Origin of the sequence: Ligilactobacillus sp. RTP31139st1_D10_RTP31139_211217, assembly GCF_040226755.1 — a bacterium.
GTDB lineage: Bacteria > Bacillota > Bacilli > Lactobacillales > Lactobacillaceae > Ligilactobacillus > Ligilactobacillus animalis.
Genome location: NZ_JBCOAR010000009.1, coordinates 1 through 87,005, shown reverse-complemented (window position 1 = coordinate 87,005; position 87,005 = coordinate 1). Strand labels below are relative to the sequence as shown.

The 87,005-nt window shown below is 41.9% G+C and carries 86 protein-coding genes, 1 tRNA gene, 7 pseudogenes and 1 riboswitch; of the genes and pseudogenes, 66 read left to right on the top strand and 28 right to left on the bottom strand.

All coding sequences use genetic code 11. From position 1 onward, the window contains the following. Window positions 1-212: 212 nt before the first annotated feature. Genes ABT996_RS06940 through ABT996_RS06930 form a run of 3 tightly spaced genes read left to right on the top strand, consistent with a single transcriptional unit; the run spans window position 213 to window position 1,380 of the window. Entirely contained in the window at window positions 213-749 is a 537-nt protein-coding gene (locus tag ABT996_RS06940; protein WP_052006368.1) for a hypothetical protein, read from the top strand. After that, window positions 722-979 carry a hypothetical protein gene (locus ABT996_RS06935; protein ID WP_035448603.1) on the top strand — a complete coding sequence of 86 codons (258 nt, stop codon included), beginning with the start codon at window positions 722-724 and terminating at the stop codon, window positions 977-979. Before ABT996_RS06940 ends, ABT996_RS06935 begins: the two co-directional genes overlap by 28 nt. Then, window positions 961-1,380 carry a protein-export chaperone SecB gene (locus ABT996_RS06930; protein ID WP_052006367.1) on the top strand — a complete coding sequence of 140 codons (420 nt, stop codon included), beginning with the start codon at window positions 961-963 and terminating at the stop codon, window positions 1,378-1,380. Before ABT996_RS06935 ends, ABT996_RS06930 begins: the two co-directional genes overlap by 19 nt. A 37-nt stretch (window positions 1,381-1,417) precedes the next feature. Here the strand turns inward: ABT996_RS06930 and ABT996_RS06925 are convergent, their stop codons facing one another. The 6 genes from ABT996_RS06925 to dhaK form a co-directional block, all read right to left on the bottom strand. Next, window positions 1,418-2,995, bottom strand: coding sequence for a glycerol-3-phosphate dehydrogenase/oxidase (locus ABT996_RS06925; protein ID WP_035448602.1), 1,578 nt, complete (start codon window positions 2,993-2,995; stop codon window positions 1,418-1,420). Window positions 2,996-3,018: 23 nt separating this feature from the next. Continuing rightward, a complete protein-coding gene (gene glpK, locus ABT996_RS06920) occupies window positions 3,019-4,509 on the bottom strand; it encodes a glycerol kinase GlpK (RefSeq protein WP_035448601.1) in 1,491 nt (496 codons plus the stop codon). Between the two features lie 78 nt (window positions 4,510-4,587). Beyond that, entirely contained in the window at window positions 4,588-5,295 is a 708-nt protein-coding gene (locus ABT996_RS06915) for an MIP/aquaporin family protein (protein ID WP_035448600.1), read from the bottom strand. 1 nt (window position 5,296) lies between these two features. Beyond that, complete coding sequence (gene dhaM / locus ABT996_RS06910; RefSeq protein WP_035448599.1) at window positions 5,297-5,674, bottom strand: dihydroxyacetone kinase phosphoryl donor subunit DhaM; 378 nt, start codon at window positions 5,672-5,674, stop codon at window positions 5,297-5,299. After that, on the bottom strand, window positions 5,671-6,261 hold the full coding sequence (dhaL, locus tag ABT996_RS06905; RefSeq protein ID WP_035448598.1) for a dihydroxyacetone kinase subunit DhaL: 591 nt from the start codon (window positions 6,259-6,261) through the stop codon (window positions 5,671-5,673). Before dhaL ends, dhaM begins: the two co-directional genes overlap by 4 nt. Before the next feature lie 13 nt (window positions 6,262-6,274). Next, window positions 6,275-7,270 (bottom strand): dihydroxyacetone kinase subunit DhaK, encoded by a 996-nt coding sequence (gene dhaK, locus ABT996_RS06900; protein WP_035448596.1) that lies wholly within the window; start codon window positions 7,268-7,270, stop codon window positions 6,275-6,277. A 133-nt stretch (window positions 7,271-7,403) separates the two neighbouring features. Between dhaK and ABT996_RS06895 the strand changes: the two genes are divergently transcribed. Beyond that, entirely contained in the window at window positions 7,404-8,390 is a 987-nt protein-coding gene (locus ABT996_RS06895; protein WP_035448594.1) for a dihydroxyacetone kinase subunit DhaK, read from the top strand. Here the strand turns inward: ABT996_RS06895 and dhaS are convergent. Then, window positions 8,384-8,911 (bottom strand): dihydroxyacetone kinase transcriptional activator DhaS, encoded by a 528-nt coding sequence (dhaS, locus tag ABT996_RS06890; RefSeq protein ID WP_005917826.1) that lies wholly within the window; start codon window positions 8,909-8,911, stop codon window positions 8,384-8,386. The genes ABT996_RS06895 and dhaS overlap by 7 nt on opposite strands. 83 nt (window positions 8,912-8,994) lie before the next feature. On the opposite strand from dhaS, the pseudogene ABT996_RS06885 reads away from it, so the two are divergent. From ABT996_RS06885 to ABT996_RS06875, 3 genes and pseudogenes are all read left to right on the top strand, one after another. Beyond that, window positions 8,995-9,090, top strand: a pseudogene (locus ABT996_RS06885) (metallophosphoesterase); the annotation flags it as partial. Window positions 9,091-9,225: 135 nt separating this feature from the next. Further along, window positions 9,226-9,573 (top strand): annotated as a pseudogene (locus tag ABT996_RS06880) (MFS transporter); the annotation flags it as partial. Then, complete coding sequence (locus tag ABT996_RS06875; protein ID WP_010688296.1) at window positions 9,560-10,432, top strand: alpha/beta hydrolase; 873 nt, start codon at window positions 9,560-9,562, stop codon at window positions 10,430-10,432. The pseudogene ABT996_RS06880 and the gene ABT996_RS06875, both read left to right, overlap by 14 nt. Before the next feature lie 151 nt (window positions 10,433-10,583). On the opposite strand, the gene ABT996_RS06870 is transcribed toward ABT996_RS06875, so the two are convergent. Further along, the gene (locus ABT996_RS06870) at window positions 10,584-11,402 is read right to left on the bottom strand and encodes a MurR/RpiR family transcriptional regulator (RefSeq protein ID WP_035448592.1); all 819 of its coding nucleotides are present in this window, start codon (window positions 11,400-11,402) and stop codon (window positions 10,584-10,586) included. Between the two features lie 156 nt (window positions 11,403-11,558). On the opposite strand from ABT996_RS06870, the gene ABT996_RS06865 reads away from it, so the two are divergent. From ABT996_RS06865 to ABT996_RS06815, 11 genes and pseudogenes are all read left to right on the top strand, one after another. Next, a complete protein-coding gene (locus tag ABT996_RS06865; protein ID WP_035448590.1) occupies window positions 11,559-12,251 on the top strand; it encodes an N-acetylmannosamine-6-phosphate 2-epimerase in 693 nt (230 codons plus the stop codon). A gap of 5 nt (window positions 12,252-12,256) precedes the next feature. Continuing rightward, a pseudogene (locus ABT996_RS06860) lies at window positions 12,257-13,757 on the top strand (PTS transporter subunit EIIC). A gap of 2 nt (window positions 13,758-13,759) precedes the next feature. Next, complete coding sequence (locus ABT996_RS06855; RefSeq protein ID WP_035448588.1) at window positions 13,760-14,227, top strand: PTS sugar transporter subunit IIA; 468 nt, start codon at window positions 13,760-13,762, stop codon at window positions 14,225-14,227. A gap of 81 nt (window positions 14,228-14,308) precedes the next feature. Next, window positions 14,309-15,019, top strand: a complete 711-nt coding sequence (locus ABT996_RS06850) for a glucosamine-6-phosphate deaminase (protein ID WP_035448586.1) — start codon at window positions 14,309-14,311, stop codon at window positions 15,017-15,019. A 47-nt stretch (window positions 15,020-15,066) separates the two neighbouring features. Next, complete coding sequence (locus ABT996_RS06845; protein ID WP_225361418.1) at window positions 15,067-15,465, top strand: GNAT family N-acetyltransferase; 399 nt, start codon at window positions 15,067-15,069, stop codon at window positions 15,463-15,465. Between the two features lie 132 nt (window positions 15,466-15,597). Continuing rightward, on the top strand, window positions 15,598-17,205 hold the full coding sequence (locus ABT996_RS06840; protein WP_035448583.1) for a putative polysaccharide biosynthesis protein: 1,608 nt from the start codon (window positions 15,598-15,600) through the stop codon (window positions 17,203-17,205). A 179-nt stretch (window positions 17,206-17,384) separates the two neighbouring features. Then, on the top strand, window positions 17,385-18,359 hold the full coding sequence (locus ABT996_RS06835) for an ABC transporter substrate-binding protein (RefSeq protein ID WP_225361424.1): 975 nt from the start codon (window positions 17,385-17,387) through the stop codon (window positions 18,357-18,359). Further along, window positions 18,359-19,081 carry an ABC transporter ATP-binding protein gene (locus ABT996_RS06830; protein WP_035448579.1) on the top strand — a complete coding sequence of 241 codons (723 nt, stop codon included), beginning with the start codon at window positions 18,359-18,361 and terminating at the stop codon, window positions 19,079-19,081. The genes ABT996_RS06835 and ABT996_RS06830 overlap by 1 nt, the downstream gene beginning before the upstream one ends. Further along, on the top strand, window positions 19,075-19,815 hold the full coding sequence (locus ABT996_RS06825; protein WP_035448577.1) for an ABC transporter permease: 741 nt from the start codon (window positions 19,075-19,077) through the stop codon (window positions 19,813-19,815). Before ABT996_RS06830 ends, ABT996_RS06825 begins: the two co-directional genes overlap by 7 nt. A 108-nt stretch (window positions 19,816-19,923) precedes the next feature. Next, window positions 19,924-20,298 carry a cupredoxin domain-containing protein gene (locus ABT996_RS06820; RefSeq protein WP_035448575.1) on the top strand — a complete coding sequence of 125 codons (375 nt, stop codon included), beginning with the start codon at window positions 19,924-19,926 and terminating at the stop codon, window positions 20,296-20,298. Then, complete coding sequence (locus tag ABT996_RS06815) at window positions 20,295-22,205, top strand: copper-translocating P-type ATPase (protein ID WP_035448573.1); 1,911 nt, start codon at window positions 20,295-20,297, stop codon at window positions 22,203-22,205. Before ABT996_RS06820 ends, ABT996_RS06815 begins: the two co-directional genes overlap by 4 nt. Before the next feature lie 137 nt (window positions 22,206-22,342). On the opposite strand, the gene ABT996_RS06810 is transcribed toward ABT996_RS06815, so the two are convergent. From ABT996_RS06810 to ABT996_RS06775, 8 genes are all read right to left on the bottom strand, one after another. Next, window positions 22,343-23,191: a UbiA family prenyltransferase gene (locus ABT996_RS06810; RefSeq protein WP_225361419.1), complete on the bottom strand. Its 849-nt coding sequence runs from the start codon at window positions 23,189-23,191 to the stop codon at window positions 22,343-22,345. A gap of 61 nt (window positions 23,192-23,252) precedes the next feature. After that, window positions 23,253-23,837 carry a histidine phosphatase family protein gene (locus ABT996_RS06805; RefSeq protein WP_010688283.1) on the bottom strand — a complete coding sequence of 195 codons (585 nt, stop codon included), beginning with the start codon at window positions 23,835-23,837 and terminating at the stop codon, window positions 23,253-23,255. Window positions 23,838-23,936: 99 nt separating this feature from the next. Next, window positions 23,937-26,309 carry a phosphoketolase family protein gene (locus ABT996_RS06800; protein ID WP_035448571.1) on the bottom strand — a complete coding sequence of 791 codons (2,373 nt, stop codon included), beginning with the start codon at window positions 26,307-26,309 and terminating at the stop codon, window positions 23,937-23,939. 115 nt (window positions 26,310-26,424) lie between these two features. Continuing rightward, entirely contained in the window at window positions 26,425-27,651 is a 1,227-nt protein-coding gene (locus tag ABT996_RS06795; protein ID WP_035448569.1) for an acetate/propionate family kinase, read from the bottom strand. A 203-nt stretch (window positions 27,652-27,854) separates the two neighbouring features. Next, a complete protein-coding gene (locus tag ABT996_RS06790) occupies window positions 27,855-28,520 on the bottom strand; it encodes an energy-coupling factor transporter transmembrane component T family protein (RefSeq protein ID WP_010688280.1) in 666 nt (221 codons plus the stop codon). Beyond that, a complete protein-coding gene (locus ABT996_RS06785; protein WP_035448567.1) occupies window positions 28,517-29,917 on the bottom strand; it encodes an ATP-binding cassette domain-containing protein in 1,401 nt (466 codons plus the stop codon). The genes ABT996_RS06790 and ABT996_RS06785 overlap by 4 nt, the downstream gene beginning before the upstream one ends. Further along, entirely contained in the window at window positions 29,917-30,483 is a 567-nt protein-coding gene (locus ABT996_RS06780) for an ECF transporter S component (protein ID WP_035448566.1), read from the bottom strand. The genes ABT996_RS06785 and ABT996_RS06780 overlap by 1 nt, the downstream gene beginning before the upstream one ends. A 52-nt stretch (window positions 30,484-30,535) precedes the next feature. Further along, window positions 30,536-30,624, bottom strand: a riboswitch (TPP riboswitch). Between the two features lie 43 nt (window positions 30,625-30,667). Beyond that, the gene (locus ABT996_RS06775) at window positions 30,668-31,405 is read right to left on the bottom strand and encodes a GntR family transcriptional regulator (protein WP_035448564.1); all 738 of its coding nucleotides are present in this window, start codon (window positions 31,403-31,405) and stop codon (window positions 30,668-30,670) included. A gap of 163 nt (window positions 31,406-31,568) precedes the next feature. Between ABT996_RS06775 and galE the strand changes: the two genes are divergently transcribed. Next, window positions 31,569-32,564: a UDP-glucose 4-epimerase GalE gene (gene galE, locus ABT996_RS06770; protein ID WP_035448561.1), complete on the top strand. Its 996-nt coding sequence runs from the start codon at window positions 31,569-31,571 to the stop codon at window positions 32,562-32,564. Window positions 32,565-32,771: 207 nt separating this feature from the next. Here the strand turns inward: galE and ABT996_RS06765 are convergent, their stop codons facing one another. After that, on the bottom strand, window positions 32,772-33,077 hold the full coding sequence (locus tag ABT996_RS06765) for a hypothetical protein (RefSeq protein WP_035448560.1): 306 nt from the start codon (window positions 33,075-33,077) through the stop codon (window positions 32,772-32,774). A 321-nt stretch (window positions 33,078-33,398) separates the two neighbouring features. Between ABT996_RS06765 and ABT996_RS06760 the strand changes: the two genes are divergently transcribed. The 4 genes from ABT996_RS06760 to ABT996_RS06745 all read left to right on the top strand — a co-directional run bounded on the left by ABT996_RS06760 (window position 33,399) and on the right by ABT996_RS06745 (window position 37,564). Continuing rightward, window positions 33,399-34,436: an aldose epimerase family protein gene (locus ABT996_RS06760; protein WP_035448558.1), complete on the top strand. Its 1,038-nt coding sequence runs from the start codon at window positions 33,399-33,401 to the stop codon at window positions 34,434-34,436. A gap of 117 nt (window positions 34,437-34,553) precedes the next feature. After that, window positions 34,554-35,612 (top strand): AI-2E family transporter, encoded by a 1,059-nt coding sequence (locus ABT996_RS06755; protein WP_035448556.1) that lies wholly within the window; start codon window positions 34,554-34,556, stop codon window positions 35,610-35,612. Further along, window positions 35,605-36,795, top strand: coding sequence for a MalY/PatB family protein (locus tag ABT996_RS06750; protein ID WP_035448554.1), 1,191 nt, complete (start codon window positions 35,605-35,607; stop codon window positions 36,793-36,795). The genes ABT996_RS06755 and ABT996_RS06750 overlap by 8 nt, the downstream gene beginning before the upstream one ends. Window positions 36,796-36,877: 82 nt before the next feature. Beyond that, the gene (locus tag ABT996_RS06745; RefSeq protein ID WP_035448552.1) at window positions 36,878-37,564 is read left to right on the top strand and encodes a 2,3-diphosphoglycerate-dependent phosphoglycerate mutase; all 687 of its coding nucleotides are present in this window, start codon (window positions 36,878-36,880) and stop codon (window positions 37,562-37,564) included. Between the two features lie 61 nt (window positions 37,565-37,625). Here ABT996_RS06745 and ABT996_RS06740 read toward each other — a convergent pair. The 6 genes and pseudogenes from ABT996_RS06740 to ABT996_RS06715 all read right to left on the bottom strand — a co-directional run bounded on the left by ABT996_RS06740 (window position 37,626) and on the right by ABT996_RS06715 (window position 41,803). Beyond that, a pseudogene (locus tag ABT996_RS06740) lies at window positions 37,626-38,673 on the bottom strand (LLM class flavin-dependent oxidoreductase). Window positions 38,674-38,896: 223 nt separating this feature from the next. Beyond that, on the bottom strand, window positions 38,897-39,118 hold the full coding sequence (locus ABT996_RS06735) for a hypothetical protein (RefSeq protein WP_010688239.1): 222 nt from the start codon (window positions 39,116-39,118) through the stop codon (window positions 38,897-38,899). A 92-nt stretch (window positions 39,119-39,210) separates the two neighbouring features. Beyond that, window positions 39,211-39,462 (bottom strand): hypothetical protein, encoded by a 252-nt coding sequence (locus ABT996_RS06730; RefSeq protein ID WP_010688238.1) that lies wholly within the window; start codon window positions 39,460-39,462, stop codon window positions 39,211-39,213. Between the two features lie 105 nt (window positions 39,463-39,567). Continuing rightward, the gene (locus tag ABT996_RS06725; protein ID WP_035448550.1) at window positions 39,568-40,614 is read right to left on the bottom strand and encodes an alcohol dehydrogenase catalytic domain-containing protein; all 1,047 of its coding nucleotides are present in this window, start codon (window positions 40,612-40,614) and stop codon (window positions 39,568-39,570) included. A gap of 76 nt (window positions 40,615-40,690) precedes the next feature. After that, window positions 40,691-40,969, bottom strand: a complete 279-nt coding sequence (locus ABT996_RS06720; RefSeq protein ID WP_035448548.1) for a hypothetical protein — start codon at window positions 40,967-40,969, stop codon at window positions 40,691-40,693. 54 nt (window positions 40,970-41,023) lie between these two features. Beyond that, window positions 41,024-41,803, bottom strand: a complete 780-nt coding sequence (locus tag ABT996_RS06715; protein ID WP_035448546.1) for a glycyl-radical enzyme activating protein — start codon at window positions 41,801-41,803, stop codon at window positions 41,024-41,026. A gap of 127 nt (window positions 41,804-41,930) precedes the next feature. On the opposite strand from ABT996_RS06715, the gene ABT996_RS06710 reads away from it, so the two are divergent. The 11 genes and pseudogenes from ABT996_RS06710 to ABT996_RS06660 all read left to right on the top strand — a co-directional run bounded on the left by ABT996_RS06710 (window position 41,931) and on the right by ABT996_RS06660 (window position 53,906). Then, the gene (locus ABT996_RS06710) at window positions 41,931-42,674 is read left to right on the top strand and encodes a DeoR/GlpR family DNA-binding transcription regulator (RefSeq protein ID WP_010688234.1); all 744 of its coding nucleotides are present in this window, start codon (window positions 41,931-41,933) and stop codon (window positions 42,672-42,674) included. A gap of 192 nt (window positions 42,675-42,866) precedes the next feature. Continuing rightward, window positions 42,867-45,323: a glycyl radical protein gene (locus ABT996_RS06705; RefSeq protein ID WP_035448544.1), complete on the top strand. Its 2,457-nt coding sequence runs from the start codon at window positions 42,867-42,869 to the stop codon at window positions 45,321-45,323. Between the two features lie 15 nt (window positions 45,324-45,338). Beyond that, complete coding sequence (locus ABT996_RS06700; RefSeq protein WP_010688232.1) at window positions 45,339-46,007, top strand: fructose-6-phosphate aldolase; 669 nt, start codon at window positions 45,339-45,341, stop codon at window positions 46,005-46,007. A 128-nt stretch (window positions 46,008-46,135) separates the two neighbouring features. Then, complete coding sequence (locus tag ABT996_RS06695; RefSeq protein WP_035448542.1) at window positions 46,136-46,621, top strand: DUF2798 domain-containing protein; 486 nt, start codon at window positions 46,136-46,138, stop codon at window positions 46,619-46,621. Window positions 46,622-46,815: 194 nt separating this feature from the next. After that, a complete protein-coding gene (gene glmS, locus ABT996_RS06690) occupies window positions 46,816-48,633 on the top strand; it encodes a glutamine--fructose-6-phosphate transaminase (isomerizing) (RefSeq protein ID WP_035448540.1) in 1,818 nt (605 codons plus the stop codon). Window positions 48,634-48,759: 126 nt separating this feature from the next. Continuing rightward, on the top strand, window positions 48,760-49,917 hold the full coding sequence (locus ABT996_RS06685) for an MFS transporter (protein ID WP_035448538.1): 1,158 nt from the start codon (window positions 48,760-48,762) through the stop codon (window positions 49,915-49,917). A gap of 61 nt (window positions 49,918-49,978) precedes the next feature. After that, window positions 49,979-50,737, top strand: a pseudogene (locus ABT996_RS06680) (nuclear transport factor 2 family protein). Between the two features lie 141 nt (window positions 50,738-50,878). Continuing rightward, window positions 50,879-51,604, top strand: a complete 726-nt coding sequence (locus ABT996_RS06675) for a DUF805 domain-containing protein (protein WP_035448537.1) — start codon at window positions 50,879-50,881, stop codon at window positions 51,602-51,604. 15 nt (window positions 51,605-51,619) lie between these two features. Beyond that, complete coding sequence (locus ABT996_RS06670) at window positions 51,620-52,162, top strand: hypothetical protein (RefSeq protein ID WP_035448535.1); 543 nt, start codon at window positions 51,620-51,622, stop codon at window positions 52,160-52,162. Between the two features lie 67 nt (window positions 52,163-52,229). Then, window positions 52,230-52,706 (top strand): nucleoside 2-deoxyribosyltransferase, encoded by a 477-nt coding sequence (locus ABT996_RS06665; protein ID WP_010688224.1) that lies wholly within the window; start codon window positions 52,230-52,232, stop codon window positions 52,704-52,706. A gap of 111 nt (window positions 52,707-52,817) precedes the next feature. Next, on the top strand, window positions 52,818-53,906 hold the full coding sequence (locus ABT996_RS06660) for a hypothetical protein (protein WP_035448533.1): 1,089 nt from the start codon (window positions 52,818-52,820) through the stop codon (window positions 53,904-53,906). A gap of 117 nt (window positions 53,907-54,023) precedes the next feature. On the opposite strand, the gene pnuC is transcribed toward ABT996_RS06660, so the two are convergent. Beyond that, window positions 54,024-54,734 (bottom strand): nicotinamide riboside transporter PnuC, encoded by a 711-nt coding sequence (pnuC, locus tag ABT996_RS06655; RefSeq protein WP_035448531.1) that lies wholly within the window; start codon window positions 54,732-54,734, stop codon window positions 54,024-54,026. A gap of 112 nt (window positions 54,735-54,846) precedes the next feature. Here pnuC and ABT996_RS06650 point away from each other — a divergent pair, with 112 nt between their 5' ends. The 5 genes from ABT996_RS06650 to ABT996_RS06630 all read left to right on the top strand — a co-directional run bounded on the left by ABT996_RS06650 (window position 54,847) and on the right by ABT996_RS06630 (window position 59,560). Next, window positions 54,847-55,827, top strand: coding sequence for a Gfo/Idh/MocA family protein (locus ABT996_RS06650; RefSeq protein WP_180978434.1), 981 nt, complete (start codon window positions 54,847-54,849; stop codon window positions 55,825-55,827). Between the two features lie 49 nt (window positions 55,828-55,876). Further along, window positions 55,877-55,950: transfer RNA gene (locus tag ABT996_RS06645), tRNA-Pro, on the top strand. 133 nt (window positions 55,951-56,083) lie between these two features. Then, the gene (locus ABT996_RS06640; protein ID WP_035448688.1) at window positions 56,084-56,467 is read left to right on the top strand and encodes a hypothetical protein; all 384 of its coding nucleotides are present in this window, start codon (window positions 56,084-56,086) and stop codon (window positions 56,465-56,467) included. A 111-nt stretch (window positions 56,468-56,578) separates the two neighbouring features. Beyond that, entirely contained in the window at window positions 56,579-57,049 is a 471-nt protein-coding gene (locus tag ABT996_RS06635; protein WP_010688220.1) for a CtsR family transcriptional regulator, read from the top strand. A gap of 18 nt (window positions 57,050-57,067) precedes the next feature. Next, window positions 57,068-59,560, top strand: a complete 2,493-nt coding sequence (locus tag ABT996_RS06630) for an ATP-dependent Clp protease ATP-binding subunit (protein ID WP_035448528.1) — start codon at window positions 57,068-57,070, stop codon at window positions 59,558-59,560. Between the two features lie 56 nt (window positions 59,561-59,616). On the opposite strand, the gene ABT996_RS06625 is transcribed toward ABT996_RS06630, so the two are convergent. Continuing rightward, on the bottom strand, window positions 59,617-59,997 hold the full coding sequence (locus ABT996_RS06625; RefSeq protein ID WP_035448526.1) for a VOC family protein: 381 nt from the start codon (window positions 59,995-59,997) through the stop codon (window positions 59,617-59,619). A 151-nt stretch (window positions 59,998-60,148) separates the two neighbouring features. On the opposite strand from ABT996_RS06625, the gene ABT996_RS06620 reads away from it, so the two are divergent. Next, window positions 60,149-61,339, top strand: coding sequence for an MFS transporter (locus ABT996_RS06620; protein WP_081797082.1), 1,191 nt, complete (start codon window positions 60,149-60,151; stop codon window positions 61,337-61,339). A gap of 64 nt (window positions 61,340-61,403) precedes the next feature. Here the strand turns inward: ABT996_RS06620 and ABT996_RS06615 are convergent, their stop codons facing one another. Continuing rightward, entirely contained in the window at window positions 61,404-61,493 is a 90-nt protein-coding gene (locus ABT996_RS06615; RefSeq protein ID WP_080634446.1) for a P-loop NTPase family protein, read from the bottom strand. Between the two features lie 89 nt (window positions 61,494-61,582). On the opposite strand from ABT996_RS06615, the pseudogene ABT996_RS06610 reads away from it, so the two are divergent. Beyond that, window positions 61,583-62,218: pseudogene (locus tag ABT996_RS06610) on the top strand (IS607 family transposase). A 19-nt stretch (window positions 62,219-62,237) separates the two neighbouring features. Continuing rightward, window positions 62,238-63,330, top strand: a pseudogene (locus tag ABT996_RS06605) (RNA-guided endonuclease InsQ/TnpB family protein). 172 nt (window positions 63,331-63,502) lie between these two features. Here ABT996_RS06605 and abc-f read toward each other — a convergent pair. Then, window positions 63,503-64,882, bottom strand: coding sequence for a ribosomal protection-like ABC-F family protein (abc-f, locus tag ABT996_RS06600; protein ID WP_081797072.1), 1,380 nt, complete (start codon window positions 64,880-64,882; stop codon window positions 63,503-63,505). 351 nt (window positions 64,883-65,233) lie between these two features. Between abc-f and ABT996_RS06595 the strand changes: the two genes are divergently transcribed. The 18 genes from ABT996_RS06595 to ABT996_RS06510 all read left to right on the top strand — a co-directional run bounded on the left by ABT996_RS06595 (window position 65,234) and on the right by ABT996_RS06510 (window position 80,361). Next, a complete protein-coding gene (locus ABT996_RS06595; protein ID WP_035447666.1) occupies window positions 65,234-66,082 on the top strand; it encodes a zinc ribbon domain-containing protein in 849 nt (282 codons plus the stop codon). 11 nt (window positions 66,083-66,093) lie between these two features. Next, window positions 66,094-66,609: a zinc-ribbon domain-containing protein gene (locus ABT996_RS06590; protein ID WP_035447668.1), complete on the top strand. Its 516-nt coding sequence runs from the start codon at window positions 66,094-66,096 to the stop codon at window positions 66,607-66,609. Between the two features lie 10 nt (window positions 66,610-66,619). Next, complete coding sequence (locus ABT996_RS06585; protein WP_035447669.1) at window positions 66,620-67,141, top strand: zinc ribbon domain-containing protein; 522 nt, start codon at window positions 66,620-66,622, stop codon at window positions 67,139-67,141. A gap of 74 nt (window positions 67,142-67,215) precedes the next feature. Continuing rightward, window positions 67,216-67,758 carry a hypothetical protein gene (locus ABT996_RS06580; protein ID WP_035447670.1) on the top strand — a complete coding sequence of 181 codons (543 nt, stop codon included), beginning with the start codon at window positions 67,216-67,218 and terminating at the stop codon, window positions 67,756-67,758. 110 nt (window positions 67,759-67,868) lie between these two features. Next, window positions 67,869-68,546, top strand: coding sequence for a zinc ribbon domain-containing protein (locus ABT996_RS06575; protein ID WP_035447672.1), 678 nt, complete (start codon window positions 67,869-67,871; stop codon window positions 68,544-68,546). Window positions 68,547-68,675: 129 nt separating this feature from the next. Then, window positions 68,676-69,005 (top strand): hypothetical protein, encoded by a 330-nt coding sequence (locus ABT996_RS06570; protein ID WP_035447674.1) that lies wholly within the window; start codon window positions 68,676-68,678, stop codon window positions 69,003-69,005. A 145-nt stretch (window positions 69,006-69,150) separates the two neighbouring features. Beyond that, the gene (locus ABT996_RS06565) at window positions 69,151-69,444 is read left to right on the top strand and encodes a Mor transcription activator family protein (RefSeq protein ID WP_035447676.1); all 294 of its coding nucleotides are present in this window, start codon (window positions 69,151-69,153) and stop codon (window positions 69,442-69,444) included. 424 nt (window positions 69,445-69,868) lie between these two features. Further along, a complete protein-coding gene (locus ABT996_RS06560; RefSeq protein ID WP_052006342.1) occupies window positions 69,869-70,066 on the top strand; it encodes a hypothetical protein in 198 nt (65 codons plus the stop codon). A 204-nt stretch (window positions 70,067-70,270) separates the two neighbouring features. Next, window positions 70,271-70,405 (top strand): hypothetical protein, encoded by a 135-nt coding sequence (locus ABT996_RS06555; RefSeq protein WP_263851997.1) that lies wholly within the window; start codon window positions 70,271-70,273, stop codon window positions 70,403-70,405. Window positions 70,406-70,644: 239 nt separating this feature from the next. Continuing rightward, window positions 70,645-71,778, top strand: a complete 1,134-nt coding sequence (locus ABT996_RS06550) for a hypothetical protein (RefSeq protein ID WP_035447681.1) — start codon at window positions 70,645-70,647, stop codon at window positions 71,776-71,778. Next, a complete protein-coding gene (locus tag ABT996_RS06545) occupies window positions 71,736-72,851 on the top strand; it encodes a YeeR family protein (RefSeq protein WP_035447683.1) in 1,116 nt (371 codons plus the stop codon). The genes ABT996_RS06550 and ABT996_RS06545 overlap by 43 nt, the downstream gene beginning before the upstream one ends. Window positions 72,852-72,939: 88 nt before the next feature. Then, complete coding sequence (locus ABT996_RS06540; RefSeq protein ID WP_035447685.1) at window positions 72,940-73,428, top strand: hypothetical protein; 489 nt, start codon at window positions 72,940-72,942, stop codon at window positions 73,426-73,428. Between the two features lie 374 nt (window positions 73,429-73,802). Continuing rightward, on the top strand, window positions 73,803-74,174 hold the full coding sequence (locus ABT996_RS06535) for an MORN repeat-containing protein (RefSeq protein WP_035447687.1): 372 nt from the start codon (window positions 73,803-73,805) through the stop codon (window positions 74,172-74,174). After that, a complete protein-coding gene (locus ABT996_RS06530; protein WP_035447689.1) occupies window positions 74,171-75,991 on the top strand; it encodes an acyltransferase family protein in 1,821 nt (606 codons plus the stop codon). Before ABT996_RS06535 ends, ABT996_RS06530 begins: the two co-directional genes overlap by 4 nt. A 159-nt stretch (window positions 75,992-76,150) precedes the next feature. Next, on the top strand, window positions 76,151-77,485 hold the full coding sequence (locus ABT996_RS06525) for a toxic anion resistance protein (protein ID WP_035447691.1): 1,335 nt from the start codon (window positions 76,151-76,153) through the stop codon (window positions 77,483-77,485). Window positions 77,486-77,652: 167 nt separating this feature from the next. Continuing rightward, window positions 77,653-78,243: a 5-bromo-4-chloroindolyl phosphate hydrolysis family protein gene (locus tag ABT996_RS06520; RefSeq protein ID WP_035447693.1), complete on the top strand. Its 591-nt coding sequence runs from the start codon at window positions 77,653-77,655 to the stop codon at window positions 78,241-78,243. A gap of 30 nt (window positions 78,244-78,273) precedes the next feature. Further along, window positions 78,274-79,167: a hypothetical protein gene (locus ABT996_RS06515; protein ID WP_035447694.1), complete on the top strand. Its 894-nt coding sequence runs from the start codon at window positions 78,274-78,276 to the stop codon at window positions 79,165-79,167. A 48-nt stretch (window positions 79,168-79,215) separates the two neighbouring features. Further along, entirely contained in the window at window positions 79,216-80,361 is a 1,146-nt protein-coding gene (locus ABT996_RS06510) for a hypothetical protein (protein WP_035447696.1), read from the top strand. A 238-nt stretch (window positions 80,362-80,599) separates the two neighbouring features. On the opposite strand, the gene ABT996_RS06505 is transcribed toward ABT996_RS06510, so the two are convergent. Continuing rightward, complete coding sequence (locus ABT996_RS06505; protein ID WP_052006343.1) at window positions 80,600-80,977, bottom strand: TetR/AcrR family transcriptional regulator; 378 nt, start codon at window positions 80,975-80,977, stop codon at window positions 80,600-80,602. 190 nt (window positions 80,978-81,167) lie between these two features. Between ABT996_RS06505 and ABT996_RS06500 the strand changes: the two genes are divergently transcribed. The 6 genes from ABT996_RS06500 to rpoB form a co-directional block, all read left to right on the top strand. Beyond that, the gene (locus ABT996_RS06500) at window positions 81,168-81,341 is read left to right on the top strand and encodes a hypothetical protein (protein WP_010688191.1); all 174 of its coding nucleotides are present in this window, start codon (window positions 81,168-81,170) and stop codon (window positions 81,339-81,341) included. A gap of 100 nt (window positions 81,342-81,441) precedes the next feature. Next, a complete protein-coding gene (locus ABT996_RS06495) occupies window positions 81,442-81,882 on the top strand; it encodes a YcjF family protein (protein WP_010688190.1) in 441 nt (146 codons plus the stop codon). Between the two features lie 58 nt (window positions 81,883-81,940). Then, window positions 81,941-82,633: a YjjG family noncanonical pyrimidine nucleotidase gene (locus tag ABT996_RS06490; protein WP_035447698.1), complete on the top strand. Its 693-nt coding sequence runs from the start codon at window positions 81,941-81,943 to the stop codon at window positions 82,631-82,633. A gap of 58 nt (window positions 82,634-82,691) precedes the next feature. Beyond that, the gene (locus ABT996_RS06485) at window positions 82,692-83,330 is read left to right on the top strand and encodes a RelA/SpoT-related domain-containing protein (RefSeq protein ID WP_052006344.1); all 639 of its coding nucleotides are present in this window, start codon (window positions 82,692-82,694) and stop codon (window positions 83,328-83,330) included. Next, entirely contained in the window at window positions 83,305-84,024 is a 720-nt protein-coding gene (locus ABT996_RS06480) for a Panacea domain-containing protein (protein ID WP_035447700.1), read from the top strand. The genes ABT996_RS06485 and ABT996_RS06480 overlap by 26 nt, the downstream gene beginning before the upstream one ends. Before the next feature lie 274 nt (window positions 84,025-84,298). After that, a partial coding sequence (gene rpoB, locus ABT996_RS06475) for a DNA-directed RNA polymerase subunit beta (RefSeq protein ID WP_349924651.1) occupies window positions 84,299-87,005 on the top strand: 2,707 nt, incomplete at its 3' end.

Here is an 87,005-nt window from a genome sequence, read left to right as displayed (position 1 = left end):
GGGTCGATCTGAGGATGGAGTAGAAATCTAGGGAGCGCCTACGCAAAGAATCACTTTATTGGTACCAAGACTGGATAAAACGGCAAAAATAAAATTTGCGCAACGCACCAATTCTAAAAAAAGTTTTGGTGCTTTTTGCGTATTTTATAAATAGAGCGTTCAAATCATTGACAAGCTAAAAACTTATGCATATTATAAGGGGGATCAAACGGATGCCTAATATGAAAATACCGCTATTTCACTGCAATCTTACGCCGATCGTAGCCGAACTTTTAGCGCTAAGATCGGTTGTAAGTAACCATCCAATGGATATCTATTGGGAAGGTGATGGGATGTATTTTTGGGATAATTTTGGTAATGCTCGCTACTGGAAAATGCAAAAAGCCGGTCCAACTCAGATCGTCGAATGTAGTGTGGAATTTGATTACGAAAAAGATCTGCTGGATCTGACAGATCTTGAGCAAGAGCGCGTATTGGCATTTAGTAGTTATTTAGCAGGCTTTTCCGAAACGACACCCGTGGGAATAAAAATCGATTATCTTTGTCAAAAAGCCAAGTTAAAAGTTGTTCGGGGATTTGGTAGATATGACAAGACACCCCAAACAACCGCTTTCCATGACAAATATGGAAATTTGAGTAATCGGATCAAAGTCATTTATTGTATTAAACCAGGGCATAATGAGCTATTACAAAGCGCAAGAATAGCAAGGGAGGAAGATCTATGGTCAAGTCAGTACGTGAGCGTTTAGATGAGCTAGCACGCCGATTAGAAGAAGATTCTGAGTTTCAAAAAGAATTTAGTACAGGATTTGTTCAATATGCTAATCAACGTCATGTTCGTCATGTTTATGGTATGGGACCATTAGTTGTCAGTGAGATCCATACTAATCAAGGACCTGAGAGAACTGACTATCTTGAAAGTGGTGAATGTGGTCAAGGAGTAGTACGGGGGTGGCAACAATGGAAGCTAAAAATGTAGAGTTTCAAAAGTATCAGATCCATAAATTGGTATTTCAGCGCCAAGAAAAGGCCGAGATATTAGTTGCAGATAAGGGAGAAAATCTCGAAGTTAGCAGTATGATCAAAACAACGCCTGATAATAAAAATGCTCGGGTTGAATTGACGACCGTGTATCACGGAAAACGTGAAGAACTTTATTTAGAATTGTGGGGGTATTTTACGCTTACGACCAAACTCGAACGTAATGAGATCACCGATTATTTAGGCTTAAATGGAGTAGCGTTGTTATTGCCATATGCTCGAAGTATCATCTCCATGGTCTCAGTTTTGGATGGTAAAGATGCGCTTTTGATGCCAACAGTCGATGTACTAGGCTTGCTCAAAAGTACCGAGACATTTGAAAATAATCAAAAAACGTAACTTCACGCTAGCTCAGCGAAGTTACGTCAAAAGGAGGTTATTGTAAAATATAGCCGTCAGCGAGTTGGCAGAACTCGTTGACTTGTTCTTCTTCCCAAGCTTGATCTTTACCGAGCTCGGTTGCCATGATGTGAGCTACTTTAGGCGCCATTTCCTTTGCGACCCGAGCATCAAGATACAGGGCGCGGATCCGACGCGCTAACACATCGTCTAGCGTTTGTGCCATCTCTTCGCGCACTGCCCAGACTACTTGGGCTCCGGTAAATTCGTATTTAGGATGAAGTGGTAAGGCAAGTTCAGGCTCTTCTTCTTGTAGGCGTAAGATGGCTGCTTGGTCACTCCCGTAAACATAGCGCCAATCTTTGCGTTCTGCTTCGGTCGTCTGTTTAGCACCATGGATCTTTAACTCACGAGTCACACAATCTTTTGGTGGAAGTTCGGCTACCTTGATCGCTAAATCAACTGTTTCTTCGGCCATTTGACGGTAAGTCGTCCATTTACCACCAGTGATCGTGATCAGCCCCGACTCATTTGAAAAGAGTTTGTGGCTTCGTGAGATCTCTTTAGTCTTATCGCCGTCACCATATTTTGGTGCAGCTAATGGACGTAAGCCAGCATAAGCAGCCAAGACATCAGCCCGAGTTGGTTTGCGTTCAAGGTATTCACCGGATGTCTCGAGGATAAAGTCGATCTCTTCATCCAGTGGTCGTGGCTCTAAAGTGAACTCTTTTAGTGGCGTGTCCGTTGTGCCTAAGATGACTTTATTATGCCATGGCACACAGAACAAGACCCGACCATCAGAAGTTTTCGGGACCATGATCGCATCATTGCCCCCTAAAAATGATCCATCGACGATCAAGTGAACACCTTGCGAAGGGCGTACGGTAGCTTGATGATCTTTGGTATCCATCTCAAGGATCTGGTCAACAAAGATCCCGGTCGCATTGATGACAGCTTTACCACGTAGACTGAACTCTTCGCCGGTAAATTCATCTTTTACGGTGACACCAGCTACTTTAGCGAATTTCTTTTGGACCGAAGTCACTTTGACGTAATTGACCAAAGTTGCCCCGTATTCAGTCGCAGTCTGCATGAGATTGACAGCTAGACGTGAATCGTCGAATTGACCATCATAGTACATCATACCACCGACCAATTTATTATGCTTGATCTGTGGGGTCGCATCGATGACCTTTGCCTTGGAATATATCTTAGAGCGCCCGATATTTAATTTACCAGCTAAGGCATCATAGACTTTCATTCCAATGCTGTAAAATGGCTGTTCCCATAACTTGTAGTTGGCGATGATGAATTTTTGGTTCTTGACCAAATGAGGTGCATTTCGTGCTAAGCGTCCCCGTTCATGTAAGGCTTCTCGTACTAAACGAACATCACCTTGGGCTAAATAGCGGACCCCACCGTGGACGAGTTTGGTCGAACGGCTTGAGGTCGATTTAGCAAAGTCGCTTTGTTCTAATAAGACGGTCTTATAACCACGTGAGGCTACATCGACAGCGACGCCTAAGCCGGTCGCACCCCCACCGATAACGATCACGTCCCAGCCATCAGGATTGTTTTTTAGATATTCAATATTTTTTTGTCGTGAAATAGGCATCAAATCACTCCGATCTAATTGGGTTATTCAAAGTAACGTGTTGCAGTGACTGCTTTTTGCCAACCGCCGTACAATTTATTGCGTCGTTTGTCATCCATTTGGACTTCAAACCGTTTGCCATCTTTGATAACTGCTTTGATCTCATCAAAGTCTTGCCAGTACCCCACGGCTAAACCAGCAAGGAAAGCTGCACCAAGGGCGGTCGTTTCCAAGTCACCGGCGCGTTGAACAGGGGTATTTAAGATGTCTGCTTGGAATTGCATCAAGTAGTCGTTGTTAGCGGCGCCCCCATCGACTTTGAGCACTGGAATATCGATCCCCGTATCTTCTTCCATTGCACCGAGGATATCGCGGACTTGGTAGGCGATGCCTTGTAAAGTTGCTTTGATGAAATCTTTTTCGGTCGTCCCCCGGGTTAAACCAAAGACCGCGCCCCGGGCATCTTGGTCCCAGTAAGGTGCACCTAGTCCAACGAAAGCAGGCACTACGTAAACTTCATCTTCATTTTTGGAAGCAAGTGCGGCAGCTTCTGATTGACTGGCTTTTTCGATGAGTTTTAGACCATCGCGCAACCATTGGATCGATGAACCGGCAACAAAGACCGAGCCTTCAAGCGCATAGTTGATCTCACCGTTGATCCCATAACCGATCGTGGTCAACAGGTTATTTTTAGATAATTGTGGCTTGTTGCCGGTGTTCATCACGATAAATGAGCCAGTGCCATAGGTGTTTTTGACCATGCCAGGTTCAAATGCCATTTGGCCAAAGAGGGCGGCTTGTTGGTCACCAGCCATTCCGGCGATCGGAACTTTAGAACCGAAGAAATGATAAGTTTTAGTCAAGCCGTAGATCTCTGAGTTAGAAACGACTTTAGGTAACATTTCCCGGGGAATATTCAAAATATCCAAGATTTCTTGGTCCCATTCTAAGGTGTTGATATTAAAGAGCATCGTCCGACTGGCATTGGAGTAGTCGGTCACATGAACTTTACCGTCAGTTAATTTATAGACTAACCAGCTATCGATCGTCCCAAAGAGCAATTCGCCTTTTTCAGCGCGCTCTTGAGCTCCGGGAACATGATCGAGGATCCAGCGTATCTTGGTCGCTGAGAAGTAAGAGTCGATGATCAAGCCGGTCTTTTCATGAAAGAGATCTGAGTAGCCTTGTTCTTTCAGCTCATCGGCGATCTGAGCTGATTGACGCGATTGCCAAACGATCGCATGGTAGATCGGTAGACCGGTTTCTTTATCCCAAACGACCGTAGTCTCACGTTGGTTGGTGATCCCGATCCCAGCGATCTGTTCTGGTTTGACCCCTGATTCGATAAAGGCCCCCGCGATCACCGATTGGACGGAATTCCAAATCTCGTGTGCGTCGTGTTCGACCCAACCAGATTCAGGGAAATACTGGGTGAATTCTTTTTGACTGGTTCCAATGTGGTTACCTGCTTTATCGAAGATGATCGCCCGTGAGCTGGTAGTTCCTTGATCGATCGCCATAATATATTTTTCCATGTGGTCATCCCCCCTAATTTGTAGACGTTTTCTTTAATAAGTGTATCGTGCGCAATTAATAAAAATCAATTACTTAGCTTAACCATTGATCCAAACGTGGACAAAGCTTGCCAAGATCCCACCGCAAAGTGGTCCAACGATCGGTACCCAAGCATAGCTCCAGTTAGCATTAGCTTTATGGGGAACGGGTAGGATGCTATAAGCTAAACGTGGCATCAGGTCACGGGCTGGATTCAAGGCAAAGCCAGTCGTTCCACCTAGACTTTGACCAACGACCATGATCAAAAGACCAACGATCAGCGGTTTGAGTCCAGTGGTGAAATTTCCCAGGTTAAGCAAGATCAAGATAAAGAAGAAAGTTGCGATGCATTCGTTCAAGACGTTAAAGAATGGTCGATCGATCGCAGGACCGGTGGCAAAGATGCCGACTGAGTTACCATCTTTGTTTGGGGTAGCTTGGAATTGAGGATAATAGTATAAAATAACGAGTGCTGCGCCGGCAAAGGCCCCGAGACCTTGACCTAAAAGATAAGGTAAGACCTCATTCCAAGAAAAGAGACCAGCACTAGCAAAACCTAGTGTTACAGCGGGATTTAAGTGTCCTTGCGAGCCCATTTGACCAGCGGCATAGACGCCAAAGGTCACCGCCATGCCCCAAGCAAGCGTGATAAACATCCAGTTTTGGCCCCGAGCATAATTATCTTTTAAATTAACACCGGCACCACAGCCGACCCCTAAGAGGATCAAGATCATGGTTCCGAAAAATTCACCTAAAAAGCCTGACATATTATCCATCTCCTTTTATTTGTAATAGTTCTAGTTGTTTTTCGATCTCGGGCAAGTCAACCCCAGCTTGGAGTAGGGAAGCTGCAACATAAGCCCCTTCGATCAAAGCTGTATCGTACAAGTGGACTGGCTTTGTGCTAAATTCGCCTGCCATTTCGAGATTCATCTTAGCACTACCAAGATCATAAAAGGCTAAGATCTCACTAGCTGAATTGTCTTCTAAAGCTGTGGTGATCTTATCAAGACTAGTACCGATCTCATGGTCATCGGTACCGCCAGCAAAAGTGATCGCAATATCGGGTGCAACTTGTTGGAGCAACTTAGGTACACCTTGGGCGATCTGTTCAACGTGTGAGACGATCAAGATCCCATAACTCATTTAAGCTCGCCCTCCGTTTCTAATAGTGCTTCAAAAAGGTAACCACTTGAAACTGCTCCGGGATCGAGGTGGCCCACTGAGCGTTCTCCTAAATAAGAAGCTCGCCCGCGTTTAGCAACGAGTTCTTTAGTTGCTTCGACTGCTTGAGCGATCTTTTCAGATGTCAGTTGCCCAGCTGCGTGTTCGGGCACAACGACTTCCCAAACATCGACCATTGTTTTGTCACCAAGCTCAGCCCCACCACGTTGCTTGATGCCTAAGACCGCAGCTTCCAAGAGTTCACTGAGTTCAGCCGTTGTATTGCTCTTTTTGGCCATTTCTAAAAAGGCAGTTCCATACAAAGGTCCAGCAGCCCCACCAACTTTACTGATCAAAGACATTGCGACTAATTTGAGCCCAGTGGTCAGATCGGCTGGATTTTTGGTCGCAAGTGCTTCAGTCACCGCACGCATGCCTCGAGCCATATTATTGCCGTGGTCGCCATCGCCGATCGGGGTATCTAAGTCGCTGAGATAAGCTTTCTTAGCGGCGATCTTAGCTTCAAAATCATTCATCCAGGTAGTCAAAGTTTCAACTGTTAGTTCCATATCAAATTCCTCCTTACCAAGCGATCGTATCGACTTGATAGTTTAAATATTCGAGCCATTTTTCATCGGCCAATTCGAGGACGGTCAATGAGATCCCTGCCATTTCGAGCGAAGTCATATAGTTGCCAACTTTGCTGAAAACAGGGGTGATATCTTTTGCTTTGAGCCAGTTAAAGACATCATTGCTGAAAATGTATTGTTCCATCAAAGGTGTTGCGCCCATACCGTTGATGAGCACAGCGTATTTTTTAGTAGCGTCAAACTGTAGAGCTTCGTCGAGTTTTGTGAGCATTTCTGCGACTAGCTCTTTAGAAGGTTGGAGTTTTTCACGGCGATAACCAGGTTCACTGTGGATACCGACTCCATATTCGATCTCGTCATCGGCTAATTCAAAGCCTGGTTTGCCAACTTCAGGAACAGTTGCGGCACTCAAAGCCACCCCTAAAGTCTTGAGATGTGGCATGACTTCTTTAGCGAGGGCTTCGATCTCAGCTAGGTTCGCTCCTTGATCAGCAGCCGCTCCTAAGATCTTATGCATCAAAACTGTCCCTGCGACACCGCGTTTGCCTTGGGTGTAAAGACTATTTTCGACTGCGATATCATCATCGACAACGATCGAGCTGACTTTGATGTCGTCTAATTCGGCCATGTCTTTTGCCATCTCAAAATTCATCACATCACCCGAGTAGTTTTTGATGATCAAAAAGACACCAGCACCAGTATCACTTGCTTTGATCGCTTCATAGATCTGATCAGGTGTCGGTGAGGTGAAGACTTGGCCACAGACAGCGGCACTCAACATACCGTCACCAACAAAACCAGCATGAGCCGGCTCATGGCCACTACCGCCTCCACTGACGAGCCCAACTTTTCCCTGCATGGAAGCACGATCGGCCCGTACAACAGCTGTCGTTTCTGGCAGTTGCGTTAGGTAGGTCGGATAAGCTGAGACTAGGCCGGCGACCATCTCAGATACGACATTGCTTGGATCATTCATGATCTTTTTCATGTTATCATCCATCCTTTCTTTTATTGACAACTCTATTATATAATGTAAGCGTAAACATCGTAACGGACAGATTTTACGTTGTGTCCGACAAAGGTTTTGGGGATGCGCTAGAATTAAGGGGTGAGGTGATGAGATGGAATTACTGAATTCAAAGGGGCAGATCATAGATGACCTTAGACGTGGGGTACAGCTCGTTGCGCCTGATCTAAAACTTGTTTCCCAGACGACAGGTTTTATCGCTAAGAGCTTTGCCGATAAGACAGTTCCCGTGATCGCTTTAGGTGGGGCTGGGCATGAGCCGGCTGATTGGGGCTATGTAGGTGAGGGAATGCTGTGTGCTTCAGTCACAGGGATGCTGTTTAGCCCGCCAAGTGTAGCGGAGATCATTCGTGTAACTAAACAAGTGACTAAGCAAAAACAAGCCTTCTTTATTGTCAAAAATTTTCCAGCTGATGTAGAAAATTTCACTCAAGCTAGTGTGTGTTTGCAAAAAGAAGGCTGGCAAGTGGCTAGTTGTGTTGTTAATGATGATATTTCAGTTGATAGTGAGTTATTAGAAAAAGAACGCCGTGGGTTAGCCGGGGCTGTTTTAGTTGCTAAGATCTTGGGCTATTTGGCGCAACAAGGGGCGAATTTATCCCAGTTAAAGCAAACCTCAGAGCAGCTCGTGGCTAATTTGACGACACTGGGGGTCGCTTTTTATGGGTCCGAATTTCGGGTGACTTTGAGAAAGGAATTTTCCCTAAAAAAAGATGAGATTTATTATGGTGTCGGGATCCATGGAGAACCCGGGTATCGCAAGGAACGACTGCGCGCTTCAGAATTGATCGCGCGTGAATTGGTCAATAAGTTGCTGTTGAATCAGCGCTGGTATCCGCAAGAGCGCTATGCTGTTTTGATCAATGGACTAGGAAAGCTGACCGAGCTTGAAAAATTGATCTTTACCGCTGATGTGGTCGAATTGTTGCAAGTAGAAGGAATAGACTTACCCTTTATCAAGGTGGGCGATCTCTTTACTGCCAACGGGCTCGCGGGAGTTTCAGTCACATTGTTGAAATTACACGAGCCTTGGCTAGAAGCGCTTGAAGCCCCCGTCAAGACATACGCGTGGCATCAATAGTTACCAAAAGCAAATTCGATCGCATTACAAACTTTTTGGGCGAGTTCATCGTATTCTTTTGGTTCAGGCAAAAAGAGATTATTGGTCATCGTGTAGGTCAGACCTAGACAATAAGTCTCCACAAAATCATAGGCTTGACGATTTTTGATCAGGCCTTTTTTGCGTAGGATGTGTAATAAGAGGATCTGGATATGCCACGCGATCTCCCGGACGACATCGACTTCGACCTGATTTTTAAGGACGCTTTTGTAAAATTTGGCATTTTCTTGTAGCTCAAAAAAGACTAGCGAAATGATCTCTTGCCACGGGAGATAATCGAGATTACTATCGATGATATCTTCCATTGTTGCTTGGATAGTCCAAGATAATAGGTCGTATTTATCGTCAAAGTTATCGTAAAATGACTGGCGCCGGATCTGGGCTTGGTGCATGATCTGTGCCACACTGACATGTTTGAAGCCCTTTTGCATGACATCTTGTCTAAATATTTGCGAAATCTTTTTTTGAGTGATATATGACATGATAAGCCCTTTCATTTTGAATATCTAAACTAATTGTAACGTTTGCCTTTAAAGTTGTCACACGATAGCTCTGCGCGCCAGCAACTAAGCTTTATGTCAACACTGGGATCGGAATGACACGGATCTCGGCTAGGTTTGGGGTCATTCCTGAAATAACTGTATTTTATTGTTATGTATAAGTATTTAGCATTCAGTTGAGAGTTAGCTGGATGCATTTTTATAAATATAGTGATAAAAATCACAAGAGTAAGCGCTAACACGAAGGCGAATGTTGTGCTAAACTAAAGCTGTTAAAACGTTATAACAGTAAGGTTATTTGTTTGACCACGTATTTTTTCAGCAGCGATAAAACGGTGATCGTGATCGATCTTTTGCTCATGGGGACTTTGATCTATGCACCTTTAACGCTGGTCGGGTTGATGGTCAATGAAGTCGTACCGAAGTTTGCTGTAGGCTCTTCGACGGGTTTTATGGGCTTTTTCTAATATATTTTTGGCGAAACGCTTGCCACTGCTTTGATCGGGATCTTGGTCGCAAAATACGGTTGGATCGCTAGCAACACGGTCTTATATGTTGCCGCTGGCCTAGCTGTGTTATTATTGGTGTATATCATGATCCATGACAAAAACTCGAAAAGGGCGAAGCATAATGAAACTATTTAGACAGATCATCGTTGTTAGCATTTGTATCTGGGGCTTGCTCAGTTTTAGTGAGCCAGTCCATGCAAGTGGCTCTAAGACTGAGACGGTGACCTATAAGATCCGCTATCAAGGTAAAACTTATTCTAAAAAGGCTTTAGTCTATGTACCAGCTAATTATGATAAACAAAAGCAGTACGATGTGTTGTATTTCTTGCATGGTTCGGGGGATTCAGCAACTGGTTTTTATGAAAACAGTCACTACAAGCAGGTGTTAGATAAATTAGCTAAGCAAGGTAAGTTGCAGAATACTTTGGTCGTCTTTCCGACATTTTATCCAAGCCAAGCTTTTGTCACGGGTGATTATCAAAAAGATGATAAATTGAGTCGCTTTTTTGCGCGAACTGAGCTGATGGGGGCCTTAATACCTAAAGTTGAAGCTAAATATAGCACATATGCTAAAAGTACTACCAAAAAAGAACTCCAGCAAACACGGGCACACCGGGCGATCGGTGGCTTTTCGATGGGTGCGATCACGAGTTGGTATGTTTTTGAAGAACAACTGCCATACTTTAAGACATTTGTTACCCTAGGCGGGGATAGTTGGGTCATCCAAGAAGATGGTGGTGGTACAGCAACCAAGCAGACCGCCAAAAAATTGGCCCAAACACCTAAGAAATACCCGGATCTAGATTTTAAGATCTTAGCCGGAGCGGGCAGTCGTGATCCCGCAGCTGAGCTTTTGCAAAAGCAGATCAGGGAAATGAAAAAGTATCGCGGTTTTAATGATACAGACCTTAAATACTATGAGTTACCGGGAGCACATCATACGTTAGAAGCAACGGTCACGCTGTTTGAGCATTATGCAAAACAGATATTTTAGGTGAACACTATGAAAGATAACTTTGACCAACGCATCAAAGCTCGGCAAGCATTAGTTCTGGTGGGAACTTTGGTCGTTGTCGGTGTGATACTGAGTTTAATAATGTAAGTAAAAACGATCGGATCAGTTTTTGATTCGATCGTTTTCTAGTTTATTCTTGTTTACGTTTGTTTAAGATAGCTCTGACCACTTTTTCGCGTGCAGTCATAGTTTCTTTTGCGTGGAGTTTCTCGTATTCATAGACTAAAACATCACCGATCAAAAGTTGTGATAGGCGCCCGACTAAGGAACCGCCATTCAAAAAATCATCAACTGCTGTCTGTAAAACTAAATCAGCCTGTGTTGCGATCGGGGAAGCAGGATAAGTCGTGATCGCGATGACCTTAGCCTGATTGTTTTTAGCGAGCTTAAGTGGCTCCAGTGTATCTTTAGTTCGCCCAGTCAGAGAAAATGCAATGATCAGATCAGACGAGTTTGTGACTGCAGCTAATTGGGCTTGGTAGTGAGGATCTGTCACGGCTTGGGCGCGGACACCGACCCGCAAAAGCATACTTTCTAAGGCATTACTGGAGAGCGCACTGCCTCCAACACCAAAAATATAGATCCGTTGCGCTTGATCTAACAAGGAGATAGCTTCTGTCAGCACATCTTTGTTTAGTTTATTTAAAGTAGTGCTGATCGTTTTAGTCAAAGCCGTTTCGATGCTTGCGTATGGAGAATGTGCTGTCTGGTGCACGTTGCTTGAATAATCTTCTTTGGCGACTTCGACTTTTAGATCAGAGAAACCATCGTAGCCTAATTTATGACAGAGTCGAACGATCGTGGCATCGCCAACATTGGTTTTTTGTTTGATATCATTCATTGTTTCATAGATGATATCAGTCCCAGCCCATAAAAAATGATCGGCAACTTTTTTTTCGGCTGGTGTTAGAGAAAAATAATTTTGGTGGATCTTTTCGCTTAATCTCATGTGAATGACCTCTTTCTATATCTATAACTATACACTTTTTCGGAGTGATTCTCCATATTTCTCCGAAAATGGATAAAAACGTTTACAAAAACCAACGGAGGTGTTATATTGTGGTTGGAGATATTCTCCCAAAAATATAAAAATGGAGTGAGGGGTATGGAAAAAGATGAATTTCTACGTGAGATCAAAGGTGGCTTGATCGTGTCATGTCAAGCTTTGCCGGGAGAACCACTGTATACGCCAAAGGGTGGAGTAATGCCACTATTGGCGCTGGCAGCTGAGCAAGCTGGAGCAGTCGGGATCAGAGCTAATTCAGTTCGAGATATTTTGGAGATCAAGGAAGTTGTTGATCTACCCATAATTGGAATTATTAAACGAGACTATCCGCCGAATGAACCATATATTACGGCAACGATGAAAGAGGTTGACGAATTGGTCGAGACAGGTGTTGAAGTCATTGCATTAGATTGTACTTTACGCGAGCGGTTTGATGGCTTGACGATCAATGAGTTTATTCAGCAAGTTAAGCAAAAGTATCCACAGCAATTATTGATGGCCGATATTTCTACTTTGGAAGAAGGAATAAATGCAGCTAAGGCGGGAGTTGATTTTATCGGGACGACTTTAGCTGGTTACACATCAGAAAGTGTCAGTGTTGATGGCCCTAATTATCAGTTGATCAAAGGATTGGTCGAAGCCGGTCTAGATGTGATCGCAGAAGGTAAGATCCATACACCAGCGCAAGCAAAAAAAGTTCAAGAATTAGGGGTCGCAGGCATCGTTGTCGGAGGTGCGATCACTCGACCAAAAGAAATAGCGACCCGTTTTATCGATGAATTAAGGGGGTAATAAATATGTTTAAGAAATTTTCCCGCCTAGGACAGGCGTTTATGTTACCGATCTCTATTTTTCCAGTCGCAGGTCTTTTGCTAGGCCTAGGTGGAGCCTTGAGTAATGAAAGTGCGGTCAAAACTTATCCATTTTTAGACCAAGCTTGGCTCCAAACGATCTTAAAAGTTATGAGTTTTGCTGGCAATGCCGTCTTTGCTAACTTGGCGTTGATCTTTACGATCGGGATCGCAGTTGGTTTGGCGACCGCTGATAAAGGGACCGCTGGTTTAGCAGGTGGGGTCTCATTTCTAGTTTATACGGCAACGATCAGTGGCTTACTGGAATTATTTTCACCCAAAGGCACAACGATCGATACAGGCGTTGTCGGTGCGATCGTGATCGGTTGTACTGTCGCTTATTTGCATAATCATTATCGTAAAATACAGTTACCGCAATTTTTAGGCTTCTTTGGGGGCTCGCGTTTTATTCCGATAATTTCAGCTTTAGCTGCGATCGTGATCGGTGCCCTTTTCTATCTGATCTGGCCTCCGATCCAAGATTGGCTAAGATCAGCTGGTAAAAGTATTGCTCATATGGGAGCTTTTGGGACTTTCTTATATGGTTTCTTATTGCGCTTGACCGGAGCAGTTGGGCTACACCACACGATCTATCCGCTTTTCTGGTACACCTCATTAGGTGGGACCGAAGTTGTCGCCGGGCATACGATCTCAGGGGGCACAAAATATCTTTTTTGCACAGCTAGCTGATCCTAACCATACCGGGTTATTCACTTACGGTACTCGTTTCTTTGCCGGTCGGTTTGCAACGATGATGTTTGGTCTGCCAGCCGCAGCTTATGCGATGTATCGCTGCTTACCAAAGAGAAATCGCCAAAAAGATGGTGGTTTGTATCTCAGCGGTGGCTTGACTTCATTTTTGACTGGGATCACGGAACCTATCGAATATACTTTCTTATTTGTCGCACCTTGGTTATATGTGATCCATGCATTTTTAGATGGGTTATCATTCTTGTTCGCTGATCTATTGAACATTCGGATCGGAAATTCCTTCTCCGGTGGGTTCATTGACTTCCTATTGTTTGGGATCTTACAAGGTGAAGATAAGACTAATTGGATGCGCGTTATCCTCTTTGGCGCCGTTTGGGCAGTCGTTTATTATCTTGTCTTTACTTTCTGTATCAAGAAATTAAAAGTTGCGATCCCAGGGATGGAAATCGAAGAAGATGTGCCAGTGCAAACTGAGGCTACAGATAGCTCTTTGAATGCTGAAGCTAAAACTGTGATCAAGGCCTTAGGTGGGGCTGAAAATATCGAAACGGTCGAAGCTTGTGCGACGCGCTTGCGGGTAGCTGTTGTTGATAAGAGTAAAGTTGATAAGAAAACGCTCAAGAGTTTAGGTGCCGTAGCTGTGCTTGAAGTAGGTGGCGGTATCCAAGCTGTTTTTGGCGGGAAAGCAAATCTCTTTAGCCAAGAGATCAACCAAATTTTAGGAAAAGGTGATTAAATATGTTTGGACTAAAAAAGAAGAAATTGGATCTAAGCTCACCAGTCGACGGTAAACTGATCAAATTAGCCCAGGTGCCTGATGAAGTTTTTTCACAGGGGTTAATGGGTCAAGGTTTTGCGATCGAACCAACAGCTGATATGATCTATGCACCGGTTGCTGGTAAGATCGCCAATATTTTTCCAACTAAGCATGCAATTAGGATAAAAACTAAACAAGGTCCAGAACTGTTATTGCACTTAGGCTTAGATACGGTCGAACTGAACGGGACACCGTTTGAGCTCTTAGTTACAGAAGGCCAAAATGTCGATCCACAGACACGATTATGCAAAATGGATCGCCAACAGATCATCACGGCAGGTAAAGCTACTGCAGTTTTAGTATTGGTAACTTCGGGTGAAACAGTGACATTGCTTGAACAAGAGCGTGAGCAACATGGCCAAGTTTGCGCTACGATAAAACTTGATTAAAAGTATCAAAACATATTGCTTGCATTTGGTAACGCTTAGAACTATAATTGGACTATACCAATACGGAAGGAAGAATGGACCATGGAAATTATTGTAGTTAAAGACAAATTTGAAGGTGGCAAAAAAGCAGCAGAAATTTTTAAACAAGAACATGATAGCGGTGCCAAAGTTTTTGGCTTAGCGACTGGTGGGACCCCAGAAACAACTTATGAACAAATAGTTGCAAGCGACCTTGACTTTAGCGATGATGTTTCAGTCAACTTGGATGAGTATGTAGGCTTAGCTCCTGATGATGAACAAAGCTATCACTACTACATGCAACATCATCTCTTTGACAAAAAGCCATTCAAGAAGTCCTACTTGCCAGATGGCACGAACCTCGATGACAATGCCGAGACTAAGCGTTACAGCCAAGTGATCGCAGACAATCCGATCGATCTCCAACTTCTCGGGATCGGTGAAAATGGACATATTGGTTTCAATGAACCAGGAAGTGCCTTTGATTCAACGACTTCTAAGATCCATTTGACCGATTCAACGATCAAAGCTAATTCACGTTACTTCGACAACTACGAAGATGTGCCTAAATATGCTTACTCAATGGGTATCGGCGAGATCATGCGCTCAAAGAAGATCTTGCTGGAAGCATTTGGCAAAAACAAAGCCGAAGCGATCAAAGCGATGGTCGAAGGTGAAGTAACGACCGCTGTTCCTGCAAGTATTTTGCAAAAGCATCCAAATGTGACGGTGATCGTAGATGAAGATGCTGCTTCATTGTTAAATTTAGACTAGAGCAGTATCACGGTACTAACAGAGAACAGTTTTTAGAGCTACTGTTATTGGGCGATGAAGATGAGACTAAAGTGCAAGCGTATTTGCAGACAGGTGAGCTATATTTAGCCAAGAAATTTGGCCAAACAGTGGGTGTGGCTTTGATCGTGCCGACGAAAGAACCGACCGTCTTTGAATTGAAAAATCTAGCGGTCTTGCCTGAATTTCAACGCCAAAAGATCGCCACAAAGCTTGTCGAATATGCGATCTTAGCCCAAAGCACGCAGGTCAAACGGTTGATCGTTGGGACTGGTGATGCTGATTTGAATAACATGCGGTTTTATCTGCGCAATGGTTTCCGCTTTTTACGCATCGAACCTGATTTCTTTTTGAGCTACCCGCAGCCGATCTATGCTGATGGGATCTCTTTGAAGGATATGGTTTATTTTTACCGCGATCTAAGCTGATCATGATGTAGGAGTCATGATCGGCTTTTTTTATGATTTAAAAGAAAATTTTTTAATTATAGTATATAATGTCTATTGTGTGGCCATAATTTTGGCTAAATATTGAGTTTAAATTGAAAAGCGAGAATCGAAATGAAAAACAAACTATTATCCGGAACTTTCTGGATGATGCTTGGGAGTATCCTTTCACGGGTCTTAGGGATCATTTATCTTATCCCGTGGCTGATGATGATCGGTTCACCTAGTGATCAAAATGCTGCCCAAGCTATTTTTAATGCAGCTTATACACCGTATGCTCTTTTTCTATCGCTCGGAGTAGCTGGCTTTCCGACTGCGATCGCCCGCCAAGTTGCTGAGTATAATGGGCAAAATCGCTTTAAAGATAGTGTCCATGTTTTTAAATACGGGATGTTGTTTATGCTCTTTACGGGTTCGTTGTGTGGGCTATTGCTCTATATTTTTGCTCCAATGATCGCGCAAAGAAGTGCGGTCGTTTCGACTGAGGTGGCGACAACAGCGATCCGGGTGATGGTGCCGACTTTGATCATCTTGCCACCGATGAGTATGATCCGGGGCTTTTATCAAGGTAATTCCGATATGCAACCGATGGGCGTTTCTCAATTATGGGAACAATTGACCCGGGTGCTCTTTATTTTGGGGGCGACTTATTGGATCATGCTCGTCCAACATGGAAGTTACATCAAAGCGGTCAATTACAGTACGTTTGCGACCTTTATCGGGGCTTTGGCAAGTTACATATATCTGATCGCCTACTCGAGAAAGCGCATGGGGCATTACCGCGAGCTTTACCATGAAAGTGTTCCTGCTCATGATATGCATGTCTTTACGATCTTTAAAAATATTTTCAAAGAAGCTTTACCATTTATCTTTGTTGGTTCCGCGATCACGATCTATCAATTTATCGATCAGCTGACCTTTAAAGATATCATGGTCGATCTGACGGGATTGGATGCATTACAAGCCCAAGATCTGTACACGTATTTTTCAGCCAATCCAAGTAAGATCACGACGGTTGTTATCTCGTTAACGATCGCGATCTCTGAATCTTCCTTGCCGTTGTTAGCAACATTGGCCAAGCGTAATGAAAAGCATCAGATCGGTAAAACGATCGCACAAAACATCGAATTGATGCTACTGACACTTTTGCCAAGTTCGCTATTATTAGCGGTGTTGTCTTGGGAAGTAAACGGGGTCTTTTTCCCGTTTAGTCGTTTGGGAGCTAACTTATTAGCATATGCCCTAGTTACAAGTATCGCACTGGCACTGTTTACGGACTTCTTTACGATCGTTCAATCACTTGGTAAACATCGCCTAGCTGTGCGTTATTTGACCTTAGGGATCATTTTAAAATTAGCCTTACAAGTTCCGTTCACCTATCTTTGGGGAGCGTACGGTGCTTTAAGTGCGACGACAGTATCGTTTTTACTGATCTCCTTAGGGGTGTATGGCCAGATCAAGAAGCATTATCTGGTAAGAGGTCAGATGAGAAATGTGAAGTTGATCATTGTGATCAATTTATTGGTAGCTTTAGCGGCTTATCTGACAAACGAATTGGTCAGTCTAGTCTATCTACCACAAAATAAATTGACGGCCTTCTTGTATGCAGCGGTCTTTGGCGGAGCCTTTGTGCTATTGTATATCGCCTTGTTGAACAAGAGTGGCATTTTCAAAGAAGTCTTTGGTTTTAAAGTTAAATTAGCCGTCAAGGGCAAACATTAGTCGGGTGCGTGAGTTGTGCCGTATAAATAACGAGGGTTCTATCAAGATGTGATCGTGATAGAGCTCTCGTTATTTCTATTTCTACGGGGTTATTCGCCCGCTTGCAAACTGAGCTATTTTAGTTGACAGTTGATAATTTTTTTCTTAAACTTTCAGTGACTAAAAATTTATGGATGGAGATGTTATTGGTGAAACACACTAAATTACTTACTGCATTAGGCGCCTTTTTATTGGTCGTCTTGACTTTGAGTGCATGCACTCCGAGTGAAGATGCCGTTAAAAATAGCTCCTCTTCAGCAAAATCTGATAAGAAAGTTACTTTAAATATTGGAACGATGCCAGCACCGGATTCTTTGCCATTATATGTTGCGCAAAAGGAAGGATATTTTAAAGATCAAGGTCTGGATGTCAAATTGACTAACTTTAAATCACCTAAAGAACGTGATGCAGCGATCTCCGGGGGACAATTGGATGCTGCTGTGACTGATGTGGTCGCTTTGGCTAGTTATGTCAATGGTGACTTAGGTTGGAAGAGTGCGACTGGCTTGACCGGTTATTTTGGGATCGTCACAAGTGATGATAGCGTAAAAAATGTGGCTGATCTTAAAGGTAAATCAGTTGCAACTTTGCCACGTCAAACCCCAACATTTTACCTCTATCAACAATTAAAGCAAAACGGTCTTTCCACTAGTGACGTAACGATCAAGGAAGTCCCAGCTATTCCTGCTCGTTTGCAATTAGTTGAACAAAAGCAAGCCGACGCCACGATCTTACCTGATCCATTTTTGAGTATGGCTAAAGCAAGTGGCTTAAAAGAGATCGCTAAAAGTGATCCTAAGACTTACCAAACAACGATCCTTGGTGTAGACAAGAAATTGGGCGATGACAAGGCTACTTTGGCAAAATTGACAACAGCCTATAATAAAGCAGTTGCTCAGATCAATAAGCATAAGGCCAGCGATTATCAAGCAATCTTGACCAAAGATCTTGGCTTCCCAGAAGCGGTCGCTAAAAACTACACTTTGCCTCATTATGAAAAAGCGGGACGTGTCCCAGCTAAGATGCTTCAAGCAGCCTTCAACTATGCTAAAGAAGAGGGCATCTTGAAAAGTGATATCGATGCTAGTCACTACCAATTACCGGTGGCTAAGTAATGTTTGAACTTGAGCACTTGACGATCGGATATGCGAAGCGTCAAGTCATCACCGATCTTAGTTTGAAGATCCCTGAACAGACGATCTTAGCCATTTTGGGTCCATCTGGGAGTGGGAAGACGACGCTTTTAAATGCGATCGCGGACTTATTGCCGCACAGTGGTGGGATCTCTTTAAATGGTAAACCGGTCACACCTAAGCAAGCCACCCTCGCATTGGTGCCCCAAGATTATGGCTTACTACCTTGGAAGCGTGTCAGACAAAACATCGAACTAGGGGCTAAGCTCAAGGGGCAAAAGCTGGATACTAGAAAAGTACAGCAACTGTGTGCGACCTTGGAGTTGACCGACGTTTTAACTCGTTATCCCAGTCAACTTTCTGGAGGCCAAAAGCAACGAGTGGCCTTAGCGCGGGCCTTTGCTTTGACACCTGATCTGTTATTGTTGGATGAAGCTTTCTCTGCTTTAGATATGGTGATCAAGCGCCGGGCTCAACAGTTGTTCTTAGCGCAGTGGCAACAAAGCCCGGTAACGACATTGATGGTCACGCATGATCTAAAAGAAGCTTTACAACTCAGTGACCAGATCTTGATCTTGACTAAAGACCAGCCACGCTTGATCGAAAATCCACTTCAAGAAGTTTCATTTACTAACCGCGACCGTCCAGAGATCTTGGCGCCGGCTTTGACGAAATTAGAAGGGTTGGTGGCAACATTATGGTAAAACGTGGCTTGCAGTTGCTGTATGCTGTGCTCATCTTGCATATTTTGTGGGCGTTGGGAGCTTGGGTCGTAGATCGGCCCCTTTTGCCGACTCCTTGGGCGGTATATATGTATTTTCCCCACTTGTTGAATATGGATCTATGGTGGAATATCTACCTTAGTTTGTATCGGCTGGCAATGAGTTTAGTGTTTGCGACACTCATCGGTGTTCCATTGGGGATCATGAGCGTTTGTTTGCCTAAATTTGGAGCATTATTTGAACCACTGGTGTATTTTACGTATCCGATCCCCAAGATCGCTTTACTGCCTGTGATCATGTTGTTAGCTGGCTTAGGCAATGCTTCAAAGATCATTACGATCACTTTGATCATCGTCTTTCAAATCATCATTGGAGTCCGGGATGCGGTCAAACAGATCCCACCCACGATGTATCAAGTGCTAGATGTGTTGGCTGCTGATCGGTGGCAGACTTTTGTCAATGTTACGGGGCCAGCGAGTTTGGCGGGCTTTTTCTCTGCGTTGAAGATCGCTTTAGGGACCGCCATTGCCACGCTATTTTTCACAGAGATGTATGGGACACAGTATGGTATGGGTTACTATATCATGGACCAGTGGAATCGCTTGGATTACTTAGCGATGTTTGGTGGGATCATTGTGATCAGTGTGGTCTCGTTTCTTTTATTTTTAACGATCAGCGGTTTAGAGCGTTACTGTTTACGCTGGCAAAATAAATAATATGTGAAAGTTCAGTCGTAAGTAGGCTGAACTTTTTTGTTGACATTTGTAAACATAGGTGTATTATATAGTTGTGATTACAAATGTAAACGGAAGAGGGAGAAATAAATGGCACAAGCATTGACACTAGTTGTAGCAGTAGTTTTGATCGGCTTTATCAGTTGGTGGTTCTTTGGCAAACATGAACAAAAAGAGGTAAGTGCAACGATGGAAGATAAAAATTTGCAAAAAGTAAAAATTGTAGTCGATGGGGGTTATACGCCAAATACTGTTGTTTTGAAAAAGGATGTTCCAGCTGAGATCGTTTTTGAACGTAAAGATCCATCAGCATGTTTGGAAAAAGTCGTCTTTGAAGATTTTGGGATCAATGAGACCTTGCCCAAAGATCAAGACCATGCGATCAAGATCGATACGCATAAGGCGGGTGAATTCAATTATGCTTGTGGGATGAACATGTTTCATGGGAAGGTGATCGTTAAATGATGTCATATCAAAAACGTTTTTGGCTTGCATTAGTTTTATCGTTACCGATGTTGGTGGACATGTTATTGATGCCCTTTGGTGTAATGATGCCTGGGTATAATTGGATCGCATTGGTCACGACGACATTGATCATGGCCTTTGCTGCTTATCCATTTTGGCGTAGTGCCTATGCAGCTTTTAAGCATCATAATGCCAATATGGATACATTGGTGGCCTTAGGGACAGCGGTCGCTTATTTTTACAGTATCTTTGCGATGGCCACAGGACGCCCCGTGTACTTTGAAAGTGCTGCTTTCATCACGGTCTTTGTTTTATTAGGACAAGTCTTTGAAGAAAGAATGCGCAATAATGCTTCGAGCGCTGTTGAAAAGCTTCTCGATCTGCAAGCTAAAGAGGCGACGGTCTTACGCGCTGGTAAACCGGTCAAAATACCTCTAGATCAAGTTAAAGTTGGTGATCTGGTCCAGGTCAAGCCGGGCGAAAAGATCGCAGTTGATGGCATTGTCGTCCGGGGCGATTCTTTGGTCGATGAATCGATGGTGACTGGGGAAAGTATGCCCATCGAAAAGACAAAGGGTGAGCCAGTTATTGGTTCAACGTTGAATACCGATGGAACTTTGGTGTTTGAAGCTAAAAAAGTCAGTGCGGAAACCTTACTATCCCAGATCGTCGAATTGGTCAAAAAAGCCCAGACCAGTCATGCACCGATCCAAAAGTTAACGGATAAGATCTCAAATTATTTTGTCCCGTTAGTAATGATCTTAGCGATCGTGACTTATGTTGTGTGGTACGTCTTCTTAGGTGCAAGTGCGATCACGGCCTTGCTCTATGCGATCGCTGTGATCGTGATCGCTTGCCCGTGTGCGCTGGGATTAGCGACACCGACAGCTTTGATGGTCGGAACGGGTCGGAGTGCTAAAATGGGTGTTTTGATCAAAAATGGTGAAGTTTTAGAGTTAGTTGACCAATTAAAAACGATCGTCCTAGATAAAACGGGGACGATCACTGAAGGTAAGCCGGTCGTAACTGATGTCGTCGGCGAAGACAGTGGCTTAGTTTTAACGGTGGCAGCTAGCCTAGAAGCGGATTCAGAACATCCATTAGCCCAAGCGATCTTAAAACAAGCGGAACAAGAACAGCTAAAGTTAAGTCTGGTGACTGACTTTAAAGCCCAAAAAGGGATGGGCGTAACTGCCAAATTTGAAGATCAAGTAGCCTTTATCGGAAATGAACGGCTTTTGGGTGATGATGAATTGACCACCGAGCAACAGCAAACGCTCCATGACTTACAAGCTCAAGGTAAGACCGTTTCACTGGTCGGTCTAGCGGGTAAAGTTATTGGGATGATCGCCATTCAAGATGCCCCGAAACCGACTTCTAAGCAAGCTTTGGCCTTATTACAAGCTCAAGGCTTAAAGACAGTAATGCTGACAGGTGATAATGAACGAGCAGCCCAAGCGATCGCTAAAGAAGTTGGGATCGATGAGGTTATTGCTGGGGTCTTACCGCAAGAAAAGGCAAACTACATCGAACAAGAACAAAAGCAAGGAAAAACCGCCTTTGTCGGGGATGGGATCAATGATGCGCCCGCTTTGACGACGGCCGATGTTGGGATCGCAATGGGAGCTGGTTCTGATATTGCGATCGAAGCCGGCGGGATCGTTTTAGTCCAAAATGACCTCATGGGTGTCGTTAAAGCTCTGAAATTGAGTCAAAAAACTTTCCAACGGATCAAATTGAATTTGTTTTGGGCCTTGATCTACAATGTGGTCGGGATCCCGATCGCAGCTGGTGTTTTCGTGGCTTGGGGCTTGACGCTCAGCCCAGAATTAGCCGGCTTAGCGATGGCCTTTAGCTCGATCTCAGTTGTCGGTAGTTCATTGTTATTGAATAAAGTTAAGATATAAGAATATGAGATAATGCTCTAAAAATCATATAAATAGGCAAGTGGTCTACTATGTTTCAGCGTGGTAGACCACTTGCCTATTTACTTGTCGAACACGTTTCGATTTAGCTCAGAGCCGTATTGATATCATTATGTTGATCACAGTAACAAACCAAGTAAGCCTAAGATAACTTCGAGGCCGACGATCTTATGAAACAGTAAGACATTACGTGGGAACGTTGTGACTTTATCGGGTGCTTTGACGAAGCCTTGGACGAGCTGATAGTCGCTTTTGACGGTGAGTAAGGACAAGAGTACAAGCCACGGTAGATAACCGAGCACTGCACTTAAGATCAGTCCCAGATAGCTCAAAACATAATTAGCTTGTAATAAAGTCAAACTGTGCTTGGTACCTAGATAATAGGCAAGTGTCTTACGCCCGATCACAACGTCTTCATCTTTGTCGCAGATGTTATTGGCCAGCATGATGTTAGCGATCGTAAAGACAGCCGGTAAGGCGACGATACTACCGGTTAGCCAAAACCAATTATTGTAGGTCGGAGCGTTATAGATATTGATGTAGACTCCGATCAAAGTAATATTTAAACCCATTGCTAGCCCTGAAACCAACTCGCCTAAGGGAGTCTGTGACATGGGATAGGGACCACCGGAATAACAATAGCCGACTAAAAAACTCAAACTTCCTAAGAGCAATAGAGGCCAGCCACTCAGATAAGCGAGATAAAGGCCACTACCGGCAAAGAGCAACAGTAGAATAGCTAATACGCTGTAAGCCCACGGGATAGAAATATCGAAACGTTTGATGATATTATTAGTGCTATTTTGCGCGGCGGTCGAGTTTTGGTAACGGTGATAGTCACTTAATTGATTATGCCCATTGACCGCTAAATGAAAGCAGATCGCCGAAAAAATCAACAAAAAAGTCTCACCGAGATTTACATGATGGTAGTAATAAGCAGCCATGATCGTTCCTAAGAGCAGAGGCAAGACCGTCAGTAAAGTAGTTTGTGCTTGAACTAAAGCTTTAAAGCGTTGAATAGTCTTGCACCTACTTTCCGTAATAGACGAGGGTCTGGGTATCAGGTGTTACCAATAATTTAGTGAGCGAAGCATTGGCGGGTTCGCTTAGATTTTGTAAATTCCCGATATCTAAAAGTAACGCTGCCAGTAATTTGAGCGTAAACCCGTGACTGACGACTAAAAGTGTTTGGTCGGGATGCTTTTTAGTAACTCCAGCTAAAAAACTTTCCAGTTTGGCAGTGACTTGCGCGTATGTCGGTCCCCCTGAAACTTCCCATGAATTAGGTAACAAGTTATGATGCTCATCAAAATACATTGGATATTGGGCATAGAGATCGGTCAAAAGCTGGCCGTTCCAAGTCCCATAGTCAAACTCGACTAGTCGTTCATCTAAAGTTGGTGTAGTTGAGCTGATGAGGTTAGCGGTTTGGACGGCCCGTTTGAGCGGACTGGCATAGACGGCATCAAAACTTACATTAGCTAGCTTGGCTTTAGCGGCTAAAGCTTGTTGTTGACCGAGTTTAGTCAGTGGCGTGTCAATCTTGCTACCCTGCATGATCTGCGCTAAATTAGCCTCACTTTGTCCGTGCCGCACACAATAGATAGTTGTCATGATAAATTCCCCCATTTCTGCTTAAATTCTAGTGCAAGATCGATTTGAAAGTAAACAAAAAAGCCCTGAAAAACAGGACTTTTTTGTTTAGTATCAAAATTACTTGTTCAATGGTTTCCATTCCCAAGCTTCGACTTCAGGTAGGTCAGTACCTTCATCACGAATGTATTGGTGATGTTTTGCGATGATGCTATCCATTTCAGCAACTAATTCGCCGTACTTGTCTGGGTTAGGCAAGCTCAAGACAGCTGATTTCACTAAGTCGAAACGATCCATTTGGTTTAGGACACGCATGTCAAATGGGGTAGTGATATCACCATTTTCACGGTAACCGTGGATCTTGATGTTGTGGTTGTGGCGATCAAAGAAGATGTCACGGATCAAGCCTTCAAAACCGTGGAAGGCAAAGACAACTGGTTTGTCTTTAGTGAAGTACATGTCAAATTCATCATCACTCAAACCACGAGGGTCAACTTTAGGACTTCTGAGTTTCAACAAGTCGACCACATTGATGAAGCGGATCTTTAAGTCAGGCAATTTTTCATGCAAGATCGAGATTGCAGCTAAAGTTTCCAAGTTAGGTTCTGTACCTGCAGCTGCAAAGACGATATCTGGTTCAGCGTTTTGATCTGTTGAAGCCCAATCGATGATCTTAAGACCCTTGTCGACTAATTCTTTAGCTTCAGCAGCTGAGTAGAATTGTTCACGTGGGTGCTTAGATGAAACGATCAAGTTGATCTTGTCGCGGTCATTTAAGACTTTGTCAAAGACAGCCAACAAGGAGTTTGCATCAGCTGGCAAGTATTCACGGATAAATTCAGGTTTCTTATCAGCTAAGTGACCTAAAAGACCTGGATCTTGGTGAGTGTAACCATTGTGGTCTTGTTGGAATACCGTTGAAGTAGCCACCACGTTTAAGGAAGGTATTTCTGTTCTCCAAGGAATTTCCTTAGCTTTACGTAACCACTTGAAGTGTTGAGTCAACATGGAGTCAACGACACGTAAGAAAGCTTCGTATGAGGCGAAGAAACCGTGGCGACCAGTCAAGACGTAACCTTCTAAGAAGCCTTCATCTTGGTGTTCAGACAATTGTGAGTCGATGATCCGGCCTTGTGGTGCCATGAATTCATCGTTAGGTTCTTTGATATCCAACATCCATTGGCGGTTTGTTTCTTTGAAGAGTGGTGCTAAACGGTTAGACATTGTTTCGTCAGGTCCGAAGATACGGAAATTCTTGTTAGCATCGTTTAATTTAACAACATCTTCAAGGTAACGACCTAAAACAGTCATATCTTGTTCTTTGTTCTTACCTGGTGTTGTTGTATCCACAGCATAGTTGCGGAAATCAGGTAAAGCTAAGTCACGGATCAATGAACCAGGATTTGTATGTGGGTTCATTGCCATACGTTTGTTGCCCTTAGGTGTCAATTCAGCCAATTCAGGGATCAAAGCACCTTTTTCGTCAAATAATTCTTCTGGGCGGTAGCTTTCCAACCATTCGACCAAAGCATCAGCATGTTGCATGTCATTTTGGTCAACTGGGATCGGAATTTGGTGAGCTCTAAATGAGCTTTCGATCGGTTTGCCATCCCATTCCTTTGGACCAGTCCAGCCCTTAGGTGCACGGAAGACGATCATTGGCCATACAGGTAATGAATTGTCATTGTTCTTACGTGCATTTTCTTGGATAGCTTTGATCTTTTCGATAGCTTTATCTAAGCCAGCAGCCATTTCTGGGTGCATCTTTTCAGGGTCAGTCCCTTCAACAAAGATCGGATCCCAGCCAAGACCTTCGAAGTATTTACGTAAGTTTTCGTTTGATTCACGTGACAAGATCGTTGGGTTAGAGATCTTAAAGCCGTTTAAGTCTAAAATAGGTAACACAGCCCCGTCATTTATAGGGTTGATGAACTTGTTTGACATCCAAGATGCAGCTAATGGACCAGTTTCAGCTTCACCGTCACCAACAACAGCAGCCACGATCAGATCAGGGTTATCTAGGACAGCCCCAGTTGCGTGGGAGATCGAGTAACCCAATTCACCACCTTCATGGATCGAGCCTGGTGTTTCAGGGGCAGCGTGAGAAGCGATCCCACCTGGGAATGAGAAACGTTTGAAGAGTTTCTTCATCCCTTCAACATCTTGCGTGATCTCTGGGAAAAGTTCAGTATAACTACCATCAAGATATGAGTTGGAGACCATAACTTGACCACCGTGACCTGGACCTTCGACATAGAACATATCAAGGTCGTATTTGTTGATAACACGGTTCAAGTGAGCATAGATAAAGTTTTGCCCGGCGATCGTACCCCAGTGGCCGATCGGTTTGACTTTCACGTCAGATGCTTCAAGTGGGCGACGTAATAATGGGTTGTCCTTTAAGTAAAGTTGTCCCACGGAAACATAGTTAGCGGCACGCCAGTAAGCATCAAGTTTGTTTAAATATTCTTTAGATGAGTAATCTACAGTCATGGCGAGATCTCCTTTGTTAATTTCTTTCTACACTTCTATAATAACGTTTTCTTGGGAGATGTCAACCATTTTGAATATTGGGACGTACCAAAATTAAATTTTACGGAACAAATGCCTATAATAAAGGATTTTTGCTCGAAATTTCTTTTTGTTCTTGGAGCTTGATCACTTCGATATCACGTGAGATCATCAATTCTTCATCAGTCGGAACTAACAAAGCAGCGATCTTAGAATCAGGTTTAGTGATAAAGCCTTCTTCACCCTTAGAATTGAGCGTGTCATCTAGTTTGACGCCCATGAATTCGAGTTCGTCACAGACTAATTTTCTGATCACATCGGAATTTTCTCCGATCCCAGCTGTAAAGACGATCCCATCTAAGCCTTTCATTTCGGCGTAGTATTGCCCGATATAGCGGACGATATTTTTGATAAAGAGCGTAACGGCGATCTGTGCGCGTTTGTTGCCTGCATCTTTGGCAGCGATGACGTCACGCATATCAGATGAGACGCCCGAGATCCCTAAAAGTCCAGACTGTCTGGTCAAGATCGAGATCATTTCTTCTGGGTCGGTGATGTTTAACTTTTTCATCATGTAAGTCACTAGTTCGACATCGACGTCACCCGAACGAGTCGCCATTGTGACCCCAGTCAGTGGGGTGAAGCCCATCGTTGTATCAAAAGACTTGCCATCTTTGACAGCACATAGAGAAGAACCGGCTCCCAAATGACAAGTGATCAACTTGAGGTCTTTAAGCGATTTGTGCATCAAAGCTGCGGCTTGGCGAGCGACATAACGGTGACTGATCCCGTGGGCTCCGTAGCGCCGGACACCGTATTTTTCGTACCATTCGTACGGCACGCTGTAGAGATAATTTTTTTCTGGGATCGAATGGTGATAGGCGGTATCAAAGGAAGCAACAGCTAAAGCATTTGGCAAAAGTTTTTTGAAGACTTTGATACCCAAAAGATTAGCCGGATTGTGTAAACGAGCTAGGTCACTGATCTCATCGATCTTTTTGATCACATCATCGTCGATAACGACGGAATGGTCGAAGTATTCGCCCCCAGCTACGACCCGATGACCAACGGCGGTGATCTCGTTTAGGTCTTTGAGCAAATGGAGTTCGACTAAAAGTTTCAACAAGAGATCAACGGCAAAAGCATGATCTGGGATCGGCAGTTCTTGGTGATATTTTTGACCGTTGTATTTGACAGTCACGCTCGAGCCTTCGATCCCGATCCGGTCGATCAGCCCACTGGCTAAGACATCTTCGGTGGGGATCGCAAATAATTTGAATTTTAAACTAGAACTACCAGAGTTGATGATCAATGTTTTTTCCATGGTGAGGTAAACCCCTTTCATATAGTTAAATCCATTACTATCATAAGCTAACTAGCACCCAATGTAAACGCTTCAGTTTGTGAAGTGGTGAGCTATCATAGGGCAATAACGTCTAGTAAATAACGATGGGAGCACCCTGATGCGTTTGTTGCATCAAAGTGCCCCTATTGTTTAAAGTAATTGCCTCACAAACTCACTTGGATTTAATTTAAAAAGGCTAAAACACCGTATAAAGTGATAAGTATCACCGCTAGACCCCATTGCCACTTAGGCAGGTGGTCTTGAAAGCTAAAAGTTCGCGGATAGCCCTCTAAAAAACCTTGGACTCGTATTGCTTGTGCTAAAGCATCGGACCATTGAAGAGAGGTCACGATCAACTTTAGATAGAGTGCGGGGGTATAGAAGTGATACGGGTGTTGCTTGTTCAAAGCAGCATAACGCATCAAGCGGAGTTGCTTTTGTAAAGCGCTGACCATATTAGCAGCGGCTAAAAAGCCATAAACAAAGGTCTGAGAGAGCTTGAGATGTAAGACTAAGCTAAATAAGATCTTCTCTAAACTCGTGGTCAAAAGCAGACAACAGCCTAGCAATAAATAACAAAAGAGCCGGCTGGTGTACAGGGCTGCATTGGCCCAAGCATTTGTTTGACTAAAGGCGATAAAGGACCACCATGTTCCAAAGGCGAGGGGCAAGCTGACCAATAAGATGAGCCCGAGCTTTTTGTAAGACACGCGTTGACTAGCCAGGTAAAGCAAGCACAGAGCACAAAGAGCGATATTTAGCCATAAAACATGGGCAAAAGCGAGCAATAGCCCTAGACCAAGCATGAGGATGACTTGGATCGTAGGATTTAAGCGAAATTTTGTCAATTTTCGTTTCCCCCTAGCTTTAACGTTTGATCTTCAAAAATAAGTTCGTAATCCAAATGTTCAGTGATCCCTACGCGTTGATGCGAGGTCAATAAGACAGCGGTCTGTTCAGCTTGGCAACTGTCTTTGAGCAAAGTCAAGCAAGTCTGGATACTAGCTTGGTCGAGATTGGCGAAGGGCTCGTCTAAAAGTAAGACCGGTTGTCCCATTGCTAAAACACTTAAAAATTGGAGTTTTTGTTGCTGCCCGCCGGAGAGTTGGTAAATAGAGCAGGGCTCAAGTTCATCCAGCCCCAGGACCTGTTTGGCATGTGCAAGCCGTTCTTTAGTCCAATAGTGGGGCGCTAAAGTATTGCGGCTGACAAGTGCGAGTTCTTCTTGGACGGTCGCACAACTAAATTGCGCCGTCGCTTCTTGGAGCATGAGGCCGACTGTTTTGGCCCAACGCTGTTTGAAAAAATGCGGTGGACGTTGCCCAGCATAGCTCAATTTTCCTTGATAGGGGATAAGGGTACAAAGCGCTTGCAATAAAGTCGATTTCCCCACACCATTTGCTCCGCTCAACAGCCCGAGTTGCCCTTGGGGAAGGGTAAGATCATGTGGTTTCAACAATAAATTTTCCCCGCGAGTTAAACTGAGCTGTTTCCAAGTTAATTTCCCGGGTTTTAATGGGCGCCGATCTAGGGGAGCCGGAGTGGCTGACGTCAATTTGGACAAGTCGAACTTGATGAGACGACTGTGCTCGGCATTGAAGCGATAGGCAAAGTCGAGCAAGTCTTGGTAGCCACTGGGATCATGATCAGCGATGATAAAAGTCTTGCCTTGATTTTTTAATTTCAATAATAGCTTTAACAGTTTGGCTTTACTAGTCGGATCAACGTTAGCAAAGGGTTCGTCGAGTAAGATGATCTCACTTTCGGTCGCCAGTACACAGGCGAGGGCCGCTTGTTGCTTTTGTCCACCTGACAGCGTAGAGAGTTGGCGATCTTTGAGCGAAGTCAGTTCTAGTTCTTGCAAGATACGTTGCTTTTGGGCAGTGATCTGTTTAGCTGGGAGCTGTAAATTTTCAAGGACAAAGGTCAATTGTTGGTCTAAAGTCGCCATACAAAAGCGTTTGTCAGGATCTTGAAATAGCATCCCGATCCGTTTAGCACGCTCAAAGGGCACGATCTGTTCGAGGGGCTGATCTTCTAAAAAGATACCGCCATGGGTGATCTGTCCGCCAAATTGAGGATACAGTCCACAAAGCAATTTAAAAAAGGTCGATTTACCACTGCCCGAAGGAGTAGCTAATAAGCTACAAGTTTGGGGCTCAACGTAAAAATCCAGCTTTTCAAAGAGCGGTGGTCGCCCGGGGGCATAGCTAAAAGTCAGTTCTCTAAGTTCTAATTTGACCATCAGATGCGCACCTTAGCTTTCGAGACGAGTTTTGCGATCTGGTAGATGAGTACACCATCAAAAAAGGCTAAAGATAATAGCCGGATACCAAATAAAGTCAATAACATCGAAAGTGGGTAGGCCTGGTAACCACTTTGGAAATAATCCCAAGCAAAGGTCACAATGGCTGAAAAGATCACAGATAAGGTCAGTGCTTTTTTGCCAAAATTTTTATAACCATAAGTCAAAAAGCCTAGTTCACTGGCAGCCCCTTGTAAAGCACCCGTGATCAAGTTAGCCGCACCCCAGCTGGAAAAGAGCAACATCTCAGCGGTCGCAGCGAGAAATTCGCCTAAAAAAGCCGCCCCTCGACGTTTCAATAAGATCGCTGCCAGTGGACCAGCCATCAGCCAGATCCCAAGCATCAGATCATTGGCGTAAGGTTTAAGGAAAGTTGCCGCTAAAGCGTAGTATAGATAGCTTGCACCTTGATAGATCAAACCAAAAAAGGCAGCTAAAAGGGCAAGAAAGATGATATCTTTGGTTTGCCAATGTTGTTTTGTTGAATTTGGATCGTATGTTTGCATACAAAAACCCCCTGCTTAGATTATATAAGCAGGGGTGTGATGGTCTGGGCGCACGAAAAAATGCTAAGCTCCCTCCGCTGGTATTAACCAGATCAGGTGATATGGGTATTTCTCAGCCAAACGGCACCCCAGCTTATATCGCTCACAGTATAGCAATGTTTATGTGAGCTGTAAAATATTATGCTTATTGCGCAACACTGACAAAGGTATTGAATTTCAAATATTTGTAGTGGAAACGCATGTGTGAATATTCAAACGGTGTCCCGTTATCTAAGAAAAAGACACCTTCCATGATCCCAGTCGGTTCGTGTTCATTTAAGCCTAATAATTCACGATCGTTAGGCGTTGATGGCTCGGCAAAGACTGAGAGAAATGATTTAGTGACTGACTGATTGTGCTTATCTTGCATGTAGTTAAAGATCGAGCCTTTGATCGTTTGTTGATCTAGTTTAGGCACGATCTTGATCGGAATATAGCCTGTTTCGATCATAAATGGTTGGTCATCAAAGAGACGCAAGCGCACGATCTTGTAGACAAAATCTTCTGGATCTAAGAAGAGATCGCGTTGCAATTCTTCACTGGGACGTTCGACGTCAAAGCTCAAGACTTTGATCTTAGGTTTTTTCCCGTCCATTTGGAAGTTATCGGTGACCCCTAAGTTAGAACCTTCTTCGTAGTTGAAGACCGATTCATTTTTGAGGTATAGGGGATTGATAAAAGTTCCCGAGCCTCTTTTTTTGAAGATGATCCCATCATTTGCCATGCGATTCAACGCGCGCTTGATCGAGCTACGACTAACATCATATTGACTGGCAAGCGTACGTTCATCGGGTAGTTTCATATCGGGGAATTCATGATCAAAGATCTTTTGTTTGAGATCAGAGATGATCTGTTTATAAATAAGTTCGGCCGTAGTTCTCACCCTTTCACTAGTTCTTATTAAATTCTAGTTAACCACAAGAAGACTAAAACAACAAGAAATAAAAAATATTATGAGTTTTACTAAAATTTTACTAACTATTTTGGCAAATAAATGGTAGAATATTTTTGAGAGAATTGAAACTCATCTGCTGGGAGGAAATAAAATGTCAGTTTTAGTTTTAGGTGGCGCTGGCTATATCGGTTCACACACAGTTGACCGCTTAGTAGACCAAGGCCAAGATGTTGTAGTAGTTGACAGCTTAGTGACGGGTCACCGGGCTGCGATCAATGATAAGGCTAAGTTTTATCAAGGCGATCTTGCAGATCAAGATTTCATGCGTAAAGTATTTACAGAAAATCCTGAGATCGATGCAGTGATCCACTTTGCAGCTTACTCATTGGTCGCAGAATCGATGAAAAAGCCATTGAAGTATTTTGATAACAACACGGCTGGGATGATCAAGTTGTTGGAAGTTATGAATGAATTTGATATCAAAAATATCGTCTTCTCATCCACCGCAGCAACTTATGGTATTCCTGAAAAAATGCCGATCATGGAAAGTGATCCACAAGATCCGATCAATCCTTACGGTGAAAGTAAGTTGATGATGGAAAAGATCATGCGTTGGGCAGATGAAGCCTACGGGACAAAATTTGTCGCATTGCGTTACTTCAACGTGGCGGGGGCTAAGCCAGATGGTTCGATCGGTGAAGATCACGGTCCAGAAACGCACTTGATACCGATCGTTTTACAAGTAGCTCAAGGCAAGCGGGATAAGTTACAGATCTTTGGTGATGATTATAACACACCAGATGGGACCAACGTGCGTGATTATGTGCACCCATTCGACTTGGCGGATGCTCATATTTTAGCGGTAGATTACTTACGCAAGGGCAATGAGTCCAATGCCTTCAACCTAGGTTCTTCGACAGGTTTCTCCAACCTTGAGATCGTTGAAGCAGCTCGCAAGGTAACGGGCAAAGAGATCCCAGCTGAGATCGCTCCAAGACGTGGCGGTGATCCGGATTCCTTGATTGCAAGTTCCGACAAAGCCCGTGAGATCTTGGGTTGGAAGCCACAATTCGATAACATCGAACGCATCATCGAAACAGCTTGGGCATGGCATTCAAGTCATCCAAACGGTTATGATGACAAATAAGAAGTGCAATTCAGAGTGCTTAGAAACGTATAAATAAGAGCCGCCGACATTGTAATGTGTATTTTGCATTACGATGTCGGTGGCTCTTATTTACTAGTCTCTGCTCTGAATTGCACGTTACGGATACATAGCTCAAGTGCGCATTTTGCATTGCGTTGCATTTATCCACAAAAAAAGGAAATGCCAGCTGACATTTCCTAATACGATCTAGGTGAGTTGGGTCAAGAGTGGTTTTGCCTTGGCGTTATCCAATGGCAAGTAAGCCGGACCAACAGCTGCGCGATCGATCGCTAAACTATAATTGCTTGTGAGTGAAGGGACCATTTTTGAAAGCTCGTTCAATTGTTCCGAGACAAAGCGAGAGAAGGAGAAGTTGCGTTGCTCTTTCATCGTTTTTTCAAGATCAATATTAAAGGTCACATCTAAAAAGCAACCACTTTCCTTATCGGATAAACGCCATGCTTTACTGTGGTTCTGTCGTGATTCAATTTTTTCAACTACTGTTTCAGCCATAAAAAGCCCCTCCTAGAAAAATCTTTGGTTGTATTAACGTCTATACCATACTATGGATCAAAATTTTTTGCAAGCGTTTTACATTTGTTGATAAGTAAATCAGCAGAAATCATTATTTGAGTGCCTTAAATAGTGGGGGTCTAAGGACTTATCTTTAATACTTAAGATTATTTTAAGGAAAAATCTGCAAACTATACCAATTTTTGAAGTTTTAAAAAGTCGCTAAGCATCTGTGCAAGCGCTTTAAATAAAAGTGTAAATGCGGTAAAATAAGAGTAGTTAAATAACGCATTTATAAGTGAGATTTGGAGGAGATTTTTGATGGATATCTTTAGAAAAGAGCTTGATACCTTTGATGGACATACAGTGACTCAGATCACTTTGGTCAACGATAACGGAGTCGAGATCTCATGCTTGACGATGGGAGCGATCTGGCAAGCTTTTAACGTTCCAAGTGGTGCGGGGAAGAAGAACTTATTATTGAGTTTTGATCATACAAAGGATTACTATGCCAACGCTCAAAATATCTGTAAGGTGATCGGTCGAGTAGCTGGCCGGATCGCGCATGGTAAGTGTGAATTAAACGGTGAGCAGGTTCAATTGCCACAAAATGAGAACGGTAATACGTTACATGGGGGCGCAAATGGATTTAGCACTTATAACTGGAACTATACCACTTCACGCAATAAAAATAGTGTGAGTGTTATCTTCCAAAAGAAGATCACCGAGAAGATGGATGGTTTCCCAGGAAATATTTTGGCAACGATCATCTATACTTTAAATAACAATAACAAAGTGACAATCGCCTTTAGTGCATTGGGTGGCTCAAAAGATAGTTTGTTCAACCCGACCAACCATGTATACTTCAATTTGAGTGACCGCCAAGACCTTTCCAGCCACTCACTTAAGATCAATAGCAGTGCAACGTTAGAGACGGACGAAAATAATATTCCGACTGGCCGGGTCAAAGATGTCGAAGATACACCACTTGATTTTAGAGAGTTCCGCAATGTTAAAGTAGCCGCTGACGAAGCTGACGGCTTTGATGATGCTTTTGTGGTCAACCAGCCGGGTAAAGGGACAGAACCGATCGCTGTTTTACGTGATGAAGATAGTGGCCACCAGATCACGATCGATTCCGATCGCAACGGCTTGGTAATGTACAATATGCCAGCCTTAGATACTGAGATCAAGTTCACACGTGATCAAGGTAAACCAGCGATCCCAGGCGAAGGTTTAGCGCTTGAAGCTCAGACCTTACCAGATGCGATCAATCAAGAAAACTTTGGTGATATCATCTTACCGAAGAACGGTAAGCGTTCATATCACATCCAATTTGCATACGATAAGATCAAGTAACTGTTTTAGGGCCGTGTTTTATAGAAGCACGGTCTTTTTTTGTGATATTCGACTTACTACACTTATCAAGTATTAATGGTATACTTAAATTATTATCTTTAAGTAAGGGGAAAGTTTATGGATCTTTGGAAAAAGTTTATCAATAATGTCTCCTTGAGACGATTCGTCGTCTTACTAGGCATCATTGGTGTTTTGTATGCTTTACGTAGCTTGATCAGCATCATTTTGCTGACGTTTATCTTCACATTTTTAGTGGTACAGCTGACCAATTATATTCGGCGGTATGTGAAGATTCCATCGCAATTGATCGTGATCGTGACCTATCTATTGTTCATCGGTTTTATCTATCTAGCAGTGACGATCTATGTACCTAAACTCGCTGTCCAAACCGAAGCGATGATCAATTCATTATTGAGTTTTTATCAGCATCCACCGCATGGAGCGCAGGATCTGATACACTATATCGACCGCTACTTTGGTAAGATAGATATCATGCAACAGTTCAAGGGTGGCTTTGGGATCGCGCTAGGCTATCTTAAGAGTTTGGGCTCGATCGGCTTTACGTTTGTGATGTCGTTACTGTTGAGTTTCTTTTTTACGATCGAAAAAGACGATCTCTATCGTTTTTCTAAAGGCTTTTTGAGTGGCCCATTTGCGTGGTTATTCGAAGATATTTATCATTTTGCCAAGATCTTTGTGAATACTTTTGGGGTCGTACTTGAAGCTCAATTTGTGATCGCCGTCGTCAATACGGTGATCACCACGATCTGTTTGGCGATCATGAACATGCCTCAATTGCTCAGTTTAGGGATCATGGTCTTTGTGTTGAGTTTAGTCCCTGTAGCTGGGGTGATCATTTCCGCGATCCCGATGATGTTTATCGGCTATTCGGTCGGTGGGTTGCGCTATGTCTTTTATATTGTTATTATGCTAGTCGTTGTTCATGCTTTGGAAGCCTATATCTTAAATCCAAAATTCATGGCTAGCCGCACGGAATTACCGATGTTTTACACCTTTGTCGTCTTATTTGTTGCAGAACATCTCTTTGGTGTTTGGGGCTTGATCGTGGGTATTCCGATCTTTACCTTTATGTTAGACGTTTTAGGCGTAAAGCCGGTCCATGCCAAGGGTGAACGTTTGAAGAAAGTTAGAAAGTTGGAGCGTAAAAATGAATAAGCAGGAATTTTTGGCAGAATATGCTGTTGCCCGCAAAAATACTGATTCGGTCAAGTGGGATAATTTAAAAGAAACTTTCGATGCAGAAGATCTATTGCCACTTTGGGTCGCTGATACTGAATTTAAAGCACCAAAAGAAGCACTTGAAGCGATGACAAAACGGATCGCGCACGGTGCGTTTGGCTATTCACTAACACCGGATGCGTATTTTGAAGCTTATTTTAAATGGCAAAAAGAACGCTATGGGATCGAATTACATCGCGAATGGATGCGTTTTGGCACAGGGGTCGTGCAATCTTTGAGCACGTTAGTCAACTTGTTGACGCAAAAAGATGATGCTGTTTTGGTCTTGCAACCAGTGTATTATCCATTTATGAAGGTCATTGAAAATAATGAGCGTAAATTAGTCGTTTCCGATCTCAAGAATGAAGCTGGGATCTACTCGATGGATCTAGCCGATATCGAAGAAAAGATCACGGAAGAGCAAGTGAAGTTATTGATCTTATGTTCACCGCATAATCCAGTCGGCCGTGTCTGGTCTGAAACAGAACTAGCCGAGCTACTCGAATTATGTCGTCAAAAGCAAGTGCTCGTGATCGCAGATGAGATCCACCATGACCTTTTGTTGACAGATAAACCATTTATCTCAGCTTTAGAAGTCAGCGAAGGCAAGTATCGCGATAATTTAGTCGTTGTCGATGCGCCATCGAAGACCTTTAACATGGCAGCTCTGCAAAATAGTCATGTGATCATCCCTAATCCGCAGATGCGTCAGCGCTATGACAAGTTAGTTGAGCGTTTAGCTGCCCCAGCCGGTAGTATTTTAGGCAAGGTGGCTGCAGCTGCTGCCTATGAACATGGTACTTCGTGGCTCGAAGGTCTATTGGAAACGATCCAAGCTAACTATGACTATGTAAAGGAAAATCTAACTAAAGCTTATCCACAGATCGTCATTTCACCGTTAGAAGGAACATATCTAATGTGGATCGATCTTAGTGCAGTCGTGGATCCAGCTAAATTAGAGTTTTTTGTAAAAAATAAGGCTGGTTTAGCAGTCGATTTTGGCGATTGGTTCGGCGCTTCGGGTGCGGGACATATTCGGATCAATTTAGCCACGACACCTGAAAATATCGAACGTGCCGTGACTGCTTTGCTGAAAGCTTTAGATGAAAATCAAAGCTAAATTCACTAAAGCACTATCAATTTTTTGCATTTCAGTGTAAAATATCTTTGTATCATAAACATAAGAAAGAGGTTTTTACTAAATGGCAAAATTAGTATTTATCCGTCACGGACAAAGTGAATGGAACTTAGAGAACCTTTTCACAGGTTGGGTTGACGTCAACTTGAGTGAACAAGGCGAACGTGAAGCTAAGGAAGCTGGCCGCAAGTTAAAAGAAGCTGGTATCGAATTTGATCAAGCTTACACATCTGTTTTAACACGTGCCATCAAGACTTTGCACTTCGCACTTGAAGAATCAGGCCAATTATGGATCCCTGAAACAAAATCATGGCGCTTAAACGAACGTCACTACGGTGCATTACAAGGCAAGAATAAAGCTGATGCAGCTGAAAAATACGGTGACGAACAAGTTCACATCTGGCGTCGTTCTTACGACGTATTGCCTCCATTATTGGATGCAAACGATGAAGGTTCTGCAGCAAACGATCGTCGTTACGCAGAATTAGACCCACGTATCATCCCTGGCGGTGAAAACTTGAAGGTTACTTTGGAACGTGTTATCCCATTCTGGGAAGACAACATCGCTCCAGACTTGTTGGATGGCAAGAACGTTATCGTTGCTGCACACGGTAACTCATTACGTGCCTTGACAAAATACATTGAAAACATCTCTGATGAAGACATCATGGACGTTGAAATGGCAACAGGTCAACCAGTTGTTTATGAATTGGATGACAACTTGAACATTGTCTCCAAAGAAAAGCTTTAAGATAAAGCCTTTCGGTAAAAAGAAGCGTGATCTCCGAGCGAGACCACGCTTTTTTGTTAGCTTATTTATCAGCAAAATACTGTTTTACTTTAGGGACGACTTCTTTGCCGTAGATCTCGATCGCTTGCATGACATCTTCATGAGGCATGGAAGCGACAGGTAAATGGAGATAGAAGCGAGTTAGACCTAAAGTCTAGATCATCTTGATGATCTTATTAGCTACCATATTAGCATCACCGACGAAAATAGCCCCTTCATAGTTGATACTTTCAAGATATTTTTCGTATGATAGGCCGGCCCAATGAGGCCGTTCTTGACTGATCGTGTCGGTCAAAAATTTAGTCGGGTAGAAGTAATCCTTGATCGCTTTTTCGCGGTCATGAGCTAACCAGCCCCCAAGAATGCGCAGCTATCGACATCTTAGTGAGATCTTTGCCAGTTTTTTCAGCGACAGCACAGTAGAGTTTTGTCAATGGTTGGAAATCTTTAAACTTGCCCCCGATAGTTGCGTAGACGATCGGAAGGCCCATTTCAGCTGCCCGGATCGTAGAATCGATACTACCACCAGTAGCTAAAGCAATCGGTAATGGTCTTTTTGAGCGAGGATAGATACCTTTATGATCGATCTTAGGTGTAAATTTTCCTTTAGGCCAGTCTAAGATCTCATTTTCGTTGATCTTTAGTAACATATCTAGTTTTTCTTTAAAAAGATCATCATAATCTGCCAGATCATAGCCAAAAAGCTCAAAGGCTTCGGTAAAAGAACCACGTCCAGCCATGATCTCGATCCGGCCAGGGGCAACCGCATCGATCGAGGCATATTGTTCGTAAACTCTGATCGGATCGATCGTCGGTAAGTTAGTAGTGGCACTGGAAAGATGGATCTGTTTTGTCCGCGCTGCAGCCATTGCTAAAATGATCTCTGGAGCTGAAACGGCGAAGTCCTTGCGGTGGTGTTCAACAACTGCAAAAGCATCGATCCCAAGTTTATCTGCCAGTTCAACTTCTTCTAACAAGTCCCGGATCCGCTCATCATGGCTGATGGCTTGCCCAGTTTTTTCAAGTGGAGTCGTTTCACCAAAAGTAGAGATACCTAATTCAATTTGCATAAGAAATATCCTTCCTTCTTTCTTTAGTTTATATATAAACTTATTTTTTGTAAGCAAATAATAACATGTGTTTTAACATTTGGCAATAGTTGCGAGAAGTGGTAGAAATACTGAAGCAAATTAGCTATTCTTAGAAAATTGCTTGGTAAAGTTCTAGATGTTACTTATGTAGCGAGTAAATAGCCTATAAAAAAGCGTGATCTCCGGGTGAGACCACGCTTTTTTATATCACACCACTAAAGAAATAGATCACCGTAGCTAAGATCATTAGCAATAATCCGATCATACTGAGGGGATGTCTATTATCTCTTTCAAAGTAGTTAGTTAGTATTGTGAGCAGTACTAAAAATTCTGGGAAGAAATCATATTTGTGTAGTAAAAGATGTGTGGCTAAAAAGATGAACAACAATAGCAACTGGAAGACCAGTAAGAAGCGCGAACGCATGTGTATTCCCCCTAGACTTTCTCTCTACTTTAATTATAACCGAGGAAATATCTAAAATAAAAAATCGTGATCCAAATAGATTACGATCAAAATTACAATAACAGTACAAATAAAAAGCACAGCACCCAAGCGGTACCGTATAAAGCATAGTCGAGGCGCATTCTTTCTTGATTTAAACTGCACCAAGAAAGAGCTTGGAAGACCAAGCCGACTAATGCTAAAACAGAAAGCAATAAAAATAATATATTACTGTTGGACGAATTTTTGAGTAGTTGTTCAAATAGCAGTAATACTAGCCAAAAAAGATTGAAGATCAAGAGATAAGTCCGTGTTTTACTGAGCAAAAAAAGCCACTTCTTTTCTAAATTTATTCTTAATTTCATTATACAGCAAGCAAGAATATTCGTAGTAAAAAACGCCTTTCAATGAGCTGAAAGGCGTTTGGTCGATCATTCAGAAATAACGAGCATTGATTTGATCGTTTTGCGATTTTGCATATCTTTGTAAGCTTGATCGATATCATCCAAGCTATAAGTTTGGGTAAAGACCCGGCCTGGATCGATATCACCATCGAGAACAGCCTTTAATAAGATCTGCTTATCATATGTCGTCACGGAAGCAGAACCCCCACCGATCGTAATATTTTGGGCAAACGTTGAGCCTAAAGGTCGGTTGTTATAGTGGGGTACACCGACATAACCGATGCGCCCACCGTTGTGTAAAACTCCAAGTGCTTGTTCGATCGAAGCTTCAGTCCCGACACATTCAAGGGCAGCATCTGCCCCGCCACCTAAGATCTCGCGAACTTTGGCGATCCCTTCTGGCCCACGTTCGGCAACAACTGCAGTCGCACCAGATGCTAGAGCCATTTCTTGGCGGTCTTTGTGGCGACTCATGAGGACGATCTGTGAAGCCCCGCGCATTTTAGCTGCGATCACAGCACATTGTCCGACCGCGCCATCACCGATCACGACTACTTTATCGCCGGGTTTGACATCGGCCACGCGCGCAGCATGGTAACCTGTTGGCATGACATCAGCCAAAGTCAACAATGATTTTAGCATACCTTCAGTATAATCAGCTGGCTTGCCAGGGATCTTGATCAAAGCCCAGTTACCGTAGTGGAAACGAACGTATTCGGCTTGGAAACCACTTGACCAATTGCTGTAGCCGGGATGGTTATCACAAGTACCATCAAAGCCAGCGCGACAAGCATCGCAGTGACCGCAGCCATGAGTAAATGGAACGATCACGAAATCGCCAGGCTTGACCGTAGTGATCGCCGAACCGATCTCTTCAACGATCCCTAAAGCTTCGTGCCCACTATTTTCTGAGTGAGCTGCTTTATCGTCGCCGTGAGCATATGACCAAAGATCTGAGCCACAAACACACGCCCGTACGACTTTGATGATCACATCATCATCCCGCTCGAGGCTTGGCTTTTCGACCTCTTCGATGATCATTTGACCTGCTTTTTCAAAAATTGCGCTTTTCATGAAATCTACCCCTTTCGTCTTATCGCTAACATTATAAAATATTGTCCACAAGGTATCCAATACTTAGTTTCGATAATTAGTTATGCAAAGGAGGAATAGCTCGTTGTTGTTTCCATTTGAAAAATTTTGTCCAGAAAAATAAGAAAAGTAGATAGGGGATAAGTGAATACTGGGAGAGATAGAGCGTTACTTCTTGTTCATCAGGTGTGATAAAACTTTCAACATGTAAACCTAATACAGTCGTGAGCTTGGCATTTCCCTTGATCAAGAACATTTCGATGATAAAATCTATGATAAAAAGATAGATAAACATTTCTGTTCCACGGATGATATAATTTTTAAAATTCGCAGCCATTGCCTTATGCTCCTTTCTAAGTTGATCATATCATGTAAACGCTAACGATGATAGCTAAAAATAACAATTGATGCCGTGGTCACAAAAGACTTGGCGATACTCTTGGAGCTCTTCGGGATGTAAGGCTTTGACATCTTCAAATTCATACTTGCGTCCTAGAAGTTGATATTTATTTTCACCGAATTGATGGAATGGGAGCAGTTGAACATCAGTGATCTGATGCTCATTGAATAATTGTGCGAAATGTTTGGCGTCAGTCAATGAGTCGTTGAAGCCAGGGATCACCGGAATGCGTAAAACGATCTGCTTGTGATGGGCAAAAGCATACTGGATATTTTGAATGATCAAGTTATTTTGGACACCCGTTACTTGGCGATGTTTGAGCGTATTGTAGTGCTTAAGATCGGTGTAGATGAAGTCAACGTATTCGATGAGTTCCGCAAATTTCTGGGGCTCCACATAGGCGGTCGTTTCGATCGCAGTGTGGAGCCCTTTTGCTTTCGCTTGTTGCAAGATGCTTTTGGCAAAGTGGAATTGTGCAAAGATCTCGCCACCTGAAAGGGTAAGGCCACCGCCAGATTCTTCATAGAAATCGATATCTTTTAGGACTTCGGCGATGATCTCGTCTACAGTCCTTTCTTCGCCGATCGTCGTTTGTTTTTTAGTTTGTGCATCGAGGATCGATTCGGGGCGCCGACGTTGTGATTCAGGATTGGCACACCAAGGGCAACGCAAAGGACAACCCTTTAAAAAGACTGTCGTGCGGATCCCCGGGCCATCATGGAGCGAAAAATGTTGAATATTAAAAATGATACCACGGTCAGTAACAACCATTATTAACACCTCACTTGCTTTTTTCTTTATCATAGCAATAAAACGAAAATATTTCAATTACGAACGAAAGAAAATAGAGTTTTACTTTTTAGCAGAATCGATTAAAATAGAATTTGGGGTGAAGTTAATGGAACGTTTAGATAAGATCATAAAATTAGTTTCAAAAGAGCGAAAAGTCGATGTTAATACGCTGTCCGAGACATTAGGGGTTTCGAAGGTCACGATCAGAAAAGATCTAGATAAACTTGAAGCAAAGGGATTATTGCATCGAGAGCATGGCTATGCGGTCTTAAATAGTGGCGATGACATCAATGTTAGATTGTCATTTCACTACGATGTCAAAAAAAAGATCGCACAAAAAGCGGCTGAATTAGTCAACGATAATGAAACGATCATCATCGAGTCGGGGTCGACGTGTGCGTTATTGGCAGAGGAGATCTGTCGGACTAAGCGGGGCGTGACGATCTTGACCAACTCTTATTTTATCGCCGACTATGTTAAGCGCTATGACTCGTGTAAGATCGTTTTACTCGGGGGCGAATATCAAAAGAACTCACAGGTGACGGTGGGCCCACTAGTCAAAGAGATGATCAGATTGTTTCACGTGCAACTTGCATTTATCGGTACCGATGGCTTTGCTGAAGCGGTCGGCTTTACCGGTAAGGATCTGATGCGCACCGAAGTCGTTCATGCGATGGCTGAAGTTGCCGATGAAGTCGTGATCTTGACCGATTCATCGAAGTTCTTGCAACGTGGAACAGTTGGTCAATTTACCCCTGACCAGATCAGTGGTGTTATTACGGATAAGAATATCAGTGCAACTAAAGAAGCGTATCTCCTGCAAAATCAAGTCAAAGTAACCAAAGTCTAAGTAAAGCGTGCGATCATGGATAACAAGAGATCTATTACGATGCGATAATACGTATTGTAATAGATCTCTTGTTGTTTATAGCTCGGATTTTTACGTCTAAAATAGGGAAAACATTTGTATTTTTTCTAATAACATGCTATGTTTATTACGAAAGAAAGTTTATGATTTTCAAACGAAAGGGAGGCGCGAAAGATGACACTTGAACTACTTACCCAAAAATACACCAATGAGACACAACAAAATTCGCAAAAGCACTTTGGTTATTTAACACCGCGAATGTATAAATATCGCAATAAAGTTTTAGATAAAAAGCCGTATATTGATGCACAACGAGCACTTTTGGTGACAGAAAGCTACCAAAAACATCAAGCTAAGCCAAATGTTTTGAAAAGAGCTTATATGCTCCAAAATATTTTAGAGAACATGTCGATCTATATCGATGATGAGACTATGATCGTGGGTAATCAAGCTTCTAGTGATAAGGATGCTCCGATATTTCCTGAGTACACTTTGGAGTTTGTTTTAGCTGAACTTGATCTGTTCGAAAAACGTGATGGGGATGTTTTTTATATCACTGAAGAGACTAAAGAGCAGTTGCGTGCGCTTGCGCCTTTCTGGGAGGATAATACGTTACGGGCGCGAGCGGGGACCATGTTACCCCAAGAAGTTCAAGTTTATATGGAAACGGGCTTCTTTGGGATGGAAGGTAAGATGAACTCGGGCGATGCGCATTTAGCGGTCAATTATCAAAAATTACTAACTGAGGGTCTGCGTGGCTTTGAAGAAAAAACCAAGCAAGCTAAGGCCAAACTTGATCTGACGGTACCGGAAAACATTGATAAATATCATTTTTATGATGCGATCTTGATCACGATCTCGGCAGTCAAAAATTATGCCCAACGTTTTGCTGATCTAGCGCGCAAACAAGCCAAAGATGCGTCGGCTGCTCGGAAAGCAGAGTTGTTAGAGATCGCAGCGATCTGTGAAACTGTTCCCTATGAACCAGCCCAAACATTTGCGCAAGCGATCCAAGCGGTTTGGTTTATCCAATGTATCCTTCAGATCGAATCGAATGGTCATTCGTTATCATATGGAAGATTTGATCAATACATGTATCCTTATGTTAAAGCTGATCTTGAGGCAGGGCGCGAGACTGAAGCTTCGATCGTTGAGCGCTTGACCAATTTGTGGATCAAGACGTTGACGATCAATAAGGTTCGAAGCCAAGCCCATACTTTTTCTTCGGCAGGAAGTCCGCTCTATCAAAATGTGACGATCGGTGGGCAGACACGCCAAAAAGAAGATGCTGTCAATCCGTTGTCATTTATGGTGCTCAGATCAGTTGCTCAAACACACCTGCCACAGCCTAATTTGACGGTCCGCTATCATGCCGGGTTAGATCCAGAATTTATGAATGAAGCGATCGAAGTGATGAAACTTGGCTTTGGGATGCCGGCTTTCAACAACGATGAGATCATTATCCCATCCTTTATCCAAAAAGGTGTCAGCGTGGAAGATGCGTATGATTACAGTGCAATCGGCTGTGTCGAGACCGCTGTTCCTGGAAAATGGGGCTATCGTTGCACTGGGATGAGTTATATGAATTTTCCTAAAGTCCTGTTGATCGCGATGAATGGGGGGATCGACCCAGTTTCTGGTAAGCGCTTCACTCCAAACTATGGATATTTTCCTGAGATGCAGTCATTTGAAGAATTGACCACTGCCTTTGATGAGACCTTGCGCTATTTGACTAAGATGAGTGTGATCGTCGAAAATGCGATCGATCTAAGTCTTGAAAGGGAAGTGCCAGATATTTTGTGCTCGGCTTTGACTGATGATTGTATCGGGCGGGGCAAGCATCTAAAAGAAGGGGGCGCAGTCTATGACTATATCTCAGGGCTTCAAGTAGGGATCGCTAATCTAGCTGATTCACTAGCGGCAGTCAAAAAGTTGGTCTTTAGCGAAGAACGTTTGACACCAGCAGAGTTGTGGCATGCGTTGCAGACTGATTATGCTGGTGAAGAGGGTGAAAGGATCCGGCAGATGTTGATCAATGAAGCGCCTAAGTATGGTAATGACGATGATTATGCTGACAAATTAGTGACGGCTGCCTATGATGTATATATCGAAGAGATCGCTAAATATCCTAATACGCGCTATGGACGGGGTCCGATCGGTGGTATTCGGTATTCAGGAACGTCTTCGATCTCGGCTAATGTCGGGCAAGGGCGTGGCACTTTGGCGACACCGGATGGCCGCCATGCAGGGACGCCTTTAGCGGAAGGGTGTTCACCATCACATAATATGGATCAAAAAGGTCCGACTTCGGTTTTGAAATCGATCGCTAAATTACCAACGCATGAGATCGTTGGGGGCGTGCTGTTGAATCAAAAAGTCAACCCCCAGACTTTGGCTAAAGAAGAGGACAAGCAGAAGTTGATCGCATTATTGCGGACATTTTTCAATCGGTTACATGGATACCATATCCAGTACAATGTGGTCTCAAAAGAAACCTTGCTCGATGCCCAAAAGCATCCCGAAGAGCACCGTGATCTGATCGTCAGAGTGGCGGGATATTCCGCCTTTTTCAATGTTTTATCTAAGGCAACGCAAGATGATATCATTGCCCGAACTGAACATGCATTATAGAAAGAAGGCCGACAAATGGAATTTATGTTAGATACAGTAAATCTAGCGGAGATAAAAAAATGGGCGCAGATCTTGCCCCTAGCAGGGGTGACTTCTAATCCGACCATCATTAAACGTGAAGGAGAGTTGGATTTTTTTGAACATTTGAAAAAAGTTCGTGAGCTCATCGGCCCGCAACCGAGCCTACATGTCCAAGTTGTAGCTAAGGACACTGCAGGGATGGTTGCGGAAGCTAAGAAATTGCAAGCAGAACTTGGAGGCAACCTCTATATCAAGATCCCGGTCACCCAAGAAGGCTTAGTAGCGATCAAACAGCTAAAGCAAGCGGACTTTAAGGTCACTGCAACTGCGATCTATACGACGATGCAAGGACTTTTAGCGTTGGAAGCCGGAGCCGATTATTTAGCCCCGTATTACAATCGCATGGAGAATTTAGATACTGATCCGGTGGCACTGATCGCACAGTTAGCCAGTGCGCGGGAAAAAAGCACGCAAAAGGGCAAGATCTTAGCGGCTAGTTTTAAAAATGCCAGCCAAGTGACTAAAGCACTGGGGGCAGGTGCTCAAGCCGTGACTGCAGGCAGTGATATCTATGCCGCCAGTTTAGCTGATCCTGCGATCGCTAAAGCAGTATCTGATTTTGCCATCGATTGGAAGACGAGCCAGAAACGCGCGGGAATATAGGAAAAAACATTAGCGCATCTCCAAAAGGTTTGTTAAAATAACAGATGAAGTTTTCGCGTATAAGGGTCCAGCAGAACTAATTAGTTTTGCTGGACCCTTATTTTTTTATCTAAGAGAGAAAGTTTTTTATGGATTTTTACATGCGCTTACCCCGAAATCACCGGGAATTTGTTTTATTTTTGTTGATCGTGTCGTTGATCTCAGTGAACTTGATCACTCCTTTGATCAGCATGTTTGAGTTAGGCTTTAGCTTTGAAGTCTGGCAAAATACGTTAAGAGTATTACCATTTATCTGGCTAGCAGTGGTGAGCTTAGTTATTTTGACACAAAAACCATCCGGCAAGCTCAAGGACTTGATCGTGCATCCAAAAGACAGTTTTCGGTCACAGATCACGATCAATATATTATGCAACGTCTTTTTGATGTCGTTTTTCATAACTTTGATCGGAGCTTGGATCGGTGAAGGGGCGATCCATTGGGCCCCAGTGAGTGAATTTTTTGGTAAATGGCCTCGCAATTTTAGCATAGCTTTTCTCGTTGAAGCAATTATCGCCCAACCGATCGCACGCCAAGTTTTATACCGCTATCATTTGAAAAAAGAGACCTTTGAATAGTTTCTATTAGGAAATAGCATATATTTTGGGTTTGATATCTATATTTTTTGGTATACCAATTTAAATATATATTGGTTGACAGAAGAATTTTGTTGCGCTATATTTAGTCTTGTTACTTGATGTAACTAACTTCTATGAGATTTGAAAATAATAATTAAGGTATATACCAATTTTAAAATGCGAGGTATTGAATTATGTGTGGTATCGTTGGCGTAACAGGCAATGAAAATGCAACAGATATTTTATTAGATGGATTACAACAATTAGAATACCGTGGCTATGACTCAGCCGGTATCTATGTAAATGACCAACAAGGTGATGGCTTTTTAGTTAAGGAAAAAGGCCGGATCGCTGATCTCCGTGCTTTAGTTGGACCAGAAGTCAAGGGTTCGACTGGGATCGGGCATACACGTTGGGCAACACACGGGGTCCCAAGTGTTAAGAATGCTCATCCCCACGTTTCAGCCGATGGACGTTTCTTCTTAGTTCATAACGGTGTGATCGGTAACTTTAGTCAATTGCGTGATGAATACTTGGCTGATGTTGAATTAAAGAGTGACACAGATACAGAGATCATCGTGCAATTGATCGGTAAGTTTGCTGATGAAGGTATGGATACTTTGGCTGCTTTCCGCAAAGTCTTGGGCTTAGTTGATGAAAGCTCATCTTACTCATTCTTGTTGATGGATAAAGACCAACCAAGCAAGTTATTTGTAGCTAAAAACAAGAGCCCATTGTTACTTGGTGTGGGCGATGGCTTCAACGTTGTTTGTTCTGATGCCACTGCAATGCTTGAACAAACGCATGATTTCATCGAATTGATGGATGGTGAAGTCGTGGTAGTTGAACCAGATAAGATCCAGATCATGGATCCAGCTGGCAATGCTGTCGAACGTGAACCATTCCATATCGATATGGATCCACAAGCCGCTAAAAAAGGTGCTTATCCATACTACATGTTAAAAGAGATCGACGAACAACCAGGCGTGATGCGCACTTTGATCCAAGAATACTTTAATGAAGACGGCTCAGTTAAGATCGATCAAGAACTATTGGATGCTTTATCCAAGGCAGATCGGTTATACATCGTGGCCGCTGGGACAAGTTACCATGCTGGTTTAGTCGGGAAAGAATTGTTTGAAAAATTAGTTCATATTCCAACTGAAATTCATGTGGCCTCTGAATTTGCTTACAACCCACCATTGTTGTCTGAAAAACCATTCTTCATCTTCTTGACACAAAGTGGGGAAACCGCTGATAGTCGCCAAGTGTTGACTCAAGTTAATGAATGGGGTTATCCAAGTTTGACGATCACAAACGTGGCTAACTCAACGCTTTCACGTGAAGCAACTTATACTTTATTGTTACACGCTGGTCCTGAGATCGCTGTTGCTTCAACTAAAGCTTACACCGCTCAGATCGCTTTAGAGGCAATCTTGGTCAAAGCTTACGGTGAAGCTAAGGACATCAAGGCTGCTAAGGACTTTGATGTTGCGGTTGAATTGACGAAAGTTGCTAACGGGATGCAAGAATTAGTTGATGAAAAAGGTGACATTGAAAAGGTCGCTCAAGATATGTTTGCGACAACACGCAATGCGTTCTATATCGGCCGTGGTGTTGACTATGCGTTAGCGCAAGAAGCTGCTTTGAAGTTAAAAGAAGTTTCTTATGTTCAAACTGAAGGTTTTGCTTCGGGTGAATTAAAGCACGGCACGATCGCCTTGATCGAAGAAGGCACACCAGTCGTAGCGATCATCACCGATCCTAAGACAGCTGCGCATACACGAAGCAATGCGCAAGAAGTTATCGCGCGTGGTGCAAATGTCTTATTCATCTCCAGCCGTGATGTAGCTGCTGAAGGTGATCAGATCATCTTACCAGAAGTTGATCCATTGTTATCACCACTTGTTTCAGTCGTACCAACACAATTGTTGGCTTACTATGTAAGTTTACAACGTGGTTACGATGTGGATAAGCCACGTAACTTGGCTAAGAGCGTGACTGTTGAATAAAATTTTGATCTGGTCAAAGTCTGTTCATGTTTAGGAGCAGGCTTTTTTGTTGTGTTTTTTAAGTATTAGGCTTAACTTATGGACGGGGTGAAAGTTAGTGGGAAATATATTTTAGGGGATATTTATATGCAAAATAAATACGCTGTTTTGAGTTATCAAGGTCTATCGGGGCTTTATGCTTTAGGCTTGAGCTTGTGGACAGGGACGATCTATCTTTACATGCAACAAGTCGGTTATAGTTATGGTCAGATCAATTTATTTTTAGCCCTTTTTTGGTTGGTGACTTGTGTAGCTGAGATCCCGTCAGGCTTTTTAGCGGATAAATTTGGTGCCTTAAAAATGACCTTTTGGAGTGCGCTTTTTCGTGGAAGTGGACTTTTGCTCTTGGCAATATTTGATAAACATCTAGTGGTTTTGATTTTGAGTGCTATTTTGACAGCACTTGGTGATTCGTTGTATTCAGGGACGTTGACTTCCTGGATCGTCGAACGGACTAAGAATTCAGAGCTTGATCAAGGAAAGTTATTTTCACATAACTATATGTTAGTCAGTTTGGTGAGTTTTGTAGGCGGTTATCTGGAGGCGGATCAATTAGGGAATATCGAATTGCGCTTACCACTTATCAGTGGGGCGGTGATCCTGTACGTAGTTGGGCTTGTTTCTTTGAGTTTAGTGCGCTTTGATACAGCACCTAAACCACCTGAGCCACTCCGCTTTACATTTGAGCGTCAGATTTGGCAAAAAAAGCGACCATTACTTGAGACCTTGATCTTATTTTTACCACTGACATTCATAACGGTCGGACCTTATAATCAGTGGCAGCTTTACTTTCAGCGTGGACCTGAGATCAAGACGGGGCTGATCTTAGTGGGAATCAATTTAGCGGGGATGTTGGGTGCTTTTGCCTTTAACTGGAGCGCAAAACTTTCTTGGAAGACCGAACAGCTTTTCTTGGCACATGTGGTCGCACTTTGTTTGAGTGTATGGCTCCTTATCTATAGTAGTTATTATCTAGCTTTAGCTTTCATGTGGTTGCATGTAGCGCTATGTGAGTCGACTGAGGTCTTGCAAACTAAGCTATTGCATGAAAAGATAACCGATGATCTCCGAACGACTTGGGTGTCGGGCAATAATACTTTAGAAGCATTGGTGACGACAGTAGCTCTAGCCTTGAATGGATTTTTAGCGGATCACTTTGGCTTAGCCTTAGCTTGGGGTGTTGGTGCTTTGTTGGGGTTGTTGGCTACAGTGGGATGGGCTTTTTGGCAGCGTTGGAACCATTGAACTGGATTTTTGGTTGAACACAATAGATATGGTGTGTTAAATTGTTCTCGAGGTGAAAATTATGGATAAAAAATTAGAAAATGCCCATAACCTATATTTACGTGGTATTCGTGACGGAGAGATCACAGAGGTATTAACACAGTACATGGGGGAGACCTATACGCAACACAGTACCGGTGTCTCTGACGGTAAAGAAGGATTTGCTCAATTTTTTACTGATTTTTTTAAGCGTAATCCGAAGCGTGATATCCAAGTTGTCCGAAGTTTTAGTGATGGTAACTATGTCTTCATGCAAGTTTAGCAAAATCTAAATGATGGTGCTGCTAAATGGGTCACAGCTGATATCTTTCGTGCTGATGAAAGTGAGCGAATAGTGGAGCATTGGGATGTGATCGAAGCTTATAAGGACGGCGGTAAACATGATCAAGTTTTTGGGAGCGAGGATTTTGAGGACCTAGATAAGACAGAAGAAAATAAAAAGCGAGTCCGCTTATTTTTAGTCGAAGTATTGCAGAACCATGCTACAGAAAAATTTTCGGAATATGTAGCTGATGATATTATTTCGCATCAACATGAGATCGCCGACGGAAGTAGTGCTTATCAAGAATATTTGCAAGAAAATAACGTTGAATATGATTTTATTTTTAAGGTTATCGGACATGGTAATTACGTTGTGGCCTATTCCCAAGCATTGATCAATTCTAGAGCTTACGCTGTTTTTGACATTTTCCGTTTACAAGCTGGAAAAATCGTTGAACGTTATGCGGTCACTGAACCGATCCCGGCTAAAACAGAATTAACTAATTCAGGCAAATTTTAAATATATTTGCAGGTAATAGATGTCTAGTGGTTACTAGGCGTCTATTTTTATTTAGGAAAGTTTAAAGGGACTTAACTTTATGATAAGATATTTATTTGTATTGCTTATATAGAATTATTTTTTTGTAAAGGATAAGATAACGTGTTTTGTAGATTGTGCGGGACAGAAAATCCCGATGACAGTAAGTTTTGTATCAAGTGTGGCAAAGAGTTGATCCCAGTTGAACAAAAAGCAGATGCGGTGGAGGATGTTAAAGAAATTGAACTAACTTCACAACCAGTAGCGGGTCTGTTAAGTTCAACTAAATTGATGTTAAAAGATATTTTCCGGTATGGTAAATGTATGAGCCGGGCTGATTATTGGTATGGTGTCCTAGGAATGGCATTGTTGACGCTGGCTGTATTTATCGGACTTTGGGCTTGTAATATTGCACTCAGATACTTTAATGGTATTGGTCAATATAGGATCGCCCAAGCACTTGTGAATTTTATTATTTTTGTTGCCGTCACAGCAATTATTGCACTATTTTTATTAAATCTTTCGGCCACTGTTCGACGTTTGCATGATATCGGCATGGATGGGGCTTGGGTCTTATTGCAATTTATCCCAGTCGGAAACATTATCGTACTAGTATTTATGTGCCAGCCTACCGCTATGGAAAATAATCGCTATCGCCAAGAAAAACAAAGTCAATTTGGTAAAAAAATTTATGGTATCAAAGGCCTAGTTCCGGTGATCGTACTCTGTCTAGGGCTACTTGGGACTTCATTGCTGTGGGGGCTAGCTAATAGCAACAGTACGACCGATGATGATATGGAAAGCACCGAATTATACTATAACAGTAACGATGATGATGATGATTATTAGAGATGAGGTTTAACGGTGAAAAATAACAACAATAAGATTTTTGCAGGGATAACAGTAGTACTTGTATTTATCGCATTATTAGTTTTTGGGATCTCTGAGTTGAGTGCTCTAGGACAGTCTCATCACAAATATCCAGCTAAAAGTGAGCATAAAGTTGCTAGTTCAAGTTTTACAAGTTCAATGAGTTCGACTTCTGAAAGCTCAAGTGAAACTAGCTCAAGTAGTAGTGCTAGTCATGTAAGTAGTTCAAGCGTTGAAACGGCTACAGCAACCCAAAGTTCAGCTAGTGAAACTCCAAGTGTAGCGACGAGTTCAAGTGAAGTGATCGATCCACGACCTGAACAAGGTGAAACACCAGTGACTTACGCTTATCAAGCGCCAGATCCAGTGCAAAACACTCAAACGGTCTATGTTAATGCCAGCATTCCTGGACGCTATCACTTAGATCCTAATTGCCGTGGTTTACAACGCCATGGTGGTGGGACGCCAATGTCGCTTACAGAAGCCCAAAGGCAAGGTTACCAAGTCGAATGTGCGTATGAACGCTATGGAAATTAGTGCACAATTTGTTATATTTAGCTAGAAAGTTCATAATAAAAGGTGCATATTTTTAAAAGGATGGCGAATGCGGATGACAAAGACAGTATATTTTGCAGCTGGGTGGTTTACACCAAAGCAAAACGCAGCCTATGAACAAGTAATGGCAGCGATCAAGAAAAACAAGACGATAAATGATGCGGACAGTTATGTTCCTTTGGCGCATCAATATAAAGGTTTACGCGTGGATGAACATCCTGAATTACTAGAAGATAAAGAATGGCAAACGGCAACGTTCAATGGGGACTGTGTCGGGATCAAGAGTTCAGATATCTTCTTATGTACTTATCTACCGGATGAAGAAGACATCGGTTGTGGGGTCGAGTTAGGCTTAGCCAAAGGGTTAGGCAAATATATCGTGTTGGTGATCCCCGATGAAGATTACGGCAAGCCAATCAACTTGATGAGTTGGGGCGTTGCTGATACAGTCATCAAAGTCTCTGAGCTAGCTGATTTTGATTTCAATAAACCATACTACAACTTCTATGAAGGGGCAGTATATTAGAATAACAATGACCACTCTGTTTTCAGGGTGGTTTTTATTTGGACAAAACAAGCTCAATTTTTAGGAAAAGGCCTCTAGATATGGTTAAATAAGAGTAAAAAGGAGATTTGTATGAAAGATGAGGTAAAGTGGCACCAGAAAAATTTATTGCGCCAAGTTAATCTTTTTTTGGGACTTTATACGATCGGTGGGACGGTATTTGCGTATCTATGTGCCCAAGAACCGATCTTGATCTTTTTCCTCATATTCCTGATCCCCCTAGGTGTTATTTGTATGCTGGGGTTGTTGATCGGCTTATTGCTCCAAATGCGTAAAATAGAGAAGGTTGCTGTTGACAAAACGGCTTATCGTACCTGGAATACTAAAGTGGCCAAGTTACTGTTAAGTTGGATCATTATATTTATCGTCGGCATCGCCGGTGGTATCCAACTGGGAAAATATACGGTCTTACGCCAAGAAAACTCCTTGATCGTGCCGTTACAAAAAGAATTGACGCAAAAATATCACCAAGCTGGCTTTATGGGCGATATCAAGGTTACCAAAGTCGGTAGAGATCGGACCGAGGCTGGAAGCGGATATTATGGTAGTTACACCTATACCGAAAAATTAGAGCCTGGAAAAACTTATCAAAAAAAGCTGTGGGTAAATTTCAAGCCGTCCGAGCTAGAGCAGATCGATATCGGGACTAAAGCATTGCGAAAAGGCGAATTAGATAGTCGATATCAGCGTTCTACCGAAAGCTTAGTGGCGCTAAAAGAAAGTGCAGCCCAACAACAGCCAGCTGTTAAAGTAGAATTGAAACAGATCAAACAGCAGTTTAAAACACTGTTTCCCAAAGAAAAGATCACTAATATCGGAGTTTGCATGTATCCCTTTGAAGAAACTGATCCTAAGTTCCAAAAAGTAGCGGCTGTGATCGCTAAAAATCAGCAAAAAAAATTGCCTTTGGGTGGTTACTATAATTTGGATATCCCACAATTTGTCAAAGAGGGGCTATATTACTACTATGTTGATATCGCAACTCAAGATCCATATGCTTTTAATACTGATAGTTTGCGAGAACTTTCTTATGTTGGCTTGCCGGATGGAAATTACCGCCTGCGCTTTGAAGCTGAGTCTCCGTATGCTGAAAATGGGCTTGAACTGCAGCTCCAAAATGGCGAGATCGTCAAGCTAGAATCAACAAAATATACAGAATAGGGCTAACTAGATAGTTAGCCCTATTTTGTATATCATTGGATTTTAACTACAGTAGTTGTGATAGCTGCAAGCGTGCCTATTATAGAACAGCAAATATTGAACAAAAGATCACTCACCTTACTTAGTTCCACCTTCATTGTCGGCTTCACCACTGGCCCAGACTTTAGTTGCATAGATCGAGTTAAAGAGCAGGGCTGCTTGCAAGGCAACTTGGGAGAGATAGGCACCTAAAGAGCCGATATCAGTGGCACCGGTCATGACTTGGATGCTTAGGATCGACCAGTAGAGGATATTGGCAAGATTGACCACGATCCAAAGCGACCAGTTTTCTTGGTATTTCAAGATGTAGAGTAGTTGAGCGATGAAACTGACGACAAAATTGATCGAATCAAAATACGGTAGTTGTCCATGTAACAAAGCTAAGATCCACCAGCCGATGAGCCAAGCGACAAAAGCCCCAACAAAGAGTTTTTTGCGACTAGCAGGCGAAAAACGATGCGTTGCTTGGTCGTGGCCCCACATGAACCAGCCGATGGGTTGCGAGATGACATAGAAGATGTCCATTGCAAATGAACCATAGGCATGACTGATCCAAGCGACATAAGTCATGGCTAGACACTGGATCGTCCCAAAGATAAAGGCAATCTTGCGTCCTTTCATCCCGTAAACCAGTGATAACGTACCTGTGACCCCCGAGATCATACCGATCAAGCTATCGGGGACGATCCAAAAGACGGCTAGTTGGATCAAGATCAAAATGCTGACATAGGTAACTTCAAATTTCTTCCAATTGGTAAATAATTGCTTATAAAGCCAAGTGTTTGTCATAGTGATCACCTTCCTTTAAGAATATGATAAAACAATCACGTTGATAATTCACGTTCTTTGTCTTGGGGGAAAGTTTTTGCTAAGATCGAGGTAGCAATATTAGTCTGGAGGGATTTTTTTGAAAAATTATAATTGGGCAACTTTAGGCTGTGGTGTGATCGCAAATGAATTAGCACAAGCCATGGCAGCTCACGGGCGTACTTTATATGGTGTGGCTAATCGAACACACAGTAAGGCAGTTGATTTTGCCAAAAAATATGGGGTCACTAAGGTCTATGATCAGATCGAAGACATCTTCAGTGATCCTGAAGTCGATATCATCTATATTTCGACCCCACACAACACTCACATCAAATATTTACGTCAAGCTTTAGCTGCGGGCAAACATGTGCTCTGTGAAAAATCGATCACATTGAATGCAGCTGAACTGACAGAAGCTAAGCAACTGGCAGAAAAAAATAATGTGATCTTGGCTGAAGCGATGACGTTGTACCATATGCCGATCTATAAAGAATTAGCCGAAGTGATCGCAAGCGGTCGTTTGGGTGAATTGCGCATGCTACAGTTGAACTTTGGGAGCTACAAAGACTATGATATGACCAATCGCTTCTTTAACCCAGAGTTGGCAGGAGGAGCTTTGTTAGATATCGGGGTCTACGCTTTGTCCTTTGCGCGCTGGTTCATGTCGCAAAAACCCGATAAAGTTGCATCCCAAGTCAAATTAGCTCCCAGCGGTGTCGACGAGCAAGCGGGTATCTTATTGCAAAATGAAGCGAGTGAAATGGCGACACTGGCTTTGACGTTGCACGCTAAGCAACCAAAACGCGGGATGGTCGCTTTTGATAAGGGATATATCGAGATCTATGAGTATCCGCGGGGCCAAAAAGCAACGATCACTTATACCGCTGATGGTGGCCAAGAGGTGATCGAAAGTGGAGCAACTGCAGATGCCTTGTTCTATGAGGTGACTGATATGGAACAAGCCGTTTCTGGGGGCCAAAATGTGATGCACTTAGATTATTCGACCGATGTGATGGAGATCATGACCGAGCTTAGAAGAGATTGGGGTCTAGTGTATCCCGAAGAAAAATAAGATTTTCCTTTTACATTTAACAAACTAGTATTATAATAGTAGTTGTTCTCGGGATGTAGCTCAGTTTGGTAGAGCACCACGTTCGGGACGTGGGGGTCGCAGGTTCAAATCCTGTCATCCCGATCAATTACTAGTTAGAGTCGTACCTATACAGGACGGCTCTTTTTGTTTCAAAGGGGGAATCATAATAAAGCGCTCAGTTTGTCTTTTGCTAATCGGGGCTTTTGTCCTCGGGGTCAGTGGGTGTAGCTATCACGTGACGTGGGGCAAAAACGGTGTCACGGTGGCAGTCGTGCCTGCTAAAAAAGCGAGCTCGGTCAAAGATAAAGTGGTTTCGTCAACAACTAGTCACAGTAGTTCGGCTAAGCATTATACTAAAGCCGATACTAAAGAAGAGCTCGACCAGATCACGGCTGAGCTATTGGCGCCGTACGAGCAAAGAGGTTACACCAAGGAAAAAAGGTTTACGGGGACGAAGACACAGTATGCTAAATGGGAAAGAGATCCGACTAGCCCGACCGCTAAATATGCTGATCAAGCGATCTCAGTTGACCAGGCTAAAGGAACGGGCGCTCAGTTCGTATATTTTTGCCCAGCTAAACATGTTGTGTGGGCAGTGATCTTCACGGCAGATAAATAAAGGAAATTTTAAATCATCAGCCCTAGAAATTAGCACTAATTCATTGCCAACCATGGTGGATAACGTTTATAATTATAGTCAAAGTTAGTCAAACAGATTGAGGATAGTTTTATGCAAAATCGCAATATTTCCGATATAATCGAACGATATTTAAAGAGTATTCTTGCTGAAGCTTCCCAAGTTGAGATCAAACGTTCTGAAGTCGCAGACCAATTTGACTGCGTACCTTCGCAGATCAATTACGTGATCAAGACGCGTTTTACTTTGCAAAATGGCTATTTAGTCGAGAGTAAGCGGGGCGGAGGTGGGTATATTCGGATCGCCAAGGTCGATTTGATCAGTGACCCGGATATTTTAGATGAATTGATCGAGTACGTTGGGACCAGTATCAGCGAGACCAAGGCATTTCAGATCATTCAAACGCTCTATGAAAATGAGCTATTGACACATAAAGAAGCACATTTAGTAGCGACTGCGATCGAGAAAAGCACGCTAGCACTATCCGACAATGAGTTAGAAGAGGCGATCCGTGCCAAGATCTTGAATCGCATTTTAAATCGTCTGCGTTGTGCTGATCAATAATAGAAAGAAGGGGATCTTATGGATTCAACATCTTACACACCGAGTGCTAACCAAGTCTTGTTACTTGCACAAGAACAAGCTAACTACTTCAAGCACCAAGCGATCGGGACCGAACATTTATTGTTAGCCCTTGTTTTGGAGGAAAATGGTGTTGCCGGTCAAGTTTTAAGGCAAAACCTCGTAAGTAGTGTCGATATCAAAGAAGAGATCGAGCGGCTCGCAGGGTATGGGACTTTGCGCCGTCAAGCACCAGATAGTTATTTACCATATTCACCAAAATCCAAGGCTGTCTTAAATGATGCCTTGCGCCAAGCGATGATGATGGGTTCGTCTAAGATCGGGACCGAACATTTATTATTGGCACTATTAAATGATGAAAATATTTTATCTTCGCGGATCTTGTACAGTTTACAAGTCGATACTCGGCGGTTGCGGCAGTTGTTGTTGCGCCAATTGGGCATGACTGACCGCCAACGTCAACGTTTAGCTAAGCAAGCCAGTGAAGCGCAAAAACGTTCTAAGACAGAAACGCTAGATGGTTTAGCCCGTGATATGACGGCGATCGCACAAAATGAAGACACCGATCCCGTTATCGGGCGCACCAGTGAAGTCAAGCGTGTGATCCAAGTTTTAAGTCGCCGGACGAAAAACAATCCAGTATTACTAGGCGAACCTGGTGTGGGTAAGACAGCGGTCGCAGAAGGCTTAGCCCAAGCGATCGTCAACGGGGATGTCCCTGAGAATTTGGCGAAGAAACGCTTGATGATGCTCGATATGGGCTCGCTTGTAGCTGGTACCAAATACCGAGGCGAATTCGAAGACCGTCTAAAGAAGATCTTAGAAGAAGTCTACCGTGATGGCAATGTGATCTTGTTTATCGATGAGATGCATACTTTGATCGGTGCTGGTGGGGCTGAAGGTGCGATCGATGCCTCCAATATCTTAAAACCTGCTCTAGCGCGGGGTGAAGTGCAAGTCATCGGAGCGACGACATTAGATGAATATCAAAAATACGTTGAATCTGATCCTGCGTTAGAACGGCGCTTTGCGACAGTCATGGTCGATGAACCTGACCAACAAGCGACCCTTGAGATCTTGAAAGGTGTCCGTTCCCGCTATGAAAAGCACCATAAAGTCAAGATCGATGATGATGCTTTAGATGCAGCCGTCAAATTGAGTTCGCGCTATATCACGAAGCGCTTCTTGCCAGATAAGGCGATCGATCTGATGGACGAAGCAGCAGCGCGGTTGCGGATCATGAGTGCTGAAAAGAGCAGTCAGTTATCTAAAGCCAAAGCTAAGCTAAAAGAAGTTAGTGATAGCTATGATGAAGAGATCTTACACGAAAACTTCGATGACGCGGCTAAATTGCGCAAAGAAGTGTTGAAATTAAAAGAAAAAGTTGAAAAACTCACAGCTAAACAAGCCGAAGAAGAAGCTAAAGGCGAGTTTAAAGCTGTGGTGACCCAAGAAGATGTGGCCGCTGTCGTTTCAGAATGGACTGGCGTGCCCGTTACCCAATTGACGAAGACTGAAAGTCAACGGCTGGTCGGCTTAGAGAAGATCTTGCACCAGCGTGTGGTCGGCCAAGATGAGGCTATCAGTTCGATTGCTAAAGCTATTCGCCGTTCGCGCAGTGGTTTGAGCGACCCGACCCGTCCGATCGGTTCATTTATGTTCTTAGGACCTACTGGTGTCGGGAAAACTGAGTTAGCTAAAGCCTTGGCTGAAGCAATGTTTGGCTCAGAAGATGCGATGATCCGGGTCGACATGAGTGAGTATATGGAAAAATACTCCACTAGTCGTTTAGTCGGTGCTCCTCCAGGATATGTCGGCTATGATGAAGGTGGGCAATTATCCGAAAAGGTCCGCAATAAGCCATATTCAGTCGTCTTGCTCGATGAAGTGGAAAAAGCCCACCCAGATGTGTTCAACATCTTATTGCAAGTTTTAGATGATGGTTATTTGACCGATTCTAAGGGCCGCAAAGTTAACTTTAGAAATACGATCATCATCATGACCTCTAACTTAGGGGCAACAGCCTTGCGGGACGAAAAATCCGTTGGGTTTGGCGCCGGTAATGTGGTCGATGACTACGCTGCAATGTCAGCTAAGATCAGAGAATCGCTCAAGAAGAGCTTTAGACCTGAATTCTTGAACCGGATCGATGAGATCGTCATCTTCCACTCACTTGAAAAAGATGAGTTGCACCAGATCGTGAAGTTGATGGCTAAAGATATTATCGCACGGGTAGCTGAACGCAATGTGAACTTGAAGATCACGCCAGCTGCGATCGATGTGGTAGCTAAAGCTGGATTCGATCCAGAATACGGGGCTCGTCCGATCAGACGTGCCTTGCAAAATGAGATCGAAGACCGCTTGAGTGAAGCCTTATTAGAAGGCAAGATCGTCACCGGTTCGACCGTCACGATCGGAGCTAAGAAGGGCAAGATCACTTTGAACGTCAAAGATCCAAAAGTTGAAACAGCAAAAGAAAAAGTGAATAATTAAGAGCTAAAAAAGCATTTTGCCAATATCATTATGAGAGTGGCGAAATGCTTTTTTTGTTAATCAGTTGTAAGTTCAAGTAAATTCCCTTCAGGATCTTGAATGACAGCTTCATAGTAGCCATCACCAGTTGTGCGTGGACCATTCAAAAGTGGGAAACCGGCGGCTAAGAATTTTTCAACGTAGGCATCCACATCGGCTTTAGTACCGACGGATAGTGCAATGTGCGTATATCCAAGACTATCGGCGACTCGTGGGCTGAGGTGCTGTTTTGACATCAATTCTAGACGACTACCCGAATCAAAGTTGATAAAATACGAGTGAAACCCCGTTTTTTTATTATGATAAAGTTCAGTACTAGTTCCCGCAAAATAAGTTTCATAGAATTCTTTCATCTTTTCTAAGTCCCTTACCCAAATGGAAATATGTTCGATCTTCATTTAGTTTCATCTCTTTCGATACTATAATATTCTAAGTATATCTGATGGATAGAGTTGCCAGTCAAGTTTTTAGCTATATTCATTGAGTTGTAATTTAGCTGGGGAAAACTATAATTAAGTGCAACACTAAGGGGAAAGTCGGGTGTGCTTAATGGATCGTCGAATTATTTTACTAACGCAATTTATTTTGAGTTTTGGTGGGGGAATGTCCAATATCGCATTGCTGACACTGATCACTAAGTGGTTCGTGTCAGCTAATTATGTGGGACTGTATTCTTTTTGCTTATTTGTGCCACGGGTCTTACTGGCAACATACATTGGTGGTCAAGTCGATCGCTCTAAGGATCTGAAACGAACGCTTTTATCTTCAATGGGCTGGACAGCGCTTTTCATGTTGATCATGACAAGTAGTGTTATTTTAGAGATCAAACATTTTTGGTGGCTCGTCATGTGGGCGCTCTTTTATGAAATCGCCAGCAGTTACTACTATCCATGTTTGACCAAGCTTTTGGTGGTGCTTTTTGAACGTTCTGAGTTGAGTAAGTTGAATGCTTCACTGAGTACAGCTGTCACAAGCGCAAATTTGTTTTCCGGTTCAGTCGTGACGGTAGCGATAGGTTTTGTCAGCTTGGGTGTCTTTTTAGCGATCGATTTGAGCCTATATTTAGTAGGTCTGGTGTTATTTTTTGCATTGAAAGTTGAAACCAAACCTTCTGCAGAAACGCTAAGCGAGCCACCAGTTAGTTTGTGGAACGGGGTCAAGGTCGTTAAGCGATTATTGGGAGAGAATTACTATTTAGCTCCAATTTTTTACATCGCCTTGATCTTTAATATCGTTTTAGCACCTCAAAGCGTGTATTTTGCCGAATTAGCCAATAATGTTTTCCATGATTTGAAATTACTGGGGCTGTGCAACACGCTGTTTGTCAGTGGTTTTTTACTGGGATCGTTGTTCTATCGTGTAGTTGATGTCCGACTAAAGACCCATGAATATATCATTTGGGCTTTAGTCTTGGTGCCGTTAGCCTTTGGTCTGATCGGCGCTCCAGCGAGATGGTCGGTCTATGGAGGGATCGTGTTGTTGGGCTTTGCGATCCCACTGTATAACATTTCGACCCGGCTCATTTTGCAGACAAAAGTAAGCAAAGAGACGGTGGCGACGGTCTCAAATAGCTACCATGCACTGTTGAATGCGACGCAACCGATAGGACTCTTGGGCTTTCCCTACTTGATATCTCTGTGGGGGATCGGTAGCGTTCTGTTAGGTAGTGCTGCTTTGTTAGGGTTATTGACACTAGGTGTGGTGATCTCAAAACAAATCAGTGCTGAATTGGATATATAGTAAAAAAATGGCGTTGTAAGTTAGAACTTTTCTAGCTTACAGCACCATTGTAGTTATAGAGGGATTATTTTAGTTCGACGACCGTATCAGCGATCTGATCGATGAAATTTTGATCGTGTTCGATCACTAAAAGGGCAGGCTTGGTTTCTTGCAATAAAGCCAGGAGTGGTTAACTGTTACCAAAAACATAGAATAATGTGTTATAACAAACCATGGAAAGAAGTAAAAATGTGAGTGGTTATCATGACAATGTTAAAACCGAAAGAAATGGCTGAACGTTTAGGTGTTACAGTCAGAACTTTGCAAATTTAGGATAGTAAAGGTGTGTTAAAAGCATATCGGACTCCCACCAATCGAAGATATTATACTGAAGAACAATATTTAAACTATATTGGTAAATCAGAGTCCAACAAGCGCAAAGTAGTCGCCTATGCTAGAGTATCAACAAATAGTCAAAGAGATGATTTAAAAAATCAAATTGACTTTATTAGGCAATACGTTAACGCTAAAGGCGTTGTTTTAGATGAAACAATTACTGATGTTGGCAGTGGGCTTAACTACAATCGAAAAAAGTGGAATAAATTGCTAGAAGAAGTAATGAATAATCAGATTGATACGATTTACATTACTTATAAAGATAGATTTATTCGTTTTGGTTATGAGTGGTTTGAACGATTATGTAAAATACACAATACTAAGATTGTGGTATTGAATAATGTTGAAACTAGTCCAACGCAAGAAATGATTGATGATATGGTGAGTATTGTACACGCATTTTCCTGTCGTTTATATGGTTTACGTAAATATAAGCATAAACTAGAAAACGACAGATCTTTGAAAGGTGGTGAAAATAATGGTGTTAAGGACCCAAAAAGTTAGACTTTATCCAAATAAAACCATGCAGAAAGTCTTAGATGACTTGTGTGATTATCGCAGATATTGCTGGAATGCTGGTTTGGCTTTATGGAATGATATGTATGAAGAATCATTGATTTTAGAAGATAAAAAGTTAAAACCAACACAATACAAGGTTCGTGATGAAGTGGTTGCAAATAAAGAGGATTGGCAATACCGACTATCTGCACGTTGTTTACAGTTGGCGATCGAAGATTTATCTAAAGCGTGGAAGAACTTTTTTGATAAGGCACAAGTTGATTGGGGTAAACCACGTTTTAAATCAAAGAAAGCCACTAGACAGGGTTTTAAAACTGACCGTGCCAAGATTATTAAGGGTAAGTTGCGCTTGGATAAACCACATGGAATTAAGAATTGGTATGACATTCGCATGAGTGGCGCTAAGTTGTTAACTGGTGAATTAAAAGTTGTTTCAATTTACCGTGAAAATGGTAAATATCGGGCAAGTTTACCTTTTGAGATCGAAGTGGCAAACAAAGTTAAAACTAACCGTGTAACAGCGGTCGATGTCAATGTTGGGCATATCAACTATACGGAAGGCAAAATTAATACATTGCCAGATAATCTGAAACGATTGTATAAGCGTATCAAATATTATCAACGTATGTTGGCTAGAAAGAGTGTTGTAAATGGGAAACGAGCTACTAAAAGTAATAATTATGTTAAGACGAGAGCCAAGTTGCAACGTGATTATCGCAAAGGATATTATGCAGAAGTTTACAACTCAATTAGTTGAAGAATACGACAAGATCGTAATTGAAGACTTGGCGGTTAAAGAAATGCAGATGACTCATGTTGCTTCCAAAGGGCTACAGCGTTCAATGTTTGGTTATTTCAGACAGATATTGAGCTATAAGTGCGATTGGTATGGTAAAGATTTGCTTATCGCTGATAAATACTATCCAAGCACACAACGCTGTTCTAACTGCGGTTATGTTAAAACTGGTGAAGAAAAAGTTGGGCTTAATGGCAACTTAAAATATGGAACTAAGCACAACGAATATATCTGTTATGAATGCGGAAATATTATGGATAGAGATGAAAACGCAGTATTGAATTTATTAGCACTGATATAAAAAATACAGGGGTGGGCTACACCCTTAAACTGTAAGAGTTAGTCACTGTCATTACCCTCTCGTTAGGATATGGGAATACTAATGTTGACGGCAGTAAATAAAATTAGGAAAGGAAAAACTATATAATTCTTTCTAACAATGTAGAAGAATGTACTTAAACTTCTATATTGTTCTACATTTTATATAGCAGCTGGTCTTGGTTATAGGTATCCAAGTAGTTTAGGGGTTCGTCCCACAGATACAACTCGGCTGGGGTAGCAAGTGAAGCCACTAATTCGACCTTTTTTTGTTGGCCTAAGCTCATATTTTCGAGTAAAACATCAAAGGTGTGGCGCTCAAAGCTAAGTTTTTTCAAAAGTGTCAACAAGAGCGTGTAGTCGAGGTCGCGTTTTTGCGTAAACTCTTTGAGCGTTCCCCGGTTGGCGCTGAAATCTTGGCGCACGACACTGATATTTTGGGTGTTTAGTGACAGCTCACCACTCGCAGTTGCATTTGTGCTTCCCAAAAGAGCTTGGAAGAGACTGGATTTGCCACTGCCGTTATTACCCTTTAGGACCACGATCTCACCGGCTTTGACCTCAAAATTCAAAGGTGAAAATAGCTGTTGGTCGTAGGCAAGCGTGAAGTTCTTGGCTTCCACTAAAATTTGTTTGTGGGTCGGCTGGTAATTTAAGCTGAGTGGTTCACTGACTTCGAGGTTTTTAAGTTGGCTCTCTTTTTGTTTGATCTGCTCTTCGGCACGCGCCTTCAACGAGGTAGCGCGTTTCATCACCTTGGCAGCACGCCGACCGATAAAGCCCTTGTCAGCGTGCGAATTATTTTGCTTTTGTCTTTCTGCTTGCGCTGCCCAATTTTCTTTAGTCAAAGCAGCTTGCTTGAGCCGTTTTAGTTCGTGGCGTGTTTTTTCATTTTGCTGGATATCATGGCTATCCCAGCGTTTCTTTTGCATTTCATATGATGCAAGATCACCATTTTCTAAGCGCAATTGACTTCTTTCGATGACCCAGGTATGGTCGATCGTTTGTTTTAAGAAGGTACGATCATGGCTCGTGACGATAAAGCACTGTTTTTTCTGTTTTAGGTAAGCCACTAATTCCTGACGCCCTGCTAGATCGAGGTGATTTGTCGGTTCATCGAGCAAGAAAAAGTGGTCAGCTTGACAAAAGAGCGCACATAACATCAATTTGGTCTGTTCCCCACCGCTGAGCGTGTTAAATGGTTGCCACAAGAGATCTTCACTGATCCCAAATAATTTGAGCTCACGTTTTAGTTCCCATTCTAAGAAGTTCCCCGTCTCTTGCAGACAGTAGAGCGCCAGTTGTGTTTGATCGCCTAAAGGTTGTGGGAAATACGCTAGGGGCACGGAAACATTGATCGTACCCGTATAAGAAAGTTTATTTTGTAGTAATTTGAATAAGGTAGTCTTACCGTGCCCGTTGCGCCCTAAAAGACCTAAACGCCAAGAAGTATCCAGTTCAAAATTGGCGTTGTCAAAAAGAGCCGCTTGGCCGGGATAAGCAAAAGTAAGATTTTTGATCGAGATATTCGACATAAAGGCATTCCTCCAATTTTTGAGGAACAAAAAAGCCTGCACAAGGGCAGACTGAGTCATCCTGCATCAGCCTAGAACCCTAAATTCTACCCAAGTGAAACTGACTCTGTTTGTTCCCAGAGTTGTTAAACTTGTTTGTTGTGCAGAATTTAGAATTTCAATGGCGACGTCTCCGTTCAATTTGATCTGCGAACTAGAATAGCAGGTTAGTTGTGCACTGTCAACCGAAATTTTGTGATAAAGTTTCAAGTAAAAAGACACGTAATAGTGCAATATAAACTGCACTATTCCTTTTCTATAATGTGCTTATATGGATCTATCTGTATATAAATGTTATAGGGAGTGTTTTTTATGGAAAATAAATTTTGTTCAAACTGTGGTCAACAGTTAGAAGCAGGGGCGAAATTTTGTCCCCAATGTGGTGCTACCCAAAATGTAGCACCAAGTAATCAAGGACAACCGGTGAACCAACAACCACAAACTCCACCGGTCCAACCAAATCCTCAAAGCTACCAACAAGCACCACAACAACCAAACATGCAACAAGGGTATCAACAACAAGTACCACCAACAGGGCAACAACCATACCAACAACAAGTACCACCAACGGGGCAATATCAACAACCAATGCCAAAACTAAGAATGTCAATGAAGCAGTTGAAAAATCAAATTCCAGGTCAAGCAGGACCACAGCCAGAATTGAACTTTATTGACAGCTTAAAGTATACGATGGTTAATATCATTGATTTTAAAACGCCAGAAAGTCGGAAAGCAGTTTATTGGTGGAACACATTGGCTATTACAGGCTTTAATGTGATCGTATGGATCATTATTAGCATGATAGTATCTGTGACAGAATATAGCATCTTCTATACTAGTTATGATATGATGGGCGACTTATTATATATCTTACTTTCACTAATTAATATTCCTCTATTATTAAGTAACCTATCAGCAGCGGTTAGAAGAATTATTTACTTAGGTGAAAATCCATGGTTAGTTTTAGTACCAGGTTATAATGTTTATTTACTAGTAACTGATAAAAAGACATACTATCAACAACCATATCAACAAAATTATGGGCAACAACCACAAATGCCACAACAACCACAAGCACCACAACAACCAATGCAAAATCAGCAACAACCATTGCAACAACATCAAGTGCCGACAAAGAATCAAACAGATAATCAAGACTAGGGGGATATAATATGTCAAATTGTCCTAATTGTGGACATCAAAATCCTGCTGGTACCACCTTTTGTAATAATTGTGGGGCGCAATTGCAAGTTTATGCTTCAACTAAGAAAAAAGGATTATCGATTCCAGCGATCATCGGAATTTGTGTAGCTGTAGTAGTATTGATTTTTGGTGGTTTATATATGTTAGGTAATAACGACCCTGAGTATAAAACAGCTGATAAATTAGAATTAGCTGATATCGAAGGCACTTGGGATCTAGTTGGTGAGAGTAAAAGTGGCAAGATGACTGACCAGATCAAGATCAATGAAGATGAGATAACAACGGATTCTGGTGACAAAGTTGAAGCTCGTTATAGTTCGGTAACTGACGATAATACTCTGATCATTGCTGATAGCAACAATATATTTACAGCAAATTACTTTGAGCTACGACTCGAAAGACGAAAAGTTGACGGTGAAGATAGAGTTGTGCTTGCAGTCTATGTTGATTCTCAAGATTGCTGGGGATATTACGTAAGAAAGTAGAGGTGCGTCTATGATTTGTCCAACTTGTGGGTATCAAAATTCACCTAGAGAGAAGTTTTGTCAGCAATGTGGGCTTATTTTGCCCAAAGCTAGTCGTTCGAAATTACCAGTAGTTATTCTTGTTAGTTTTTTGCTTTTTACAGCAATTGGGACGGGTCTAGCATATCATTTTGGCGTGAGCAACAATGATCCTAAGTATGTAAAATACGATAAGATCGAACTTAAGGATGTTACGGGTACATGGAAATTAGTGGATGCGACGAACAAAGAATATTTTAGTAAAGATATAAAAGTTGTATTTACTCCAAGTGAATTAAAAATTGTAACAAAAGACGATACCAAAACAGTTAAATTGACAACCAGAATTATTTCAAACAGTACTAAGTTGATTGCATTTATGAAGGAAGATGAAGGTACGAATAAAGGAATTGAATTTCGTATGGAAAAACGCAAGATAAATGGAATAGAAAGAACTGTATTGGCTATGCCAGTGGATAATGAATGGGGTTACTTTGTTCGTGAAAGGAAGTGAGTTAGATGCAATGTCCAAACTGTGGAAAAGATAATTTACCTAACGCATAATTTTGCGAAAACTGTGGACAAAGTTTGTTACCATCACAACAAACTTTTATTCAACCGATCCCGCCTAAAAAGAATAATGTTGGTAAATACATTTTAGGCGTGTTTATTGGTTTGTTACTCAGTGTGCTTGCAGTTGGTGCGATAACTTTAGTGCATAACTCACTAGCTCAACGTCCAGCTAAAACAAGTACTAAGTTAAAAACTGAAACGGTCAAGGATCCCCCTAAAGACGAAAACGATGATAGTTCAACCCAAGAAGATGCCAGTTCCGATGATGAAGCAGATTCATCAGATGAGCAAGAAGTTGATCAAGATGCGCCAACACCTGTTGTAGCTAACGGTCAAACGACGACTTGGGTCAGTGATAATGGCCCAGTTTTAACGATCAATGGAACGACAACTGTGACAATTTCAAACGGAAGTAAGGCTCCAGAAGATGGAACTTATGATATTAGCGGGATCGAAAACAATGGTGAAAGTTTCCATCTTATGAGTGGTCCGCCACAAGGACGGATCGATAGAGGGGAAATCAGCATCGTTGACAATGTTTTGACTGTGAACAATTAAGGTCAGATCACGACTTATCACTATCAACCAGAGTCAAAAGAAGATAATACCGAAAGTAGTTCCTATGATGATGACGATAATATCTATGAAGCAGATTAGGAGGGAAGACTATGCAATGTCCAAATTGTGGAAATAATAATGCTCCTGGAGCAAAGTTTTGCCAAAATTGTGGCTATAATTTTTCAACGGGCAAGAAAAAAAGTCCATGGCTATATATCTTATTAGTTATCGGAGCTTTAGTTGTACTGTGCGGTGGTTTCTTTGCATATAAGGCGGTTACTAACCAAACAGCAAGTGCTCCAACCAAGCAAGTGGCAAGTTCCAAAAAAGAAACGAGTTCGTCCAAAGCTAAGAAAAAAGAAAGTTCTAGTGAAAAAGAAAGCTCAACAGCAGTGGAAAGTTCATCTGAACGTGAAAAAGCTTCTAGCACAAGTGTAGAAACAGCATCTTCAAGTAGCCAAGAAGCAAGTTCAGCACCAGCTTCAACTGGGATAGTTGCAGGTCAAACAACAGCTTGGTCGACAAATCCTAATGGAAATGGTGACGAAGAACTTTTGGTCATCCAAGGAACTGATTCAGTTTTGATGAGTCATAATACAGTTGGTCCATCAGGTACTATGATGCACAACGATGGGACTTTTACGATCGAAAATGTTAGTGCAGGCGGGACTAGATTTTTTGTAATGGATCGTGAAATTGTTTTAGGTGAAGTGACGATCTCAGGCAATACTTTGACATTAAACCAACAAGGACAGGTCAGAACATATTATCTCAAGAACCGGTCATAGTATAGTTACATACCTAACGCAAAAATTGCGTTGGGTATTTTTTGTCTTAATTTAGGTAAAAGATAACGTTTACGTGAAAAATCTAGCATGGTAGAATTTACGTGTAAATATTTAGACTGGGGGGATATGATGAAAGAGGCAAAACAAAAGAAAAATATCCAAAAAGTCAACGAGCTACTCGCAGAATTATACGACCTTCTAGATCATCAAGCAGCTAAAGCAGCCGTTCAAAATGCGTATAACAAAATAAATACGTCAGATAAAGTTTCAGTCCAGTACGCCGAGGTGCCCGAAGCGATCGAGGCGCTGAAAAGAGAGTTTTCGAGGCTATCACTTGCTAAAAAGACAAAATTCACCCGTGCCCAAGAAGAGATAGTCTCCCAGTTGACGGTTTTTACTAGAAGATCTTTTCAAAAGGGTTTTGAAGGCTTAGGAATGGTGGGCGTTTGGTTTGGATAAGAAAATACCTGATCGAATTTCAAAAATTTGGTCAGGTATTTTTTCATGTAAAACTACATGTATAAGTACGTTGAAGACCGCTATATCAACTGCAAGACGCATTTTATATAATTTGGGATGTATTAATGCTAGGGAGTTTATCATTATGGATAAAGAAGAAATCGATATTGAGGCATTGCACTCATTTTATAAGGAATTACAGAATTTGATCGGTCTAGAAAGCATGTTGAAGGTCCACGATCACTACAAAGGCTCGCAATTAGTGATCCCAAGCCATCTCTATGACCGTAAGATCGCTGCGACAAAGATCACTGAACAATATAACGGACGCAATTCACGTGAACTAGCGCGCAAGTATGGTTATTCCCAAAAATGGGTCTCGGATAATTTGCGTAAAGCCCGTGAAAAAGGCACACCGGTAGCAGATTGCAAAAAATAGGCAACCTAAAATAAATTTAAAAAATTATATTTATTGTTGACAAATTCATAGAATATGCTAAATATAAGGTTGATAAATTAGGATTTATCGAGATAATTTCCAAGGCGAAAATTTATGAAAATGCCAGTCGAAATGTCAGCTCTGATTGGAGAGCAACGGACACATAAATTGTTTGAAATGGTCAAGAGTACCAAATATGACTTTTCTATGCGGCTGTATTCTAAGTAGTACTGTGAATATTATATTTTAAAGCATGAAGATCACAAGCAACCACGTATTTTAGCCCTAGAATTAGGCTATAGTTTGCGTTTTGTGCAAGATGTGATCAAAGAAAAACGATGCTTGCCAACAAACTATGATGAGGAAATTGTTAAGATGAATCAACGGAATTTATCAGCTATTCTACGAGCTGTTTGGCGAGCGGGTGGTCAATCTGGTCTATGATAATTTGCGAGGAAGCACCATCTATTTTCCTTCCAAATTACATTCTAAAGATTATGCGCGCAAGAAGATCGCGGAAAATATGGATCGCTTGAATGTACGTGAGCTGGCAAAATTGACTGGTTACAGTGAGCGCAGTGTGCGATGGATGATCAGTGAGATAACTGAAGATGATCAATGAGGCTTTAGCATATCTGCTAGAGCTTTTTTTGTGCAGTGAAAAAAGTTATTCTTTTTGCATTAGGTGACACTATACGTCTACTTATCGGCGGATAATATAAAACATAAGGTGATCAATTGAAAGTTTAGTGGTAGCTTTGATCACCGGATCACTAGGCAATACGTTGGATGAAGACTAGAGCATTACACAGAAAGGAGAAGTCTAATGACTAACAATTCACCAAGAAATACCCATGGACCGATCGTCAAAACTGGTCCTACAGCAGGGCAAAATCGTTCGCGCAACAAAGATGGTAGCTGGCGCAAAAAGCGCAGTGATGCTGGAAAATCAAGAAAGTAGGCCCACAGATGTTAGATGAAATTTACCAAAAGATGTACGTAGTGGCAGAAAAAGTTTACAACTATATGTACCAATTTTTAGGTGATCCAGAAGATTGGTTCGATTGATCAAAGTAGCTCGGTTCATGGGATCGGGCTATTTTTGTTTCTTCCTTATAAAAATCTTAATGTTTTTATTGATAGATACAGCTGTAACCACTAAAAGTAAGTAGCAAGTATATTTATTTTGGAGGGATGCAGATGTATTTATTGTTGTTGTCTTTAGGAGTACTGGGTTATTATTTAGCTTCTAAAAAATTAGGATTAGGAAATGGGATGTCGTGTACGACCGGCATCTTTTTCGCTTTTATACCATATTTATTGTTTAACCATTTTGTAGGATTTATGCAAACGATCGTTGTGTTTTTGGCAATTATTTTTATTTTAGGCTATATGAGTCAGAATAGTGCCAAAAAGAACTGGGCAAAGGCAAATTATCCTTTTATCAGTCCGTACAAGTTAGCTGAAGATTTGGAAAAAGCAGCGAACACACCACTTGAAAATGAAGTTGATCCTATGACGTATGAGGCTTTAGCCGATGACTTACCTTATAATCGTGCTCAGGCATTTGCAAGTGGATCAAAACTGAATGCTGAAGATCAAGATGCTATTTTTCCAATTTTCTATAATGCACATCCAGCTGATAATGAGATGGCATTCCGTGAATATGGATACCTAGTTTTAACAACAGGTATTATTTATAAAAAACAAGTTGAAGCTGCTAAAGAAGCAAAAGAGAAATTTCTTGTAAAAGAAGTCGAAGTGCCGTTTGCTAATATTTATGATGTTAGTCGAACAAACACAACCGTTATGATCAATTACTATAACGGTGAAACTAAGCAAATTACAAGTGGTAACGAGAGAGAAGTTATTTTTCTATATAAGATCATTCGTGCAGCCATTGATAATGGTTGGACTAAGAATTGTACGACTATTCTACATAATTTAGCTAAAGTTCAAATGTCTGATGTTGATGGGATCACACAAGAAATCAATACCAAATATGAAATTGCTAAACAACAGCAACAAGAAGTTCAGCGAATTGCTTCAGTTGATGATGTAGACCACGTATTCACAGAAGAACAAGAAAAGAATTTGGCCAAAACTAATCAACAGATATTGGATAGAGCTACTGATACTAGTATAGCTAACCATATATTAGGGAATTCTACCGGTGAAAGTCTGTTCCAAAAACATCAGATCAACGATCGTTTTTCAGGTGCTAGAGGGCATGGTCATGCTGGCGAGTTGATGGGCGATACTATGGACAAGCTTAGTCTAAGAAGACGTCAATGGAAGGTAATAGTCACGAAAAGCATGGAGCTGATAGAGTAGTTAACGGTGTAAATATTCAAACTAAGTACTATTCAAGTGCAAATAAGAGTATTGCAGCAGCTTTTGAAAATGGTGTGGCAAAATATCGGAATCCTGATGGTTCTATGATGAAAATTGAGGTACCACGTGATCAGTATAATAAAGCTGTTAAAGCGATGGCTCGACGCATTAAAAATGGAGAAGTTCCTAATGAAACAAATCCTCAAAATGCAGCGCGTTATGTTAAACGTGGGGCGCTGTCATATGAGCATTCACAAATTGCTACTAAATCTATTTTTGACCGTGGAAGCACAATTGTTGTGGATGGACAAGTTAAATCAGTTTCATTTGGCCAGAAGCTAGTTTATTCAGTTGATAGTGATTTTTTGACGGGTGTTGCTAATACAGTTCCAACTGTGATAGTTAGTCAGGTATGGTATTATGTTAATGCACGATGGCATGGGCAAGATGCAGATGAAGCATTAAAGGGAGCTGTGTTAGGATCCGTAAAGCCTATTTTAGTGGGTGCTTCTATTTATACAGTATCATCTCAATTTGGTGGTTCTAATTTAGCTAAATCTATTTTTAAGGGTGTAAAAGCTGATAAAATTACCCAGAGAACAGCTATTGGCGTTACAGCAGCAATCACTATTGGCCCTGATGTGGTTGATTTTCTAAGAGGTCGTATCTCAATGCAACAGTTGGTCAAAAATACAGCCGTTACAGCTGCCGGTGCTGCAAGTGGTGCAGCTACTGGTGCTATGCTCGGTTCTTTCATCCCCGGAGCGGGGACGGTAATTGGTGGTATGATTGGTGGTGCTGTTGGATCAATTGCGGACAAGTTTACCGAAGATGATAGCGTAAAAATGATCAGAATCGCCAAAGAAGAATTTATCGATCTAGTTATTTTTTGTCCATTGAAACAAGATGAATTCGAAGAAATCGTAAATAAGATTTTTGTGGGTAAGGAAACATCAAAGTTGTATAAAGATATGTTTGCTGCTGGAAACTCACGTAAGTATATTCGTGATCTATATCGTAAGATGATCATCGATAAACTAAAAAACGTGAAATCAATGAAGATGAAATCATAGAAACTGTGCAAACGGCATTTGGTGTATTTCAAACCGCATAATTAGTTAGTAGATAGCGTGTATCTCAGAGAAGATATGCGCTATTTTTGTGCAGTTTATTAAATATAACCCGTATCGTTTACAAACGGAAGTCACAATTGATGGGAGTCCAGTTAAGCAAAATAGTAAATTTAATGTTGGGGAAAAACGTCTCCAAGAATGGATCAACAAATTACCTGAATATGTGAGAGAAGAATTCAATACAAGAGATGTTGAAATTGTATTCTATGGTACAAAATTAGACTATGAAGATTTAAAAGAAATTGCTGACGAAGCAAATATCAAGACAAAGTATCTCCCAGCTAAAGAGGGGATGGAGAATAAGGAAGCTGCAATTCAAGCTGTGTTTGAAAAAATTCAAAAGGGACCTTTTGATGCCTTAAAATCATCAAAAGTAACTAGAGATTTTGAGAAGGCAAAAAATAATGAGTTCGAAGTTAATGTTGTAGCTACAATGAGTTTGGGAAAGTCAACATTGATTAATTCACTTATGCGGCAAAAGCTCATGCCTACTGCTCTACTAAATCATTTAATTTAAAGATGGAAGGCAACGTCTTTCTAAAGTCTGGATTGTTTAGATTTTTAAGCGCATTTTGAACAAGTACTTCAGGCTCATCATATAGGTTTATTTTTCATGTAAAATCTCTCCTTAGTTGGTATAATTTTGTATGAAAGAGAATACAAATTTATTGTAATTAAATGATTCAAAATTGGCAGCTTCCAAAGGGCCTTCTCCGAACGGCTTTGTGAAAAAATTTTATCAGTCCGCTAAAGATCTATATCCTATTCCTTAAGGAGACGGATATAGATTTTTTATTTTTATCACTTTCTGCGCAGTTTTCTGTTTATTATGTAGCGTTAAATATGTTATTATAATAAATTGATTAGAAAGAAAGGAAAAACATTTTAGCTATGTGGGGTAGAAAAAATATTATCTTGCTAGCCTCAGGGATCTTGATTGTGGTCTGTGTGCTGATAACTTTTCTCAGCAATGCAGGTGGAAAGAAGACCACGTTGACTTTCCAAGATGGCAGCACATATACAGGTACGACAAATGAGGGTAAACCCGTCAAAGGGACGCTCAAGTTCAAAAACGGTGATGTTTACACCGGTGGCTTCAAAGACGGACATTTTGAAGGTCGGGGCACTTTCAAGTCACATAACGGCTGGACTTTTACGGGGATCTTCCACAAGGGTGTCGCAAATGGCGCGGGCAAATTGCAGGATAAAGACCACGTCATCCAAGCCGGTAACTATGTCAAAGGAGAGTACAAAGACAAATGAGAATCAAATGGTTTAGTTTGATCCGGATCACGGGTCTGATCTGTGTGCTCTTATATCACTTCTTTCAAATGCGCTATACTGGTGGTTTTATCGGGGTCGATATCTTCTTTACGTTCTCAGGTTATCTGATCACCGCTTTGATCATCGATGAGTTCAGTCGCTCGCAAAAATTTAGGTTGCGTGATTTCTATTATCGGCGCGTGATGCGGATCTTGCCACCCCTGGTCTTGATGATCTGTATCGTTTTACCGTTCACTTTATTGGTTGGTAAAGATTACATCACTGACCTGACACGCCAGATCACATCAGCGGTCGGATTTGTGACCAACATCTTTGAAATCAAGACGGGTGGAACGTACGAATCGCGCTTTATTCCGCATTTGTTCGTCCACACGTGGTCATTAGCGATCGAAGTTCAATTCTACTTGATCTGGGGCTTTTTACTTTACTTATTGACCAAAGTCTCAACGTCGGTCAAACAATTCCGCTTGCGGGTGCTGGCTGGTTCAGCCTTACTCGCAGTAGGAAGTGCGACCGCAATGTATCTAGGAGCCCAAGGCTTGAGTGAATTTTCACCGATCTACTTCTCCAGTGTGACTCACATCTTCCCATTTTTCGTCGGGAGCGTGTTGGGATCAATCGCGGGGATCCAAGATCTGATGCCAGCTTTCAGTGCAAGTGTTGAGAAACATTGGACTAAAAATAAAGCTTTAGCCTTTATGGTGATAAATTTAGCACTATTATTCATCTTGGCTTACTTCCTGCGCTTTGATCGCCGTGAGACTTATATGTTTGGCTTTATTTTAGCGAGTCTCTTTGCCGCGGGTGCGATCTTTGGGGCTAATATCTTACACCGCAAGACGCTAGATGTAAAAGAGCCCCAGATCTTTGTCTACCTCGCAGATATCAGCTATAGTGTTTATCTGTTCCACTGGCCGTTGTTTGTCGTCTTATCCAAGCAGTTCAGTAACGGGATCGCCGCGCTTTTGACAACGATCTTATCGGTCATCTTTGCGAGCTTCTCGTATTACTTCTTAGAGCCGCTTCTCCGCGGTAAACCGGTCTCATTGGTTGGGCGTGAAGTCAATTTCAAACAGATCGTGACGCCTTTAGGTGGTTTTATGACACTAGCGATCGGGTTTGGGGTGTTTCTCTGTTTACAAGCACCGACGATCTCTTCGTTGGAAGAAAACTTGATGTTAGGTGGGATCCAACAAGATGTCGGTAAGCTCGATATGGCGTACGCCAAAGCGACTGCGCCTAAAAATGAGACGCCAGTAGCGGCCGATCAAAATACGGGTATCCCAGCTGGAACGACGATCATCGGCGATAGTGTGACGCTTGGCAGTCGCAGTTATCTGTTGGAACACATGACAGACGTCGATATCGACGCAGAAGGTAACCGCACGATGAATCTAGCTTATGATGTTTTGATGAATCTACAAAATAGTGGGCAATTGCGTAAAAACGTGGTGATCTGTATCGGGACCAACTCGTTAGATGATTATCAAGAACAAACGCAAAAGGTGATCAATGACTTGAAACCAGGGCATCATTTGATCTTCATCACCCCGCATGATGGCCATGCCGATTCTTCGTATAACTCATATAAGTTGGGTGTGTGGGAACGGACTTTACCAAGCAAATACAAGTTCATCACGATCGGCGACTGGGATCAAGTTGCCCGAGCACACCAAGAAGTCTTTGAAGGCACTGATGGGACACACTTTGGTGGACGTGAAGATGCCAGCAAGTTGTATCTTGATTGTATCCAAGATGCACTCAAACGGGCTGAAAAGACACCAGTTAAGAAATAACCATTTAAGTATCAGCAAAAAATTTGCTGGTACTTTTTTATTTGCGTTTTTGCAAGGAAAAATACATGGAATTAGTCATGTATATGTACAATATCAAATGAATTTGTTTTTAAATATAATGGACCTAAAACGATTTTACATATATAGGAGGGTCCTCAAATGAGTGTTGAAGATTTATTAGATGTTAGTCAAGGCGACGATTTAATGAGTGAATTATACGGTCAGACTAAAGAGCAAACCAAGCAAGTCGCCAAAAGTGCAGATGAAGTAGCAAGTGTGGTCGCTAAACCTGTCACGACAAATGCCCCAGCGCCATCAGCGGGTAATGACGTATCGGAATTATTGGGCAATGATACTGCCAATGTACCGGCACAAACAGAGGCACCTAAAGTTGAAAAAACGCTCTACAACAAGCTAGATGCAAATGATCAAAAATTGGCTGAAAAGCAATCTAAACAGCTCAACTATGCAGAACGGAGCACATTGACGAATTACGGTCAAAAAGCCGCTGATAGTATTGATGCCTTTTCCAAGAAATATATGGAAAAAGGTCTTGATGATAGCAATCGTAAATCTGTCAGTGCCGATCTGAATATGTTGGCTAATGTGATCAAGAGCATCAACTTACAAGAAGTTGCTGATCAAGTCGAACGTGAAGAAACACAACAAGAAGATCGGGGAGGTTTCTTTGGCTTATTCAAGAAAAAGCCAAGCAAATTAGTTCCAGAAAAGAAACAAGATATCTTTAAAGCTACTTCTGATCGGATCGATGCTTTGAAAAATAAACTCGGTGTCGATCAACAGATCTTAGTCGAAGATAATAAGCAATTAGATGCCTTCTATACCGAAAATTTGAACTTATTCAGAGTTACTAATATCTTGATCGCAGGTTTGGAAATTTATGAAGAAGAGCTTGTGACTAAGATCATCCCTGAGCTACAAGAAGCTAAAAAAGATCCGACGCAAGATGAAGCTAAGATCCAAGAACAGTTGGAAGTCGCTAATAAATATGTTGCAGCGATCGATCGACGGAAATATGACTTTAGGGTCAACCGCCAAATGATCATTCAACGAGCACCGTCGATTCGTTTGATCGAAGAAAATAACGTCAACTTAGCTGAAAAGATCCAAACCACGATCATGACGACTTTGCCAGCTTGGCGCACGAACTTTGTGGTCATCATGAGTACATTACGCCAAAAACAAGTTACGGAAACGGAAAAAGGTATCAGTGACCTGACAAATGATCTGTTAGTCCAAGGGGCAGATGCCTTGCATCAAACAAGTGTGGAAACGGCGCGGGAAAATGAAAGAGCGATCGTTGATATCGAATCACTAGAATATGCACAAAACAAATTGATCCAAACTTTGGATGAAACGATGCAGATCCAAGAAGAAGGCCGCCGGATCCGTGAAATTTCGACGCAAAAGCTCAACGAAATGGAAGAAAAAATGAAGCAAAAGGTCAAAGAATATGCAGAAAAAGGACGTTAATGAAAAAAGTAGTATATTAGATAATTGCAATTTTACTAGTTTTATTTTTACCTTGGTACATTGGCATTCCTGGTGCAGTGATCGCGTATATTATTTACAGATCAAGAAAAAATACAACACATAAGGTTCCTCAACCAAGTGTTCAAGAACTGGAACGTCAACGAGTAATGCAAAGAAATCGGGCGATCATCAACGGTTATCTAGCTGACCGAGCTAAATTTGCCAAAAACGTAAAACGGCGCTTTGATTATAATAATGATGATATCGAAAAATGGCGCACTAGTGTGGATCAGTATTTTGCCCAAGCAAATGCAGTGATGGTTGCGATAACGAACAATCCTACTTTGCGCTATATCGATCCTAAGTACAAATTGCAAAGTTATTTTGATGATATTGCGGTGAAGATCTTGAATGATCCACCTAGGATATTCACTTTTGAAGGTATGGTAGTAAACATTTTGCCTGAGATGAACAAAACGCTCAGTTACTATAATCGGATCTATGACAACAATTTGATCGCTAATGATCCTGAAGTGCAAAAGACTTTGTCGAGCACTAAAGCTCAGATCGAAGGCTTTGCGCAAAAGATCCAAGCAGAGTACAAGCGCGTCTTGATGGGACAAGTTGCCGATATGCAAAGCCAAACAGCACTTGGTGGAGCAATGGTAAGTGATGTGGTCCAAAATACCACAACTATGCCAAAAAAAGAGATGCCCCAAGTCGACAGCAAAAATGATATTGAAGACATGTTGAAGTAGTATGAACACAGGTGATCGTGAGGGATTAAGATGGGATTCTTTGATGGTATTAAGAAGTTTGCTAATGAAATAGTCGATGATGAGATTTGTCAGCTTGGTGAAAATGCTCAAAAGCGAGAATTAAAGAATAGGATCGCTAAGCAACTAAAACAAAGAAAGATCTCGAATGCATCTACTAAAAAAATCGAGCACAAAAAGGTCGATAATTTACGTGAAGTATTCAATGTTGACTATCGAGATCTACTATTCTTTGTAGATACAACAATGATGCGCAATAATGGGACTTTGGGGATCGGTGCAACTGATGAGTGGGTATTTTGGAAGTTCAATGATGAACAACGCTTAGCCATGCCCTTAAATGATCTATTATTATGTTATACTAGTGACGATAAACTTATAATTGTTAAGCTTGAAAATGAACAACTTACATTCAATTCATTACCAATAGGCGATAAAGCTGAAATGTTTGATGCAGTTATCGCTGCACTCAACAAGGAACAAAAGACAGTAGTTACCTATCAAAATATGCTAGAACCGTTAGTAGAACGTGATTTAACTAGCTATGATGCACTCCGGCTCGACTTGCTGGAAGTTTTGAGTCCTGCACAACATGTTCGCTTAGAAAAGTTGCTCATTGAAAAAGCGATCGCCGAAAATGACCCAACATTTTGGAGTTATGCAGTGCACCAATTGTTTTCCAATGATAGCGAAGAGTTTGAAACTTTCCGTGGGAAAATCTTGGAACATACAGTCTCTTTATTACAGGGGAACCTAACTAAAGAAAACATCAATGAATACTTGGATATCATAAATAAATTTGATGTTGATGGAAAATATACAACAGTAAAATTGGAATGTATGTTGAAGCTAAATAGGGTCGCTGAAGCTAAAATGTTAGCTTATAGTGAATTACCTGAATCATAACGGGAAGAATTTCTTGCAAAACAGGAGCAAAAAGAAAATGAATTACGCTTGAAGATCGAAAAAGCTATTAATAAGGGCGAGGATATTTTCGTAAATAATCCTGAGTATGTTTATGTTTATCTCACTGGGGGCTTGTTGCCAGCGGAGTATGCGGTAATTGTCGGGAGAAGAGTTGAGTATGTTGATGCAATAATTTCTAAGATGGAACGTGAAACACCAATAATCAACAGATATCAATTCACGTTGAATGAATTAGCTGCTAGAAATTACTGGTTTAATTATTTTGCTGATATCAATCATGAAGCACTTCCTACTGAAGGTAATTGGGCTAAAGTCAACAAATTCGTTTTAAATTACGGTGGTAAAGAACTTCAAAAAAGGATCGATCATGGGGTCGCAACTATTGATGAAGTTGAAAGTTATGTAAAACAACATGAAAAAGTACAACGTAACGAAGAACAATTAGCAGAAGATCAGCGAAAATGGCGTGAGCAAATGGATAAAGCTTTGAAGGAAAATTATACAACATTTTACATGAAAATGTTGGATCCGGTAAAGGCTGAATACATCCACAAAAAATTGATGATAATGTATCTAAGCGACGAATTAGAAGGTAACAATATCGAAGACTTAGATCGTTATGTGGCGGAAGTAACTGCTAAAAGTGATGATCTACTAAACGAGCTAGTCAAAGATGAGTATGCTAAAGCTCCATTGGTTCGCGGTGAGTTTGAACGTGCAGAAGATTTTGACAAGCGAGTAACTGACAGGATCGAAGAACTCAAAAATGAGATCCAAGGTCGGTTATCTTTAGAAGAAAATCATTTAGATAACAAAATTTCAAAATTGGATGCTGCCAATGAATTAGCTGTTCGTAAGATGCAACAATTGATGTCAGATGAGCACATTGCTAAATTAAATGTACTACTATTTATGGACCAATTGAAAAATGTTAAGATCAAGCAATATGATCCAGATAAATTTAGATTTAAATATATCTATGGTAATGAACAAGAAGATTTCGTGGATGTTCCAATAGAAGTTGCTCCAAAATTCAGAGATAATTTTAGACCCAAAAATTGTTCAGATGTAGTTGTTATCGTTGATGAAGATAATGATGGTAAGCCATTAGTTGTTACAAAGTATCATTTTATGGGTGAAGAATATTACCTTAAGGTCTGCTATATGTGGTAATGAAAAGACTTGAGATCAGTTAGAGATCTCAAGTCTTTTTTTGCGTAATATCATCATTATTTGTTGAAAAACGAATTTGGTGATCGAGTCATCAACTCTAGAAAAATCGGTGAAAATTTGGACGGATGGAGCGGGATCTCATCGCTTAACCAGATCGAGATGACCGTGATCAAGTGGTCGGTCAAAAGTTTGACGGTCATAGTTTGTGAAAAGGGAGTATTTAGAGGCGGATGTGTTGTCAGATATTCCGAGGTGACACTGGCCTCTCATATAAGTAGTGCCGCCATTTTAGATCAATGTTAGTGCTGTAAAGGACTCTAAGCCACTCGCGCTGGTGGTAGATCAGTGGCAAAATATGTACAGCGATCCCGTGATAGAGTTCAGTTGGAGGCAAGCAGAGGACTTTTTGTTGGAATACTTGCAGTATCTGTTCGTCGATAGTTGCATGGATGTAGTCAAAGATCTCATCAACACTATTAAAATGCTTTTGATAAATGGCTTGGCGTGAGATGCCAGCTTCGTTTGCGATCTCAGTTAAAGTCAAGTGTGATCGCTGCTTGTTTTGCAGAGCCAAACGCATAACAGCATTGATGATCATTTCCCGTGTTTCTCTCATTTTGTGATTCCTTTCCATAAAAAATTGTCACTGTGTTAAGCAATAGGCAGGGAAAATCGCTATTTTACTCAGGGATATGTTGTCAGCGTGTCAATTTTTAGGGATATATTTCTTAGGTAGAGCTAGGGTATAGTGTGGAAAATGATGGGAATATTGTAACATGTTCAATGATTATAGAGGAGAGAAACGTATGAAAAATAAAAAATTATTATCGGCTCTTGTGAGTTTGATATTATTCATAGTATATGTAGCTATTATTTATACTAACCGTGAAAATCAATGGGTCATGGCCTTAGCTGCTTTAGTGCTATTGCCGATCATTGCAGTCGTATATAGGGATCTATTTTTACCCAAGGATAAATGAACGGACCTTAACCTTCTTATAAGTTTTAGGCAAAATAAATGCCTCCTGCTAGTTTTCGACTATACTATATAGTAGAAAGAAAAAAGTGGGAGGTATTTTTATGGATAAAAATGAAGTAGTCGAAACACCTAAACAAAAGGCACAAAAAGCGGTCCATACAGCAGCAATCGGAGCAGCCACAGTGGCGGCAACACCGATCCCATTTGCCGACGCGATAGCTTTGATGCCGATCCAAACCGCAATGATCGTGCAGATCTATCGGGCGTACGGTAAAAATGTTTCTAAGGGTATGGTACAAGGTGTGCTCAAATCCACTTTTGCGACAACGATGGGGCGGAGCTTAGCAGGTAGCTTATTCAAATTAGTCCCAGGTGCTGGAAGTATTCTAGGAGGCGCGATCAGTGCAGGTGTAGCCGTTTCAGTGACCGAAGCGATCGGCCAAGTTTTGATCAAAGAATTTGAAGATGGTAATGCGATCGATCTTGAGAGCTTGAGTTCGATCATTTTAACAGCGATCGCGATCGCAACGAAGAAAAAATAGTACCAGTTCGAAGATTTTTGTGCTAAACTGGCAAAAACACAAAAAGGATGTATAAGAGATGAAACGCTACCAGACATTATTATTTGACGTTGATGACACTTTACTTGATTTTCATGCGGCTCAAGACCAAGCGCTCGACCAGCTATTCACTTCAGTCGATATCGAGCCGACTGCTACGGTAAAACAGGCCTATGCCACATATAACCAAGGACTGTGGGAACAGCTCGAACGTGGCGAGATCACACGGGATGAGTTGATGGCGATCCGTTTTCCGACCTTTTTTAAGGAGCATTTTGGTAAAACATTAGCTAATAATAGCTTAAATGAACGTTACTTGCAGTTTTTAGCTAATGGTCATCAACCCCTGCCTGGAGCACGTGAATTGTTGGAAGATCTAGCAGCACGTGACTATGAGCTGTATATTGTGACTAACGGTGTTAAATTCATCCAAGAAAAGCGGCTAAAAGAATCTAAGTTTGATCAATATTTCAAACAGATCTTCATCTCAGAGACGTTAGGTGCCCAAAAGCCGTCGCAACTCTTTTTCAAACGTGCTTTTGATCAGATCGCGGGTTTCGATAAAGAAAAAGCCCTGATCATCGGTGATTCGCTCAGTTCAGATATGTTAGGTGGCCAAAATGCCGGGATCGATACACTATGGTTGAATCGTAAGCAACAGGTAGCTGATCCTAAGATCAAGATCGATCTGGAAGCTAGTTCGCTGGCTCAGATCAGTGATATTTTAAGCTAAATAAATGAAGTTGTAGTTAGCCAGTATTAGTACTACTCTGTATTTGGGGAGTGAGAGTATGTCAGATACATTAGTAGTACTATCAAAGTTGATCGATGCTATTTCAGAAGAGTATTTATATTTTTCTCAAAAATTTATACAAAAAGTAAATATGAGCAAATATAATTTACGGAAACTAAATATAGGCAATATTATGCGAGATGATTATTTCTTACATGAACTTATCCCAGGATATTTAAAATTTTCAGCTATTTTGATGGAAAAGATAGAATATGACTTTCTAGATTATTTATTGGATTTTGATTTTAGTTATCGTGTGAAATCCCAAAAGACGACCTATGATAAAATCAGACAGTACTCTTACAGGGAAAAATCTCTTGGCGGAATTTCTGTAAATAAATCATTAAATGATTTGGTGGGTTTTCGGATCATTTTGGCAGATATTGAAAAAAATCTAGACGGAATTAGAGATTTATTAACTTTAAAGTGTGATGATAAGAAGTTATTTCGATTTATTGATCGTGATGTTGGTGGATATCATGCAATTCATTGTTATTTCAAGATCAATAACTATAGTTTTCCGTGGGAATTACAGATTTGGGATTCTGCAAACAAAGCTGATAATTTTTTTGCGCATGAAGAACATGAACGAAAGAGGATGGTGGAAAGTAATGCTTCATATGATCGCTTTAGCTAAGCAAAATGGAATCGCATTAGCTTATCATTTTGCTGCAACAGACAAAGAAGAATTTTTAAAAAAAAGAAGTGAATTACGAAATATTTCGCCAGACTTTTTGGCGGGGATCAGTATTCATGTGATAAACAGCGAAGGAACAACTTTTGCAGATATTCAGAGTATGGATCCATATTTTTCTGATGCAATACAACTAGATAGCGTATCTGAATTAGTTGAAAAGGTCAGACGGTTGAGTCAATTGAATGCCACTGATATTGCAGCTTATTTAGTACAACGCTACCATTTAAATTCTTTCTTATTACAAAAGACGCTATATTATATTTATGCTGATTACTTAGAAAAATATCGTGAACCTCCCTTTATCGCTGACTTTGAAGCATTTGAACATGGACCGGTCGAAAGAGAAGTCTATCGTAAAAATAAATATACTGATGAATTAGAAAAGTCAGGTTTATTTGAGGGAAAATTAGCGGTCTACCCAAAAACTGCAGAATTACTTTTGACGATCAAAACAACAGTTGAACAGTGTAAGCAACAATATATTGCAGCTTGGGATGATCCGGGGAAAAATTTGACCCATCGAAAAGGGACTCCTTGGAGTCGTGCGCGTGCCAGGCAAGAAAATTTGAAAATTTTAGATGAAGATATTTGCGCTTATCATCATTTAGAACGTTTGCCGACACTGACGAAATAGTTTTCAGAAAACGCGCAAAAAGTATTGACAGTACCGGTTTTTATTGCTACACTATATAGATGCAAAAACTGTGAATTTAGATGCTTGATACGATCTATTGTCCGGATCAGGTAAACGAAGAAGCAAAAATAGTGAGGTTTATTTTATTAAACATGATCTGTTTTTGCTTTTTTTTGCCAAAATTCACTGAAAATTTTTGTAAAAAGTTATTTGTAACATAATTGTAATATTAATTTTCAGTTGTAGCAGCAATTTACAGTAAATATTTTGAGAGGTGAACAACTTGGCAGGACATTTAGTAAAATACGGCAAACACCGTGAACGCAGAAGTTATTCTCGAATCAAAGAAGTTCTAGATCTGCCTAACTTGATCGAGATCCAAACAGACTCTTACAAATGGTTCTTAGACGAAGGTTTGCGTGAGATGTTTGAAGACATCATGCCTATCGAAGACTTCGCAGGGAACTTATCACTTGAATTTGTAGATTATCAATTGTTAGAACCAAAGTACACGGTTGACGAAGCACGTGAACACGATGCTAACTACTCAGCACCATTACACGTTACTTTGCGTTTGATCAACAAGGAAACAGGAGAGATCAAGTCACAAGACGTCTTCTTTGGCGATTTCCCATTGATGACAAAGCAAGGAACATTCATCATCAACGGTGCTGAACGTGTTATTGTCTCACAATTAGTTCGTTCACCCGGCGTATACTTTAACTCTGAATTAGATAAAAATGGCCGTGAAAACTACGGTACAACGGTGATCCCTAACCGTGGTGCTTGGTTGGAATACGAAACAGATGCTAAAAATGTTGCGTATGTACGTATCGACCGCACACGTAAGATTCCATTGACAGAATTGATCCGTGCTTTGGGTTACGAATCAGATTCACAAATTCTTGAAATGCTCGGTGAAACTGATGCATTGATGAATACTTTGGAAAAAGATATCCACAAGAACATGGAAGATTCTCGGGTTGAAGAATCCTTGAAAGATATCTACGAACGCCTACGTCCAGGTGAACCAAAGACAGCTGATTCTGCACGTAGTCTTTTGACAGCTCGTTTCTTTGATCCAAAACGTTACGACTTAGCAGCTGTTGGCCGTTACAAGATCAACAAAAAGCTTGATTTGAAGACACGTTTATTGAACACACGTGTAGCTGAAACTTTAGCTGATCCAGAAACAGGCGAGATCATCGTCAACAAGGGTGACCTTTTAGATAAGGTAGCTATGGAAAAACTAGCTCCTTACCTCAAGCGTGATGACTTCAAGATGGTAACATTCCATCCATCTGAAGAAGGTGTGGTCCAAGAACCAATGACCTTACAGATCATCAAGGTCTACTCTGAAACAGATCCAGAACGCGTGATCAACATGATCGGTAACGGTAATGTACCTTTGGAATACAAGCACATCACACCAGCTGATATCTTGGCTTCCATGAACTACTTCTTCAACTTGCAAGAAGGTTTAGGTAGCGTTGATGATATCGACCACTTGGGTAACCGTCGTATCCGTTCTGTGGGTGAATTATTACAAAACCAATTCCGTATCGGTTTGACACGGATGGAACGTGTGGTTCGTGAAAGAATGTCTATCCAAGACATCGCAACGGTAACACCACAACAATTGATCAACATCCGTCCAGTTGTTGCTTCGATCAAGGAATTCTTTGGTAGTTCCCAGTTGTCCCAGTTCATGGATCAAACAAACCCACTTGGCGAACTTACACATAAGCGTCGTCTTTCAGCCTTAGGGCCTGGTGGTTTGACACGTGACCGTGCTGGCTATGAAGTTCGTGACGTTCACTATACTCACTATGGTCGTATGTGTCCGATCGAAACGCCTGAAGGTCCTAACATCGGTTTGATCAACAGTTTGTCCACTTATGCTCGTGTTAACAAATATGGTTTCGTGGAAACACCATACCGTCGTGTTTCTTGGGATACACATAAAGTTACTGACAAGATCGACTACTTGACAGCTGATGAAGAAGATAACTATGTCGTAGCTCAAGCTAACTCACCATTAAACGATGACGGTTCATTCGTTGATGATGTTGTTATGGCTCGTCATAAAAATGAAAACATCGAAATTTCCGTTGATAAAGTCGACTACATGGACGTGTCACCAAAACAAGTTGTTGCGGTCGCTACAGCATGTATTCCTTTCTTGGAAAACGATGACTCCAACCGTGCTTTGATGGGTGCTAACATGCAGCGTCAGGCGGTTCCTTTGATCAAGCCACATGCTCCATTAGTTGGTACTGGTATTGAATACAAAGCCGCTCATGACTCCGGTGATGCTTTGATCGCTGACCATGACGGTACAGTTGAATACGTTGATGCGCGTGAGATCCGCGTGCGTCGCGAAGATGGCTCTTTAGACACTTACAAGTTGATGAAATTCCGTCGTTCTAACGGTGGTAAGAACTACAACCAAACACCGATCGTACGTGTTGGTGACCACGTTGATGCTGATGATGTGTTAGCTGATGGCCCATCAATGGAAGAAGGGGAATTAGCTTTAGGGCAAAACCCACTTATCGCCTTCATGACTTGGGACGGTTACAACTTCGAAGATGCTATCGCTATCAACGAACGTTTAGTTAAAGAAGATGTTTATACTTCGATCCACATCGAAGAACATGAATCCGAAGCTCGTGATACAAAACTCGGGCCTGAAGAAATGACACGTGAAATTCCTAACGTTGGTGAAGATGCGTTGAAGAACTTAGATGAGTTCGGTATCGTACGCATCGGTGCTGAAGTTAAGGATGGCGATATCTTAGTTGGTAAAGTTACGCCTAAGGGTATGACTGAATTATCAGCTGAAGAACGCCTATTGCATGCAATCTTTGGTGAAAAAGCACGTGAAGTTCGGGATACCTCCTTACGTGTGCCTCACGGTGGTGGCGGTATCGTCCAAGACGTGAAGATCTTCACGCGTGAAGCTGGTGATGAATTAGCAC

Bases quoted from the DNA above. Each gene is read 5' to 3' on its own strand.
- ABT996_RS06940 (WP_052006368.1), top strand. From the start codon at position 213: ATGCCTAATATGAAAATACCGCTATTTCACTGCAATCTTACGCCGATC.
- ABT996_RS06935 (WP_035448603.1), top strand. From the start codon at position 722: ATGGTCAAGTCAGTACGTGAGCGTTTAGATGAGCTAGCACGCCGATTA.
- ABT996_RS06930 (WP_052006367.1), top strand. From the start codon at position 961: ATGGAAGCTAAAAATGTAGAGTTTCAAAAGTATCAGATCCATAAATTG.
- ABT996_RS06925 (WP_035448602.1), bottom strand. From the start codon at position 2,995: ATGCCTATTTCACGACAAAAAAATATTGAATATCTAAAAAACAATCCT.
- glpK (WP_035448601.1), bottom strand. From the start codon at position 4,509: ATGGAAAAATATATTATGGCGATCGATCAAGGAACTACCAGCTCACGG.
- ABT996_RS06915 (WP_035448600.1), bottom strand. From the start codon at position 5,295: ATGTCAGGCTTTTTAGGTGAATTTTTCGGAACCATGATCTTGATCCTC.
- dhaM (WP_035448599.1), bottom strand. From the start codon at position 5,674: ATGAGTTATGGGATCTTGATCGTCTCACACGTTGAACAGATCGCCCAA.
- dhaL (WP_035448598.1), bottom strand. From the start codon at position 6,261: ATGGAACTAACAGTTGAAACTTTGACTACCTGGATGAATGATTTTGAA.
- dhaK (WP_035448596.1), bottom strand. From the start codon at position 7,270: ATGAAAAAGATCATGAATGATCCAAGCAATGTCGTATCTGAGATGGTC.
- ABT996_RS06895 (WP_035448594.1), top strand. From the start codon at position 7,404: ATGGAATTACTGAATTCAAAGGGGCAGATCATAGATGACCTTAGACGT.
- dhaS (WP_005917826.1), bottom strand. From the start codon at position 8,911: ATGTCATATATCACTCAAAAAAAGATTTCGCAAATATTTAGACAAGAT.
- ABT996_RS06875 (WP_010688296.1), top strand. From the start codon at position 9,560: ATGAAACTATTTAGACAGATCATCGTTGTTAGCATTTGTATCTGGGGC.
- ABT996_RS06870 (WP_035448592.1), bottom strand. From the start codon at position 11,402: ATGAGATTAAGCGAAAAGATCCACCAAAATTATTTTTCTCTAACACCA.
- ABT996_RS06865 (WP_035448590.1), top strand. From the start codon at position 11,559: ATGGAAAAAGATGAATTTCTACGTGAGATCAAAGGTGGCTTGATCGTG.
- ABT996_RS06855 (WP_035448588.1), top strand. From the start codon at position 13,760: ATGTTTGGACTAAAAAAGAAGAAATTGGATCTAAGCTCACCAGTCGAC.
- ABT996_RS06850 (WP_035448586.1), top strand. From the start codon at position 14,309: ATGGAAATTATTGTAGTTAAAGACAAATTTGAAGGTGGCAAAAAAGCA.
- ABT996_RS06840 (WP_035448583.1), top strand. From the start codon at position 15,598: ATGAAAAACAAACTATTATCCGGAACTTTCTGGATGATGCTTGGGAGT.
- ABT996_RS06835 (WP_225361424.1), top strand. From the start codon at position 17,385: ATGTTATTGGTGAAACACACTAAATTACTTACTGCATTAGGCGCCTTT.
- ABT996_RS06830 (WP_035448579.1), top strand. From the start codon at position 18,359: ATGTTTGAACTTGAGCACTTGACGATCGGATATGCGAAGCGTCAAGTC.
- ABT996_RS06825 (WP_035448577.1), top strand. From the start codon at position 19,075: ATGGTAAAACGTGGCTTGCAGTTGCTGTATGCTGTGCTCATCTTGCAT.
- ABT996_RS06820 (WP_035448575.1), top strand. From the start codon at position 19,924: ATGGCACAAGCATTGACACTAGTTGTAGCAGTAGTTTTGATCGGCTTT.
- ABT996_RS06815 (WP_035448573.1), top strand. From the start codon at position 20,295: ATGATGTCATATCAAAAACGTTTTTGGCTTGCATTAGTTTTATCGTTA.
- ABT996_RS06805 (WP_010688283.1), bottom strand. From the start codon at position 23,837: ATGACAACTATCTATTGTGTGCGGCACGGACAAAGTGAGGCTAATTTA.
- ABT996_RS06800 (WP_035448571.1), bottom strand. From the start codon at position 26,309: ATGACTGTAGATTACTCATCTAAAGAATATTTAAACAAACTTGATGCT.
- ABT996_RS06795 (WP_035448569.1), bottom strand. From the start codon at position 27,651: ATGGAAAAAACATTGATCATCAACTCTGGTAGTTCTAGTTTAAAATTC.
- ABT996_RS06785 (WP_035448567.1), bottom strand. From the start codon at position 29,917: ATGGTCAAATTAGAACTTAGAGAACTGACTTTTAGCTATGCCCCCGGG.
- ABT996_RS06780 (WP_035448566.1), bottom strand. From the start codon at position 30,483: ATGCAAACATACGATCCAAATTCAACAAAACAACATTGGCAAACCAAA.
- galE (WP_035448561.1), top strand. From the start codon at position 31,569: ATGTCAGTTTTAGTTTTAGGTGGCGCTGGCTATATCGGTTCACACACA.
- ABT996_RS06765 (WP_035448560.1), bottom strand. From the start codon at position 33,077: ATGGCTGAAACAGTAGTTGAAAAAATTGAATCACGACAGAACCACAGT.
- ABT996_RS06760 (WP_035448558.1), top strand. From the start codon at position 33,399: ATGGATATCTTTAGAAAAGAGCTTGATACCTTTGATGGACATACAGTG.
- ABT996_RS06755 (WP_035448556.1), top strand. From the start codon at position 34,554: ATGGATCTTTGGAAAAAGTTTATCAATAATGTCTCCTTGAGACGATTC.
- ABT996_RS06750 (WP_035448554.1), top strand. From the start codon at position 35,605: ATGAATAAGCAGGAATTTTTGGCAGAATATGCTGTTGCCCGCAAAAAT.
- ABT996_RS06745 (WP_035448552.1), top strand. From the start codon at position 36,878: ATGGCAAAATTAGTATTTATCCGTCACGGACAAAGTGAATGGAACTTA.
- ABT996_RS06735 (WP_010688239.1), bottom strand. From the start codon at position 39,118: ATGCGTTCGCGCTTCTTACTGGTCTTCCAGTTGCTATTGTTGTTCATC.
- ABT996_RS06725 (WP_035448550.1), bottom strand. From the start codon at position 40,614: ATGAAAAGCGCAATTTTTGAAAAAGCAGGTCAAATGATCATCGAAGAG.
- ABT996_RS06720 (WP_035448548.1), bottom strand. From the start codon at position 40,969: ATGGCTGCGAATTTTAAAAATTATATCATCCGTGGAACAGAAATGTTT.
- ABT996_RS06715 (WP_035448546.1), bottom strand. From the start codon at position 41,803: ATGGTTGTTACTGACCGTGGTATCATTTTTAATATTCAACATTTTTCG.
- ABT996_RS06710 (WP_010688234.1), top strand. From the start codon at position 41,931: ATGGAACGTTTAGATAAGATCATAAAATTAGTTTCAAAAGAGCGAAAA.
- ABT996_RS06705 (WP_035448544.1), top strand. From the start codon at position 42,867: ATGACACTTGAACTACTTACCCAAAAATACACCAATGAGACACAACAA.
- ABT996_RS06700 (WP_010688232.1), top strand. From the start codon at position 45,339: ATGGAATTTATGTTAGATACAGTAAATCTAGCGGAGATAAAAAAATGG.
- ABT996_RS06695 (WP_035448542.1), top strand. From the start codon at position 46,136: ATGGATTTTTACATGCGCTTACCCCGAAATCACCGGGAATTTGTTTTA.
- glmS (WP_035448540.1), top strand. From the start codon at position 46,816: ATGTGTGGTATCGTTGGCGTAACAGGCAATGAAAATGCAACAGATATT.
- ABT996_RS06685 (WP_035448538.1), top strand. From the start codon at position 48,760: ATGCAAAATAAATACGCTGTTTTGAGTTATCAAGGTCTATCGGGGCTT.
- ABT996_RS06665 (WP_010688224.1), top strand. From the start codon at position 52,230: ATGCGGATGACAAAGACAGTATATTTTGCAGCTGGGTGGTTTACACCA.
- ABT996_RS06660 (WP_035448533.1), top strand. From the start codon at position 52,818: ATGAAAGATGAGGTAAAGTGGCACCAGAAAAATTTATTGCGCCAAGTT.
- pnuC (WP_035448531.1), bottom strand. From the start codon at position 54,734: ATGACAAACACTTGGCTTTATAAGCAATTATTTACCAATTGGAAGAAA.
- ABT996_RS06635 (WP_010688220.1), top strand. From the start codon at position 56,579: ATGCAAAATCGCAATATTTCCGATATAATCGAACGATATTTAAAGAGT.
- ABT996_RS06630 (WP_035448528.1), top strand. From the start codon at position 57,068: ATGGATTCAACATCTTACACACCGAGTGCTAACCAAGTCTTGTTACTT.
- ABT996_RS06625 (WP_035448526.1), bottom strand. From the start codon at position 59,997: ATGAAGATCGAACATATTTCCATTTGGGTAAGGGACTTAGAAAAGATG.
- ABT996_RS06620 (WP_081797082.1), top strand. From the start codon at position 60,149: ATGGATCGTCGAATTATTTTACTAACGCAATTTATTTTGAGTTTTGGT.
- abc-f (WP_081797072.1), bottom strand. From the start codon at position 64,882: ATGTCGAATATCTCGATCAAAAATCTTACTTTTGCTTATCCCGGCCAA.
- ABT996_RS06595 (WP_035447666.1), top strand. From the start codon at position 65,234: ATGGAAAATAAATTTTGTTCAAACTGTGGTCAACAGTTAGAAGCAGGG.
- ABT996_RS06590 (WP_035447668.1), top strand. From the start codon at position 66,094: ATGTCAAATTGTCCTAATTGTGGACATCAAAATCCTGCTGGTACCACC.
- ABT996_RS06585 (WP_035447669.1), top strand. From the start codon at position 66,620: ATGATTTGTCCAACTTGTGGGTATCAAAATTCACCTAGAGAGAAGTTT.
- ABT996_RS06575 (WP_035447672.1), top strand. From the start codon at position 67,869: ATGCAATGTCCAAATTGTGGAAATAATAATGCTCCTGGAGCAAAGTTT.
- ABT996_RS06570 (WP_035447674.1), top strand. From the start codon at position 68,676: ATGAAAGAGGCAAAACAAAAGAAAAATATCCAAAAAGTCAACGAGCTA.
- ABT996_RS06565 (WP_035447676.1), top strand. From the start codon at position 69,151: ATGGATAAAGAAGAAATCGATATTGAGGCATTGCACTCATTTTATAAG.
- ABT996_RS06555 (WP_263851997.1), top strand. From the start codon at position 70,271: ATGACTAACAATTCACCAAGAAATACCCATGGACCGATCGTCAAAACT.
- ABT996_RS06550 (WP_035447681.1), top strand. From the start codon at position 70,645: ATGTATTTATTGTTGTTGTCTTTAGGAGTACTGGGTTATTATTTAGCT.
- ABT996_RS06545 (WP_035447683.1), top strand. From the start codon at position 71,736: ATGGAAGGTAATAGTCACGAAAAGCATGGAGCTGATAGAGTAGTTAAC.
- ABT996_RS06535 (WP_035447687.1), top strand. From the start codon at position 73,803: ATGTGGGGTAGAAAAAATATTATCTTGCTAGCCTCAGGGATCTTGATT.
- ABT996_RS06530 (WP_035447689.1), top strand. From the start codon at position 74,171: ATGAGAATCAAATGGTTTAGTTTGATCCGGATCACGGGTCTGATCTGT.
- ABT996_RS06525 (WP_035447691.1), top strand. From the start codon at position 76,151: ATGAGTGTTGAAGATTTATTAGATGTTAGTCAAGGCGACGATTTAATG.
- ABT996_RS06520 (WP_035447693.1), top strand. From the start codon at position 77,653: ATGCAAAGAAATCGGGCGATCATCAACGGTTATCTAGCTGACCGAGCT.
- ABT996_RS06515 (WP_035447694.1), top strand. From the start codon at position 78,274: ATGGGATTCTTTGATGGTATTAAGAAGTTTGCTAATGAAATAGTCGAT.
- ABT996_RS06505 (WP_052006343.1), bottom strand. From the start codon at position 80,977: ATGAGAGAAACACGGGAAATGATCATCAATGCTGTTATGCGTTTGGCT.
- ABT996_RS06500 (WP_010688191.1), top strand. From the start codon at position 81,168: ATGAAAAATAAAAAATTATTATCGGCTCTTGTGAGTTTGATATTATTC.
- ABT996_RS06495 (WP_010688190.1), top strand. From the start codon at position 81,442: ATGGATAAAAATGAAGTAGTCGAAACACCTAAACAAAAGGCACAAAAA.
- ABT996_RS06490 (WP_035447698.1), top strand. From the start codon at position 81,941: ATGAAACGCTACCAGACATTATTATTTGACGTTGATGACACTTTACTT.
- ABT996_RS06485 (WP_052006344.1), top strand. From the start codon at position 82,692: ATGTCAGATACATTAGTAGTACTATCAAAGTTGATCGATGCTATTTCA.
- ABT996_RS06480 (WP_035447700.1), top strand. From the start codon at position 83,305: ATGCTTCATATGATCGCTTTAGCTAAGCAAAATGGAATCGCATTAGCT.